Raw genomic sequence first — 115,343 nt, forward strand, 5'->3', positions numbered from 1 at the left:
CAATTCTTAATGAAGCAACAGCAAGCCAAAGCACGCCAATCGCAGGTAACATCTTGTGAATACGGCCACGTTGACCAGGGCAAATATCCCCCTTCACTAAGATTAAAGTTAAGATCAGTTGGGCTCCTAATAACATGGGAGCAAATTGTACTAATAATGATTCGACCATTGTGGATCTACTTATTCAGACTTATTTTCGCGAATAATATCAAAAACTGCCCCGAACACTAATCAAAATCACAAATTAGCGACACGACTCAACGCTTCTACTATGCTGTTTTATGGTGTGGCGGGTGGACGTTAGCGACTGACTCTAGAAAGACACTAGAACTAACAGGGGCATGTTCTACTGGCTAGTCTAGCCTCATGCCGCTATAATTCCCGCCTCAAAAATCAGAGGTTGAAATATGTACAGCGATATCACTCCTATTCACGAACACAAAAAATACTGGGCCGAGTGCTACGGAACAGCACCCTTTTTGCCTACCAGTAGAAAGGAGATGGATGCTCTTGGATGGGATAGCTGTGACATTATTATTGTAACTGGTGACGCTTATGTCGATCACCCGAGCTTTGGTATGGCTATCATTGGCCGTTTGCTTGAAGCTCAAGGTTTCCGCGTGGGCATCATTGCTCAACCAAAGTGGGACAGTAAAGATGCGTTCATGGAACTGGGTAGACCTAACCTATTCTTCGGCATCACTGCGGGTAACATGGATTCCATGATCAACCGCTACACCTCTGATCGCAAACTTCGTCACGACGATGCCTACACACCAAACAATGAAGGCGGTAAGCGTCCTGACCGTGCCACTCTGATTTATTCTCAACGTTGTCGTGAAGCTTACAAAGGCACACCAATCGTTCTTGGTGGTATTGAAGCAAGCTTACGTCGCGTTGCGCACTACGACTACTGGTCTGATAAAGTTCGTCGCTCTGTATTGTTTGATGCAAAAGCAGACATTCTTCTTTTCGGTAACGCTGAGCGTGCACTGGTTGAAGTCGCACACCGAATTGCCGACGGCGAAGATATGTCAACGCTGACAAATATTCGCGGTACTGCAATTAACCTGCCTGCAGCGCCTGAAAGTTACAAAATTATCGATTCTTCTCGTATCGAAAAACCGAACAAAGCCTACGTTCCGGTTAACCCGTACGAAGTAGAAACGCAATGTGATACCAAGAAAGATGAAAAAGAAGAAGTAAAGGCGCAGCCAATTACGATTCGTCCTTCTCGTCACGATGCAAAAACAACCGCGGTTCGTATCCCTGGTTTCGAAAAGCTCAATAACGACCGTATTCTTTACGCTCACGCTAGCCGTCTCCTGCACCTAGAGACCAACCCGTATTCGGGTCGCGCTCTTATTCAACGTCACGGTGACCGCGAGCTATGGGTAAACCAAGCGCCAATTCCTCTTGCAACTGAAGAGATGGATTACGTGTTTGGCCTTGCGTACAAGCGTGTTCCTCACCCGATGTATGGCAAAGCAAAGATTCCTGCATACGACATGATTAAAACTTCGGTTAACATCATGCGTGGTTGTTTTGGTGGTTGTTCTTTCTGTTCAATCACAGAGCACGAAGGTCGTATCATTCAGAACCGTTCGAAAGAATCGATCTTGGATGAAATCGAAGATATTAAAGATAAAGTACCTGGCTTTACCGGTACTATTTCTGACTTGGGTGGCCCAACGGCGAACATGTATCGCCTAGGTTGTTCTGATCCTAAAGCGGAAATCAACTGTCGTCGCCCGTCATGTGTGTTCCCTAAAATCTGTGAAAAACTGAACACAGACCACCAGCACACCATTGACCTATACCGCTCAGCGAGAAAGGTTCCGGGTATCAAGAAAGTAATGATCGCATCAGGCGTTCGTTATGATCTTGCGATTGAATCTCCAGAATACGTTCGTGAGCTTGTAACTCACCACGTTGGTGGTTACTTGAAGATTGCTCCAGAGCATACTGAAAAAGGCCCTCTGGATCTGATGATGAAACCGGGCATGGGCACTTACGATCGTTTCAAAGAGATGTTCGAGAAGTACAGCGCTGAAGCCGGTAAGAAACAGTACCTAATTCCTTACTTCATCTCTGCTCACCCAGGCACGGAAGATGAAGACATGCTTAACCTTGCGTTGTGGCTGAAAAAGCATAACTACGAGTGTGACCAAGTACAGAACTTCTACCCATCGCCAATGTGTAATGCTACGTCGATGTACTACTCAGAGACCAACCCTCTGAAACGCGTGAAATACAAAAAACGTGAAGATGTTCCTGTGCCGAAAGGTGATCGTCAACGTCGTCTGCATAAAGCACTGCTTCGTTACCACGATCCTGAGAACTGGAAGATCATCCGTGAAGCACTGATCAGCATGGGTAAAAAGCACCTAATTGGTGACAAAGCGAACTGCTTAGTCCCTGAAGAAGATTTTGAAGCTCAGACACCAGCACAGCGTCGTAAGTCTGGTCGTCACGGCTCACAACGTTTCGCAACTAAGCACAGTAAAGCTCAACCGGGTCTTGGCGGCGAAAGCCCACGTAACCATTCTAAGCCAGGTGGCAATAAGCCTAAACCGGGTGGTAAGAAGCCAACAGGTAGCCAAAACAACGGCAATCAGGGCAACGGAAAGCAGAACGGTAATGGTAATAAACCAGCGACTGGCTTCATCAAAAAAAACCCCTGCTAGCCAGCAATCGCAAGGCAATGGCGGCGGAAATGGCAAGCCAAACCGCAGCAAAGCGGGCAATGGTCAAGGTGGCAAACCTGCAAGTAACGGCAAGAATCGCCAACGCGCAACACAGCGTTAATATAGCGGCCTTATTTACTTGGTTATCATATTAATAAAAAGCGCAGCTATTTAGCTGCGCTTTTTTGTACCTGTTACAAATGAACTACCCAAAGGTTTCACTTGGTGATGTGATTACAAGGGATTCTAACGGGTAAAGACCCAATATTGACTAAACAGGTAGTTAGTGACCATGCCGACCAAGATACCAACCGCCATGGCAATAAACACTGCCCCAGTAAACGCAGGCAGTAATTCCGTCATCAGCTTAAAACACAGCAAATTAGGTACTGCCGATATCGACGCTGAGAACATGAACTTTTGCCACTGAATCAGTTTTTCAGACCAATTACCCTGCCCTTTGAACCCAAAGGTCAGCACACGATTACCAAACCACGTTGTCGTTGCAGCAGCAATGAAGGAGACAATTCTCGCTGTCATTAAGGGCAACCCAATAACGTAATGCAGCAATGCAAACACTAAGCAATCAACAACAAACCCGCCAACACCAACCACTGCGAACCGAACCATCTTGTGATGGGACTGAAGCCTTTGGCTTTGTGTCTGAAGCTTGTTATTGATCATTCGCAGCCCTGAGTTGACGCTGAACATCACTTTCACTTCGAATGTGACTCAACGACAAATTTGGTTTGATGTTTTGGCTATGACAACTGAATAAAGCGCGCTTTACTTTAACCGTCGGCTCCAAAATACACGTTAACGCGTTGTCTTTAATCTTGGTTTCGACTTCCGCTCTTTTACCAATTAAATAGAACTTGTCGATGCCATCGAGTTGCTCGATATCAAGTAGCTTCTTCGCTTGCCCATGGCTATAAAATTGCCCAGAGAACGGTCGCTTGCCTACATAAAAACTCGGTGATGAATCAGTGATCTGTTCGAAGATAATACGATCACTCTTCTCGTTCGCCTTGCCTAAGTTCAGGTAAACCATCGCGATCATCAATAAGACAGGTAGAACTAAAGCCACGCTTGAGAACCACTTCTTATCTTTTTCCACTACAAGTATAGCAACCAACAAACCAAGAGCAGGAATACCCGGTAACACGTAAGCTGGAAGAATATTACCCGCCATGGTGAAAAGGATCAGAGGCGAAATAAGCCAGCACACAAGGAATGAAAACAAGCCGCGATTTTCAGTATTAATTTCTGCAATTTTCTTACGTCGAGCAAATGCTAGTATAGGCAACACAATCGACCAAGGCGCAGCGGCTTGAATCCAGAATATCCAGATCATGCCTCGCGCTTGATCATGGGCAGAGCCGTAAAGATCCCCCTCCCAACCACTCACAACAAATCGCTTAAAGTGTTCGCCAACGATGAAGTAGTCAATGAAACCCGGCGTTGCCATTTCCGCCATGATGTACCACGGTAAGGCAATCGCCAACATCACGCCTAAGCCCGACAACAGTGGAAAGCGTTGCCAAAGCACTTTGAAAGCGCCAAAGAAGCCGTGTTGTAAGACTAGCCAAGGAAATACTGCGATGCCCATAATGACAATCGCTACAGGCCCTTTTGCAAGCAAGCCTAGTGCTAAACCAATGAAACCAACATAACCCCAAGATCGATTAGTCTTTGCACTATCTTCTCCCTTACAAGCCTCTCCTCCTTGCCAACACAGGTAGAAACCTAGCATTGCAATAGTCATCGCCAAGGTTAACGCGATGTCTGTCATCACCGCACCCGCTGCGATTGAGAAAATACCGCATGTCGCCAACACTACCGCGGCAACCAACGCACTTTGCCCTGTTCGTTTCGCCATGTAAGCCGTCAACAAAATCGTTACGACACCCGCTAACCAATGTGGTGCGCGAACCGCAAATTCACTCAAGCCGAACAACTCAATACCCGCAGCGCTCATCCATGTGAACAACGGTGGCTTACCCCAGAAAGGAATACCGTAATCAAACTGAGGTGTTAACCAATTGCCAGTTTCCACCATCAGACGTGCCATTTCGCCATAGCGCGCTTCTGTGGTGTCCATTAATGGATAAGTTGCCAGAGATAAAAGCCTTAGAACCAATGCAAAAGCCAACAAATACCATAGGTGCGTTCGGTTCAGGCTCATGCTGACTCCTCTAATTTAAAATGTGTTTTTAACGCTGGTGTATCGACCACCGATTGGATCAGATACAAAGGACGATTCTTGGTTTCGATGAAGATACGACCTATGTATTCCCCCATTAAACCAATACTCAGAAGTTGAATGCCGCCAAGGGCAAGTTGAACGACCATCATTGATGGGTAACCCGTGATAGGCTCACCAAACATCATGGTTTTGAACACGATGACCATCCCATACACAAAAGCCGTTAGGGCGACGAGGCCGCCGACTGCCGTTGCAATGCGCAGTGGTCGGATAGAAAACGAGGTGATGCCATCCATCGCCAAGCCGATAAGCTTCAAGTAGTTCCACTTGGTCTCACCACAAAAGCGAGCGTCGCGCTTAAATTGGATCGTCGCTTGTCTGAACCCCGGCCATGAGAAAATGCCTTTCATGTAGCGATTACGTTCAGGAAGTTGATTGATATGATCGACGACTTCACGGCTCAACAGTCTGAAGTCACCGACATTTTCAGGAACATCGATCTTCGCAGCCACGTTCATGACTTTGTAAAAACTTGCCGCTGAAAACTTCTTAAACCACGTTTCACCATCACGTTGGCTGCGCTGCATATTGACCACGTCATAGCCTTCACGCCACTTGGCGATCATTTGCGGAATCAGCTCCGGTGGATCTTGTAAATCAGCATCTAATAGGATTACGGCTTGTCCACGACAATGCTCAAGGCCAGCGCTCATGGCTGACTCTTTACCAAAGTTGCGGCTTAAACCAATGACCGAGATTGAACTATTGATTGAAGTGAATGAACTCACCAAGTCCAAGCTGTTGTCTTTGCTGCCATCGTCGACATAAACAATCTCACTTGTGATCGGCAAGCTATCGAGAACCTTAGTGAGGCGAGAGTGGAACTCTTCCAACACCTCTTGTTCATCGTAGAAGGGAACAATGATAGACAGAGATACCGCAGGATTGATCTGCGATGTAGATATCTTAGGGCGGCTAATATGAAGTTCAGACATAATACGTTCTTCTATTTTTTAATCTGGAACCAATCTACCCTCCCATAAGTGAAAGTTATGTTATTGACATATTTTTCACGCTCACTCAGGATAATGTTACTGTCTATTTCTGTATGAGAATCAAAATGAAACGAGTTCTATTAGTCGAAGATAACCGTGAAATTGCAGGTGTTTTGTTTGATTATTTTGAGTGTATAGGGATGGAGCTCGATTATGCGGATAACGGTGAGCTTGGCTTGCAACTCGCGATGGATAACTCGTTTGATATCATCATATTGGATCTGATGCTGCCACGAATGGACGGCCTAACGGTTTGCAACAAGCTAAGAGACCAAGGTAATACAACCCCGATCCTTATGCTTACCGCATTGGATAGCCGTGAAGACATGTTGAAGGGCTTTGAACACGGTGCCGATGATTACCTCACCAAGCCTTTTGATTTGGATATTCTAGAAGCAAGAATGAACGCGCTGGTTCGTCGTTACCGAGGAAAAGTAGCCTATTCTAAGTTGCAGTTCGGCGAGCTCACCATCGACCAAAAAATCCGTAAAGCTTACCGACAAGACAAGCTTCTTGCGCTCAACCCAACCACTTACACCATACTTGAGATGCTTTGCCAAAATGCACCAGATGTGGTCACTCGTGAAGATATCTCGTACAAATTATGGGAAGAAGACGAACCCAACAACGATGTGTTACGCAGTCACATCTATCAATTGCGTAATCAGCTCGACAAACCTTTCGACACCCAAATGTTGATTACTGTTCCTAAAGTAGGATTTCGTTTGGAGTCATCGAATTGATTTCAAATGTTCTCTCCAGCACCAAAACCCTAACTGGCCGCTTAGCGGTTTTCTTTGGGTTAATGGCCGTGATTGTATCTGCATTCGTCTATGTGGTGTTTATTGCCGCACTGTATTTGTCTGAAGATCGGGTTGGGGAAAAGCGCATTCTTATCGATCGCAACTACGCGGTTGGCTTATTCCAATCTGGAGAAAGTGGTGAGATTCGCATTGATGACCTCACAGTGGCATACAACGACCTGGCTTACATTCCAAAGAAATACACTAAATATATAGAAGGAAAAGATAGCTTTCTGGGCGAAGTTGGCGATGAACCCGAATCACGCATGGTGTATGTCGGTGAGTATTCTGATGAAGGAGAAACCCACCCAATTGTTCTGTTGTCTGAAATCGATCGCGTCGAGTTTGATATCTATGAATTGGTGTATGCGACGACATTTATGTTAACCCTTCTCTCAATTCTGATATTCAGCTTTGGGGCACTACTCTATAGACTCTCCAAGCGTTTGATTGAACCATTCAACTCGCTCTCCGCCCAACTGGAATCGAATAAGCTCAACCTAAACGAAGAGTTTGGTGTGAGTGACGATGCGGCGGTGGAATTTCGTCAACTGACCGATCAACTTAATCAATATCGTCGAGAAATCAACTCCCTGCTCAAGCGTGAACAAGCCTTTGCTCGCTACTCAAGTCATGAGTTGAGAACCCCGCTGACTGTCGCTCGCGGGGCAAATAAGCTACTACTTCGCAGCGAAACAACCGAGTTTCAATCTCGCCAAGTTGAACGTATTGATGACGCCATTGTTCAAATGTCAGAAATGGTCGATGCCCTGCTTGGTCTCGTTCGTTACGAAAGAAACAGTGACGATGCACCGCTGCGCTTGTTCACCCAGCAAGAATTAGAGACTATTGTTTCGAAAAACTCGTTGCAGGCAAAAGAGAAAGAAGTCGAAATAGCCTTACAGATTCAATCAGAACCAACCATCCAAGCCACCAGTACCATCATGAATATGTTGGTCGGTAACTTGTTGAGAAATGCGATTGCTGCGACCAATAGCGGCACCGTAACTATCACTCTTTCCCAAGACACTCTTGTGATTGAAGACCAAGGTGAAGGCCTTCAGGAACAATACAACCCGAATGGTCATGGGCTAGGCTTGTTGATTGTCGATGACTTGTGTCAGCGCTTCCATTGGGACTTTGAATTGTTCAATCGTAGCTGTGGTGGCTGCACCGCGAAAATCGCCTTTCAAACCGATTCACCCGTGTCCATATCAGAGCAAGTAAACTCGTAGCACTAAGTTCAATATCCGACGAAAACTTGATTTAGTTGGTTTACAGCACTCGCTCGCTACTAGATACTCGTTGACCCTATTTGATTTAAAAATGCTGGCTCTTTAGTCAGCATTTTGTCTAAGTGCGATGAAACTAAATAATAGCCCTGTAACTCAGCATCAATACAACGACCACACCTTTTTCTTAAAGCGTGACGACCAGCTTCACTCCCACTTTTGCGGCAACAAAGCCCGAAAATTCATGAAGCTGTTGGAAGATGATCAACCAGAAATCACCACTTTGATCAGCTATGGTTCTGCTCAGGCGAACTCTCTGTTCTCACTCTCCGCACTCGCAAAGATCAAAGGCTGGACGCTTGAGTTTTACATCGACCACCTTCCTCAATGGCTACAAGAACGCCCTATCGGTAATTACCGTGGTGCGATTGACCTTGGGGCTAAGGTTATTTCAACCAAAGAGATGGGCTCTGAACTTCATCCACAAGAATATATCGAACAAGTAAGACAACCAGACTCACACTGCATTGTGTTGCCTGAAGGTGGCCGCTCTCAGCTTTCTGAATATGGCGTAAAACAACTGGCGATGGAAATACTCAGCTGGACGCGCTTCGAAAACAAACACGATTTCGTAGTTGCACTGCCCGCTGGTACTGGTAGCACAGCGCTGTATCTTCATAAACATTTGAAGCTGCACAACATCCCGGTTTTAACCTGTGCATGTGTTGGTGGCAGTGACTACTTAACGCAGCAGTTCAATGAGCTTGGCGAGACCGATCACCCGCAGATATTACCGCTCAAAGCTAAGCACCACTTTGGTAAGTTGTATCAGCAGGATTACCAAACTTGGTTAGATCTACAAGAGCAAACCGACGTTGAGTTTGACCTGCTCTATGACCCATTGATGTGGCAATGTTTAGGACAATGGCAAGAAGACAACCCGACCAAAACCATCATCTACATCCATCAAGGTGGCATCTTAGGCAACGAGTCGATGTTGCCACGCTATCAGCGTAAATATCCAGATATGTGCAGCAGCACGACCAACGCTTCTTGGTAATTGTTCTCCTTACTTCTAACTTCTAACTTCAGCTATTTGAATTTCCGTTTTCTGAAAACAACGGCAAACAGCCATCACACTTAATACGTGATGGTTGTTTAATGTATTTTCCCTTCAATCTTTACCTCCACCGTCACACTTCAAATTAGAGACGGAAATCTGGCGAGAATCATCGCGTTATCTATACTTTCGATTGGAACGTCATTGTCACCGAAAGGAATAACGCATGCGAACACTCACCACGCTAGGCTTGTTTTCAGTTTTACTGCCCTTCTCTGCAATTTCTGGAGAAAACGTCACTTATCAAGTCGACGGTATGGACTACGAAGGTTATTGGAGTGAAGCCAGTGATCAGGCTCCTTTGGTGCTGCTAGTACATGATTGGGACGGCTTAACGGATTACGAGAAGAAACGTTCTGAGATGCTTAACGAACTCGGTTACAACGTGTTCGCCATCGACCTATTTGGTAAAGGCATTCGCCCAACCGAAGTGAAAGACAAAAAACAACACACAGGTGAGTTGTATAAAGACAGAGAAAAAATGCGTGCGCTGCTTAATGCAGGTGCAATGGAAGCCAAACGACTTGGCGGCAACTTAGATAACAACGTGATGATGGGATACTGCTTTGGCGGAGCCGCTGTGTTAGAAGCCGCGCGTGCGGGGATTCCTTCGAAAGCTTATGTCACCTTCCATGGTGGTTTATCAACACCGAAAGGCCAAGATTACTCTCAGACTAAAGCCCCTGTCGTCGTGTTCCATGGCACTGCAGATTCGATGATTTCAATGGAAGATTTCGGAAGCCTCGCAGCTGAACTTGAAACGACCAAAGTCCCACATGAAATGATCACCTATAGTGGAGCACCACACGCCTTCACAGTATTCGGGGCTAATAACTATCAACATGAAGCTGACCAAAAATCCTGGGATCGCTTTACTCATGTGTTAGAAACCACCACTAGATAAGCAGCAACATTAAAACTAAATCAGCCCATGCTCAGTGATAAACATGGGCTAATTCGTATGACCAAGTATTTTGATGAGCTACAAGTAGCGATGAATACTCAAGTCATCAGTTTTGATATCACTCGTAGAGCCACTAACAACGCCTGCCAAGATCTTTCCTGAGCCACACGCCATCGTCCAACCCAAGGTTCCGTGCCCCGTATTAGTAAACAAATTCTTAATCGGTGTTTTACCGATAATAGGTGTTCCATCTGGCGTCATTGGTCTTAGTCCTGTCCAATACTCTGCCTTAGAAAAATCCCCTGCTTGAGGAAAGAGATCTTTGATCACCATATCAATCGTGGCTTTGCGTTTTTCAGGAATGAGGTAATCAAAACCCGCGAGCTCTGCCGTCCCTGCAATACGAATACGATCATCAAAACGAGTCATCGCCACCTTGTAGGTTTCATCCATCACGGTAGAGGTTGGTGATTTATCAGCATTCACGATCGGTAGTGTTAGTGAATACCCTTTGACTGGATAAACAGGAATAGACAGGTCTACTTGTTTGAGTAGCTCACGCGAATAACTGCCTGATGCAACTACGTAAGCGTCCGCTTTGAATACACCTTGAGTCGTTGTAAGACTCTCGATGTTTTGATTCTGATGATTCAAACTTACCACTTCAGTATCAAACACGAACCTAACACCGAGTTGCTTGGCTTTTTCGGTTAAGGCTAAACAGAACTGATGGCAATCACCGGTTTCATCGTGTGGTAAATACAGGCCACCCACCAGCTTATCTTTAACGTCTGCTAAGCCCGGTTCGATGGATAAGCACTGCTCAACATCAAACAACGAATGATCAATACCGCTCTCTTTAAGCAGCTTCATATCTTGTTGAATGAAATCCAATTGTTTCTCGCTTCGAAACACTTGCAATGTCCCTTTCTGCCGACCTTCATAAGCCAGTTGTTCACTGGTTCTTAGCTCAGTCAGGCAATCTCTGCTGTAATTTGCCACTCTCAACATACGAGATTTATTCTGTGCGTATTTGGCTTCATTGCAGTTGGCGAGCATCTTAGTCGCCCAAGAGACCAATTCAGGGGAAAGTGACGGTTTCACTTTTAGTGGCGCATGCTCTTGGGTTAACCATTTCATCGCTTTTAAAGGGATTCCGGGAGCGGCCCATGGGGAGGAGTAACCGTAAGAGATTTGGCCAGCATTCGCAAAACTGGTTTCTTTACCACTGCTATCTTGACGGTCGATAACCGTCACCGAGTGACCCTCTTTCGCCAAATACCATGCGCTGGTCAACCCAATAACACCACTGCCAATAACGATAACTTCCATTGCATCCGCCTTTTATGTCACGCAACATTCTTGTAACTTTCGGACACTTTATTGGGCGGGCATTGACTTAACAATACAGTTAGCGTTGATAAAAAGTCATCACATCATGATTCAAAGAAATACTTGGGATTACAAAACGATGTCGTGAGCATCACTACGTAAAAAAGACGTGTTCTCCATCAAGAAATCAAGGAAGGTTTCGGCTTGAACACTCAGTTCTCTGCCTTTCAAAGATTGCACCTTAACGGTCGCTTTAGATAACACCTCAATCTCCGTTGGCACGACTTCTATACGGCCCGACTCTATCTCTTCTAGAACCGTCAGCTTAGGCATAAATGTGACGCCAAGCCCTGCAACAACAAAGTTAGTCAGCGCAGTAACCGAGTTGGTTTGTAATTTAGGTTGGAGATTAAAATGCGACATTTGCTCAGCATGTTTCACTAATCGTCCCATGCCAGTCGATGTATCGATCAAAGCCAGCGACACATCTTTGATTTCTTGCAGCGTCACAGGCGTCTCTTTCATTGTTAGAAAGTGCCCTTTCGGAGCGATAAGTTCTAGTGGATGACTGCGTTCCACGTGCGTCCGTAGTTTTGGATGCGGTGCTGCTGCGTAAGTGATGGCGAAATCGATCTGCTGATCTTCAAGCATCTTAACCGCATCAAGAGCACCGGCTATTTCTATCGACAAGTTGATGTCTGGATAACGGGTCATAAAGGTCTGCATAGGCTCAGACACTAAGTTTGTGATAAATCCTTCACCTATCGCAATACTAACGCTACCACCTGTCAGGTTTTTAAGCTTGGTCAATTGAGTTAATACTGTCGCCTCACCTCTTATAATGGTGCGATAGTGATTCAATAACTCGTTTCCCGCTTCCGTTAAATAGGACTGACGGTTATTGCGCTCCCACACCTTCATCTCAACCTGATCTTCAAGTTGAGACAACATACGACTCACTGCAGCCGGATCAACATTCAGCATCTTCGACGCTTTACGTAACGACCCGTATTTTGACAAAGCATTAAGGTATTCCAGCGCGCGGATATTAAAGTGGTGCATTCAACTTCCTTGTAATTCCAGTGACACTCAGAACAAGCGTCTCATAAATTCAGTATTAACCTATATTCGAATTTGACGAGATAGGGCTTGCGCTCACCAACTTGTGCACCGAGTCACTTCAAGACAATGGTTGTTCGACTATCCCGGTGTTTTATCTGTTCCAAATAAGACAAAGGCGACAACTTTCGTTATCGCCTTTGTACTGCTGATTGCTGACTAAAAATGAGTAACGACTATTTCAACGCCAATAATTTATCAGTGAACTCAGCGAAACCATAACCGCCGGGTTTCTTCATAACAACAACCGGATGATGTGATAACTTCGTCCAATAGTGTTCAATGTTCGCGACCCCAACACTGAAAGGCAAAATTTCAAACATGTATTGGTCATTCAGCGAGTCACCAACATAGCAACTACGTTCGACTATCTCTTGCTCAGATAGCCCCTTCTCCTTGAGAAAGGCGGTCGATGTCGCTTTCTTAGAGTGCTCACCATACCAAGCATTAATGTGAATAGAGCTTGCTGTGGCATGTGCACCTAAAGCGTGAATCTTAGAGACAATCTCTTCAATAATGCCATCATCGACTTTTGGACGGTTTTGACCGATGTCGATCGCCACCTCACACAAACGGTAAGACTGATCCAACGTTAAACTGAGCTCTGGGTAATCGCTTAAAATAGCTAATACTTGCTCTTTCAGCTTACTCTGATTGGCACTGACTTCTGGCAAAGGGATATCAGAGCGCAATGTCAGATAACCATTTTTCTTTTCCATTATAAACGCGCCGTTCTCACCGAGAACCGCATCGACAGGCCATAGCTGAGCAATATGATCACACCATCCAGCACAAGCCCCTGTCACAGCCACGACCTTTTTCCCTGCATCTTTTAACGCTTTCAACGCCACCAATGTTTCTGGCGGCAACTGACCTTGCCAAGTTAAGGTATCGTCGACATCCGTCAGTACCCAATCAATGCTTTTCCAATTTTGGTCTAAATCATTCGTTACCGAATTCATTTCTACACCCTCAAATCTAAACTAACTTATTAGTGTTAAAGTAAATTCGGTAAAAACATCACTAAACTTTCAGAGAAAGTTAGCAACATCAACACCGACAATAAAGCGAGTAGCAAAGGCACTACTTCTTTTACAAAGTCGACCATACGAACCTTCAAGATGGAACATACAGTAAACATCATAGAACCGAACGGTGGCGTCACACCACCAATCATAATATTAACGATCACGATAATGCCGAAGTGCACCGGGTTTACGCCTAAGTTAAGCACAGCCGGAAGCAACAATGGCGTTAAGATGATCATCGCTGCACCACCTTCGATGAACATTCCGACAACGAGCAGCAACACGTTAATCAACAGCAACAAGAGTAACTTGTTATCAGTAAGTTCTATCAAAGCAGACGCAACATTGTGCGGGATTTGCTCAAGCGTCATGTAGTAACCGAAGACCATCGCTCCGATAATAATGAACATCACACTACTGGTGCCCTGCACCGTTTCACGCATGATTAACGGGATATGTCGCAGGCCAAGCTGACGATAGACAAAAATACCAATAATCGCACAAAGCAATACTGCGATTGCGCCCGCTTCTGTCGGTGTAAACAAACCAAAACGCATGCCAAGAATAATGCCGAAAGGAATCAGTAACGCGGGAATCGCTTTTAGAAAGTAATGAAAACGCTCTTTCGCAGACGCAGGTTCAGAACGAGAAGGCTTGTAACGACGCTTACGAGCGATAAACGCGATTGTCACCATCAGCGATAACGCCATCAAAAAGGCAGGAACATAACCCGCGATAAACATCTGATGAACGGAAACATTCGCTAACAGCGCAAAGATGATTAAATTAATGCCCGGTGGAATAACAGGGCTGATACTTGATGATGCAGCCGTCACTGCAGCTGTAAATGGCAAATCATAACCACGCTTGGTCATTTCAGGCGCAAGAATCTTCGATTGCATCGCGGCATCGGCATTCGCAGAGCCAGATATGCCACCCATTAACGTACTCAACGCGACATTCACCTGCGCAAGACCGCCCGTTTTATGGCCAATCATCGAATCTGCAAAAGCCAATAAGCTTTTACTGATTCCCGCATAGTTCATCACCGAACCAACCATGATAAAAAACGGAATGGCTAACAATGGAAATGACTCTGTCGAGCTAATAAAGCGCTGCATTACCAAGCTGACGGGAATTGAGTCATTGATAAATAAAAAGTACACCATTGCTGACGCGATCAATGAAAACGCAATGGGTATATTCAATAGAAACAGAACAAAAAGAATGAGGATTGGAAGATAGCTTTCCATGAATCGTACCTACTTAAAAGAGCGCTTTAGAGAAGCAACATCGCTGACGATGAATCGAACCGTGTGGATTGCCATCAATGAGAAGCAAAGTAACAACACACCATTGATAGCAAAATATGACATGCCCATCACTGGTGTTACCTTGTTAGATAACATCAAGTATTGATAACTCAGAACGGCCATCAAGATGTTCAGAACCAGTAGGAAAACAGAAACACATAATCTAAACGGAATTTTGGCTTTTTCAGGCAGCATGGCAACCACCACATCAACACCCATGTGAAGCTTATGCTTATAGCAGGAACTAATGCCTAAATAGACAGCCCATATAAAGCAAATAACCGAGAGTTCTTCACTCCAAGGGACAACAAATCCAAACCCATAACGTAAAACGACGTTAATGATGACAACCAAAACGGTAATCGAAATAGCAATAGAGGCGAGGATTTCTTCAATATTTTTCAATAAAAACAAAAGACTTCTCCAATGAAATACCCAACATCACGTCGGTTACTTCAGGAATAAAACGGCCTGAAGGAAATCAGGCCGTCTTCATTAACAAATTAATCTACATTCGCACAATTACTGTGCAGCTCGAATCGTTTCCAACTCTTTCATGATCGTTGCGTGTATACCTTCGCTCCATGTTGGGAACTGGTTGTACACGTCAGCTGTCAACTCATTAAACTCGTCAGAGTTCACTTCATTAAACGTAACGCCTAACTCTTCAAGTTTTTGAGTGTATTCAACATCAAGCTTAACCAGCTCTGCAGTGTTAGATTCAGCGCCCGCTTCTAGCTCTTCATTGATGATTTGCTGTTGCTCTGGCGTAAACTTGTCCCAAAGAGTCGGTGAAATGTAGATACCAACCGTGCCTAGGAAGTGTTTAGTCAAAGACATATTCTTCGCTACTTCATAGATTTTGGTTGAGTACATAGTCAGGATTGAACCTTCAAGGCCGTCAACAACACCTTGTTGAACGCCTGCATAGGTTTCTGGGAATGGCAGAGAAGCTGGAGCCGCGCCCATTGCTGAAAGCGTGCTGATAAACAACTGACTTTGTGGAACACGGATACGCATCCCTTTCATGTCTTCAGAGTTCACAATCTCTTTATTAGTGATCATGTGACGGAACCCAAACATGTAGTCTGCATTCAGTACTTTAATGCCTTTCTCTTCAGCTTTAGCCTTCAAGCCCGCGACAAATTCCGTATCCATCATCGCTAAATATTCATCATACGTGTTGTACAACATTGGGCCTGCCAGTGCAGCGAAGTCTGGTACGTAATCGCCTAGGTAGGTTAAATCCTCAACAGCAATCCAGTTTGCGCCGTTAACCACTTGTTCCAAGTTATCTTTGTAAACAGGTAACTGACCACCTGGGAAAACTTTAATGTTTACCGAACCATCGGTTCTTTCGCGTATTTTGTCGGTTGCTTTGATGAGCTCTTGGGTTAATAACTCGTTTTGAGTGAACACAAGGCTCATATTGATATTAATTGGCTCATCTTTAGCGTCCGCTCCGGCCTTGTCAGCTTCACCACAACCAACAAGTAACGTTGCCGCCATAATTACTGTACCTAATAGCTTTTTCATTTTTAATCACCTTATCGTGGCTATCTTTTCTAAATATAGAGGGTGTTATTAAGTTTTCGTAGAGTATGTAAGTGAATTATTACATTCATATGAACATTTATCTTGGCCACTTGAACACATTGAGGATAAGGTCTCACTATTGTATAAACTCTAACCGACTTCTTTTAACCAGTTCTCAGTTAAAATCGGTTGATATAGTCAATCGATAATAAATCTGTAATAAAACAAAGCTAATGTCTCCTAAATTTTCAAATGAACATCGAGAATGCATTATGATTACAGGCCACCGCGGTGCCGCTTCTTTAGCACCAGAAAATACGCTAGTCAGTATTGAGCAAGCAGCGAAAGCAGGCGCAAGTTGGGTTGAAATTGATACCCAGCTCAGTGCCGACGGTATCCCTATGGTTTTTCATGATAGAACGGTGAACCGCTGTACTGATGGGACTGGGAATATTGCAGATTTAGATCTCACCACACTCAAGGCTTTAGACGCTGGCAGTTGGTTTGGTAGTGAGTTTATAGGAACCTCGATTCCGACGTTAAGTGAAGCGCTAGACAAGTGCCTAGAACTCGATCTAACTCTGAACCTTGAGCTCAAGATATATAACGATAAGGCGATAAAACCTTTAGTTGACCAAGTTATTGCACTGATAAAGCAAAAGGATTTCCCTAGTGAAAAACTGCTCATCTCAAGCTTCAAAAAGGATGCACTAAGTCAGTGCCAAGAGTTAATGCCCGAAGTTAGACGAGGATTCATCTGCGAAGTATGGAATGATTTCAGCCTAGAGTCACTTAAATCACTCGACCTTTACAGCATTCATATTGACCACCGAATTCTTGATGAGAAAACGGCGAAAGCGATCAAAGATTCAGGTGCGGTTCTTAAAATATGGACGCTAAACGACCCCAAATTGGCAAGCAAATATCTCAATCTAGGTGTTGATAACATCATTACCGACGTACCAAATAAATTTTAGTGAGCTTCTATGGAACTGAACCACCGCCAAAAACAAATACTCGCGACGCTTAAAGCAAATCAAGATGTACAGATCGATCATTTAGCCGAACTATTTTCGGTCACTACTCAAACCATTCGTCGTGACGTAAACGACTTATGCGAGCAGGGTTTAGCGCGAAGAGTGCACGGAGGCGTAAGCTTACCGACAACGCTGACTAACACCAGTTATCGATTCCGTGCTGGCGTTGAATCAGAAATGAAAGACAGTATCGCCATGGCTGTTGCAGACGCAATACCTGAAGGTTCAACAGTCATGATGGGGATTGGTACGACCGTCACTCGCATAGCTCAATATTTGTTGGCAAAGCCCGCGTTACGAGTGATCACCAACAACCTGCAAGTCGCTCGAATCCTCGAAGCAAACGAGCAGATTGAAGTGTACTTAGCGGGCGGTTTATTTCGAAGAGAGCATCAAGACATGGTGGGAAGTAGCGTAGTTCACTTCTTCTCAGATTTTGAAGCCGACATTGGCATTTGTGGTTGTGGCTCTGTAACAGACAGTCATTTCGCCATGGAACATGAGCAAGTTGAAGCCGACCTTTCAAAATCTATTATCAAGAACAGCCGTGAAAGTTGGCTTGTCGCGGATGCCAGTAAATGGGGACGCTTTGCGGCACTAAAAGTAGCGTCATTGGAGCAATTTGATCGTATATACACCAATAACAGCCAATTACCTTCGGAGCTAAACATACACTTAGTAGAAGACGCTATTCATACTTAGATAAAAAGGGCTAGCTATTTCAAAATACCTAGCACTCTAAACAAATAAGTTTAGGCATCAAGCACTAGGCTCGGTCGAATCAAATCATAGATGTAATCTAGTTCATCACTTTTCTGAAACTGGCTGTTGATGATGCCACCAGCCATGTGAGAATGCCCACCTCCAAAACCGATCCCTCTATCGTTCAGTGCCCTTTTAACTATATTTGCGACATTGTTATTGGAACACTCTGAACGAAGAGAGATAAAGGTTTTCTCATGACTCTTCGCAGTGAGCACAATGATATCAAGCTCATCAACACTTAATAGAAAATCACCTAATACACCGAGCATATTTTTAGGACAACCTTCAGGAAGCACCGCAAACGCTGCATTTTTTTCACGGCGTAAGTTAGTAAGCATTGAATTGAAAAGTTGTAATTCGTGGAACTCGACCTGATTCCGAAAAATCTTGTTGACCATGGTATTGTCTGCCCTCTCTTGAAGGTACAGCAATGCTTTCAGATCAGCCGATCCTACAGCCCGAGTAAAGTTAGCGGTATCAAAGCTCAAACCGACCAATAGTGCTGTTGCAACTTTTTGTGGCATCGGCAAAGAAAAATAGCGGTAATACTCGACCATCATGGTTGCTGTTGCGCCATAATTTGCTCGCACATCTGAGTACCATACAAAATCAGGTACTTTGACTTGGTGGTGATCAATTACTGCGACTTCTAAGCCTGGAACGTCGGTAACGTTCTTTTCACCAATACAGCCATCAACAACAATAATCTTGTCGTCAGGTTGTAGCTTCAAGTCTTTTGGTTCATAGATCGGAATCTCCAACCAATCTATGAGATTCCTAAGTGACACCCTATCGATGTAACCATGAAAGGTAATAAATGGATGAAAGCCTTTCTTTTTTAACAGGTAAGCCAGAGCGTACGCCGAAGACAATGCATCATGGTCTGGGAAGTCATGAGCTTGGACAATGATTCGTTTATTGCCTTTGAGTCTTTCTAGAAAGGTATCGAATTTTGAATTTGCCATAATCCAACTGCTAATAAAAGCTCTAGCTTTGTAAGAAACTAGAGCTGGTGTGTTAATGCTTAACTCTTATGAATCAAACGATACTCTGTGTTCGATAAAATAGCTTCTTCAAGGGCGTCGACACCTAATGTACTGTAACCATAGAAATTGGGTTTGGCGCTCAATCTCAAAGACTGGACGCTCGAAACGACATCTTCGTCCATCGTTAACGAGTCAACTACAGCGGCCAGCAAATTCCTATTACCTTTTGTCATTGGTGTAATAAATTCACTAACACCACTGATTGAAGAATAGAGATACCCGAATTCCCCGCCGTTGTTTTCTTCAATGTAATAATTACCGGTTCTAGCGAACGACGCTCGGATTTCATTGACACTTTCAATGGCATTAAAAGGCTGATTAAAAAACGCTGAACCACCTGTATGTTCTTGTGTTTCAGGTACAAAACCTTCATCAGGGAAGACAAGGTAAGCGACAATAGCGTTATCTCTAGTAATCGCAGACAGTATGAAATTATCATCTTGATAATACTTGATCACATCATCACTGCTTGAACGTTTTATATATACTGGTGCGCCAAACGTTTGATCCAAAGCTTCAGCGGATGACCGAATATATATTCTCTCTAGCTTTCTATGAGATGGAATATCCGTCATTTGAGAAAGGCCAAAGTCGAACATCTTTTCCAATGCATCAAAGCTGTCATTAAAGCCACCCAAAGCAATAGAAATAACCGATACCAAACCTATAGTACGAGCTAGGCCGCCTTTCTTTTGCTCTTCTAGCAGTGACTCTTGTGCGTCTTGGAGTTCTTGTAATTCCTCTTGAATATCTTTAGAAATATCAGCTCTCTGTTCTTCAGACATTTTTAACCTTTGATCTCATCAATTGTATCCATCAATGCATCTTTGCCGTCTTCAGCACGTTCCTGCACTCGCTCAAAAGCATCGGTGTCCATGATATCTTCAATTTCGTCGCTGTAATTAAGGCCTAGGTAAATACCAATAGCGATGAAAAATAAAGCAAAAATCTTAAACATATTTAATCTCACCTCTTCAAAAAGTTTTACTTATATAATGCGATACGACTGTTCACTTTCTTCAAATAGTTTTTGGTTTCATCGTATGGCAACTTCGCAACTAGGTGGTTGTACACCTCTTCTGGAGTCATTTTGTTGATCACTTTGGATGCTTTGCCGATACTCGTTGAGCGATCTTTGTTGAACGCTCGGGCAACATTACCAGCGCCAGTGTTATAAGCCGCAATTACACAGTACAAACGACTTTCATCATTCTCAATCTTGCGCAGATATTTACTGTTTAGAATATCCAAATATGCGGTACCGGTTTCCACATTGATAACTGGCTGATACAAATCCGAAACCTTCATTGGTTCATCGATATTTCTAACTTGTTTGTTCACGTCATGCCCTGCACTCGTCGGCACCACTTGCATTAGGCCAAAGGCGGGAACATGTGATTTAGCATTCGGGCGAAAAGCGGATTCAGAATGCATGATGGCCATGATCAGCGCTGCATCAACTTCCCAGTTTTTACTCTCTTTTTCAGCCAATGCGCTGTACTTGCTAGCTCGCGCTTTTAAGCTATTTTCAGGAAGCTTAACTTTATAGCTGATCACCTTCTTCGGCTTAATTGGCACAGATGCTACTTCCGCAACCGGCGTTGACGCTTCGGCTTTGGGCTTCAACTTCGCTGTTTTGACCGTTACTTTTTCTGCTACTTCTTGGACAGATGTAGCCTCTACCTTTGTGACTTGTTGTGATTTTTCAGCAATGAACTCAGGACGCTCAATCTTGATGCCAAATTTAGCTCGCATATCATCAAAAAGCTTCGACTGCGCTGCAATACGATCTTGCGCTTTTGCCATCAACGCCATCTTTTTATTGTGAGCACGCTGGTAGATAAATGATTCTGGAATCCCAGTACCTGATTGAATTAACCGCTCCGCCTGAACATCAAGTTCATTCATTTGGCTTTGAGTTTGTCTAATAACGAAGTCTTTCTCTTGCTGCTCTTTTTCCCAAGAGAACAAAACCTCGTGGTCTTGAGCTTTCAAGTCTGATAGCTCTACCACTTGCCCTGCAACTTCTACCGGGATTCCCTTTACAAGATCATCAATCTCTTCTGCACTGCTGTCTTTATCAACTAAAACAGAAACAGTCGCCGTATTATTTTCATAATCCACAGCGGTTTTAACTTGATCATCTTGCGAGTATTCAACTTGTGTGGTTTGAGAAGAAACCTCCCCTTCACCCCACGTTTTAATAAGGTCGGTGCGGCGGTCATCAAGCTTATTGGTGTATTCGTCACGCCATTGCTCATACTCATCCAAATACGCATTTACATAAGCATGGAACTCTTTGAGTGTTTCTTCTTGGGATTGACTTGCATTGACCACTGCATTATTTAACTGCTGTTTTTGGTTATCTGACACCGCAAGCGTAGGGAAACTAATTGCTGCAGAGATTGCGACAGCTAACCCTGTTTTGGCGATCGTTTTATACATAACTAACTCCGAGATTGCATAGAAACAAAAGGCCACTCAATCGGCGGCCTTTTCACTTAACTAATCGTCATACACGATTATTTTTTCAACGCATCGAATGCCGCTGCAAGATCTGCTGCTGCTTTCTCGTTGTTGAATTGATCCCAAAGCGCAGAATCTTCACCGCCAACTTCATCGATAACCTTGTTCATGTTCGCATCATAAGCCGCTTGATCCATACCAACGAGTACGTACAAACCACCAGCAGGGCTAGCTTGGCTTACAATGACACGGCTGTTTGTAAGCGTTTTGTTCACTACGGACTTAGTGATATTTTCAAACGTCTCTTTAACGTCTTCTGTGACTAACGTTACACCTTCAGCAGAAGAGGTTGATGTTACGCCCTCTGTCGCGGCCTGGAATAAGTTACTTACGTCAGTTTCGAATTCAGCAGCAAGGTTTACACGCGCATCATTTACGGCGATCTTGCGCATGACACTCATACCAGCCGCACTTTTCTTTGCGTAACCTTTAGCAGCAGCGGCCAAATCAGTAGGAATCACGTCACAGATCCAGCCTGGCGCAGATACGGTTGGTGCGTCAGGAAAAGTACATGGCGCAAAATTTTGAGCCTGTTCAACCGTGCTGTTGTTGCTTTGACAACCAGCAAGAGCGGTCACTAGTGATACTGCAATAATTAGTTTTTTCATATGTTAAATGCATTCTTTGCGTGGCACGCTAAATCAGCAATTGGACATTTGATCATTGACGCATCAACCTTGCCCATAGTGCCCTTCTTAACCTTCAGTGACGTTTCTTCGTCAATTACAACCCAAGAGTACTTGTCGGTTACGGCATTGATCTCATTATCTACAACATAACCCTCACCGATTGGGTGAATTTCAGTTTCGCCTTCAGGCGACTTGAATGCATTTGCGAATAGGATATCAGCGCCAGGTTGAACCTTCTGGTTTTTGCCAATAGCTAAGCGAACTTGAGTACCTACTTCACAGTGGCGCATCTCTAGAACTGGGCCACTTGCTGCTAACATTTTTTGGATTTCAGTAGAGTAAGTTACGGCCTCTGCAGCCGCTTTAGCTGCCATCGACGTATAGGTTGAGTTACTTATTGGGCAACTTGAATTACTTGTTTCCGTTGAAGAATATTCGTCGCCTTCAAGCTTAATGCGTTTAACAACATCCATACTTGGTAGCGCAACTACTTTTGCTACAGCTTGGACATCGAAATCATAACTACAAGACGCCGGAACAACTTTAGTTTCACCCTCATCATTTTCATACGTACGACGCTCACTGAATGACTTATTTAAGTCTGCTTGAGTAATTTCTGTAATGATTGCGTAGTCTGCGATAGGCACACCTTTGCTGCTTAAACGACCACTCTGTTCAGCTAATTTGATTTCGCCTTTTACTTTATTGGCAATTTTACGATCGACAAGGTCTGCGCCGGTTTCATCGATTTGTGTTTCCAAAGAGTTACGCATTGCCGACTGCATGTTTTTGGCTGCAGAGTTTTTAAACTCAAGCTCTACTGGAAGGACAACTACTTTCGTATTGTCTGAAGACGGTAGCTGAACCTCTGCGGTTTCAATATCTACACGAGTGTCAGGAGTACAAACCAAAACCTCATGACCAGCACAGCCAGCCAAACTCGTTATTACAGCAGTAGCCATCAACGTTTTTCTTAACATTATTTCTCCGAATATCATCAGTTAGTTATATTTCCAGGTGGGGGAACCGAACTTATTATTTGATTAAGCCTAATGCCGTCCAAATCCCTTTTTCTTTTACTTGCTCATTTAAATGGCGAGCAGCGCCTTCATCCGCGTACTTAAAGCTTGTTACTGAATTACCCGTCGATATAATTTCACTACGAGAGATTGTTTTGGCTTTCATGTTGATCACTTTAACGTCTGAAATCAGTGTCGAAATAAAAGCATCTCCCACTTTATTTCGTCGGCGCTCTGAATCAACGTGCAGTACGTGAGTTTGGTTTCTTCTCTTGGAAGTTGAGGTAGCAATATTAAATTCCGATAATTGCTTACCTAATAACTGAGTCGCTTTCTGTGAATTTCTGTCATAAGAAAGACGGATATTAATCTGGCTACTTATATTTTTATGTGTCGCTATAAGTTTATCGATAGAACGAGTATCGACTTGATATCCTGGATCTAAAGGCGCAAGCATTGCTGTTCTTACCGAAACCTTATGCTGCAACTGGGAGGCACTTCGGTTGTCTAGCCACCATAACAATTTATCTTGATGCTGAAGCGCGACAAGCTTCGCTTCAGAATTACTATTCATCTCGTTTATTTCACGAATCAATTGCTGCGTTACTAAGGCTTTTTTAACCCGAACCTCTACAAAAGCACCAAGTTCACTCTCTTCCATTTGTAGATATTCAATACCATTGAGGGTGAGTGATTCGGTTTTTGTATTTACTTTGTTATCTACTAGGCTATTTGAAAAACCAGCACCATTCGTTTCACGTGCGGTTTCTCGCATGTAAAAAGAAGATTCAACTTGAGTCCAAAGCTTTTCATTGATGTTATTGACCGCAATTTTTTTTGCGTGAGATAAGGTCCTTGCCTGTGCCACTGCATAAATATACTCATTTGTATCTACTTGAGGTTTTGAATACCAAGTTGGTTTAGTGGATTGGCAACCAGTAGTAAATAAAAGTCCAACAACTACGGAGAACACTAGAAGCTTTTTTATATTTGAAAACATATGGCACTAACGTCTAATAAATTTTCCGGCATGTTATAGCGACATTTAATAACATTCAAATCGCCCCATTGAGAGAGTGGTTTATTTTCAACCACAAAATGTACATTATTTAAATAATCATAAGTAAATAATTCCTATTCAAGAAGAGCAACTAACACTTAAAACACTATAAGCAACTGATATTAATCACTTTACATTTAATGCAAGAAAACATAAAAACCGTAAAATTTAATTTTATTTATTATCGTTAAAATGGGTAGATAACAAAAAAACAAACCAAAAACGTTCAATAAATAGACTGATTTTGTTTTTATTTAAGAAAGAAATTAACAGATAGATTTAATAGGTGTGAAAAAAATTATTATTAGAATATTGAAACTTAGATTTTTACGATTATTTATGCGATTAAAAATCGAACAACACTAATATCAAAACAAACGATTTTGGAAGAATAAGTTAACACTTACCTCAATTATAAAAACACCCATCCTACGGAAATATAAACCATAACCAAGTAATATTGATGAAATATTATAAAATCAAGAAGGGACGGATGAGAGAGTTACAGGTATGGTCGTATTTGAAGAGGAATTATAACAAGACAATAAGTAGCTCACTCAATCGAGTAAGCTACTGAGAATTGTCTGTAGTCAATGACAAGAAAGGCTCAGGAAGTCACTACATCCCGACAAAAAAGCTAATCACCAACGCATTAATCAAATCGACAAAGAAACCACACACTAAAGGCACCACAATGAATGCTTGTGGGCTTGCGCCATAGCGGTGAGTCACAGCAGTCATGTTCACAATCGCTGTGGCAGTCGAGCCGAGAGTGATACCTCCGAAGCCAGAACATATCACCACTGAGTCGTAGTTTCTTCCCATCAAGTAATAGACTACGAATATGGTAAATAACAGGGAAAGCAAAATCTGGATACTCATGATCACCGAGATATAGCCAAACAACCCATCAAGATCCCAGATGCGGAGCCCCATCAATGCCATAGTTAAGAACATACCTAAGCAGATGTCAGAGATCATCGCTAAGCCTTTGCGACCTTGAGCTATTTTCTCTTGCGTACGACGCTTCTTAAACAGCGCTCGACCAATGTTCCCGATCAGGATACCGGCGATTAAGCAGCTTACGAATAGCGGAAGTTTTAAGCCCATCGAATCAATGACTTCGCTTAGACTGTAACCAAGCATCAGAGTGAGGTTTAGGATTAACCAAGCCCACAGAACGCCGTAGTGGCTTAGCTCTGTTTTTGTTTCACTCTCTTGATACGCACCGACCGTCACGTCTTCTTCATTCGATGGGCTAATTTTGTGTTTATTAAGTAGGTAGTTGGCAATTGGACCACCAATCACACACGCCGCAATCAAGCCAACCGTGTTTGACGCCACACCGAGCTCTAGCGCGTTCGAAATACCAAACTCTTCAACGAACATTGGAGCCCACGCCAACGTTGTACCTACGCCACCGATTAAGCTGACAGAGCCCGACAATAAGCCCGCTTTAGGATCCATTCCGAAGCCTGAAGCTACCGCCATGCCGACCACGTTTTGCAACACGATAAAAACAGCGGCAAGAAACAGCAGAATGAACAACGGTCGCCCACCCTTTATCAGCGTTTTAATATCCGCTTGGAGTCCGATGCCAGCAAAAAAGTAGAGAAGCAAAAAATCTCTGACATCTAGGCTAAAGGTGATTTGAATTTCAAATAGATAGTAAAGCGCAGCTACGGTCGCTGCACAAACAAAGCCGCCAATAACAGGCTCTGGTAATGAATACTTCCTTAATAATTCCGAACGCTCGATCAAACCTTTACCAATAAACAGTAATGAGATCGCGATAGTAAAGGAGAGCAATGGAGAAACTAGGGTTTCTGTCATGGGGCTATGGATTCCTAATAGTTAGATTATTAATATTGCGTACTATTAATAATCTAGATTCATGCCAAAAAATCAAGCGTTTATCGACGATAAAAACACCTAAGATCGTTCAATCTGCGACGGCATTAATAGAGGAAATGACTATCAAGAAAGGATTAAAGGAACTGATACTAAGAATGGATGCGGATGACGTGGAATCTAGAGGCTCTAAAACGAGAAAACCCCAGCATTTCTGCTAGGGTTTTGAATAGTGGTGGAAGGATGGGGATTTGAACCCCTGATACGCTATAAACGTATACTCGCTTTCCAGGCGAGCGCCTTAAGCCACTCAGCCATCCTTCCACAAATTGTGTGTTGAGCTTGTCACTCAACGAGGCGCTACTTTATTGATTCTGCTTGCTTTGGTCAAGGGGCATTCTCAAAAAAAGTGTCTTTTTCGGCTTGTTCGATTACAAATTAACTCATTAGATCAAAAACAAACCAAATTTTATTCTATCGCTACACTTACGCTTGTTGCTTTTCTTAAGCTTGTTGATAGTAGCCAGGAACTCTAAACCATTTACGGCACATATCTAAGAAGTAACCGTACAACACGCCCATACCACATGAGATTACAGCGTTACTAGTTACAGCCGTGACGATCTGGTCGCTTGAAGCACCAACCGCCAATAAAATACCGGCATACACAGGCGACTGGAACAACACGTAAGCTAAAAGGTCAGATATATTCTTCATCAACGAACTTTGTGAAAGCTTTGCACCATTACGCAAGAACCAATCACGAAAAACACCATAAGGCCAAGCGATAGCAATGTTTACCGGAATAGATAACGTTCGAGAAGCAAGAGATTGCTCAAACGTCATACCTGAAATAAACACTTCTACGATCATGCCAGAGATAAAACAGAAAACTACCATAGCAAATGTATCCGCCGCTGCGTTACGAATACAAAATGGACCACGAGACTTCATTGATACTAAACCTAAAATATATCACTGCCTATTGAGTGAATTAGCAACATATAAACAAGGTGTATCTACACCCTACCAGATAATGTCGCTATTAAATCACAAGATTAGTAGTCATACATTCCAAATTAAAAATCAAGTTGTAAATTAACAACCAAAAACCACTTAAAAAGCAGTTACTTCCACCAATAAATCTTATCAAGGTCAAATAGTAGACAATTCGTTATTAATTTTCTGTAACTAAACAACATCTAAGCCATAGGTATATTTACAGTAATGATATTGATGACATCTTGAGAAGGAGGCTCTCCCAGAGATACCTGTTCTAGTGCCTTATCAACTTGATAGGTAAGTTCAGCATTGTTCATTGGCTTGACATGAACACGCAGACTCTCTAACGCAAATCGAATCAACTCTAGATTATTGTCTTCAAGTGCTACGTAAAGCGTGACCAGGAGTTCTTCTGTATTGTCTTTGTTTCGTAAGTCAGGTTTAGGCAACGAGCAGCTTTGGCTTTTTTCCTCATGAAGATGTGTTTTGGGCACATTTCCGTTATGGCTGTCTAATCCATGTTTTTCTAGACGACCATGACCTTCTCTTTCATGAATGGTTTGATCATGGTTGTTGTCGTGATTAGCACTATCACTTTGTTTATTAGCGCTCTCTTCCTCGTGGAACTGGTAAAGCTTGTTTGAATAACGGAATAACGCGTCATCAAGCTCTCGTTCATCAATGGGTTTCGCAATAATGTAATCCACGCCGGCGCCGAGCATGCGTTCTCGAGTCTCTTTGAAGACATCAGCAGTACAACCTAAGATCAAGACTGATGAAACATCGCCAATCAGAGCGCGAATCGCGGTTGTTGATTCAACACCGTCCATTACAGGCATATGGTTATCCATCAACACCAAATCAAAATGCTCAGCAACGACAGCTTGTATGGCAAGCTCACCGTTTTCCACGCTTTTACACGTGAATCCTTTACTGTTCATGAATGTTTCGATGATGATTGTATTGGTCCGGTTATCCTCCACAATCAGCACTTTCAAGCCAGAGTAATCTAACTTCTTGTGAGGCAAGCTCTCTATCTCTCCAGGCTGACAGGGTTGAATCTTTAGTCGAACATCAAAACTCGTGCCTATCCCTTCTTCACTGGTGACGGTAATACTGCCATCCATAAGTTGGGCGATTTTCTTTACTATCGCCAAGCCAAGACCTGTACCGCCAAAACGTCTTGTTGTCGACGACTCTGCTTGTTCAAAAGGCTTGAAAATACGCTTTTGGGCTTCTTTGGAGATCCCAATGCCAGTATCACGAACACGAATACTGAGGTAGGTCTCACTTCCTTCTACGACTTCTTTGAGATACACCTCAACGAAGCCTCTAGAAGTGAACTTCACAGCGTTGTTCAGAAGATTAAACAAGATTTGGCGCAAGCGTGCTTTGTCCGAGAAGTACCAACGACCAGAAGGCACCTCAGAATACACTTTGAATTGAAGCCCTTTCTCGGAAGACAATGTGTAGTAGACACTGTTAATACTGCCGATGATCGAATCAAGCGGGAATCGAGTTTCATCCAAATCTAACCTGCCCTGCTCTATTTTAGAAAAGTCTAATATCTCATTGAGCAAAGTCATCATATGATCGCCCGAATCATACAAACTCTTAAGATGCTTCTCTTGGTCAGAATTTAGCGGCGTTTTTAGCAAGATCTGAGCGGTGCCCAACACCCCATTCATTGGCGTGCGGATTTCATGTGACAGGGTCGCGAGAAAAGCGGTTTTAGCATTGGTTGATGCTTGAGCTTTGACTTTTTCCGCTTCGAGGTAAATGGTCTTTTCGTTGAAGGTTTTAATCAAGTGGCCGATTTCATCATCACTTGAATAATCAACATCAATGATTTCACCCGCTTTCGAACCATCGACCTTAGCGGCGATGGTCGTTATCGGACTAATCAAATAGCGGTTCAATAAGTAATAGCCGGCCATTACACACAGTAGTAATAGCGGCACAATACCGCCCTCGATACTCATCACTTGGCGAAAAACTTCGTCTGCCACACGTGACTTTGAGTTAACCACATCCACTTGCCAACCAAATTCGCCAAATTGGCTGCTACTGATGTAGATCCCTTCAACGAGATTGAAGTTATGGGAAACCAACACTTGGTTGAGTTTATCTCTCAGCGTAATACCAAGGTTGTACTCTTCTGCATGGTTTTTAATGAAACCCAATAGTTCTTCGAGGGAAAGATCCACAGTCGCAACACCCGCGAAAGTTCCATCGTAATAATAAGGGGAAGAAGCAGTGATCATTCGAACGTGTGTGTACGGGTCGATATACACATCACTCCATGAGATGGTTCCCTGTAGCTTGTCTACGACAGACGTGTACCAATATTCTTCATGATAAGGGGCGTTTTTAGGGTTGTTATAAGAAAACAGTTGGTCAATTGTGCCGTCGTCGGCTTTGTTGAAAAAATAGCTGTTAAGCAGCTTTTTAGAATCCAACACATAAGGTTCAGGCCAAATACCAGCGCTGACGATCGTGTCATCACTCGCCGCCAACATCGACTTAAACAGCGGGATGACATCCTTACCATTGCGATGTGCCTGAGCGAAACCAACTAAACTATCAACAAAACCTTGAGAGCTACTGAGTGGCTCTGTAATCAATGCGGACAACAGCTCCGTACGCAAGTCGAGGTTTTGTTGTAATTTGGCACGCACAGGGGATTCTACGACGTAATACGTCACGCTGCCGACAATGGCAATAAACATCGCAAGGTATAACCCAAGCGCTACCATGCTTTTTTTCTTTAAAGACGACCGTATCTGCATAATTCTTTTATTGTTTTCTTTTCTGTTAAACCTAGTGTTTATCACCAACGACATCAAGCCTTTTTAGATTGAAGCTTGATTGGCACAAGTTCATTGGTACTATAAGCGCAAATATGTTCCCTTTTACGGTACCTCACTTTGACCTTACAAGATATTCTTGCGCTTCCAGAGTTGGAAGGAAAGCTAATCACAGAACACAAAACCATGGGATTTGTCACTGCAATGGCAGCGGCGCCTAATGTGTTAACACCGCATGAGTGGCTACCGTTCCTTTGGGGTGGTGAAGAAGTCGCTCCATTTACGGATGGTGAACAACTTGAAAGCTACATTGAAGTTATCATCTCTCTTTGGAACAAAACACGTCCTGAGCTAATCGAAGGCACGTGGGTTTGGCCTGAAGATTGCCAACTGGATGATGCAGAAGTGGTGAATACCGCAGCTCGCGATTTCTGTGAAGGCTTGCTTCAAGGCTGGCAGATCGCCCGAGATGATTGGGAAACACTGATGCCTGAAGACAGCGAAGACAACGCCCTTGTCGGTGGTGTGTTACTTTCACTTAGCATGCTTTACGATCCAGAAACGTCAATCGCGACACTGGCAGAGCAAGGTATTGAAGGCCTAGAGCAATTCGAAGAGATCTTCAACGCTGTTCCTGTAATGCTTTGTGGACTAACGCAGCGCGGCATCGCATTGGCAGAAGCGCAATAACCTCTGCCAAAGAAACAAGCTCTACAAAAGATACTAGCTCGGCAAAAGAATGAGCTCGACTCGCTCAACCGAACGATAACAAAAAGGCCTCACGATGAGGCCTTTTTTAGATCTGAAGGAATGGTGTTAGTTTAAAAGCCTTTCCAATCGAAGTGATCGATTCGCTCATCGGCAATATAAAACAACTTAGTCCCACTGCTGACAACTTGATCAAGTTCTGGGTTAAGTGCAATACCGCTGCCAGTATCAATCGCTATCAACGTTGCTTGATACTTCTCTTTAAACACAGTGAAAATAGGCGCAACGGTCACAGGCTCGGCGTTTTCAGGGAAATACGTTGAATACTGTGTCATGCCTCTTGTGGAGCTTAATAACTCTTGATGAAGCGCACTAGAACCGGGGTCGACTGCAGCTTTGGCCAGCATTTCCGCACCAACAGCAGGAATACATTCTGAATTTGGACAATGCTTGTGTAGCAAGTCGCTCAATGCTTCATCTTTAAAGTAAACCAAAAGGTGCGCCTTAGGGTTTCGGTTCGCACAGTAGAGCGCCGCAGATAAAGTAATGTCATCTTCAGGGTTATCAATCAGAATACAACTGGCTGACTCAATGCCCGTTTTCTCCATCTCTTTACCATCAGTGTAGCTATTCACTTTAACGAAGTTGATTTCACCAGGTAGCGGGTTCTCAATATCTGAACGAGTACATAATACGATTGGTCGCTTGCCCGTTTCTTCATGCTGCAACATGCGAATGAGATGAATGGTTCTTTGCTCATTCCATCCAAGCATCAAAATGTGGTTGTCCACTCTAACTCTCCTTTTTCCTAGCAAGCCTGCTCGCCAATATTCAACACCCTCTGTCGCCACTTTACCGAGTAGTGCGGCGAAAAGGCTCAACCCACCTGGAATCACAAATAGAATAACGATCCACTGCCCCGCTACCGTGGTCGGTGATAAATCACCATAACCAACTGTAGAAGCCGTCACCACCAAATAGTAAGCGAATACGGTAATCGAACTGGTTAAATCTGTTTCACCCGCCAAATACAGCATCGACCACGATAGAACTATGTAGCCAAGAAAAGTGAACAGTAAGTTTTTGCCATTCAAAACAAAGATGTTTGCTTTGATCCAGCGTTTGAGTTGTAACCAGATTATCATTCGAGCCTCAAATCCTTTTCTGTTACTTACATGCTAGAAAAAATACGCGATATCAACAAGATGTATCATCAGAAAAAGATACATAAGATCAACATTGATATCGATAGCCAATACTAAGATACAAAAAAACCAGCACTCGGCTGGTTTTTCTCTTGATGGTAAAAGCAAAACAGTGATTAAGCTGGACTGCTTATTTCATCACGGCAACGAAATTAAGCGTTGCCTTTAACCTGTAGGTTAAGCTGTTCGGCAAAATCTAGCATGCGGTTCAATGGGATAAGAGACTTCACACGTAGTTCGTCAGAAACGAAAATTTCGTGTTGCTTACCACCATGCTCAAGTGCGTTTTCAATCGCTTCAAGGCCGTTCATTGCCATCCAAGGACAGTGTGCGCAGCTACGACAAGTTGCACCAGCACCCGCTGTTGGTGCTTCAATCAGTTCTTTTTCAGGAACCAATTGTTGCATCTTGAAGAAGATACCTTTGTCAGTCGCAACAATCATCTGTGGATGAGGCAACTCTTTTGCCTTCTTAATAAGTTGGCTTGTTGAACCTACAGCATCTGCCAGCTCAACAACACTTGCTGGTGATTCTGGATGAACCAAAATAGCCGCTTCTGGGTAGACCGATTTCATTTTCTTCAAAGCATCAGCTGAGAATTCATCATGAACGATACACTCACCTTGCCAAAGCAACATGTCAGCGCCGGTTTGATTTGCGATGTAAGAACCTAGGTGACGATCTGGGCCCCAAATAATGGGTTTGCCTTCAGCGTCTAGGCTTTCAACGATTTCTAAAGCAATACTCGACGTAACCACCCAGTCTGCACGAGCTTTAACAGCTGCAGAGGTGTTCGCGTATACAACCACGGTGTGGTCAGGGTGAGCATCACAAAATTCTGTAAATTTGTCAGCAGGACAACCAAGATCAAGTGAACATTCAGCTTCAAGTGTTGGCATTAGAATGCGTTTTTCAGGCGTCAGAATCTTCGCAGACTCACCCATGAAACGAACACCAGCGATGATCAAAGTGCTTGCTGAATGACGGTTACCGAACTTAGCCATTTCTAAAGAATCGCCAACGAAACCACCAGTTTCTTCAGCCAGAGCCTGAATTTCAGGATCTGTATAGTAGTGTGCAATTAGAACTGCATCTTTTTCTTGAAGTAGTTTTTTGATGTTCGCGATGTGGGCCTGTTTCTGAGCGTCGCTCAATGGAACTGGCTTCGGCGGAAACGGGTAAACTGTATCGATTTTATCTAATATATGACTCATTGCTCTTGCTCTACGCACTTCTTCCGAGGATTAGAGTATTCTACACAGGACAGCGATGAGGATCAAAAAGGATTGGTTGCAAGCGGTGACTAGCTAAGACTTAAAACGCATAAACAAGGTGATGCGTTTGCGTCACAAAGCGGCTGAGTAAAAATTAAGGAAGTAAGCAGGTATAAAAAAGAGGTACCTGAGCACCTCTATTTTGTTTATAAGTGGGTTTTCGCCACTTTAGCCGAAGCACTGTTTGGGTACTCGGTAACGACTTGTTGGTAATATTTCTTAGCTTGCGTCGCGTTATTGTTGCGTGCAGCTATGTCACCAAGCTTAACCAGTGCATCAGCTCGCTTATTTGAATCTTTGTACGACACAACAGCGGCAAAGCTCTTCACAGCTTCTTTATCTTGCTTCTTAGCGAAATAAAGCTGACCTAACCAGTAATGTGAGTTAGGTGTGAAGGTAGAATCTGGGAAGTCTTTTTGAAACTTTTGGAATGCAGCGATAGCACCCGTGTAGTCTCGTTGCTTTAGAATCATATCTACAGCATTTTGATAAGCGGTTTGCTCATCGACATCAGTACTGAACGTACCAGAAGCGTCTTTAGAGCCTTCGCTCGCCGCCACTGCTACCGTTGCTGTTCCTGCTGCTTTCACCTCGCCTCTTACACGATCCAGTTCAATGAACAGTTCACGTTGGCGCTCTAGCATTTGCTTCATATCGTAACTGTTTCGTTCCAACTCACCACGAAGTTCACTGATCTCCAGTGCCATGTCGTCGATTTGCTGTTGCATTTGAAGCTGAACGAGGTTGCGATTTTGAAGCAGGCGCTCTAAACGCTCGATATCTGATTCGTTAGAGGCTGCTGATCGAGAGGAAGATGATGAATTGGTTGCGGTGCTATTGAGATCGGATACTGGAGCTGGTGCAGCGAACGCGATGTTCGCTGCACTTGCCAGTAACGAAAGCAAAATGACTCGCTTTGTGTTACTGAACATGAGGCAATTCCTCAATTATATAGCCTACTAAAATTAGTAAACTAGTACTGCGCGACGGTTTTTAGCGTACACATCTTCAGATTGACCTAGAAGAAGTGGCTTCTCTTCACCGTAGCTTACGATAGAGATTTGGTCTGCTTGAACACCTAGAGCTTGTAGGTATTTCGCTACAGCTTGTGCACGACGCTCGCCAAGTGCGATGTTGTACTCAGGAGTACCGCGTTCATCAGCGTGACCTTCGATAGTAACGTTCATGTCAACGTTGTTGCTTAGGTAAGCTGCGTGAGCTGCTAGAATTTCTTCGTAGTCGCTAGCGATAGTAGAGTTATCGAATGCAAAGTAGATTGTTTGAGTTTCGCGTAGCGCTTGCTCTTTAAGCTCTTGCTCAGACAGTTGAGCGTTAGCATCAATTGGCGTTACAACAGTTGTGTCTACGTTGCCTTCTGAACCTGAAGTTGTTTGGTTGCTTTCAGTACCTGAAGTTGCAGATGTTGCTTCATCAGTTGAGCTACATGCCGTTACTGCCATCACTGGTAGTGCAATCATCAAGCCTTTAAGAACTTTGTTAAGTTGCATCTTTTTTTCCTTACGTTATCAAACTTAGTTTCTACAGCGACTAAGTGCTATAGATAGTTAATTGCCACAATAGTTAACACTATCAATAGCTAAAAGAATGTATCACTTTAACTAGAGGAACGGTGACCATGCAGGCGCTCGTACGCGTCCGTTGGTTGCCGGTAATCTAGCTTTAAAACGACCATCGATAGAAACCATCGATAGCACGTTTGTTTTGTTGTAGATAGAGCTATAGATAACCATACCTCCATTCGGTGCAATGCTTGGAGATTCATCTAACAGTGTTTTTGTTAGCACCTGAACCGCACCGGTTTCCAAATCTTGCTTAGCCAAATTAAAACCTGAGTTGCTGCGATTTACCATGATCAGGAATCGTCCATCAGGGGTGATCTGGCCACCTAAGTTTTGGCTACCTTGCCAAGTAATACGAGAAGTCGAATTATTGGACAAATTTACATTATAAATCTGAGGTTTACCACCACGATCCGACGTGAAAATAAGAGACTTGCCATCTGGGTGCCAGAATGGTTCAGTATTATTAGAACGCCCGCGGGTAATTTGAGTCAGCTTACGGCTAGCAAGGTCAAGTGTGTACACTTGAAGGCTGCCTGTTTTCGACAATACCAATGCCAATGTCTTACCGTCTGGAGAGAATCTTGGCGCGCCATTGTGACGAGGGTATGACGTCACCTTCTCACGTTCACCGGTGTAAATATTCATAATGAATATTTCAGCTTGGCCATTTTGGAAGCTTACATAAGCCAGCTTCTTACCGTCTGGTGACCATGCTGGTGACATAAGAGGTTGTTTAGAGCGAAGTACTAAACGCTCATTGAAACCATCGTAATCAGCAACACGAAGTTGGTATGGGTATTTGTCTTTGTCATTCACTACCACGTAAGAGATACGAGTTAAAAACGCGCCTTTCTCACCAGTCAGTTCTTCATACACTAAATCAGAAATACGGTGTGCATACTCTCTCAAGCGTTTGCCAGGAACCGTCGCTTTCTTATTGAACAAAACGTGGTCTTTAGAAAGTACCAGTTGGCCTTCATCACTTAGCGCACGGCTTTGTCCTTTGGTCAGTTGACCACGAACAATGTCAATCAACTGGTAGTTGACGACGTATTGCCCTTCAGCATTTTTAGTAATGCTACCGGTTAGTAATGAATCAACGCCTAGGTTAGTCCAAGCATCAAAGTCGACCTCTGTTTCGCTGTAAGGCGTTTGAGGCATTTTGCTTGTTGCAACTGGGCTGAATTTACCACTACGTTGTAAGTCAGAAGCGATAACCGCTGACACATCGTGTGGCAAAGGTCCTGCACCTTCCCAACGGAAAGGCACAATAGCGATAGGTCTAGCAGAGTTTATACCGTCTGTAATAACCAGCTCCAGCGCTGCATGTGCAAACTGGCTGCTTGTCGCTATTACGAAAACAAAACTCAGTAATAGTTTTTTTAACACAAGTTCGTCCTTTTACTCTGGTGATACAGTTAAGTTGATGTCTTTCAGTGATTTCACAATGTCCGGGTCTTTAGGCAATGGATAAGATTGCACTTGTGCCACGGCACGCTTGGTTGCTGCGCACAAACGGCTGTCTCCATCCAAAATACTCAAGCTTCCCAGAATCGCATTCGAACCCGTTGGAATGAGCTTAAGGTTCACTCGACATGAGCGTCCTCTGTAGCTGTCTTCTAACAATAAGTTCTGTTGAATAAGCTGAGTATAAATCGCACCGTAGCGCTGTGCTTCATCACTAATAAATTGTTGTTTAGCCGAAGAGTTTTGAGTCGACTCAGTTTCAAGCCCAGCAAAGATATCGTTCAATGCTGCCTCTTGTTGTTTGCGCTCTTTTTCGGCTCGTGCTGCAGCTTCTTTTGCTTTACGGGCTTTCTCCGCTGCTGCTGCCGCTTCTTTCTCTTTCGCTATACGCTGCTTTTCAGCACGTTCAGCGGCTTCTTTTTCTTTGCGAGCTTTGTCTGCTGCCTCTTTCGCGGCTTTTTCTTTTGCCACGCGTTCTTGTTCAGCTTTGGCGACAGCCGCTTCTTTGGCCTTGCGTTCTTTCTCCGCCTTAACCACAGCGGCTTCTTTTAGCTTACGATCAGCTTCTGCTTTCGCGGCTTTCTTTTGTTCTGTCTTTAAACGAGCCTCTTCAACTTTACGTTGTTTCTCTTTTTCAACTCGGCGTTTTTCAGCTTCTCGCGTCGCTTTCGCTTCTTTGGCTTGTTTCTCTTTCAGCTTGCGGATGTTTTCTTCTTCCGCTTTACGATTCTTTTCAAGTCGCTCGCTTTCGCGACGTAACTTGTCTAACCGTTCTTGTTCTTTCTTACCCGCAGCTTCTCTTTGTTGACGAATCTGTTGGGCTTGCTTGCGAACCAACTGAGGGTCAATCACGACCGCCTGAACCATCTGCCCTGTAGGCTTAGGTTCTGACATCGTGAAGTCTGCTCCCCAAATAAGAGCGACGAATAGAATGACATGCAGCCCGATTGAAATTAGAAGCGGCGTTTTGAAATTATTGGATTTTTTATTATTCGCTTTCATGAATGCTACGGAGCTATTCCCTTATATCCGTTAAAAGGCCAACCTTTGGCACACCTGCACGGCTTAATTCATCAAGTAATAAAACAACTTCAGCGTAAGGCGTTGCGGCATCACCGCCGACCGCCACTGGAGAGTTAGGATTCAGAGACAATTCCGCTTTAACCCGAACAATAATGTCTTCAATTGACAGGCCTCGTTGAACCTCTTCATCGTTAACGCTCAAGCCAAGCTCACCATCTTTGTTCACTTCAACGATAATAAAGCTCGCGTTCTCGTCACCCAGTAAATCTTGAGCTGATTTAGCCGTTGAAGCCTTTGGCAATTCAACATCAACACCTTGTGTGACGAATGGTGAGGTCACCATAAAAATAATCAGCAAAACCAGCATAACGTCGATGTAAGGTACAACGTTAATCTCTGCCGTCATTTTGCGTTTTTTAGGTTGGTATCCAGCCATCTATTATTCCCTGCCAGCCATCGCTTGACGGTGAAGAATGCTGTGGAACTCTTCAGAGAAAGTCGCGTAGTTATGTTCGAGTTTACCTACTCGGCTACTGAAGCGGTTGTAAGCCATAACAGCAGGAATAGCAGCAAATAGACCCATTGCTGTTGCAATCAGAGCTTCTGCAATACCAGGTGCAACCATAGCGAGTGTCGCCTGCTTCACTTCGCCTAGTGCGATGAATGAGTGCATGATGCCCCACACGGTACCAAACAGGCCGATATAAGGACTGATAGAACCGACGGTCGCTAGGAAAGGTAAGTTAGTTTCTAGCTCATCCACTTCACGGGCAACCGCAACGCGCATTGCGCGACCTGTGCCTTCCATAATGAAATCAGGAGAGGTGGCATTAGATTTACGAAGGCGAGCAAATTCGGTGAAGCCTGCGTAGAAGATTTCTTCAGTACCAGAAAGCTCGTCTTTGCGTTTATTGCTCTCTTGGTACAATTTAGCAAGATCAACGCCAGACCAAAATTTGTCTTCAAAGACTTCTGTTTGTTTAGAAGCTTGAGATAATACTTTACTTCTTTTTATGATCATTGCCCAAGAAACAACAGACATGCCCATAAGAATCAGCATGACCATCTTAACTAGTAAGCTAGCTTCTAATATTAGGCCTAAGATTGAGATTTCAGCAGTCACTATTCGTTAGCTCCGTGAGAATAAATGTTGGCATTGCTTTGGGTTTCATTTTTTGATTATCGATACATGCTACCTTAACCATTGCTTTACACAATGCCTTGCCATCAGGATTTACGATCTCTTGACAGAAGACCAAGGTAGCTCGCTTCAACTCGTAAATATTTGTAATGACTTGTAAAGAATCATCAAGTCGCGCACCTTGAATAAAATCAATGTCCATATGTCGGACTACGAAACCGATATTTTGTTCTAACAAGACTTGCTGAGAGACGCCAATTGAGCGCAACATCTCAGTTCGAGCGCGCTCAAAGAACTTAAGATAGTTGGCATGATATACCACCCCACCAGCATCGGTGTCTTCGTAATACACTGTCACAGGCCAAGTAAATGGCTTAGATAATCCCTGCAATTTGCTACCACAACCCAAAACGATAAAGATCTCACTATAACCTAACTCTTTATCATTAAAAGTATATGGCAGTGATTTATTTGATTTGAAAGACGAAAAAAAAGGCCATCTGTATAAGATGACCTCTTTTTGGCTAAAAACCCAACAACTACCTAGGTTTACTTTGTTATAAACCTAGTCCACAGCCTCATTTAGATAAGGCGCAGCACTGTTAGATAGAGCAAAATCGTGAGTGAAACGTAAGGGCTGAATAATAACTGCCACATCCAAGCTCTTGGTTTAAAACCGATACCATAAACCATGCTCGAGCATACAGCCCAGATGAACATAGGCCCAATGATAGCGTTAAAGCCACCGATGCTTGCCGCATACGTTTCAGGATCCCACATTACTAAACCAACATGCATGAAACCCAATATTAGGGATAAAGCTCTTAACAGAGTCTTATCCATTGGTTGATGCAATTTAGCAACTTGCTCTGCGAGATTACTCACTGTCTTTATCCATCATTTCTGAATGCTCAAGCCAAAGAGCATTGATGATGCCGAATGCACATGCTAGAAGTACACCCAAAATCCATGCGAAATACCACATAAAATTTCTCCTAAGTTATTTAACTTCTAGCTTAGTAAGCTGAAACGTCGTTATCTTCGATGTGTTTCTTATCTAGACGACCAAACATTTTGTAGTATGTCCAAGTCGTGTAGCCCAGAATCACAGGAACCATTACCGCCGCAACTCCAGTCATAAGCCCAAGCGTTAGCTCACTTGCTGTTGAATCCCACATAGTCAAACTATGGCTAGGGTTCAGGCTAGATGGCATTACGAATGGGAACATTGCAAAACCAGCCGTTAAAATAACACCAGCGTTAGATAGGCTTGAGAACAAGAATGCGAAACCACCACGCTCAAAGCGAGATGCAATCACAGCAAGCAGTGGCATTGCTACACCAAGAATCGGTGCAGCCCACATTGCTGGATACGTTTCGAAGTTTGTCATCCAAGCACCAACTTGAAGTGATACTTCTTTGTTTAGTGGGTTTGAATCAGCAAACGTATCGATAGTACTTGTAATTACATAGCCTTCGATAGATTGAACCCAGAAGCCACCAATAACGAATAGAGCAATAGCAATTAGGCCAGTGATCTGAGCAACGTTACGAGCGCGACTGTGCAGCTCTTCTGTTGTCTTCATTTGAAGCCATGTTGCACCTTGCATCACGAACAACATCAGAGCCAACACACCACAAAGCAATGCAAACGGGTTTAGCAGAGCGAAGAACGTACCATGGTACTTAGACATCATGAATTCGTTCAGTTCGAATGGAACACCTTGTAATAGGTTACCAAATGCCACACCGAAAATGATTGGTGGAACTGTGCCACTAAAGCAAAGTGCGTAGTCCCATGTTTTACGCCATTTTGGATCTTCAATCTTAGAACGGTAATCAAGAGCAAGTGGTCGTAACCAAAGCGCTGCTAACGTCGCGTACATCGCGAAGTAGAAACCAGAGAAAGACGTCGCGTAAACCAAAGGCCATGCAGCAAACAATGCACCACCAGCCGTAATCAACCAAACTTGGTTGCCATCCCAGTGAGGGGCAATCGTGTTTAGCATAATACGACGTTCAGTGTCGCTCTTACCGATAACAGGTGAAAGGGCTGCAACACCCATATCGAAGCCATCAGTTACGGCGAAACCAACCAGTAGAACACCGATCAATACCCACCAAATAAGTCGTAAGCTTTCGTAATCAAACATAATATTCCCTCACTTATACTTCGACTGAACGGCTAACTTTGTCTTCAACAGAGTTATCGTTTTGTTCGAAGTGGTAACGGCCTGTCTTTAAGCTACTTGGACCTTTACGTGCGAATTTCAGCATTAGGTAAACTTCAGCAATTAAGAACACTGTGTACAGTGCCAGAATAGCGAATAGAGAAGTCCAAAGCTGTTCAATAGTTAGTGCTGATGCAGCCACATTAACCGGTAGGATTTCACCAACCGCCCATGGTTGACGACCAAATTCAGCAACGAACCAACCCGCTTCGATCGCAATCCAAGGTAGTGGGATTGAGAATAGCGCAGCTTTAAGTATCCATGGTTTCTGTTCGATCTTCTGACGACACGTTTGAACAAACGCCGCACCAAATACAAACAACATGATGAAGCCACAAGCAACCATCAGACGGAATGACCAGAATAGAGGCCAAACTGTTGGGATAGAATCATCCGCAGCCATTTGGATTTGGTCTTCTGTTGCATCAACAACGTCGTCTGTGTAGCGCTTAAGAAGCAGACCGTAACCTAGGTCACCTTTCACTTCGTCGAACGCTGCAATGTTTTCTTCAGACTTGTCACCTGAACGTAGCTTTTCAAGCAGCTCGTATGCGTACATACCAGTACGGATACGATCAACGTGATCATCACGTAAGTCACGCAGGCCCGTTACTTCAGTATCAAGCGAACGCGTTGCGATTATACCCATTACGTAAGGGATTTTAATTGCGTAGTCAGTATTCATTGTTTCTTGGTTTGGAATACCAAAAACAGTAAATGCAGCTGGTGCTTCTTCCGTGTGCCACTCTGCTTCTACCGCAGCGAGCTTCACTTTTTGAACTTCACCAAGCTCGTAACCAGATTCATCACCTAGCACGATTACTGACAGGATCGCCGCCATACCGAAAGATGCTGCAATCGCAAAAGAGCGACGAGCAAAGGCAAGGTCACGACCTTTAAGAATGTAGTATGAGCTGATACCAAGGATGAACATTGCACCCGTTGTGTAACCAGACGCCACTGTGTGTACGAATTTAACTTGCGCTACTGGGTTTAGTACAACTTCAGCGAAGCTCACCATTTCCATACGCATGGTTTCAAAGTTAAATTCCGCGCCCACTGGGTTTTGCATCCAGCCGTTCGCTACCAAGATCCAAAGTGCTGAGAAGTTAGAGCCAAGTGCTACTAACCACGTTACCGCTAAGTGCTGACGCTTTGACAATCTGTCCCAACCGAAGAAGAAAAGACCAACAAAAGTAGACTCTAGGAAGAATGCAACAAGCGCTTCAATAGCTAGCGGAGCACCGAAGATGTCTCCAACGTAGTGAGAATAGTAAGACCAGTTCGTACCAAACTGAAACTCCATGGTTAAGCCTGTCGCTACACCAAGAGCAAAGTTAATACCAAACAATTTACCCCAGAACTTGGTCATGTCCTTGTAAATTTGTTTGCCAGTCATTACATATACTGACTCCATAATGGCAAGAAGAAATGCCATACCTAAAGTCAGTGGAACAAATAGGAAGTGATACATCGCTGTAAATGCAAACTGCAATCGCGACAGATCAACAACATCAATCATGGTAACTCCTTTGTGTCGGCTGAATGACACTTGTGTGATTATTCACCGCAAATATCCATGTTAAAACAATTTATATGATTGTTATTACAAATTGAAATTTGTAGCAAAAACGTACCGTTATAGTTAGATTATTGTTAAGCATGAGCTAATATAGCTGGCGCTAATATTACTGGTAAAATCAGTATGTTTCAAAAGGTTTATAGGAGAAGTCTGCGTTGATTTGTATCAATTTTATTCAAGCAAATTAGAGTTATTTTTAAACAATCATGATTAAAATCACACCAATTTTAGCGTTGTTAATAACCGCGCATGATATCTGTGACAAAAGCTCAGCACCACTTCAACATCCAAATTACAACTACCTATAAAGTATTAACAAAAGATATGACAGTTTATTTCATTTTTTGTTAGCTAAATCAAACTTGAAATCAAAGTTTCCATTTTTGAATTTCTCTATTTAGCCTTTTTATCGATTTGCTCAAAGAGTTGTTATTCAATAAAAACCAAAAAATCCCAGCGCTTATGCAACTGGGATCTTTAGAAATGAATAAGTTAACGATTTGAAGGTTTATCTATTCCGAAGTGTAAATACGCTCTATCGGTAGCAATTCGCCCTCTTGGTGTTCTTTGCAAATAACCCTGCTGAATCAAATAAGGTTCCAATACATCTTCAATCGTATCTTTTTCTTCACCAATCGCGGCTGCCATGTTGTCGATACCGACCGGACCACCACCAAACTTCTCCATAATCGCAAGTAGAAGCTTTCTGTCCATGTAGTCAAAGCCTTTGGCATCAACGTCCAACATATTGAGTGCCTTATCCGCTACGTCTGGGCAAATATGTCCGTCAGCTTTCACTTCCGCGTAATCTCGTACACGGCGTAATAAACGGTTCGCGATACGCGGTGTACCACGAGCACGACGAGCAATTTCTAATGCCCCATCCGACTCCAATGAAAGTCCAAGGCAATCTGCACTGCGCTGAACGATATTTTGAAGGTCTTCAACCTTGTAGTACTCAAGACGCTGAGTAATACCAAAACGGTCACGTAATGGCGATGTTAGTGAACCAGCACGAGTGGTTGCACCAATCAAAGTAAATGGAGGAAGGTCAATCTTGATAGAGCGAGCCGCAGGGCCTTCACCAATCATGATATCCAGTTGGTAATCTTCCATTGCTGGATACAGAACCTCTTCAACCACAGGGCTTAAGCGGTGGATCTCATCAATGAAAAGCACATCGTTTTCTTCGAGGTTGGTTAATAGCGCGGCTAAATCGCCCGCTTTTTCTAAAACTGGACCTGAAGTCGTACGGATGCTCACATCCATTTCATTGGCAACAATGTTCGCCAACGTGGTTTTACCTAAACCGGGAGGGCCAAAAATCAACAGATGATCCAGAGCTTCATTTCGCATTTGAGCGGCTTGAATGAAAATCTCCATCTGGTTACGAACGTGGTCCTGACCTTGATAGTCGGCTAGCGCCTTTGGACGTATTGCACGGTCGATAACATCTTCATCTTTAAAGACCGGATTATCCGGTGCAATCAGGCGATCGGCTTCAATCATAAATTCTGTTATTCCTAACTCTGCGTACAGGCAAAGTGAATGAGTCTATTTTGTAGAACAAGTGTATGAGGTATTAAACCATCGACTTCAGTGCTTCGCGAATCAATTGTTCGCTGGTCATGCCATCTTTAGCCACTTGAGCAACAACTTTAGAGGCTTGAGTCGGTTTATAACCCAAGGCAAGTAATGCGCTTACGGCTTCTTCTTCAGCATCGTGAACCGTTGGCATCGAGTCCATTGGCGCTGCATCTGTTGCAGGCGTAAACAGATCACCTGCGCCCCATCCTTTCAGGCGGTCTTTCATTTCAACAACCAAACGCTCTGCCGTTTTCTTACCAACACCCGGCAGTTTAACCAGTGTCGAGATATCTTCACGTTCAACGCTCTGAACGAATTGGCTTGCCGTCATTCCAGAAAGGATACCAAGACCAAGTTTAGGGCCGACACCATTCGCTTTAATTACTTCACGGAACAAAGCACGCTCTTTAACAGTGTTAAAACCATAAAGTAGCTGAGCGTCTTCACGTACCACAAAATGAGTGTAGATAATTGCTTCTTCGCCTACGTTTGGTAACTCATAAAAACAGCTCATTGGCATTTGAACTTCATAACCAACACCACTGACTTCAATCAATAATTCTGGTGGCTGTTTTTCTATTAATGTACCGCGGAGACGTCCGATCACAATTCACTCTCTTGATGGAATTTAATTTGAAGGACAGAATATAAAAGAACTGGATACTTATCCAGTTCTTTGTGTTTTTGAAGTGAATTATTTAGGCTTGTTTGGCTTGCGAGACCACGCTGTTCAAGCTCGCGACCAATTCTTTAACCGAAGTCACATGACCTGTTAGCTCAGAACCATAATTCGCGACTAAGCCTGACACCGATTTAGTTTCCGCCACACTTTGCGCCACTTCTGAACTGGCGAGATCGAGCTCTTTTAGCGAATTCATCTGCATTGCCATAATATTGGTGAGCTGATTAACATCTGTTGATATGGTTTGCACCTCAGAGATAATACCGTTCATCTCGCTCGCCGTGGTTTCGATGATTGCTCTGCCGTGTTCAACTTCTTCTTTACTGCGGTCTAACAGAGTTCGAATCTCTATCGCCGAATGACTGCTTTTCGCCGATAGCTCTCTTACCTGATCAGCTACCACAGCAAAGCCTCTTCCTTGCTCACCTGCGCGAGCCGCTTCGATTGCCGCGTTAAGTGCTAACAGATTGGTTTGCTCAGCAACCGAAGTGATCAAATCAGCGACTTTCATGATTTCTTGATTACTTTGAATGATCTGACTGATTGCATCGGTTGAAGCTTCTAGTGACTCTGAGCTCTTTTGCGCTTTGGTGCCAACCGCTTCGCTGCGCTCTTTCAGTTCACCCACAAATGAATTGGATTCTTCGATGCCTTGGGTCATTTGATGGAGTTGTTGGCTCATCTCTTCTGCAGCGCTCGCTTGAGACTCGCAATTGACATTCAACACTTCGACTTGCGCATGCAAGTCTTGTGACTGCTGATCCAAATGAACCGAAACACCCTGTAGACTCTCTGAATTCGAATTGGCTTGGTCGAGCACGATAGAGAGCCGACCTTCACTTTGCGTCGCTTGATTGGCAACGTGTTGGCTCTCTGAAATCGCATCCTCTGCCATTTCGATGGCCACCTCTTTTTGCTTAGCAGTAAATGCTTGAGCAATACAGATCACCACCAGCGGCATAATCACACCGGACCAAGTTTCTACCACTACCGCATCAGGGGTTAGCTCAAGCTGGGGAAATGCAAGTCCATTGAGGTGTGCTGACGTCATCACTAATGACACACCGATAACCAGTCCACTCCACACCAAAGCCACGATTCGTGTTCCTGATAAGAAGAAAGCGACCACTAACAAAGGCACCCAATAAGCTTGAGTGGAAGCCACTACCCCACCGCTTTGATAAATGATGTTCAACGCGTGGACAGCCATGCCGACAAAACCAAAGTTAAGTGCAAGGCTCGGCTTACTCGTCACACGAAGTAGCAGTGCCGAGATCAGTTCGAATACGATAAGAAATACAGATGTGACGACCAGAAGTTGCTCTTCGTGCTTAGTCCACTTGATTAAGCTATAGACACCCACGAAGAATGCGATAAAAGTGAAGAGTAATAAGATATCGGCTTGTCTGACTTCGTTGTTACTCCACCCGTTACTTTTGGGTAGAAACAGCGCGCGCCACAGCTTGATTGGGTTCATCAGTGATCATCCTTGATTAACTTGTAAGACCTCCGACCAATGTTAATAACATGTTAAATGATACGCAATGTTATTATCTGGGTTATGTTCGAAAGATCTCATTTCATCAAGGATTTAGAGGCGTATTGTTTTGATATGAGCCAAACAGGGCGTGAGGCTCATCAATAGAATAAGTTTAAAAGGCAGAATTAGGAACTAACAATAGAATGAGATTTAACGGTAACGCCCTTTTCTTGCTCCTGTTGCTTTACCTGCAAGTGCGACCAAGGTTTTATTGGTGTTAGCGTGAGTGATCGCTACGCCTAGCGCATCGGCTGCGTCGGCTTGTGGCTTAGCGGGTAGTTTGAGCATGCTCATCACCATATTCTGAACCATAGACTTATCAGCGCCACCGTTACCTGTCACTGCTTGTTTGATCAAACGAGCCGCATATTCATGTACAGGCAAGTCTGCATTCACCGCAGCTACAATCGCACTACCACGAGCTTGGCCAAGTTTAAGTGCTGAATCGGCATTCTTCGCCATGAACACTTGTTCGATCGCAAACACATCAGGCTGAAACTGAGTAATGATCTCACTCACGCCCGCATAGATTTGCTTTAAGCGACCTGGCAGTTCTTTTTCAGAGGTACGAATACAACCGCTACCTAAGTAATATAGATGGCGACCATTTTGACGAATCACGCCATAGCCGGTAATACGAGAGCCAGGGTCAATCCCTAAGATAATAGACATAACTTCAAATACTGATTATTTATACATGCTTTATGAGCTTAGTATATCGAACGCAAAAAAAAATGCCCGTCAAATTAACGGGCATTTCGTTGTTCTGCGAAAGAAAAAGTTCTATCGAAAACTCACTGTTTGATTAAAAAGTTGAGCTTAATCGTTTGATTAGTCTTCTTTCTTCGCTAAGTTAACAGCGATTGCTAGCTCTTCCAGTGATGCTGGGTTTGCTAGGCTCGGCGCGTCTGTTAATAGACATGCTGCAGCTGTTGTTTTCGGGAATGCGATAACGTCACGGATGTTCTCTGTACCACAAAGAAGCATTGCTAAACGGTCAAGACCGAATGCTAGACCTGCGTGTGGTGGCGTACCGTACTTAAGTGCTTCAAGTAGGAAACCGAATTTCTCTTGTTGCTCTTTAGCTTCGATACCTAAGATACCAAATACAGCCGTTTGCATTTCTGCGCTGTGAATACGTACAGAACCGCCGCCTACTTCGTAGCCGTTGATGACCATGTCGTATGCATCAGAGTTAGCCGCAGCTGGATTTGCTTTTAGCTCTTCCGCGCTCACACCAAGTGGTGATGTGAATGGGTGGTGCATTGCGTGAAGGTTGCCTTCGCCATCTTCTTCGAACATTGGGAAATCAATAACCCAAAGAGGAGCCCACGCTTTCTTGTCTGTTAGCTCTAAGTCATCACCTAGCTTGATACGAAGTGCGCCCATTGCTTCAGCAACGATGTTCGCTTTATCTGCACCAAATAGGATGATATCGCCAGATTCAGCTTGAGTGCGCTCAAGAAGACTGTTGATTACGTCTTCGTTTAGGAACTTAGCAACTGGAGATTGGATACCTTCCATGCCAGCAGCACGGTCGTTAACCTTCATCCAAGCTAGACCTTTCGCACCGTAGATACCTACGTGCTCTGCGTAACCGTCGATTTGCTTACGAGTCAGCTTAGCGCCACCCGGTACACGGATTACTGCTACGCGACCTTTTTCGTCGTTCGCAGGGCCAGAGAATACTTTGAACTCAACGTCTTTAACCAAGTCAGCAACGTCGACTAGTTCTAGTGGGTTACGTAGATCTGGCTTATCAGAACCGAAACGACGAATCGCTTCAGAGAATGGCATTACTGGGAATTGACCCAGTTCAACATCTAGAAGCTCTTTCCACATATCGTGAACTAGCTTTTCAGTGATGTTACGTACTTCTTGAGAAGACAGGAATGATGTTTCGATATCGATTTGAGTAAATTCAGGCTGACGGTCAGCACGTAAATCTTCATCACGGAAACATTTAACGATTTGGTAGTAACGGTCAAAACCAGACATCATCAGCAGTTGCTTGAACAGCTGAGGAGATTGAGGAAGTGCGTAGAAGCTACCTTTATGAACACGGCTTGGTACTAGGTAATCACGAGCGCCTTCAGGTGTCGCTTTCGTTAGTACTGGTGTTTCGATGTCTAGGAATAGGTTCTCGTCTAGGAAACGACGAACGAAGCTAGAAGCACGTGCACGAAGCTTAATACGATCGCTCATTTCTGGACGACGAAGATCGATGTAACGGTACTTAAGACGCTGCTCTTCAGAGTTCGTTTGGTTGAAGTCTAGTGGAAGCGCTTCTGAACGGTTGATGATCTCTAGGCCAGTTGCGTAAAGCTCAACTTCACCCGTCGCCATATCTTTATTTACTTGGCTGTCAGGACGAACACGTACTTCACCAGTAAATTTGATACAGAATTCATTACGCAGTTGGTTAGCGATCGGAAAGATATCTTTCATATCTGGATCGACAACAACCTGAACGACGCCTTCACGATCTCGCATATCGATAAAGATAAGACCGCCTAAATCACGGCGACGGTTTACCCAGCCGCACAATTCTACAGTTTGTCCCGCCAGGGACTTGTTCAGGTTACCACAGTAATGGGTACGCATAATGAATTTCCCAATCTCTTAATTATTTACTAATTTCCAAGCTGTCAGTGGTCATTCCACACAACAGAGCAAAGGAACATTTATACGCGGAAACTCGCTTAAAATCGACCTTCCACATTCGAATTTATTGTGTTTTATCTGGCTTTGCTGCTTTTTAGCCCATCAAGTGCGCAAAGATTCATCAAAACCGAAAAAATTGCGATAATTATATCTCGAAAGTACCTTAATCAGCAAAAGTCTCGTACAGTAGTTTTTCGTTTCAACCCAAAAATTTTTTGTAATGACTGATGGCGTGATAAATAACGGTGTAATAGATGGATGCTAGTGTAATAACAACTGAAACTTTACCTCTAAGACTTGGATTAACAATGTGGTCTCATTCTGAGTGGCAAAGTCAGTTCTATGGTAAGGGAACAAAACCTGCTGAACGCTTAGAGAAGTACACCCAAGTTTTTCATACAGTTGAAGGCAACACGACTTTCTATGCGACACCCAGTATCTCAACGGTCAATAACTGGAAAGCCGCGAGTCACGATGATTTCAAGTTTACTTTTAAGCTGCCTAAGTTCATCACCCACCAGCAGCACTTAAAACATTGCCAAGCCGAACTCAAAGAATTTCTGCTCACCATGTCGCCCCTACACAGACGCATTGGTCAGTGGACGATTCAATTACCCCATAGCTTCGAACCCAGCATGCTCCCTGCCCTGCAAAAATTTTGTACCTTGTTTCCAAAAGACATGCAGCTCGGCGTCGAAGTTCGTCACCTTGGTTTCTTTGATAAAGGCGATGCCGAAAAACGTTTCAATCATTGGCTAATAGAAGAAGGGATCAATCGCATCATTATGGATAGCCGTCCTGTTTTCTCCGCACCACCGACCACAGAAGCGGTGATCGACGCACATCAAAAGAAACCACGCGTTCCGGTTCATGCCATTGCGACGGCAAACAATCCAATGGTTCGCTTTATTGGACATCCAGATCAGGAACCCAATCTCGCTTTCTTTAAACCTTGGTTCGCGAAATTACCAACTTGGTTAAATGAAGGTAAACAGCCTTATTTAATGATCCACACCCCAGACAATAATCACGCCCCTGAGTTGGCGATTGCTATCTATAAGCAATTACAGGCGCAAGTTGCTGAACACACACAGATAACCTTGCCTAATTTGGCGGAGTTTCCTGCTCAAAAAGGTGACCATCAAATCTCGATGTTTTGATAGTAAACAACCACTAACACGCGTTCACTTTCATCAATCTCAGTTTTCGTGACACAAGCGATTTTTTTACGTAAAATACGTCCCCTTTTATTTGGTACGAATTCTGTGCCGATTACGCTGACTGTCGAGAGAGAATGCAATGAGCAACAAAGACAATATCTTTTCCGCTCCCATTGATAAAATTGGTGATTTCACCTTTGATGCAAGGGTTGCTGAAGTATTTCCAGATATGATTCAACGCTCGGTTCCTGGATATAGCAATATCATCTCTGCTATTGGCATGTTAGCTGAACGCTTCGTAAAACCACACTCAAACATCTACGACTTGGGTTGCTCTCTTGGCGCAGCAACGCTTTCAATGCGCCGCCACATCCAACAAGAAGGCTGTACGATTTTTGCTGTCGATAATTCGGAAGCCATGGTTGAACGCTGTAAGCTGCATGTAAACGCCTACCGAAGCGATACGCCAGTCGAAGTTATCGAAGCTGATATCCGTGAAATCGAGATTAAAGACGCTTCAGTTGTTGTGTTGAACTTCACCTTACAGTTCTTATCACCTGACGACCGCTACGCGCTGCTTGAAAAGATCCATGCTGGATTGCGTCCGGGTGGTATTTTGATTCTGTCTGAAAAGTTTGTGTTTGAAGATGAAAGTTCAAATGAACTGCTTATCGATCTGCACCATGATTTCAAGCGTGCAAATGGATACAGCGAGCTTGAAGTCAGCCAGAAACGCAGTGCTATCGAAAATGTGATGCGTCCAGATTCTATTCCAGTTCATAAGCAACGTTTTGAAAAGATTGGCTTCTCAAGTAGCGAAGTGTGGTTCCAATGCTTCAACTTCGGTTCGATGTTCGCGATTAAATAGCGCTCGACCACAATTGGCTAAAGTCTGAAGCTTTCATACTTTAGCCCTTAATTTCCTGTGTTATGGCGATAAGGCTGTACACATTATGAATTCCACAACGGTTATTATTATTCATGTTTAATTTTGCTAACTTTTATCAACTCATTGCCCAAGACACTCGCCTACAGCCGTGGCTCAATGTTCTTCCTCAACAGCTGACGGATTGGCAAAATGCAGAGCACGGTGACTTTGACCGTTGGTTACGTGCACTGAATAAGATCCCGCAAGGCGTGCCTAATCAAGTTGATTTAAAGAACTCTGTGACTATCGGCAGCAGCACACCATTTCAAACAGGTGAACTTAAAAAGCTAGAGAGCTTATTAAAGACGTTCCACCCTTGGCGCAAAGGTCCTTATACCGTTCATGACATTCATATCGATACAGAATGGCGCAGCGACTGGAAATGGGACCGTGTACTTCCACATATCTCACCGCTTAAAAACCGTTCAGTACTCGATGTAGGTTGCGGTAATGGCTACCACATGTGGCGTATGTTAGGTGAAGGTGCTCGTTTGACCGTCGGTATCGACCCGTCTCACCTTTTCCTTGTTCAGTTTGAAGCTATCCGTAAGCTGATGGGCGATGACCAACGCGCGCACCTTTTACCTTTAGGTATTGAACAGCTGCCAAAACTGGAAGCTTACGACACTGTATTCAGCATGGGCGTGCTTTACCACCGCCGTTCACCGCTTGATCATTTGATTCAACTAAAAGACCAATTGGTATCTGGTGGCGAACTGGTACTTGAAACGTTAGTGATTGAAGGTGACGAAAACGCTGTTCTTGTGCCTGTTGACCGCTACGCGCAAATGAGAAACGTGTACTTCTTCCCATCTGCTCGCGCATTGAAACGCTGGCTTGAACAAGTTGGCTTTGAAGACGTTCGCATCGTTGATGAAAATGTTACGACGATTGGCGAACAACGCACAACAGAATGGATGACACACAACTCTTTGCCAGATTACTTAGACCCGAATGATCCAAGTAAAACGGTTGAAGGTCACCCAGCGCCGAGACGTGCAGTTCTTGTGGCGACAAAGCCGTAAATTCATTGTCCGAAAGCTATTGTTCTGGTGACCACCGAATAATAGCTTTTAGTAGCAATGAAGCCATCACATCTGTCGCAGTAAACTTTGACTTAAAAGCGCGTAAATTGAACAAAAATTGACTTATGTTTAATAAGTGAGCTATTTCAATTGACGATAACTGGCGCAGCGCTCACATTGCGATTCAATATGACCAGACTCTTACATTAGGATGCTTCACGCATCCTTTTTTGTAGGCTAAACTTCTAAATAGTATGAACTATTCTCTAATTTCCAAAGGTTTTTTTTATGTTTAAGCGATTATCGCCAATTGTGGCGGTTGGTTTGCTCTCTGGCTGTACCCTCACCAACGGTGCGGCCTACCACCAAGAAACTCTCGACGCTATTGCCCGCTCAGAGACAAACATCGCAAATAAGGTTCAAAACCTTGAACTGCAAGTCAGCAATCAAAGTGATTATATAGAAAGCTTAGAAGAGGAAGTTATCACCCTTTCTAACCAATTAGATGTTCACCTAACGAGCATGGAACACAAAGTTATTGAACAGCTAGAGGAAGAAGAACCTGTAGCAGTGACAACCCCACCTATCGCTACCACATCACAACCGACCATCCTTGGCGGAATCGAAAAAGTATCCATTGATTCTATCAACCAAAGCTTTGATGCGCGTGTTGATACCGGCGCAACAACCTCTTCTTTAAATGCTGTAGACATCAAAGAATTCGAGCGTAACGGTAAAGACTGGGTGAAGTTCCACTTAGCAGATAAAGCACAATCACCAGAAGACCAGAAATGGATTGAAGCACCTGTGGTACGTTTTGTGAAAATCCGCCAATCAACCAATGATCAGACAGAACGTAGAGCTGTGATTGAATTATGGGTGAAAGTTGGAAAAATCCATGAAAAAGCGCAATTTACATTGGCGGATCGCTCTCAAATGAGTCACCCTGTATTACTAGGGCGCGAATTTATCAAAGACATAGCGCTAGTAGATGTAAGTAAAAAATACGTACAAACGGAAGTTAAATAACAATAGTAGGGTAAGCTATGACGTCAAGAATTCCATTTTATATCTCAATTTTCCTGCTTATCGTAGCAGGTATAACACTGAGTATGTTCAGACATACAACCTACGGTGTACCCTGGACTCCAGGCGAAACTAATCAGGTTTGGGACATTGAAGCTCGTATAGAATTCAATGCAGTGGGCAAAGAAGCAAAAGTTTCACTAGCCGCACCTCACACACAGTCTAACTTTACACTTATCGGCGAGTCAGCTTCATCACCAGGCTACGGTATTTCATACTTGAATACAGATTCAGGTCGCCGTGCTGAGTGGTCAATTCGTCATGCAGATGGCCCACAGACTATCTACTACAAGACACAGTTCTTAGTCGATAGCCAAGCGAACGTTACCTCAACACCTCCAGAAGGTGAAGTGGCTCAACCAAGCTTTGACGGCCCTGAAGAAGCTGCAGCTCTTGCTTTGATTGACAGAGCAACCAAGCGTTCAGCAGACAACATCACCTTTACTCGTGAGTTAATCAAAACGCTTAACGATCCAGACAGCCAAAACTCAGCGCTGATTCTGAATAACATGACCAAAGTGGATGCGACACACAAGCTACTTTCTGCCGCTAAAATCCACAACAAAGTTGTCGGTGTTATTGAGTTGGAAGACGGACGTCGTCGCCAATCAATCCAACACATGAACCAAATTTGGGATAATAACCAGTGGGTTCTATTCTCTCCTGAATCTAGCGAGCAACAAGTTCAACCAAACCTACTCATCTGGGACGAATCAAATGTCTCTCTATTAGATGTAGTGGGCGGCCAGAACAGTAAAGTTCACTTCTCGATGATTGCTCAGGAAATCTCACCAACAGAAGCAACCAGCAGTAAAGTCTCTGCCGACCAACTGTTGAACCTCTCGATCCACAGCCTACCGTTAGAAGAGCAAGCGATGTTTAAAACCATCATGCTGATTCCAATTGGTGCGCTAATCGTTGTGTTCCTACGAGTTATCATCGGTCTTAAGACTTCTGGTACGTTCATGCCCGTTCTGATTGCCGTGGCATTCGTTCAAACGCAGTTGGTGACAGGTATTGTAGGCTTCCTACTGATTGTTGGTACTGGTCTTATAATTCGAAGTTACTTATCCAAACTCAACCTCTTGCTCGTGGCCAGGATATCCGCCGTAATTATTACGGTAATTATGATTATCTCGATATTTACTGTCGTCGCATTTAAAATCGGACTTACCGAAGGCCTATCGATTACGTTCTTCCCAATGATTATCTTGTCTTGGACTATCGAACGTATGTCTATCCTTTGGGAAGAAGAAGGCGCGAAAGAAGTTGTACTACAAGGTGGCGGCTCACTATTTACCGCGGTACTTGTTTACTTAGGTATGACTAACCCGTTCATTCAACACTTAACGTTCAACTTTATTGGTTTGCAGCTTGTAATTCTAGCGACCATCTTGCTACTAGGTAACTACACAGGCTACCGCCTAACCGAGCTTCGTCGCTTTAAACCGCTAGCGGAGGACTAAGTTATGTTTGATCAATTTACTTCACCGTTTAAGTTGAAAGACAAAGGCATAATGGGGATGAACAAGCGTAACCATAGTTATATTGGTCGCTATAATGATCGTTCCAAGTATCCACTCGTTGATGACAAGCTTAAGACTAAGATTATCGCTGAACAGGCTGGTGCAACCGTACCAAAGTTGATTGGCGTAATTGGTCACCAAGCTGAAGTAAAAACAATCCATAAAATGGTTAAAGAGTGGCCTGGCTTTGTTATTAAGCCAGCACAAGGAAGTGGCGGTAAAGGCATCCTTGTCGTGATCTCTCATAAAGATGGGGTTTACACTAAACCATCGGGTTCAACCATTAACGAAGAAGACGTAGAGCGTCACATTAGTAATGCTCTAGCCGGTCTTTTCTCACTAGGTGGTAAGAACGACGTAGCCGTAGTTGAAAACCTCATCAAGTTTGATGAGTGTTTCGAAGGCTTCAGTTACGAAGGCGTGCCAGATGTACGAATCATCGTATTTAAAGGCTACCCTGTGATGGCGATGATGCGCCTTTCTACTTCAGCTTCTGACGGCAAGGCAAACTTGCACCAAGGTGCTGTGGGTGTTGGTATTTGCATCGCGACCGGGAAAGCCGTGCGTGCGGTTCAGTTTGACCAACCAGTAACTCACCACCCAGATACAGGGAAAGAGTTGGCGGCACTTCAAGTGCCGCATTGGGAAAAACTACTGACTCTTGCATCAAGCGCTTGGGAAATGACAGGTCTTGGCTACATGGGTACTGACATGGTTTTAGACCAAGAAGAAGGCCCTATGGTACTGGAGCTTAATGCTCGTCCTGGATTAGCGATACAGATTGCAAACGGCGCAGGTTTATTACCTCGCTTGCATCATATTGAAAACCTAGGTACACCTGCTGAATACCCAAAAGCTGCAGAGCGCGTTGCCTACGCGGCTAAGCAATTTGGTGTTCACGGTAGCGAAATTGTATCGAGCTAATCTAGATTAGGAGCGAACCAAGTTAACCTTGGTCACTGAGTAAGTAATTCGATACCTAATCGAGTTCAATAGAAAAGCCGCATAACTCTGAGAGTTACGTGGCTTTTTAATGTCTGAAGTTTAGGTTAGCGCATTAATACCAATCGTAGTAAATAACTGTTCACCCTAGTTGGTTAAAATACTCGATAACTGCGTTAGAATTTTTGATTGTAGAATAACTACTTATCAAAACTTCTTGTCGAAAAGAGCAGCCTTGCTCTCAAGCCTTTTTCCTGCGCTATTTCTGATCACTTACTTACTGTGATTGGTATAAGCTAGGCCTCTGTTGCTTCAATTTCAGGCTTACGGATTGGATCAATACGCACAGCCGCTACTTTAAACTCTGGGATCTTGGCATGTGGATCCGTCGCTGTCGTCGTCAAGCGGTTCACCGGAGATTCCACGAAATGGAATGGAATAAACACCACCCCCTTCTGCATCCTCTTAGTGACAAAAGCAGTAATCTCTATCTCACCACGACGTGTCGATACTTTTAACATCTGTCCATTCGAGATCCCTAATGCTTCAGCATCATAGACACTGATCATTGCACGCGGCCCGGCTAAGTTATCTAACCCTTTTGTTTTGCGAGTCATGGTACCTGTATGGAACTGCTCCAGCACACGTCCCGTTGTTAGCACTAATGGGTATTCTGAGTCTGGCAGCTCCGCCGCGTATCGAAACGGAATAGCTTCCATTTGACCACGCCCACGAGTGAATTGAGTTTGGTGCATGATACGAGTGCCGTCAGGGTTGTTCTTATTACTCGGCCACTGAACACCATTCACTGTAATATTCTCCCAACGTAAGCCACCATACTGCGGTGTCACTCTTGCTATCTCATTGGTGATATCGGCAACGGTGTTATAGCCCCAACCGCCGCCCATTGCGTTGGCGAGCATCTGAATAATCACCCAGTCTTCTTTCGCTTCACCGGGAGGTAATACTGCTGGGTTAATACGCTGAACACGTCGCTCAGTATTAGTAAAGTGCCCCGACTTTTCAGCAAACGAGCAAGATGGCAGAACCACGTCTGCATACTGCGCGGTTTCGGTTAAGAAGATGTCTTGAACGACAAGGAAATCCAGCGCTTCAAGCCCTTCAATCACGTGTGCTTGGTTCGGGTCACTGAGCACTGGGTTTTCGCCCATCACGTATAAACCACGTACGTCACGGTGACACGCCGCATCTATGATCTCGGTGAGTGTTAGTCCCGTTTCAGCAGGTAAATCGGAAACGCCCCACTCCATCGCAAATTTTTGACGAACTATTGGGTTATAGACTTTCTGATAACCCGGTAGATTGTTTGGCAACGCGCCCATATCACATGCACCCTGAACATTGGATTGACCACGTAATGGGTTGATACCACCACCTTCAATACCGATATTGCCACAAAGGAGTTGCAGGTTAGCAATCGAGCGAACGTTATCGTGCCCTGTGGTGTGTTGCGTAATACCCATTGAGTAATACACAGCTGTGCGTTCTGCGGTGCCAATCAAACGCGCCATCGCGAAGATATCTTCGGCTTTCACACCAGTCACTAGTTCCACTTTGTCTAAGGAATAGCTTGGCGACATCACCTCTTGTAACAAGGTATCAAAGCCATCAACTCGGTCTTCAATATACTCTTGATCATACCAACCGTGCTTGATGATCTGTTGCATCACACCATTGATCAACATAACGTCAGTACCCGGTCGATGCGCTAAATAGAGTTCAGCATGATCGGCGATATCGATCCTTTTTGGATCAGCGACAATAAGACGAGCGCCACCATGTCTCACCGCTTGCTTGATGTGCGAACCAATAATTGGGTGCGCCGAAGTGGTGTCTGACCCAATAATAAAGATCACATCTGAGTGCTTGATGCTTGGAATATCATTGGTCATCGCCCCACTGCCCAGAGAAGCTTCAAGCCCAGTTACGGTTGAAGCGTGGCAAAGACGAGCGCAGTGGTCGACGTTGTTGGTTCCAAGCTCACGGCGGATGAATTTTTGGAAAGCATAATTGTCTTCGTTGGTGGTTTTAGCCGATGAGAAACCCGCTAGAGCATTGCTGCCAAAGCCTTGTTTAATAGCAGTAAATTTATCAGCGATCAATTTAATCGCTTCATCCCAACTTGCGGGCTGTAGCCAGCCATCTTTTCGGATTAATGGTGTGGTTAAACGCGCATCGCTGCCGACAAAGTCGAAACCAAATCGCCCTTTCACACACAACATGCCCTCATTGACCGGAGAGTCTCCCCCTTCGATATAACGGATTTTGTTTTTCTTCTCGTCGACATGCATCGTGAGTTTGCAACCCACACCACAATAGGTGCAGATGGTGTCGACTTTCTTAAGTAAATCTGTATCACCTTGCTTTCTGTCACGAGCATCCACCATCGCGCCTGTCGGGCATACCTGAACGCATGAACCACATTGCACACAGTTAGAATCGCCCATTAGGATCTTATCGACCCCGAAGTTAGGACGACACTCAGGCCTTGACGCAGGTTTACCATCTGATTGGTTCATGAAGCTTAAAACACCATGAACATTCTGTTCACGACACGCTTGGATACACTGACCGCAACTGATGCAGCGATTGGCATCAAAAATAATGAATTCAGAGCTGTCATCGACCGCGAATTTTTGTCTTGTTAAACCGACCTTAGTTTCTTCCGCGCGAATCGCTTGCCAGCTGTCGTTAGAAGCCACATCGATTTTATATTCTGGATGCGTTTGCGTTGCCTTGTATTCAGTCGAATAGTCTCGCAGGTCACAATCGGTATTAGCTTGGCAACCACACTCTAAACACCTTGCTGCTTCAGCTATCGCATCGGCATTATCAAAGCCAGTTTCTACTTCTTCAAAGCTTTGCTCGCGCTGCTCAGGGGTGAGCTCTGGCATGATCTTACGAGCCATTCGCTGTATCGATTTATACTGCTCTGGGTCAACGGCTTTTAGCTGCTTTTGCTTTCTTGAATTGAAAGGCTTGGCTGGGATCTGGTTCATGTCACCATTAAAGAATCGGTCGATCGCTTGCGCAGCAATTCGGCCATCTCCCACCGCTTCGACAGCGGTTGCAGGGCCACGTCGGAAATCGCCAATACTGAAGATATTGCCTGTTCCCGTGTGCATGGTTTGTGGATCAGCGTCAGCGGTATTCCAACGCGTTAACGGGATTTCTAGTGACTCATTGTCCATAAAGCTCAGATCAGGCTTTTGCGACACGGCAGCAATCACGGTATCGAAATCCTCAACAAAAAACTCACCCGTAGGTTTCGGGCTTCGACGACCTGAGGCATCAGCCGGCCCCAAAGCCATACGCTCTAATCGGATTTCAGATACGTGACCATTCTCATCCGCGATATTTTCAGCTGGATTGGTCAAGAAATGAAATTTGACGCCTTCGTGTTCGGCTTCTTCGATTTCGTAGTCTTCCGCCGGCATCTCATCTCGTGTTCGTCGATAAATCAACGTGGTATCAGCTCCATCACGGACTGCAGTTCGAGCGCAATCAATCGCGGTATTACCACCGCCGATCACTGCGACTTTTTTACCTGTAGTGAAATGCTTGTCGGTCACATAGTCTTTTAGGTAATCGACACCTAGGTAACAACCTGCTAGATCACTTCCGGTGTAATTCATCTCAACGGCTTGTGACGCACCAACCGCTAAACAAACCGCATCGAAGTCGTTGCTTAAATCCGACAATGTAAAATCAACGCCCAACTTTTTGTCACATTCAACAGCCATCCCGTTGCGACACATCAACTCAATTTCTTTATCGAGAATCGACTTTGGTAAGCGATATTCAGGGATACCGTAACGCAGCCAACCACCCGCTTTGGGCATCGACTCATAAACACTGACGTCATAGCCCTCATTCGACAGATAATAGCCTGCCGTAAGACCACCGGGACCACTACCAACAATGGCAACGCGCTTGCCTTTGTTTGGTTTCTTAGGGGGCATGTAGCTCTCTTGAGCGGCTAGATCCGCGTCCGCTGCATGTCGTTTGAGCTGGCGAATCGCGATGGATTCATCGACCAAGTTACGACGACATTCGGTTTCACAGAAAGCAGGACATACACGACCAATCGAAAGCGGCATCGGTAGCGTCTTTTTAATCACCTCTATCGCTTTGATGTGATCATTTTGAGCAATATGATGTAGGTAAGATTGGATATCGACGCCAGCAGGGCAAGCGGTTTGGCATGGTGCCTCACAGTCAGCGTAATGATCGGTCATGATGCGGTTCAAAGCTTCTTGTCGATGGTTCGTTAACTGTTTTGACTGAGTGGTAATATTCAGCCCATCAGACACTTCCAGCTCACAAGAGCGAGTAACGCCAACGCCATCAACTTCAACGACACACAAATCACACGGTACTTTATCCGCTGTTTTGTTCAAACCACATAAAGATGGGATCTCCAAACCACATGTTTTTGCCGCTTCAAGAACAGTTTGCCCTTGCTCGACGATTCGATATTTCCCATCAATAACGATTTGAATCATACCTAAGTCCTACCTTTACCTTTCGCACACGCGAGTTATCAACAATTAAAATTTAAGTAATACAATATTATTAATATTATTAAACCTATGTCATTACCATACATTATTTGTGGTTTTGTGCGTGTGACCTCAAACAAGTTCCATTGATAATAACCATAAGGTATGAGTGGTCTTATCAGTAACTATGAGAGTGGATCGGATGAAGAGTTTGAATGCAGAAAGTTATATTCGAGATGCAAAAAAGCCCCTAATGATTAGAGGCTTTGAATAAATATCATTGAGTCGCTTTCGAGCTTATAGCCCGGCTATCAAGGTTATTGCTCAGCTTCTTCGATAAGCTCTTGCACCGGAGATGCTGGTTTGTTTTGAGCAAAACCACGCAGGCCAACAACATGTACATGTTCGTGGTCTTTGAAGACCTTACGAACCAGTTTGTAAGTCGTACCTTTCTCTGGGCTAATGTTCTCTGGCGCAGCAATCAGAAGTTGCATACCTAAACGGTCACACAGTTCAAACAGCGTAGAAATCGACTTAGAATCCAGACGTGCGGCTTCATCAAGGAACAACAAACGACATGGAACGATGTCTTTACTGCGGAGTCGACGAGATTCCTCTTCCCAGCTCTGAATAACCATCAATAGGATTGACTGACCCGTACCGATCGCCTCACCCGTAGACAGTGCGCCCGATTCCGCTTGTAACCAACCATCTGAACCACGGTTAACTTCAACACTCAGCTCTAGGTAGTTACGGTAATCCAGCAGCTCTTCACCAAGAACTTGTGGAGAACGTTGACCCATATCGATATGTGGGTTCACACGTTGGAACAGTTTCGCCATCGCTTCAGAGAAGGTAAAGCGCGTTGATTCGAACAAGTCTTTATGCTGCTCTTGTTGAGTCGCTAGACCTGATAGCAAGATCTCGTGGCTTTCACGGATCTTAACGTTCAAACGCACGCCCTTAACCTGACCAAAGTAGATGTTCGACAGACCTTGGTTGAGCATACGAATACGGTTCTGCTCACGCTGAATCGTTTTCTTGATGATGCTTGCTACAGATTCAGAGCTGATCGCTAAGCGGTTTTCACGCTGCGTCAGTTCTTCTGTTAGACGAGCAAGTTCAACTTCCATCTCTTCGATTGCTTCAACTGGATCATCCGTATGAATGATGTCTTGGCGAATGCGCTCACGAAGATGTTGGTAAACCGCAATGTAGAACAGAACTTTACGCTCTGGATGCGCGTTGTCTTCAGATAGACGCAGCGAATCACGTAGGTCTTCATTGTCAGACACAGCCAAACGCAGTGCACCCAGTGATTTATCCGACATAGAGCGAAGCTCGCCTGCCGTTAGGTAAGCCAACTCACGTTTGTGCAGACGACGTTCAACATCATTCTCACGCGCTAAACGAAGTACTGAACACCAACCCGCTTTCGCTGCAACAACGAAGGTACGAAGCTCGGTGTACTCTTTCTGTACTTTCTTAAGACGCTTAGCCAGTGCTTTCATCTCAAGTTCAGTCGACGTAATGGTACGCTCGTATTCACTCTTACGACCACGTGAAGTGTGCAAACGCTCGTGCAGTTCATCACGACGACGTACAGCACGTTCTTCAGCGCCTTCATCAGCATTTACGCCAAACTCTTGAAGCTCTTGTTTGAACTCTTGAACCGTTTCTTGTTTCGCTTGATGTGAGCTCTTCAGTGCTGCCAATACTTGGTTGTACTGGTTCATCTGTTCACGAGCTTGCTTCAAGCCATCACGGCCTTTGGTTCTGGCTTGTTCTGCTTGAACCAACTTCGCTTTCAATTGCTCGCTCAGTTCGCTGCTCTTGTTAAGCAGGTCTACAGAATCCGCGTAAGCAAAGTAATGACGACGTTCAATCAAATCAGACAGAGCAAACACTTTGCCTTTCAAGCTTTGTAGAGCTTGGTCAGCTTGTTGGTATTGCGCTTCTAGTGCCTCGAACTGTTCAGGGTCAGCGTCAAGTGCTGAAACGATCTGCTCTAAAGACGCCAATGCTTTACCATGGTTGTTCAGGTACGACTTCTCTTCACTCAAGCGCTCTAGCTGCGCTTCCAATTCAGCAAGACGTTCAACCAATGTTTCATCTTCTAAAATACGAACCATTGGTGCTAATTTATCTAGCGCACCGATTGCCTGTTTGCTTTGTAGAAGCTGGCTACGTTGCTGTTGCTCTTTAGAGTTTAATTCAGCCAAAGAACGAACAATTTGGTTACGCTTATCACGAATAGACACTAGCGCCTGTTCAGGATCGGTGTTAAACGCAACGTGTAGGTGTTTAGCAACAAAGCTATTGAATGCTTGGTATAAGCGATTCAGCTTTTGTGCATCAAACGCCGCTTTCGCATGGTTTTCCACAACAACATCACGCTCTTCGCGTAATTTCTCTAATCGTTGCTCACGAGCAGCGCGACCAAACAGTGGGATCTCTGGGAAACGAGAGTAACGCATTTGGCGATCATTCAGCTGAACACACACGGCGCCTTCTAATTCGTCAGCATTGAATGAGCTGTCATCAAATGCATCGACATCGCCTTCAAGGATGTAAAGGTCGTCTGGGCAATCTTCAAGATCCACCAGCTTCTCTTTAATACCATCAAGATCAGACACAACAATCGCGTGACGAGCCGGGCCATACATCGCACTGAAATACGGTGCATCGCCAATGGTAATGTCGTCATAGATCTCAGAAAGCAGCACACCACCAAGGGTATCCGCTAGGCCTTTCAAGCGAGGATCATTAGAACCACCCGGAGACGCTAAGCGTTCAATCTCTTGTTCAAGTTGCGCACGACGAGTCGCTAATTGATCTTTCGCGACCGCTTGAGATTTTTCGCCTTCAAGCACTTGCTGCATTTGAGTCATCACCGCTTGGCTATCTTCTAGCTCAGCATCCGTTTGATCTCTTAATGTCTCAAGCGCGTCGTTGGCAGTGATCCATGCTGGAGCAATTGACTCCAGTTTTTGAATTTCTTGATCGTGATTTTGTTGAACACGACGTTGCTCGCTTTTCGCTTCACGCAGTTCTTCTTGAGCGTACTCAAGAGACTCGATCTGCATAGCATGACGTTCGCGTTCTTCATCAAAGATCGCTTCATCCGTGAGTAACACGTTGTGTTGCTTTTGGTATTCAGTCGCTAGCTCTTTAGCTTGACGCTGCTGCGCTACATCACGAGCCATATCGCGGTGCTGTGCACGCCACTGCTGTTCATTTTCAACAACGTGTTTTGCGTTGCGGCCTTTCTCTAACGCTTGTTTCGCGCCGTGAGAGGCATCTTTACGCTCAATATCGCCAACAATGCTTTTAACAAGAGACAGCGCTTTGTCGAACTGTGCAGAGGCAGCAGAAGACATGTCTAGCTTATGTTTAGTCGACAGTAGCGTTTGAGTGCTTGATTCTTCTTGTGCTTTTAGCTCAGAAACCAAAGTTAATGCGCTTTCTGCGGTAATAGAGTCATCACCCAGCAACTGCTTAGTTTTTTCTAACGCTTGAACGGCTTGTTGGTATTGAAGTGCACGAGTCTGCTGAACATCCAACGCTTGTTGGTAGTCAGCAAGCTGAGTTTTCAGGCTATCCACTTCTTCTTCAGTAATGGTTGCCTGTTCTTCAGCAAGAAGTACTCGTTCTTGAGCTTCTTCAACCACCATCATCTGCTCTTCTAGACGCTCATTAAGCTCTTCTAAATCTTCGCTGTAGCGAGCAATTTTCTCTTGCTGACGAAGTGCAGTTTGAACCAACTGAAGATGATCCGAAGCTGCTTGATAATCTTGCTCAAGAGCAGATTCTTGATCAACCAATTGCTCCAACTCTTCTTGAACTCGATTCAACAGGTTGTTTTGATTAAGCAAGGTTTCACGTGAGCCCAACAGTTCGCCACGGAACTTCATGGTTTGATCAAGCTTATTACGGCGATCATTCGCATGGCGCATGTAATCCGCTGCCACGTAATTGGTCGATTCTGTGATCAAGTGTTTGAACAAGTCACGATCCGACTGAGTCGTTTTGATCGCTTCAAGTGTCATACGGTTTTCGCGAAGTGCTGATTCCATGTCTTGGAATGCTTTCTTCACACCACCATTTTGTGGCAGAAGGTAATCACGTAGCGAACGCGTAATTGCACTTGAGATACCACCATAAAGCGATGCTTCAATCAGACGGTAGAACTTAGAACGGTCGCTGCTGTTACGCAGTTTCTTCGGTACCACACCGTATTCAAACATCTGTGAGTGGTAATCAACAATCGAAGAGAAAGCTTTAAAGTGCGCGCCTTCGTATTGTGCTACCGCCGCTTTCACGTCATTTAACTGGCATACGCGAGCATGGCTGTCTGAAACGTTCTGAATCAAAACATCGGTTGGTTTCACATGGCTTGGGAGGCCTTGGATAACAAACGGTTTGATGTCTACTTTCTTGTCACGACCCGCTACTTGCTGCAGTTTTACCGCAAACAATAGGCGCTGGTTACGAGAGTTCACAACATCTAACGCCGCATAACACGCGCCAGGTTGAAGCTTACCGTAAAGACCTTTGTCACGAGAAGACTGTGAACTGCCGGCTTCCGTTGTATTACGGAAGTGCAGAAGGCTTTGGTCAGGAATTAACGCTGTAATGAATGCCGCCATTGTGGTCGACTTACCCGCACCGTTACCGCCAGAAAGCGTTGTAACCAATCCATCAATATCAAAGGTACGCGCAAAGAAGCCGTTCCAGTTGATCATGGTTAATGATTGATACTTACCTCTTTCAATCATGCATCACCTTCTACTTTGTTCTGTTCGCCAAGGTTTGATTCATCATCAAAGCCGGCTTGATCGTTAAAAATGTCTTGCTGACCGTTTTCGTCTACGTCTAGTTCTGATGCGGCTTCTGCCTGCTCTTCATTTAGCAAGCTGCCTTGGTTTGGCTCTTGTGTATGAACCACGGCTTCACCATCACGGATAAGACGTAACTGAGCTTCTTTCATGTCGTCGCCAACACGAACATCAGCACCAAAACGGAACACCGCTTCACTGATTCGGAATTTGCCCGTTTCACCAATCGCAATCAACATGCCGAGACGGCGTAAACGACGTAAAGATGTGCGTACTTTTTCAAAGAGCTTTTCTTTATCCAAGTCAGAACCCGAAGCTCGGTTCGTCGCCAGTTTCATCAGTTTTTTCTCATCAGCTAGCGAAATCAGTTCATCAAATAGCTCATGATTAGTAAAAATACCTTCGTGGGCTAAACGCTCTGGGCTTAGGTACAAAAAACACAATACCTTGCCAACGAGCATATCGAGCTCAGACAAAACACTTCGGCCAATCAAAGACGTAGAACGCGGGCGCAGATAGAAGAAACCTTCAGGCGCTTTCACGAGTTCCGTGTTGTAGCGTTGGTAAAAATGCTGAAGTTCTACTTCGAAATCAGAAAGCAACGCGTGGTTGTCTAAATCTTCTGTTGAAACATGCTTACCTGAACGCAGCATGCTATCTAGCGCAGGGAACAACGGGTTCGCTATCGCTTTTACCAGTTTCTCTGGCATGTAATCATCAGTACTTGTTAATGACATTTGCTTGTACCTTTGCACCGAAATCGTTGATTGCCTGCCAATCTGGCTGAATAGCCTGATAGTCAGACGCTGAGTAACCTAAGCGCACGGCTTGGTCGACAACAATTCTGGCTAAATCAAAATGGTGTGTGCGAGGGTGTGCTGCGAGGTAATCGCGCAGCACAAGACCAAGATCTATTGGCGCACCTTGCTGTTTGTGAGCTTTTAACATCTCTGCAATTCGGTCTGAAAGCAGATCGTTCACTTGCTCGAATTCTTCGTACTCTACGTCGATTGGCGCTTGCCCCATCACTTCGTCATCACGAAGCACCAAGGCTTCATCACGAAGATCGGTGAGCTTTTCAGCATCGGCATAAGTCAGTAACCAAGGCGCATCAAAGTAGTCGGTAACCGACTGACGCAAGCGCTGGCTAAAGGCACGGTTTTTATCCATATCAATCGCGGTACGGATAAACTTATGCACGTGACGGTCATAACCGATCCATAAGTCGATCGCCTGTTGGCCCCAACTTGTGATTCGATCGAGTTTCATTTGCAAACCAAACAAGGTTTCGCCTACGAACTCGAGTTCATCATCACCGTACACAATTTCTTGAATATCGAGGATCTGGGTTTGCAGTTCGTCACCGGCCGCTTGCAAGGTGTCTTGCAATTCTTTTAGCGTAGCTGAGGTTTCCGATAGCAAATACTCACAGTTATTGATCGCTTCTCGCCAATCTTTATTAAGCAGATCAGCGATTTGCTGTTTGACGGTTTGTTGCTGCTCGTCCATCACACGCTGGTTTAAATCGATCTGATCGAAGATCTCACCCACTGAATATTTCAAAACGCCATAAACGTTCTTTTGCCAGTGGCCAGGTGTTCCGCCTTTTTGCGCAGCTTCAATCGCTTTAGCCATCTCATCTGCAACCATCGAAAGTTGAATCGACAGTTTTAACTTAGAGAATTGACGGTGACGTAAGTAATAATCTGAAATTCCGATCGCAAGTGGAGAAAGACGGTAAATACTTGCACCGTCGGTGATCTCACTAGTAAAACGACTGATCAGTTTTTGTTTAACCAACTCGTTGATAGCGTTGTTTGCACGGAATGCAGACGCTTCGCCGGTATCTTCAAACAGACGAGTGACAATGGTAAATGCATCGTGCAATTCACCTTCACCTAGTTCTTCATCGAACCTTTCATTGCTTAGCACTGCGATAGCAATCAAAAATGCTAAACGCTCTGGCGGCAAGTTTAATGAAAAGTCATGCTGCTTGACCCAGCCTACCAACTCATCAATTGGCTGCTCTTCGGCAGTTTGAGTCATTTCACTCATTGTGGTTCCTGTTACTGTTTTTCGTAATATCGAACATGTTAGATATTACGCCTATTTCTTTATGACGCGGGCTTCTTACGATTGCATAGCGCATGTTGTGGCTTCTTTTACCACATTCACCGCTGCTATTGCGCAGGTTTTTGAGCCCAAACGTGAATATAACGGCCTAGTGACAGATATGGCTCTTGGCGACATAGCTGTTTTTCTAGTTCCAATACATCTTCAAATTGGTAATCGCCCATGTACTCCATATTACCTATGTAGTCACTGAAGGAACGAATGCCTGATTTACCACAGATTTCTAGACCAGCGTCTTCTATCCATTGATAAACCTCTTCTGGCTTCAAGCCTTTTTGTGGTTGCAGCTTAAACCGTTTTCGATGTGGCATCCCATTCAATACATGAGGAATGTTGCCACAAATCACATTTTTCAGGACTAATCCGTGGTGGTTGTAAAACATTATCGAGGCAACGCCACCGGGTTTTACTTGTTCCAGTAATAAATCAAGCGCCTCTTTAGGATCTGCGAGCCATTCCATTACGGCATGAAACATCACAAAATCGACTTGGCCTTCAAGGTGTTCTGCCACTTTTTGTACCGGAGAATGAATAAACCGATACTGTTCTAACAAACCCGCTTCGTTGATACTTTCTTGTGCAAGCTTAAGCATCTCAGAAGAGAGATCACACAGAGAGACGTTATGCCCTAACGACGCAATTTTTTGCGACATCTGTGCAAGACCACCTCCAGCATCAAGAACATGCAGAGGCGAAGCTGAATGGTCAAATTTGCTCAAAGCTTGTTCTAAATCTTCCCATACGATGATCTGACGGATCTCTCCTTTGTCAGAGCCGTAAATATTTTTTGCAAATTTGTGGGCAATATCGTCGAAATTACGGTCTTCAGTCACGGCTACTTGAGTTATTATGTCCTATCGTGCCTGCTATTCTGTCACAGGAATTTCAGGAATAAAGAGGCGATGTCTCTTTTTACTACTAAGTGATGTTTTTTCGGACTATTCGGATATGTTTGAGCTGAAAAAAGTAGTGTCTTCGCTATTGATGCCACTGCCAGCAATGTTAATTCTCGCTTTTCTGGGTTTAGCCCTAGTGATGTTTACTACCAAAAGGAAGACTGGTTGCCTAATTACCCTTTCAGCCCTCTGTGGTATTTTCCTAATCGCTTTCCAACCAGTTTCTAGTCAACTTTTAATGCCAATGGAAAGGCAACACACTGCATTTTTACCCGTCGATGAAACCGTCGATTATGTAATGGTTCTCGGAAGTGGTCACGTCGTCGATGATCAAATACCACCTACATCGGAGCTTAGCCGCACAGGTTTAATGCGCTTAAGTGAAGGGATCCGCATTCTACGCCTCTACCCTGGAGCGAAACTTATTTTGTCTGGCTATGGGGCAGGCACTGAAGTGAGCAACGCAAGAATGATGGCTAAGGTCGCGCTAGCACTCGGTGTCGCAAAACCCGATATCATTCTGCTTGAAACCGCAAAAGATACGTGGGAAGAAGCTCGCCAAGCCGCTGCATTCGTGAAAAACAAAAGAATGGTGCTCGTGACTTCAGCAAGCCACATGACTCGCGCACTTAATGAATTCAATGCCGCTGGCATGAAACCATTACCCGCTCCAACCAACTACCTTGCACAAGAAGGGATTGTTGAACCTTGGAATAAGTACATGCCAAAAGCACTCTATCTTGAACAAACAGAGCGTTACTGGCACGAAACAATGGGATTGGTTTGGCAGAGCCTACGTGATTGGCTAGACACAAGCAGCGACCCAGTTGAAGAACCGATTGTTCTTCCTGCTGCTTCTAGCTTAGTCGATGAAAACGGCGCAGCTTCTGCAGCGCAACCTCAATAAACTAAGCTAATCAGTAACTCTGCGAATGAGTAAAACTGAGTAACCTAGTAAGTTGCAGCTGTTCAATTCGTTAATTGTAAAAACCAAGTAATAAAAAGCCGAGACATCAATGACGCCTCGGCTTTTTTACGTTCAAATTTTGTTGCTGACTAGAACTCCCGAAGAGAATCAGTCACCAGCAAACATGTAACCTTCACCGTGAACCGTCACAAAGATTTGTGGGTTCTTAGGGTCGAACTCCATCTTCGCACGCATGCGACGGATTAGCACGTCGATGGTTCGATCATTTGGAGCATCCACTCGGTGGCTGATCATGTTCAAAATACGTTCGCGACTTAACACTTGGTTAGGGTAAGAAGAAAGCGCAACGAGCAGCTCATATTCTGCTTTAGTCAGCTTAACTGGCTCACCATTTTTACTTAAAGCACGACGAGGGATATCAAACGTCCACTCACCAAAACGAACCACAGATTCGTCTTCAGCTTCAACTGCCGTACCAACCGCGGTTTTGCGAGCCGCAGCAATACGCCAAAGTAAGTTTTTAACTCGAACTAATAACTCGCGAAGTTCGAAGGGTTTAGTAACATAATCGTCTGCGCCCATTTCTAGGCCTACAATTTTGTCGATGCTATCCGTGCGTCCAGTAACTAAAATAATCCCAATGTCCGATTGACTGCGTAATTCGCGAGTTAGCATCAATCCATCTTCGCCTGGTAAGTTGATGTCTAGCATAATGAGATCAACGTTGTTTTCTTCCAACACGTTTCTCATCTGAGCGCCGCTTTCCGCTTCGCTCACTGTGTAACCTTCGTTCTGGAAATATCCAACCAGCTTACTTCGGGTTACCACATCATCTTCTACGACTAATACGTGATAGCTCATCTACACCACTTTTCTTATTTAATAGTTTCAGTAACCATTCTATTCATAACTAGTAACAATTCTAGTGGTACAGCAGATAAAAGCGAGAAACATGAATCTTTTTTGATACAAGACAATCTAAAACCTTGCTATTTATCGTCCATCGCAATTCAATATAGGCATTACGACTAACGAGTCACTTTGCGTTTAGCAAATAACCTTGTTATTGAGCCTTGGTGTGCTTATACCCAAATGACTTCGCGATGCTTGGGTATATAAACATCACAAGACTAAATCAGGATCTATGAAATGAAAGATACGAAAGCATTCAACGAACAAAGAGCTGAAATCTACTGGTGGCTATCAAGCTTGTTCGCTAAAGAGCTCACACAAGAAGAACTCGACCACTACCACTCTGTTGAGATCCGTTCTTTCCTGACTGGTTTAGGCGAAAACGAAACACTCAAGCCTGCGATTGATAAACTGGTAGACGCATTGAACCGTCTACAAACACGTGAAGATGCCCAACTAGAACTGTCTGCTGACTTTTGCGATCTATTTTTAAAGACAGATAAACATGGTGCTCTACCTTACGCTTCAATGTATATCGGCGAAACAGGTCTATTAAACGATAAGCCAGCTAAAGACATGGAAGAGATCATGGCTAAGCACAACTTGGTGGTTAACCAAGATCTGAAAGAGCCAGCAGACCACATTGCTATCGAACTTGATTTCCTTGGCAATCTCATCATCCGTTCAAATGAAACTGAGCTTGAAGAAGAATTAGAAAAATCGTTCACTGTTCAACAGCAATTTATTGAACAACAACTCCTTACTTGGGTACCAAAGTTCAACGTTAAATGTTGTGAGATCGATTCATTCGGTTTCTATGCATCTGTGGCAACTCTTCTCGTGGCCTTCTGTAATTTGGACACTCAGTATTTAGCGGGTGAATAAGATACGCTGATGATTAAGTAAACAAATTCAATAGAATGTGACAATTCACCAAGATTTCTGGGTGAATTTTATTGCGAGTAATTTCTAGTCAGTCTAAAATTGTGACCGCAAACGATAAAATATGAAACATTCACGAAATGCTATGCTTATTTAAGTTCAGAGCATTTCGGTGTTAAGACAAGCCGCTCAATAGCGGTTTTTTGTTTTTTAGCACTTTAGTACCCCAAAGAGCCCTACAAATTTAAGCTCTTAGTTAGGTAGCTTAACGGCTACTTTATTCCGTACTTTGGGAAAGTAGCTTCTAATAGGATAAAACCATGGCCACTATAAAAGATGTCGCTCGCTTAGCAGGCGTATCAACTACCACCGTTTCTCACGTAATCAACAAGACACGTTTTGTTGCAGAAGCGACTCAAGAGAAAGTAAATAAAGCCGTAGACGAGTTAAACTACGCACCAAGTGCTGTTGCGCGTAGCTTGAAATGCAATTCAACACGTACTATCGGCATGTTAGTGACTCAATCAACAAACCTCTTCTTCTCTGAAGTGATCGATGGTGTTGAAAGCTACTGCTACCGTCAAGGTTACACTTTGATTCTGTGTAACACGGGTGGTATCTATGAGAAGCAACGTGACTACATACGAATGCTTGCAGAAAAACGTGTAGATGGCATCTTGGTTATGTGTTCCGACTTAACAGAAGAACTTCGTGGCATGTTAGATCGCCATGCTGATATCCCAAAAGTTGTCATGGACTGGGGCCCTGAAACCTCTCAGGCTGATAAGATCATCGATAACTCTGAAGAAGGCGGCTATCTAGCAACCAAGTACCTGCTAGAACGTGGTCACACAAAGATTGCTTGTTTAAGTGGCCACTTAGACAAAGCAGCATGTGTAGAACGCATCGCGGGTTACAAACGCGCACTCAATGAAGCGAAGGTCGCAACCGACGAAAAGCTCATCATTGAAGGTAACTTTGAGTGTGATACCGCTGTACTTGCGGCTGATAGAATTGCTCAGATGGAAGATCGCCCTACCGCTGTGTTCTGTTTTAACGACACTATGGCACTTGGCCTGATGAGTCGCCTGCAACAGCAAGGTATTCGTATTCCTGAAGATATTTCGGTTATCGGTTACGACAACATTGAACTTGCAGAATACTTCTCTCCACCATTGACGACGGTTCACCAACCTAAGCGTCGTGTTGGTAAAAATGCATTCGAAATTTTGTTAGAGCGCATTAAAGATAAAGATCATGAAAAACGTGTCTTCGAAATGCACCCAGAAATTGTTGAGCGAAGCACAGTTAAAACGTTAAATTAATTGATAAATCGAGTTTAATTTCATTAAGCGCACCTTTGAGTGCGCTTTTTTTATAAGCAGATAAAATAAACCCAGTTGCATAACACCAAGATCATTAATTGAAGCAATATCACATTTTGAAATATCAGGTGTGAGCCTCATTCAACAAAAACTTTATTCTATTCAGTCAGTCACGCACAGGGCAAACCACTCGAAAGAGTGAGACGCAAAGCTTCCGGCCTAAACCACTCGTTGGTATGGTAGCGGGGTTACCGATGGCAAAATGCGGTAATTACTAACAATTTAGTAATTTACGGCTTATTGACAATTTAATTGCAACATTTTGCTAATCTCTCGGACCTGCTTATTTGGTGGCGTAGTTCAAATACACCGAGATAGATAACATGGATAAACCGATACTAAAGGACTCAATGAAATTATTTGAGCCCCTAGGAAAAATAAAATCACGCTCAATGTTTGGTGGATTCGGGCTTTTTGCTGATGACACTATGTTTGCTCTGGTTGTTAACGACCAGCTGCACATAAGAGCGGACAAAGACACAACAAAGCAATTCGAGCAACAAGGGTTTCGACCATACGTCTACAAAAAACGTGGTTTCCCTGTCGTCACAAAGTATTTCGCATTGCCGGAAGGCTTGTGGCAAGACCAAGAGAAAATCTTGCAGCTTGCTACGACGTCTTTGGGGTTTGCTAAAGAAGAGAAAGCTGAGCAATCTTCTGCTAAGCCAACTCGATTAAAGGACCTCCCTAACCTTCGACTCGCTACCGAGCGTATGTTAAAAAAGGCTGGGATCGATTCTGTAGAATGTTTATATGAATCTGGCTCTGTAAACGCATTTAACGCCATCAAGGAATCACATGCTTCCTCTGTCAGCATTGAGCTGCTTTGGGCGCTAGAAGGTGCGATCAATGGTACTCATTGGTCTGTTATACCGCAGCAACGTCGTGAAGAGCTTATCAGTCGCGTCAATTAATATTGTCAGTTCAAACTATCTACATAACTAAGCCGCATTCTTGCGGCTTTTTTTATATCTGTTGAAAGTTAATCTATGCTTTGCCTGTCTATCTATACTAATGGTATGCATTGAAAAATTAGAGGAAGTATCAATGAGTAAGAAAATGATATTGGGTATCGTATTGGTCGTAACGATCGTCTTGTTAGGCGTCAATTTCGGCCAATACCTAACACTTGAGAATGCGAAAGCTCAACAAGCTGTTTTGAATGACTACATCGAGAGCAATTTTATTGCCGCTGCTGCAATTTACTTCGCCGCCTATGTCATGATCACGGCTTTCTCAATTCCTGGCGCTGCGGTTGTTACTCTGTTAGGCGCTGCCTTGTTTGGTTTCTGGAACAGTTTACTGCTGGTATCTTTTGCGAGTGCTATTGGTGCAACTCTCGCCTTCTTAAGTAGCCGCTACCTGTTACGTGACTGGATCCAAACCAAGTTTGGTGACAAGTTAGCAACGATTAACAAGGGCGTTGAAAAAGACGGGGCATTTTACTTATTCTCTCTGCGTCTGATTCCTGTCTTCCCATTTTTCCTTATCAACCTGTTAATGGGGTTAACCCCAATGTCGGTAACTCGTTACTACATCACAAGCCAAATAGGGATGTTGCCAGGTACTGCGGTTTTCTTGAATGCTGGTACTCAACTCGCAGAAATTGATTCACTTTCGGGTATCGTATCTCCTTCAGTACTATTGTCATTTGCCTTGTTGGGGGTATTCCCAATTATTGCTAAATGGTTGATGAGTAAGTTCCGCTCAGCACCTGTGGCTGACTAACGTGTATAGCGGAATAACGTATATAACTGACTAAAACCCAAAGCCGAATAAGGTTCTATTTCAATGAAAATCTTCAGTGCATCGAATCCTACAGAAGCCCATATCATCTGTGGATTGTTAGAAAGTGAGAATATTGCGTGTGAAGTCCGTGGTGAGGGCTTGTTCGGTTTGAAAGGGGAAATCCCATTCACTGAGGAAACTGACCCTTACGTATGGTTATATGAGCCAGAATTGGCCAGTAAAGCCCGCACGATAGTCAATGACTACCAAAAACAGCAAGATTCGATCATCTATGAAGAGTGGCGTTGTGGTGAGTGCCATGAAGTCAACGAAGCGCAATTCGGTTCTTGCTGGCAATGTGGTGCTGCATCACCAGAGTAAGAACATTACGAACGATACTCCTCCCTTAAAATAAAAACGGGAAGCTAATATTAGCTTCCCGTTTTTATTTAATTCGATTTATTTGTTCAGATAGCGAACCAAGAGGATCATTGGATTTGTTTTTGAATAAACGCGATAGAACGTTGGTTGAACTCTTCAGGGTTTTCAACATTACACACATGTCCGCAATTCGCTATTTCCACTAACTCACTCGACTCGTGCGCTTCAACCATCTCTTTTACCGGCTTGATGAACATGTAGTCACGTTCTCCCATCAAATAAAGAGTCGGGATCGGCAACTCTCTATCTTTGAAGTATTTCATTAGAGGGTTCACATCAGCGGTAAGGATGAACCAACGTTTAAATTCTTTTTGACACAGTTTTTTGGCTTCGCGGATAAATAGATGGCGAGATTCTTTTTGGCTTTTCTGCGGCATAACAACATAAGCAAAAAGGCTGTATAGCCACATGTATGGAATGATGTGCTTGCTTAAATTACCCAGCTTTATTAGTACTTGAGAGCGAGTATTGAGCTTAGTCACTGCACCACCGAGTACCATTGAACGCACGCGCCCTGCCGCTAATTCCGCTACGTTGCGAACAATAATCGTCCCGAGAGACATACCAACGAAATGCGCTGAACGGATTTTTAGATGATCAAGAACTTTAAGGATATCGAGCGTGACCGATTTGAACGTATAGCGGTTCGTAATCAGGCCTTTAAGTATGCTGTCTGACTTACCATGCCCTCTAAGATCAATGAGAAGCAAGTTGAAATGTTGTTTATACGCTTTGATCTGTTTGAACCAAATAGAGGAGCTTCCCCCCGCGCCATGCACAAACACAACCCACTCATCGCTCGTAGGGTGAGTAAATGTTTTATGAAATAATAAACTCTCAGACATACCTATCGCTTTAATTATAATAATGGAGCTATGCCTCATGGTGAGGCGATGGCTAAGGATATCACGCTATTGAGCAGATTAAGTGATAATAGTGTCAAACCTAACATTAGTCATGTGAATACCTGCCCTCCTTTTCTACCTGACTAAAATGAGTTTGCAAGTTTTGTCTTCGTAAACGTGATGTGTTCTGACCAAAAAACAAAAAGGCACTCTAGTCTCAGAGCGCCTTCTTTCATTACAAACTATTACTAGCTGTCAGCTTAATTTTAAAACTATTTCAGCGAGTTAAAGTGCCGAATGGTACATTGCAAGATACTCTTTTGCCGCATCTTCCCAACTAAAATCTTGCTGCATGGCATAAAGTTGAACACGCTTAATTTCAGATGGGTTTTGTGCGTAAAGCAGCAATGAACGATGTAACACAGCCAGTAACGCTTGTGGTGTCGGTTCATCAAACGCAAATCCAGTTGCGATCTCAGGATCCTGATCGTAATCATTCACGCTGTCTTTTAAACCACCGACAGAACGAACAATTGGTAAAGTACCGTAAGCCATGCTGTAGATTTGGTTTAAGCCACAAGGCTCAAATTCAGAAGGCATCAAGAAGAAATCAGAGCCCGCTTCAACCAAGTGTGCTAATTCGTTGTTATACGCTTCAACAAACGAGAACTTGTTTGAGTGAAGTGCCGACAACTCTTTTAGCTGACTCGCTAAAACCGGATCACCAGTACCCACAATCACAATCTGCAAGTCGTTCTTCAAGAACTGTTCGATGATAGGCAGTAAGTAGTGAACACCTTTCTGATTAGTCAGACGACAAACCATGCCATAAACCGCACAATCGGTGACTGGTAGGCCAACATCTTGTTGCAGTTTTTGCTTACAAGCTGATTTCCCACGAACCATGCTGTGTTTGGTCGCTTTGTATTTACGAGGTAGGAAAGCATCCGTTTCCGGGTTCCAGGCACCGTAATCACAGCCATTCAAAATACCAAACAGGTCGTTAGATCTGTGTTGGAATTCAGCTGCCATACCATGGCTACCTAATTCCGTCTTCAACTCTTGTGCATAAGTTGGGCTAACTGCATTCACTTTATCAGCACACAACACACCCGCTTTCAGCATCGTCACGTGAGTATCACTTACGGCAGCTTCAGGAACATTATGGCTGTGCATTTCAGGCAAAGACTGCAACTCTTCGTAAGAAAACACGCCTTTAAAAACGGCATTGTGAATAGAGATTACGCTGCGTGTGTTTTTAAAAAAGTCGTGTTGTTGATAACGAGACTTAAGCAAGAAGGGAACAAAACCCGTGTGCCAATCATTGGCATGAACGATATCGGGCTGAAAGCCAAGTTTAGGAAGCATATCCAAACACGCAGCACTAAAGAACGAGAAACGCTCTCCGTTATCGGTATAAGCGTGATTATTTTCAGCGTACATTTCAGGGCGTTCGAAATACTTGGCACATTCAATACCAAAAACTTGAACACCTTCGACGCTCAATTTCTTAACTTGATAAGCGGTGTGAGGCCAATGATCCAGCTCGGTAGCCAAGATGACTTCTGCTGAATCAATGTTTGGGATGTTTCGATAAGCGGGGATGGTCACTCGAACGTCTTGTTCGAGTGTTTGTAACGCTTTAGGCAGTGCCTTGGCTACATCAGCCAAGCCACCACTTTTAATTAAGCCTTCAACTTCAGACGCTACAAAAAGTACCGAGAGAGTCTTAGTAACCAACTCGTGCTCCTTTAGAAATCACGACTACACCATCGTCAGATACGTGGTAATGCTTTTTATCTTCTGTCAGGTTTACACCAATCTGAGTGCCTGGTGCAATGTCGGCATCTTTATCAATGATAACGCGACGTAGTATACAACCTTCGCCAACCTTCACATCACCAAGTAAGATACTCTCGCTGATATCACACGCTGATGCGATATTGCTGCGGAAACCCAACACACTCTTTTCAATGCGCGAACCACGAACATAACTACCGCTACACACAAGGCTATCAATGATCTGAATTCGACCATTTGCCGAGTCAGTAAAGGTAGCTGGTGGCAGTGGCGGATAATAAGTGTGTAGAGGCCATTTGCGGTTGTATAGCGAGAATGGCGCATCTTTCTTAAGAAGGTCCATATGAGCTTGCCAGTACGCGTCAATCGTACCTACATCGCGCCAGTAAACTTCTTCTTTTTCACCGGTAATGCGGTTGGTGCTGAAGTCATAAACAAACACATCACCACGTGGGAACATGTTTGGAATAATATCTTTACCGAAATCGTGAGTAGAATCAGGCTTATCTGCATCTTCTGTTAGTTCGGCAAATAGCTCTTTTGCTTCGAACACGTAGTTGCCCATTGAAACGAGCGCAGATTCAGGATCGCCTGGAATCGGCTTCGGATTTGCAGGTTTCTCTTCAAAGCCAATCATGCGGCCTTCAGCATCAACCTCGATAACACCGAATTCTGATGCTTCAGCAAGCGGCATGCGCAGTGCAGAAACGGTTAGCGCTGCTTTTTTCTCTTTATGGAAATCAAGCATCTGCTTGATGTCCATTTTGTAGATATGGTCAGAACCAAAAATACAGACTTGATCAGGTTCTTCCAACTCCATAAAGCCCATGTTTTGGTAGATAGCATCTGCTGTACCTTCGTACCAACGCTTCCCTTTACGCATTTGCGCAGGAATAGGGTCAATGAAGCGATCTGTTATGCCACTGATATTCCAACCTTTTTTCATATGGTGGAACAGTGATTGTGACTTGAATTGTGTTAATACATAGATCTTCATCAGATCAGCATTAACGAAGTTGTTCAAAGCGAAATCAATTAAGCGGTAGCTACCACCGAAAGGAACCGAGGGTTTGCTGCGAGATTCAGTTAAAGGTCTTAAGCGAGAGCCTTCACCACCAGCAAGAATCATTCCCAATACACCAGCCATTTTATTCTCCATATATTTATAGCTTGTCGATGTCAGTACTCGTAGAGGTATCTTCCTCTGGGGGATGAGCACTAACACTTGTTTCGGTACTTAACGAATATCTATTCACATACAGTGACAGTATCCTAAGCCAAACGTTGTTATGTGTGCACTATTCTTTGCACTTGGTTTGATATACGTTATCGACTTTCCTGTCGATTTCAATTTTTAATACGCCATTCTGTGTTACGCAAGCTTATTGCTTTCCTAAGACTTAAAGCAGCTCACATTACACCGCCTGAGCGAAACATTACATTAACACCCGGCACACATCAGGTATACAACTAAACACTGATCTGTGACTTACAATATTTTAATTAAGTTACATTCTCGTTAAAGTTTCATAAGAAGATAATATAAATTTTTTAATTTATTTCACCCTGCGAATTTAATAAATCTCCACAAGTGAGACAGTAACTCATACAGTTGCATATTTACTCATGTTTAGATCAAAAAAAAGCAGCCTAATGGCTGCTTTTTTGATCAATAAAGTTCAATTACTTTTCTTTGGGCTTCTTACGTTTATCCGTTACTTCCCATTTGCCGTCGATATACAAAGCGGTCCAACCAGAAGGTTTTCCGTCTACTTCAGTTCGAACATAGTTCTCTTTGGTCTTACGACTAAAGCGAACTACTGCTGGCTTACCATCTGGATCAGCAGCAGGTGCTGATGCTAGGTATTGGAATTTAGGTGAAATACGGTCTTTAAAACGAACAAGCTCTTCCACCAATGGTGCACGAGTTTCACGTGATTTAGGGAAATTACTCGCCGCCATAAACAAGCCAGAAGCACCATCACGAAGAACAAAGTACGCGTCTGAGTTTTCACATGGGAGCTCAGGGAAGTGCACAGGGTCTTCTTTAGGTGGCGCAACTTCGCCGTTTTTCAGAATCTTACGAGTGTTTTTACAATCTTCACTCGTACAATCCATGTATTTACCAAAACGGCCATTTTTAAGAACCATGTCAGAACCACACTTGTCACACTCAACAAGTGGACCATCATAGCCCTTCACTTTGAACTCGCCGTGTTCAACCACATAACCTTCACAGTTAGGGTTGTTACCACATACGTGCATCTTACGCTTATCGTCAATCAGATAAGCATCCATTGCCGTTTCACAGATAGGACAACGCTTTTTAGCTCGAAGTGCTGCGGTTTCAACGTCTTCTTCTAGAACGTTGATTATGCCTTCTTCATCACCAAGGTTGATCGTTGTCTTACAACGTTCTTTTGGTGGAAGCGCATAACCAGAACAACCAAGGAATACGCCTGTTGAAGCAGTACGAATACCCATTTTACGGCTACAAGTTGGACACTCAATATCGGTTTCAACGATATGGTTTGGCTTCATGCCACCCGCATCTTCATCGAGATCCGCTTGCTCTAGGTCGCCAGTAAAGTCTGTGAAGAAGTTATCTAGAACGCCTTTCCAGCTCGCTTCACCTTCTGCGATTTGGTCTAACTTTTGCTCCATACGAGCTGTAAAGTCATAGTTCATTAGGTCATTGAAGCTGCCATCTAGACGGTCAGTAACAATTTCACCCATTTTTTCAGCATAGAAACGACGCTGTTCAACTTTCACATAGCCACGGTCTTGAATCGTCGAGATGATTGACGCGTAGGTTGACGGACGACCAATACCACGCTTCTCTAGTTCTTTAACCAATGCAGCTTCCGTGAAACGTGCTGGTGGCTTAGTGAAGTGCTGTTTAGGGTCTAGAGCAATCAGGTCAAGCTTATCGCCGATTTGAACCGCAGGAAGAATAGTATCTTCATTCTTACCCATTGGACGTTGAACACGAGTCCAACCATCAAATTTAAGGATACGACCTTTCGCTTTCAGCGTGTACTCATCCGCTTTAACACTTACTGTTGTTGAATCGTATTGCGCTGGCGTCATTTGACACGCGACGAATTGATTCCAAATCAGCGAGTAAAGTTTGTGAGCATCAGCATCAACACCATTTAAGTCTTCAGACTTCACATCAACGCTTGAAGGACGAATCGCTTCGTGGGCTTCTTGTGCGCCCTCTTTGCTACCGTAAACAAGTGCTTTAGCTGGCAAATATTGCGCACCAAACTCAGAACCGATGTATTCACGTGCGGCCTCTACAGCCTCTGAACTCAAGTTAGTCGAGTCAGTACGCATATAAGTGATGTAACCCGCCTCATAGAGACGCTGAGCCAACATCATGGTTTTCTTTACGCCGTAGCCAAGACGCGTACTCGCAGCTTGTTGCAACGTTGACGTGATGTAAGGGGCAGACGGCTTACTCTTCGTTGGGCGGTCTTCGCGTTTACATACTTCGTATTGAGCTTTGTCTAATACACTGACGGCAGCTAAAGTTTGCGCTTCGTTTACCGGTCTGAAAGCAACACCATCTTTCTGTGCAACTTGCAGTCTGAAATCTGTTTTATCCGTCGTTTTAGTATCAGCATGCACATCCCAGAACTCTTCAGGGATAAAGGCGTTGATCTCGCGCTCACGCTCAACCAGTAGTTTTACAGCTACAGATTGAACACGGCCAGCGGATAAGCCTCGTGCTACTTTTTTCCAAAGCAGAGGTGACACCATAAAGCCCACAACACGGTCCATAAAACGTCGTGCTTGCTGTGCGTTTACGCCATCGATGTTTAGCTCACCTGGAGTTTCGAAAGCTTGCTGAATAGCATTTTTAGTAATTTCGTTAAAAACCACTCGTTTGTATCGCGTTTCATCGCCACCGATGATCTCACGAAGGTGCCATGCGATAGCTTCTCCTTCGCGATCCAAATCGGTTGCGAGATAAACATGGTCTGCGTTCTCAGCCAGTTTTTGCAATTCAGCAACGACTTTTTCTTTACCTGGTAGAATTTGGTAGTTCGCTTCCCACTCATTATATGGGTTGATACCCATCTTTTTAATAAGCGCTTTGCGATCTTTTTCTTTCTTGATACGAGCTTTATCTTCTGGGCTCATACCCTTGGTTGAAACTGCAGTAGCCTTTTTACCAGTGCTTTGACCTGCCGTTGGTAAATCACGTACGTGACCTACACTCGACTTAACGACAAAGTCTTTGCCAAGATATTTATTGATGGTTTTAGCCTTGGCCGGCGACTCCACTATAACTAGCGATTTACCCATATTGACTCTAACGTCCTTAATCACGATGCTTCAGCACCAACAATTTAACTTGTGGGCTTTTACGCATGATATTCTAAATTCATTGCTTCTTTTTTTACTATTGTGCGAGATTACTAGAAGATCAACCGCTTTTTTCAAAATTGGATCTGATCGGTCGACAAATCGACGACTCAGCGGATAAAAGGGTCACAATGTAAAAAAGCGATAAAGTACTCACGAAGAATACTTGCAAGAGCCTATTCATCAGGCATTACGTATAAACGCGGTCATACTAAGCTTGTCCGCGAATCTAACGCGAGCCCCATTCAATTATTTTTGTCATAAATCACAAAATAAATGATGGAGATTCGAAAAGACTCTCTTATTCGGTTGTGAAATCATTGAATTTCTAGTTCTACACAATAAACTCAACGATATATTCAGTTATCAGAGATGAACTCATGACAAAGAAAGTAATAGCAGAATTTGATTTACTGCTTATCGCAAACCAAATTATCCAATCACATGATGACTACATTGAAGGCATGCGCACAAACAGCGTAGTAGAAAAAGACGACGTACTCGTCTTTAAGGGTGAATACTTCTTAGACAGCAACGGATTGCCAACAGAGAATACAACCGCAGTATTTAACATGTTTAAATACTTAGCGCACCATCTTTCAAAAGAATTTACGCTTCAGCAATAATGAAAAAGCTTGCCATTTAGGCAAGCTTTTTTACTTCCTGAACCTTTCTACACTCAATATTTTTATTGGCTCAGCATTTTTAGCTTGTCGAAGTAGTCAGGGAAAGTCTTTGAAGTACAACCTGGATCATTAATGGTCACAGGTGTATCACTCAACGCCACCAACGAGAAACACATCGCCATACGGTGATCATCATAGGTGTCTATCGCCGCATGTGTCAGTTCAGCAACAGGGTTAACGATAATGTAATCTTCACCCTCTTCGACCTCTGCGCCAACTTTACGAAGCTCTGTCGCCATCGCCGCTAAGCGATCGGTCTCTTTAACACGCCAGTTGTAAACATTACGAATGGCCGTTGTACCTTTAGCAAATAAGGCTGTCGTTGCGATAGTCATCGCTGCGTCTGGAATATGGTTGTAATCCATATCAATGCCTTTCAGATCGCCACAGCGAGAGATAACGTAGTCATCACCCCATTCAATTTCAGCACCCATTTTTTCAAGCGCATCAGCGAATTGAATATCGCCTTGGATACTGTTTTTGCCAATACCCGTGACTTTAATCTCGCCGCCTTTAATCGCCGCAGCGGCAAGGAAGTAAGATGCCGATGACGCATCGCCTTCAACTAAGAAGTCACCCGGTGCAGAGTACGATTGACCCGTAGGAATCACGAACTCTTGATAATCGTTATTGATCACGTCCACACCAAATTGTTTCATAATGTGTAGCGTGATATCGATGTAAGGTTTTGAAACTAATTCGCCATCAATTTTAATGGTCACGTCGCCTTCAGCTAAAGGTGCAGCCATTAAAAATGCCGTCAAAAACTGACTAGAAATAGAACCATCAATAGAAACCGTACCACTCTTAAGGCCAGTACCCTTAATTTTTAACGGTGGGAAGTTTTCGTTTTCTAGATATTCTACATCGGCGCCTGCTGCTCGCAATGCGGTGACTAGATGACCAATTGGGCGCTCTTTCATTCGAGGTTCGCCAGTCAGTACATATTCGCCATGGCCTAAGCATAATGCTGCGGCTAATGGACGCATCGCTGTACCAGCGTTACCTAAGAAAAGCTCAAGAGCTTGGTCGCTTGAAAATGCACCACCAACGCCCGTTACTTCACAGACGGTTTTATCTGCAGACAATTGATAATCAACGCCCAACTGAGTCAAAGCATTCAGCATGTGGCGGATATCATCACTGTCTAACAAATTGGTTAGGCGTGTTGTTCCAGTCGAAAGTGCCGCTAAAAGAAGTGCACGGTTAGATACACTTTTTGAACCAGGTAAGTTAACTTCCCCGCTCACTTTTTGAATTGGTTGTAACGTAAGGCTTTCCATTAAATCTTTTAGTCCTTGTACCACCCGAAGCCACTGGCGCGTATTTATTTTCGGGTGATGAATAATTCTTCGTACTTGCAGACTAACGAACTTTTCCGATGAACTCCAGAGCTAATCCCTCCGTTAAAGGCTATTAATTCGCCAACTAAACGTATTTACATACTAGTATGCTAGATCCACTCGCACGCCATCAGAAAAATATAGGATTCGCACGTCATCACCACGATTAAACAACATAGAATTGTCGACATCTTGAATGATGTTGACCAGCTTATTGTCTTTGGTTTTGACCAATAACTCGACCAACTTGTATTCAACTCTATATTGGGTGTTGCCTCGATTACGCGCAATGCCCGCCCCAGCGACAGCACCAACGGCCGTAGCCACCTCTTTACCCGTGCCACCACCAAATTGGTTACCGATCAAGCCACCAATCGCCGCGCCTAGTAAGGTTTCCCAACCATTCGCTTTCGATTCAACGATTTCCTGTTGCGTGATATATCTAACCGTATCAATTTCACCATAAACGACCTCGTTAACAGGGCGAGCTTCGTTCCGGTTGTAAGCTGCATTTGCCAACATGGGTAAAACAAGTAAAATCCAAAGCAACTTTTTCATGGTAAAACTCCTGAAGACCTCTTGGTCATTGATTAATCTGTAATGCGGTACTTATGACTATATACCTAACCGAGCTTGATACTACTAGTATAGAGTTTCCTTCGCCCTTTGAAGCCCTCGACGAACCGAATGGCTTGCTCGCCTTTGGGGGTGATTTGTCACCGATGCGAATTTTAAACGCTTATAGCCAAGGTATATTTCCATGGTATGGGCCTGGGGAGCCTATACTTTGGTGGAGCCCTGCACCGCGAGCAGTATTTAATCCTAAGACATTCGAACCGTCAAAAAGTCTTAAAAAGTTTCAAAGAAAGCACAATTATCGAGTTAGCATCAACCAAGCGACCGATAAAGTGATTGGTTACTGTTCATCGCTCAGACCTCAAGAAGAAACGTGGTTAAACGAAGACATGCAAACCGCCTACCGCGAATTGTCAGCATTAGGTTTTTGTCACTCGGTAGAGGTTTGGCAAGACGATGAGCTGATTGGAGGCCTATACGGCTTGCAGAGAGGTCAGGTATTTTGTGGTGAATCGATGTTTAGCTTGAAGACTAATGCCTCAAAAATTGCGCTATGGTATTTCTGCAGACACTTTAAGAAATTTGGAGGAAAGCTCATCGATTGCCAAGTCATGAACCCACACTTGGACTCGTTAGGCGCTATCGAAGTAGAAAGAGATGAGTTTCTTAGTGCTCTGAAAATACTCAAAGAAAATCAGCTTGACGATGGATGTTTTGAAGCACAATGGCTAGAGGGAATGCCTTCATGAGTTCAGATTTACAACAAATCAGAATTGGATTAACCGATAACCATGCTTGCAGCTATCTGCCACACCTCCAAGAACGTGTAGCAGTGACGCTCGATGAATTTATGCACACAGCAGATAACTACGAAGTACTGCTTGCGAATGGGTTTCGTCGCAGTGGCAGCACAATCTACAAACCGCATTGTGACAATTGCTCAGCTTGTCAGGCTATTCGCCTTTCCATCCCTGAAATAAAGTTTTCAAAAAGCCAGCGACGAATCCTGAACAAAGCCAAGTCATTCCACTGGGAATTTAAAGACACGATGGATGACAACTGGTTTGATTTATACAGCCGATACATTACCGCTCGTCATCAATCCGGAACCATGTATCCTCCAAAGAAGGAAGAGTTCCTACAGTTCTCCAAAAACGAGTGGCTTACTACACAATACATGCACATCTACAATGAGAACCAGTTGGTCGGCATCGCTGTTACCGATGTTATGTCTCACTGCACCAGCGCGTTTTATACCTTCTTCGACCCTGACATCGATATCTCTATGGGAACCTTAAGCGTTTTGTTCCAGATTCAACACGCGCAAAAAGAGCAAAAACAATGGCTATATTTGGGTTATCAAATCGATGAATGTCCTGTTATGAACTATAAAGTACGATTTCAACGTCATCAAAGGCTAGTAAATCAACGGTGGCAAGGGTAGAATACGCGACAACTTTACATATTTTGATTTTAACGGCACAATCAAGCCGTTGAAAACCGCCAAGTTTCGAAAGAGGATTAGATGGCTAAAGAAGACGTAATCGAGATGCAAGGCACTGTCCTTGATACTCTACCAAACACGATGTTCCGTGTTGAGCTTGAAAATGGTCACGTAGTGACAGCACACATCTCTGGTAAAATGCGTAAGAACTACATCCGTATTCTTACTGGTGATAAAGTAACTGTTGAGATGACTCCATACGACCTTTCTAAAGGCCGCATCGTCTTCCGTGCTCGTTAATTTTTAATTATCGAATACGATAAAAAACGGAGCTCTATGCTCCGTTTTTTACCGCCTATACAAAGGCAAATAGATTCGCTAATCGCTTTATAAGTCACTCTATTTCCTATGGTAGAGTCCCTAACCCGCGTCACGCTCAGCTAAAGCCTCACCCTTCAATGTTTAACCCCAACTCTATATCGCCAAGTAAATACTCATTATTACGCTCTAGTCGCATCTACGCGCATTTCTAGCTGTCTTTTCAAGCACCCAGATACAAAAAAACGCACAACCGAAGTCATGCGTTTTTATCAAAGTATTGCGTTTAAGTGCGTCTACTCTTCGTTAGTGACTAATAATAGTTAGCTACTAGCTAGCCTCTAGCTCTTAGTGCATCACTTCTTCTTTGGCACCTACGTAAACAAAGTCCAATTCATCTTTCTTCAGAGACACTTTCACAGTACCGCCGTCGACCAAACTACCGAACAACAATTCATTCGCAAGCGGCTTCTTAAGCTTCTCTTGAATAACTCGGCCCATAGGACGTGCGCCCATGGTCTTGTCATAGCCTAGATGTGCTAACCAGTGACGAGCATCTTCAGACACTTCTAAAGAAACACCACGTGCGTCCAGTTGAACCTGAAGCTCTACAATAAACTTATCGACAACTTGGCTGATTACACTTGGGTCTAAACTGTTGAACCAAATGATATTATCAAGACGGTTACGGAACTCCGGAGTGAAGACCTTCTTAATCTCACCCATTGCATCTGGCGCATGATCTTGTTGGATCAGACCGATCGATTTCTTCTCGGTTTCCGCGACACCTGCGTTGGTTGTCATGACTAAGATCACATTACGAAAATCCGCTTTGCGACCGTTGTTGTCCGTCAAAGTACCGTTATCCATCACTTGTAATAACAAGTTAAAGATATCTGGGTGAGCCTTCTCGATCTCATCAAGTAACACAACAGAGTGCGGGTTCTTGATTACTGCATCAGTGAGTAGACCACCTTGATCGTATCCTACATAACCAGGAGGAGCACCAATCAGACGGCTCACAGAGTGACGTTCACCGTATTCAGACATATCAAAACGTAGCAGCTCAATACCCATCAGTTTAGAAAGCTGAACCGTCACCTCAGTTTTACCCACACCAGTAGGACCAGCAAATAGGAATGAACCAACAGGTTTATTGTCTGCTCCTAATCCTGCACGAGTCAGCTTGATCGCTTCGCTCAATACATCGATCGCTGGATCTTGTCCGAATACCAACATTTTCATGCGGTCATCCAGTTTCTGCAGCGTATCTTTGTCTGAAGATGATACTGACTTTTCAGGAATACGAGCCATTTTCGCAACCATCGACTCGATATCAGCCACGCTCACTGTCTTCTTACGACGACTTGCTGGAGCTAAACGACTACGAGCACCTGCTTCATCAATAACGTCAATCGCCTTATCTGGAAGGTGACGTTCATTAATATACTTAGCAGACAGCTCCACAGCGGCACGTAACGCTTTATTTGTGTAACGCACTTCATGGTGAGCTTCGTATTTTGGCTTCAAGCCAATCAGAATCTTGGTCGTGTCATCAAGTGATGGTTCAACAATATCGATTTTTTGGAAGCGACGAGATAACGCACGTTCCTTCTCAAAAATACTGCTGTACTCTTGGTAAGTGGTTGAACCGATACAACGTAATTTACCACTGCTTAGTAGCGGTTTAATTAAGTTTGCAGCATCAACTTGTCCACCCGACGCAGCACCCGCACCAATGATGGTGTGAATTTCGTCGATGAACAAGATAGCGTCTTCTTCTTTTTCCAGTTGCTTAAGAATGGCTTTAAAGCGCTTCTCAAAGTCACCACGATATTTAGTACCTGCAAGCAGTGAACCAATATCTAAAGAGTAAATCACGCTGCTCTGAATGATTTCAGGCACCTGCCCTTCAACGATACGCCATGCAAGACCTTCTGCAATGGCCGTTTTACCTACACCCGCTTCACCCACTAACAAAGGGTTATTTTTACGACGACGACACAATACTTGAACCGTTCGCTCAAGCTCTTTGTCACGACCGATGAGTGGGTCAATATTACCTTGCTTAGCCACTTCATTAAGATTGGTTGCAAAGTTTTCTAGACGGTCTTCAGAATTTGCTTCTTCAGCATTTTCTGCACCACCGAATGAATCAGGCGATGAAGCACTGTCGCCTTCGTTGCTTGCTTTGGTAATGCCGTGCGAAATGAAGTTAACGATGTCTAAGCGACTGATGTCGTTTTTCTTCAGTAGGTATGCCGCATGAGATTCTTGCTCACTAAAAATAGCCACAAGCACGTTTGCACCTGTTACTTCACTGCGACCTGAAGATTGGACATGAAAAACCGCGCGCTGAAGTACTCGTTGAAAGCTCAGTGTTGGCTGGGTTTCTCGAGTTTCATCGTTTTCTGGGATAAGCGGGGTTGTTTGATCAATAAAAATATCGAGCTCATTACGAAGAGCATCGAGATCAGCCTGACAAGCTTGGAGCGCTTCCTTGGCCGCATCATTTTCTAATAATGCTAGTAGGAGGTGTTCGACAGTCATAAATTCATGTCGCTTGTCTCGCGCACGAGCAAATGCGCCATTTAAACTCGACTCTAATTCTTTATTTAGCATAAGTACCTCCTAAGGGAACAACAGTGTTGTTCGAGCAATTTATACTTGCTCCATTGTACATAGTAGCGGATGCTCATTTTCCTTTGAGTACATCCTTACCTGCGCTACCTTTGTTTCGGCTATTTCAGCACTGTATGTGCCGCAAATAGCTTTACCTTCATAATGAACCTTGAGCATCACTTCCGTTGCTTGTTCGATATCTAGTGAGAAAAACCGCTCGAGGATCTCGATGACAAAATCCATTGGCGTGTAATCATCGTTGTTCAATACAACGTTATACATAGCCGGTGGCTTTACTTTTGTTGCTTCTTTCTCCAGTAAATCTGAGCCTGGAGCTGCCCATTCGAAGTTTCTGCTCATATCAGCTTTGCTAAGGTTATTTTTCGGAATTCGTGAGTGCTTACTTAACTCAAATCTACCACATTCACGCTTTACGGTGTACTAAGAAACTGCACCAAGAAACAGTACCAAAAAATATTCCTCTATACTGAGCCTAATCCACCATTTCCATCGCTGCAAATAAAAGATCTCTATTAACAGAATTAACATATGTTATTGATTAAAAAGACACCATTACTATTGACGCTGACCATAAGATCACCACTAAGTTACTATTTAGTTAATAGTTTGTGGTTAATCTCGAATGTGATTTGTTATTAAAATTGATCACTTTTATACCAATTTACTATTGACTGCGCTCAATCATTAGCTACATTGGTGCTAAAAGGTTTTTCTTAAGCAACCTTAACAATAAGCAAAAAAATGCAACAACAAGGAATTATTACGCAAGGTAGCGTTAATTTCCGTAAGCAATGTACGAGATTCAAGTTATCAGCTGAAATCCGTTAGCTGGTAAGAATGATATCAATCGCACTTACGACAATTGATATAACAACGTTAGTAACAAAATGCATGAGGGATGTATAGCATGGCTACAGGTACAGTAAAATGGTTTAACAACGCCAAAGGGTTTGGCTTTATTTGTCCAGAAGGTGAAGACGGCGATATTTTTGCCCATTACTCCACAATACAGATGGATGGTTATCGAACCTTAAAAGCGGGTCAGCAAGTCGACTATGAAGTAGAAAGTGGACCTAAAGGCTCCCATGCTAGTTCCGTTGTTCCTGTCGAAGGCAGCGCCGCTAAATAGGCGATTGCCAAATCATGTGACCTTCATCAGTCTTAATTAACGGCTGACAGGTAAGCAGAATATTGAAACCGCTCATTTGATACCTTTAATACAGGATTAAATGAGCGGTTTTTCGATCTGGGAGCTAAATAGTAACTCACTGTACAATTCGTCCAGGATGTTCACGCCCCAATCTAGGTCAAGGTCTAAAAGTGCATTATGAAAAAAAAGACGCTTTAACGTTATCGTTAAAGCGTCTTTCGTTTTGACTTAACTGTCAGATTAAGCGACTCGTTAGCAACCCATATTCATGACTTGCTAACGGTGAGTCTAATCACTATGCGTCAATGAATGCGTTCAATGTAGCACTCGGGCGCATTAGCGTTGAAACTAGTGCATCATCAAGTAGGTAATAACCCCCTAAATCACCTGCTGGACCTTGAGCGTTGTTTAGCTCAGCAACAATCGCTTCTTCGCTTTCAGCCAGTTGACTTGCAACACCTGCAAACTCAGCAGCTAGGTCGGCATCAACCGTTTGCTCAGCAAGTGCTTTAGCCCAGTATGTTGCTAGGTAGTAGTGGCTACCACGGTTATCAAGCTCACCGACTCGACGTGAAGGCGATTTGTTTTTGTCTAGGAATTCACCCGTCGCTTTATCAAGCGCATCAGCGAGAACTTGTGCCTTAGCATTACCAGTGACAACGCTTAGGTGCTCTAAAGATGCCGCTAATGCCAAGAATTCACCTAAAGAATCCCAACGCAGATGGTTTTCTTTCTCTACTTGTTGCACGTGCTTAGGCGCAGAACCGCCAGCACCTGTTTCAAACAGACCGCCGCCATTCATTAGTGGAACAATCGACAGCATTTTAGCTGACGTACCAAGCTCTAGAATTGGGAACAAATCAGTTAGGTAATCACGTAATACGTTACCTGTAACAGAAATAGTATCTAGACCTTCTTTGATACGAACCAGAGAGTATTGAGTTGCTTCAAGTGGAGCAAGGATCTTAATTTCAAGACCATCTGTATCGTACTCAGGAAGATAAGCTTCTACTTTCTTAATAAGCTGAGCGTCGTGTGCTCGAGCTGCATCTAACCAGAATACCGCAGGAACACCCGCAGCACGTGCGCGAGTTACAGCAAGCTTAACCCAGTCTTGAATTGGTGCATCTTTAACCTGACACATACGGAAGATATCGCCTTCCTCTACGTCTTGCTCAAGAAGAACAGAACCAGAAGCGTCAACCACTTGAACCTGACCAGCAGCTTCTAGGATGAAAGTCTTGTCGTGAGAGCCGTACTCTTCCGCTTTTTGAGCCATCAGGCCAACGTTTGGTACGCTACCCATCGTTGTTGGATCGAAAGCGCCGTTCTCTTTACAGAAATCAATAACCGCTTGGTAGATGCTTGCGTAGCTGCGATCTGGGATCATAGCTTTAGTATCTTTTTGTTTACCTTCTGGATCCCACATTTGACCTGAAGAACGCAGCATTGCAGGCATAGATGCATCAACAATGATATCGCTTGGTACGTGTAGGTTGGTAATACCGCGGTCTGAATCTACCATCGCTAGTGGTGGTTGAGTCTCGTATACCGCTTGTAGGTCAGCTTCGATCGCTTCTTTCTGATCTTGAGGAAGCGCAGCTATTTTTGCGTATACATCGCCGATGCCGTTGTTAACATCAACACCGAGTTCTTCGAATAGCTCACCGTGTTTAGCGAATACGTCTTTGTAGTAAACCTTAACCGCGTGACCAAAAATCACAGGGTCAGATACTTTCATCATCGTCGCTTTCATGTGAAGAGAAAGCAGTACACCTTGCTCTTTTGCTGATACGATCTCTTTTTCAAAGAATGCAACCAAAGCAGCTTTGTTCATTACTGAAGCATCGATGATCTCTTTATCTTGCAGTGCAAAAGCAGGCTTCAGTGTTTTCTTCGCGCCATCTTTACCTACGAATTCAATGCTCACTTCTGTAGCACCTTCAATCGTTACTGACTTTTCGCTACCGAAGAAGTCTTTGTCGTCCATACTTGAAACGTGCGACTTAGAATCTGCAGACCATGCACCCATTGAGTGTGGATTTTTCTTCGCGTAATTCTTAACAGAAAGTGGAGCACGACGATCCGAGTTACCTTCACGTAGCACAGGGTTTACTGCACTGCCTTTGATTTTGTCGTAAGTCGCTTTAACGGCTTTCTCTTCGTCAGTATTTGCTTCTTCTGGATAATTAGGAAGTGCGTAACCTTTTGACTGTAACTCTTTAATCGTTGCTTGAAGCTGAGGTACAGATGCAGAGATGTTTGGAAGCTTGATAATGTTCGCTTCTGGTGTCTTAGCCAATTCACCTAATTCTGCTAGTGCATCACCAATACGTTGCTCTTCGTTCAAATAGTCAGGGAAGTTGGCAATAATGCGCCCTGCAAGTGAAATGTCGCGAGTATCAACGTTAATACCAGAAGAAGCTGTAAAAGATTGAATGATTGGTAGCAGAGAGTAAGTTGCTAGCGCCGGAGCTTCGTCTGTAATGGTATAGATGATCGTTGGTTTTTCAGTAGGCATGAAATTTCCCTATAGTTCTTACAAGCTCATTTAAAGTAGTGAGCATGTTATAAATTGACCAGTAAGCCACTCAAAGAGTGAAAACTGCTTACTCGATAGTCGTACTCTATCTTATTTTTCATACAATCTTGATGACAGCATGAACCAAATCCGTGAGTGCGTTGTTATAATAAAACACGAAGGTATAATTAAACAAATCAGGCTTAAGAGTCCATCAACTTGTTCTATTTTGTGTCTTTTAGGCGCGCAAATGATAGCTCAATTCCGTTTCAGTGAAAACTTTTCAGCACACTTCGTTTACATTTTTGCAAGGTAGTTAACATGTCTACTCGCTCTCGAGGCGCATCTAGCTCAGACAAACCAGCTCGTTCTGGTACCACATTAAAACAAAACGGTAATAGACCAAGCCGCGGCAGTGATAAAAATAACACTGGCAATTCGCACAAGAAACCGCACTCAAGTAAACACCGATACAAAGGCAAGCCTACTAGCGCAAAACCCAAAGTATCACTTGAAGATCGCAAAGTAATCTTATTCAACAAGCCTTTCGACACCCTCAGTCAATTCACTGATGGTGAAGGCAGGAAAACACTCGCCGACTTCATTCCGGTTAAAGATGTTTATGCTGCCGGACGACTCGACCGTGACAGCGAAGGTTTAATGGTATTGACCAACGATGGAATCTTCCAAGCCAAATTGACTCAACCAAACTCAAAGTCACCGAAGACTTACTGGGTGCAGGTTGAAGGCGCACCTTCTGAGGAAGATTTAGATAAATTGAGAAAAGGCGTAGAACTAAAAGACGGCATGACACTGCCTGCTCAAATTGAAGTGATGTCTGAACCTGTAGTGTGGGAAAGAACCCCTCCCGTGCGTTTCAGAGCCGCAATACCGACAACATGGTTAGCGATTACTATCATTGAAGGGCGTAACCGTCAGGTAAGACGAATGACAGCAAATATCGGCTTCCCTACCCTGCGTCTTATTCGTTACTCGATGGGCAGTATGAATGTGGGGCAACTTCAGCCTGGTGAGTGGAAAGAAATTTAGAGTAATAATTCGACAAGTAGAGAAATGGCCGCTGTATAACGGCCATTTTTATATGCGTTGATAAATTTTAGGCACAAAAAAGCCAGTCATAAGACTGGCTTTTACAGCTTTACTTAACTAAAAGTTAAACAATTAGAAGTAGTAGTAAGCAGCTGCGAATACGTGAGTTTCTTCGTCAACGCTTGAAGAGCCTGAATCTAGCTCTTGTTTGATATCAATACCCATGTCAACTTTGTCGCTGAGAGTGTACATAGCAGCAACGTTCATGTAAGACTGATCGATATCAGAAGTAACGTTAGACTCTGTTGTGTTAGTTGCGTAACCAGCAGCAAGAGTAAGCTGTTCAGTTAGAGCGTAACCAGCAGAAGCATAGAAACCTGTTAGTTTAAGGTCAGTTGTGTTGTTTTCAACGCCAACTTTACCATCATCAATCCAAGCGTTAAGACCTAGTTTTAGTTTATCTAGAGTTACGTTACCAGAAACAGAAGTTACTGTGTAATCAGAGTCTTCACGTGCTTCGTAACCAGCGTAGATGTTAAACATCTCTTGTTCTACACCGATGTAACCATTGTAGCCCATTTCGCCTTTATCACGGTTATCATCAGTATCAAAAACAGAGATACCGTAAGCGATACCAGAAGTAGCACCTTGGAATTTAGCTACGTTGAAGCCATCAGAAGCATCACCAGCTGAAGCACCAAATTCGTACGTGAAGTCACCAGCGCCATCTACTTTATCTAGAGCTGTATCGTTTTCCCAACCAAGAGAGATAACGCCTGCGTCAGTAGTGAAACCTAACCATGCTTTATCTACGTCAGTAGAAGGACCAGATTGGATATCAACTTTTTGCTCATCAGAGCTGTAGTTTAGCTCTAGGTCTGTTTCAAAGTAACCAACCCAACGGTTGTTTTTGTAGCTAATAGCTAGAGTTAGACCAGTAGCCCAATCATCGTAGAATGCTTTAGTACCTGTGTCGTAGTAACCACCAACACCCCATGCACCAGATACAGAGAACTGGTCTTTATGCATGTCATCAAATTCAAAAACTGGCTTAGAGTTTTGAGAACTTGTTTCAACTGCGAATGCAGAAGTTGATACCGCTGCGATAGCTAGCGCTAATAGAGTCTTTTTCATAATAAATCCACTGCCTTTTCTAAGAATGGGAGATCCTTGCCCGGTTCCCTTTTATTTTTTATGACTGGTCATTACCACTCTTTGTTGGTTAATCACCGTCACTAAATTTCGAGGTCTAGATTGCAAAAGATTATCCTGCGTGTCAAATAAACTAAAAACAGACCTAAAAAAAACACAAGAATATAAAAATCAAACACTTACATTTTTTTTCATCATTTTACGAGCAACTTATCCTTAGTTTTATCAGGAAATATAATAATCCTAAAAAAGAACAATACAGAACTTAACACCAAAAAAAGGATGGGTAACAACTAAAAATCAGAACTTAACACCTGTAGCTAAGTCTTTTTTAATATTTATATTTCGCAAGATAAATAAAATCGTTAAGTTCCTGATGGTTCAGTTTTTTTTTGTGAACGAGATCTACCTTTGATTCAAAAGCAAGCTATTTTGCCGTAAATGTACCGGCTAGTGATATGTGCTACTATCCTCGCTCCGTTACGTAGGTCACAGTATGCTAACTACTAAAATTCAAAAATCCATTCGCACCAGTTATCAAAACCTCCAAGATCAGTTGGACAACTTTGTACCTAGACGTGCTCAAAATTACCTTGTTGCCGAAATTGCGAAGACACTTTGTGGTCAATACCATAAAAGTAATCGCATGATCGTAGCTGAAGCAGGAACAGGGATCGGAAAATCACTCGCCTATCTCATGGCAACGATTCCTGTCGCTGTGCTCAATAATCGAAAAATCGTCATTTCAACAGCGACGGTTGCGCTTCAAGAACAGCTCGTAAATAAAGACCTCCCTCTATATAGAAGACTTACTGATAGAGAGTTCTCTTTTATACTCGCCAAAGGTAGACAGCGTTATTGTTGTACCGAGAAGTTAGCCGCCGCTTGTGGGGTTGATGGTGGACAAATGGCGATGTTCGACTCTAAGCCAAAGAAGAAAGACATCGAACAGCTTCAAACCATGTATCGTAGTTTGGCTCAAGGTAAATGGGACGGGGATAGAGACTCATGGCCTAAACCAATCGACAATATGATTTGGCAAATGATCGTGAGCGATAAGCACAGCTGTAACAACAGTATGCCGACTCATCGAGATTGTCCTTTCCAGAAAGCACGCTCGGAGCTGGATAAAGTCGATGTGATTATTGCCAATCACAGTTTGGTCATGGCTGATGCTGACCTTGGCGGCGGTGTGATACTTCCAGAACCAGAAAATAGCATCTATATATTTGACGAAGCTCACCACTTACCGCACGTCGCAAGAGACCATTCCTCCGCTGCTGCAAGCTTAAAAGGAGCGGCAGCGTGGTTAGAGCGTCTGAATCAATCCATCACTAAGTTATCGGGTCTGGCTGATGAAAAGCGAGTACATAGATTTAGAAATGAACTGCAAGACTCTGTTCAACAGCTGGTTCCGACTCTGACTCAAATGAGCAAACAATTTGATGCTAGCTACTTTGAAGACGGCCTGTATCGTTTCGAACACGGCGACTTGCCGGAATGGTTGGAAAGCGAATCGAAAGATCTGAAACAGTTGACTCAAAAGACAAGCCAAGCCGTAGCCAAAATCGCTGACCTTATCGCAGAGCGTGTAAAAGATGGAGAGCTTTCGGCAAAGTTAGCAGAACCTGCGCTGGCTGAAATAGGCTTCTATATACAAAGAACAGAAAATCTTGCTCAAGTTTGGCGTTTAATGGCTGAGCCTAAACGCCAAAAAGGTGCGCCTTTGGCGCGTTGGCTTGAATTGAGCAAAGAAAGCGAAGGGGACTTTGTTGTCAATGTCTCTCCGTTAGAAGTTGGTTGGCAGTTAGACCAGCAGATTTGGAGTCGCTGTGTCGGTGCTGTGCTCGTTTCAGCGACAATGAGAGCGCTTAACTCCTTCGGTTTTTTCTGTCATCAAGCCGGTATCAGCCAGAAAGAAGAGGATGGTGTACAGTTTTTAGCATTGGCATCACCATTCGATTACCAAAACCAAGCAGAGCTGATCGTTCCTGCAATGAAGTATGAGCCACAGGCGCCTCAGTTTACTGAATATCTTATTGAAATTTTGCCTAAGGTAATAGAAGACAACAAAGCCAATCTCGTTCTATTCTCTTCTTACTGGCAAATGAACAAAGTTGCCGAAGCTTTGGCAACAGATTTCGTTAAAAAATCATGGGCTTTACAGGTTCAAGGTGATACTTCACGTACTGAAATCCTAAAAAAACATAAAAAGCTAATAGATCAAGGTAAAACAAGCGTTCTATTTGGAACTGGCAGCTTTTCTGAGGGTCTTGATTTACCAGGTGAGCTACTTGAAAATCTGGTCATCACAAAAATCCCATTTGGGGTACCAACCTCACCGGTTGAACAAGCGCACTCTGAATATATCGAATCAAGAGGCGGTAATCCATTCATGCAGATTACCGTTCCTGAAGCGAGTAAAAAGCTTATTCAATCTGTCGGACGGTTACTGCGAAAAGAAAGAGATTCTGGTAAAGTCACGATCCTTGATCGGCGCATAGTGACGAAGCGATACGGGAAATCCTTACTCGACTCGTTACCGCCTTTTAAAAGAACAATAAAATACTAATTTAGCCATCGTATCGGTGGCTCTGGGTCTACCATCGCTTGACCTTTGCATTCACAACTGTGCATGGCTAACCCAAAGGTTACGCATGCTGCTGCCCTACCAGCACATAACGAGAACAATAGCTATTTATGGAAATGATTGAACCAACCATGTTGGTTGTACTTGCTTTGGTTGCATTTGCAGCCGGCTTTATTGATGCGGTGGCTGGCGGTGGCGGAATGCTAACAGTCCCTGCTTTGTTATCACTAGGCCTGCCGCCACACATTGCGCTTGGTACGAATAAACTTGCTGCGACCTTTGCTTCATCAACAGCCGCTGTCACTTATTATCGTAAAAAATTGTTTAAACCTGAATGTTGGATAAACGCATTCATCTCGACATTAATTGGCGCAACCATAGGCACCCTTGCAGTCGATGCTATTAGCACTGAATGGCTAGAGAAAGTGTTGCCACTAGTCATTTTGGCTGCTGCTGTCTATACCATTTTCCACAAGACTCCGGATGTCAGCCACAATGTGTCTCCTAAGCCTTGCCCTGTTCTTAAGAAAAAACAAAAGTACCAAGGGTTCATACTGGGGTTTTATGATGGTGTAGCTGGCCCAGGTACTGGCGCTTTTTGGACAGTTAGCTCTATGGCCCTTTATCGTCTAAATATCTTGCTTGCCTCTGGCCTATCAAAAGCAATGAACTTCACCAGTAACTTCACCTCTCTAGTTACTTTTGCAATTCTAGGGCATATCGATTGGGTACTTGGTTTAACCATGGGTGTATGCTTAATGGCAGGTGCATTCGTAGGGGCACACTCAGCCATTCGTTTTGGCGCTACTTTTATAAGGCCTGTGTTTGTAACCGTTGTTAGCGTTCTTGCTATTAAACTGGCTTACGAAGCGTGGTTTGTAAACTTATAGCCACCAGCGTTCGGGAAGAGACATGAATCATTTTTCAAAACTTAAAAGTGTCCTTGATACCTTGATTGGCCATTGCTCTCAAGTTGATAAATCGAGGGGCGCTTACCATCAAGCGTTATTCGACAGAACCTTATTTAAATGTAGTGCGTCTATTTTACTTCCCTACGCAATGGAAGCTCAGACTACCTACCGCATCATATTGCGAGAGCAAGCCAATAATCAGCTCAATGCATCTCGCGCGACTTACCTAACCGAAAAGTTAACCAATCAGATAGCAGCTGTCCAAAGAGAGTTAGCCAATCACGATTTACGGTTAGATCGAAAAAGTAAGTCAGGAAAAAATCTTAACGACCTATATAACGAACTCGCTCAGCATCAAGATTGGCAAAAGCGGTTGGTCGATTTAGTTCGAGTACGAAAGTTAGCGTTTGAATCTGCGCCTCGCCACAGTAAGAAAAAAGCGGACGAGGCTTGGCAATTAGCAAAAGAACGATTAGAACGCTGCCAAGACTCCATGAAAAATATTGAAAGATTGATCAACTTAGAGAACCCTAAGCGAAATGAGCACTGATAACACATCATCACCACTGGATAACGCCCCAGAAGAAGTTAAGTTAGCTGTCGACTTGATCTATCTGCTCGAAAGCAACGAAATCGACCCAAAAGTAGCGTTAGAGGCAATTAAAATTGTCCAACAAGATTTACAAGCCAAACTAGCATCTAGCATCTAGCATCTAGCATCTAGCATCTAGCATCTAGCATAAATATAGACAGGATTCACATGTACCAACTTAGCTTTTCTATGCCCGAGTTTCTTGAAAACTACTGGCATAAAAAACCAACCATCTTAAAAGGTGGATTCCAAAACTTCGTCGACCCTATTTCACCAGAAGAACTTGCTGGTTTATCGATGGAAGAAGAAGTGGATTCTCGCTTTATATCTAACCTTGATAATAAATGGGAAGCAGAACACGGCCCTTTCTCTGAAGATAAGTTCGGTGAACTCACTGAAACTCATTGGCAACTAGTAGTGCAAGCAGCAAACCATTGGCATCAAGGCGCTAACCAGCTGACTGAAGCCTTTCAACAATTGCCTAACTGGTTATTCGACGATCTGATGATCTGCTACTCAGCACCTCAAGGTGGCGTAGGCCCACATATCGATCAATACGATGTGTTCATCATCCAAGGTCAAGGTAAGCGACAATGGAAGGTTGGAGCAAAAGACGTAGGTCAGTACCAAGAAACCATTCAAGCTTCTGCTCTTCGTCAAATTGAAGGCTTTGACCCAATCATTGATGAAACTTTAGAACCTGGTGATATTCTTTACATCCCGCCAGGTTTTCCTCATGAAGGCACAACCTTAGAACCTTCAATGAGCTACTCTATTGGTTACCGTTCGCCAAAAGAACAAGAGCTAATCAGCAACTTTGCGGATTTTGTACTGGCGCATGATATGGGTGACGTTCACCTGCATGATCCTGAATTCAAATCTCAAGATAACTACGGCAAGATTCGCGCGTCTGATTTGAGTAACCTAACGGAGATGTTGATGTCAGCGCTTGAAGAGCCTGAAACCATCAAAGACTTCATGGGCTGCCTGTTAAGCCAATCACGCCACCAGCTTGATATCGTTGCGCCTGAGCCTCTATGGACAGCAGAAGAGATCGCTCAACACCTAGAGTCAGAAGGTGAGATCCACCGTGTATCTGGCTTAAAAGCGCTCTACCACGAGAATGAAAGCAACACGGCTTACATCAATGGGGAAGTGGTCAAGGTTGAAGAAGCGGATTCATCACTACTAAACGTACTTTGTGACGACGAGGTGATTAATTCAACAACCAATCTTTCGCCTTCAGGTGTAACCGTCGTGACGGAATTGGTGAATAAAGGTTACTGGTTTATCGAAGACTAACTTCGTTAATCGGTTTCGGTGGATATCATCGAGATCTAAAGCCTTAGAACCGAAGAAAAACAAAAGGGACAAATGAAATCTTCATTTGTCCCTTTTTCTATTCAACAGTTAACTAAGCTTAAAAGCGATACCGTGAACAACTATACCTTAAACTGATTCACCAGCTTTTTCTGCTGCTGAGACAATTGGTCAATTTCACTTCCCACTTGCTCAGACGCCGCCGCTTGCTCCAGAATCTTCGCGCTTAAATCACGTATGTTAACCACACTTTGATTCACTTCACCGGAAACGGATTGCTGCTCTTCAGCGGCTCGAACGATCTGACTGTTCATATCACTGATCGCCTCAATAGAAGTAAAGATCGAACCTAGATCTTCAACCGCTTTCTGAACGTGCAGTGCTGTATCATTCGCAAGTATGTTACCTTCTTGTATTGCTTCAACGACATCTTGTGTTCCTGCATGAACCTTATCGATCACCGCTCTAATCTCACCAACTGAGGACTGTGTACGACTTGCTAGATTTCGAACTTCATCAGCAACCACAGCAAAACCTCGACCTTGCTCCCCTGCCCTCGCGGCTTCAATAGCAGCATTCAAGGCTAGTAAGTTGGTCTGCTCAGAGATCCCCTCAATAACACTTAAGATCTCAGTAATATTGCCGTTGTTCTTCGCCAACTCTTCAACAATCGGAACAGCGCTCGACATACGATCCACCAGCTTTCTCATTTCACCCGCTGAAAGCTCTATAACCTCTTGTCCTTGTTGAGCCGAACGGTTCGCTTCACAAGCGGCATCCACCGCTATTTCTGCATTTTGCACCACTAAGCCCGAAGTTTGAGTCATCTCTTCGGCAGCGGTAGCCACTAGATCCACTTCTTTGAATTGAGATTCACTGCTTTCACGCGTACTCGACGCAGACGACTTGGCCTGACTGGTTGTATTCGCGACTTGCTCTGTGGTTTGAATGACTTCTTTGATCGTGTGCTGAAGTTTATCTAGGAATTGGTTGAAGCCTTTCGATAATTGACCAATCTCATCTTGCGATTTAACTTCCAATCGCTGAGTAAGATCTCCTTCACCAGAAGCTATGTCATTCAGTCTCTCAACAACTTGTCGAATAGGCCTAACGATAGACAGTGAAGCAAAGGCGATGATTGCCAGCCCGAAAACAATGAAAATGATACCAGCGATCACTTCCGTCTGAATGCCTTCGCTCAACTTAGCGCTAATAATAGAATCGAGTCTGCTTGCATCAGCAACCACACTATCTCTAGGGATCTCAAAAAGCACCCCCCAAGTCTGGTTAGCAGCGATAACTGGAGCAAATGCGAGTAACCACTCACCATTATCACTCCATTGCGTTGTCACTTCACCGCCGAAAATAAAGTCGGTCATCAAGTCACTGTTTGTATTGTCACTTTGAAAGCTTGAACCAACAGCAATGCTTGAATCATCAGAAGCGATAACCGATCCGTCTAGGCTAACCACATAAACGGCACCTGCGCCATCAAACAAGCTTTGATCAGATTGAGTTACCACATTGGTTAAGCCATCGAGTCTTAAGTCGATACCTAAGAAACCAATCGCCATATCATCGACTAAAATAGGTACAGATATTGAAGACGTAAGTAATGCTTTACCACCACTATTTACTACTCGCGGAGTACTGATACAGGTTTGCCCTGAAGACAGAGGACAATAAAACCGTTCACTATTACTATCATCGCTTAATATCGATTCTGAAAGCACATTCGACAGGACATTCTCGCCGTTATCGGCAACCTTCCAGTAAGGCGCAAAGCGGCCTTTTTCGTTAGATCCAACATAATCAGCATCGACATAGTTCGCATCTTCACCATCAAGTAAATCTGGCTTAAAGACTAAGTACGCCCCTTGGATCGAATCAAAGTTTAAAACTGAGCGACGTACCATTTCATCTAATGCAGTACGAAGTTCTTCACTTGGCGTAAAGTTCTCATCTGCATTGTTTTTTAGAAACTGAGCACTAGAAGCCAGCATTTCTGCGCGGTAGATGGCTTCATCGACATAGCGTTGAGTTTCTTGAGCATTGAGCTGAGAAACAGACGCGAGCAATTGCTGAGTTTTATTGATAACTGATTCTGAACTTTGAGATTTGATGACTTGTTGATTACTCGTCGCGTTGTAGATCGAGAAACCAATAAGAGACAGTGAAGTAATGATTAGGCAACAACCTGCTAAGAGGGTGATTTTCCACTGTACCGATAGAGAGCGCATTTAATATCCTTATTTAAGCCAAAAGACTTCCATGACCGTCACTATCACATTGATGCTCCATTCCAGAGCTCAATGTAAATAAATGAGATGAATAGCTTAGCCGATGATTACATCACAAATTGCACACATATAAAACGAAAGTTTATAGAAATGTTAATAAGTCGTGTCATTTGTCTTTTGTTTCTGTGATTTCAAGAGCTTTCGCCTTGTCCCTCTAAGTTAAATCATTGAAGCTAGAACGCCCTACTTGCGATGTTCACTACTTAGAGAAACGTTTTAAACTATCACCATTAAAAGGAATGTTGTTTTCTCAAGGCAACCTTTACTTGCGACATTTTAAGGGAACCTAATCACCCTTTACTTCTTTAAAACCCCACCCATTTCGGATTAGTTTTTATAATCCAAACTATAGATTTTTATCTTGATCAACTTCACATTTTTTGATTGCTAAGTCGCCATTCAAGCTCTAATATCTCGCGCCTAGATTCCCTGAATAATTTATTCATTTGGCTCTCCTCAATGGAGCGCTAAGGCTTTTTACGTCTTTAATTTTTGGAGAGATACGCAAATGTCTGCCTCGTTTCCATTAGCGAAACTTACCTTTTTAATCGCGATCCTGACTGCCGTAGGTCAAATGACTCAAACGATGTACGTGCCTTCTATCGGTCATATGTCGGGTGAGTTCTTGGTTTCTGCGTCTTCACTTCAAGCGGTGATGGCGTGTTACCTGATCCCTTATGGTCTGTCACAATTTGTCTACGGCCCACTTTCTGATCGCCTAGGTCGTAAACCCATCATCGTTGCTGGTTTGATCATCTATATCATCGGTACTTTGATAGCGTTGTTCGCTCATGAATATGAATGGTTCTTAGCAGGTAGCTTTATCCAAGGTTTGGGTATCGGTTGTGGTGGTGCGATGTCTCGTACATTGACTCGCGACTGCTTTGAAGGTGCAGAGCTGCACCGTGCAAACAGCTTAATCAGCATGTGTGTGATTTTCTCACCATTGATGGCTCCTGTATTGGGTGGTTACCTAACAGAAGCTTTCGGCTGGCGTTCTAGCTACTTGTTCCTTGCGCTGTTTGGTATCGCTGTTGTTATCACCATGATGACGAGCATGATGGAAACACTGCCAAAAGAACGACGTAAACATGAATCGGTTGTAAACAGCTACAAATTCGTTCTGTCTGACAAACGTTTCCAAGGTTTCTTACTAATATTGGTCGCAACCTTTGCTGGCGTAGCCGTCTTTGAAGCAGCGGCAGGCGTACTACTTGGCGGTGTACTTGGCTTACCTGCAACCACAGTAAGCTTGTTGTTCGTCTTACCCATTCCGGGTTACTTAGTGGGTGCTGGCTTATCTAGTTACATCGCACAACGTCGCTCTGAGCGCCGTGCACTGAATGTCGGCCTAGTGTCGATCTTAGTCGGCTCTGCCGTGGTCTTGATACCGGGTCTGTTTGGTCAAACAACAGCACTGACTTTGATTGGCGGTGCAACCATTTACTTCTTGGGCGCTGGTATCCTATTTCCAGCAGCAACAACCGGAGCGCTTTCGCCATTCCCATACCATGCTGGTACAGGCGGCGCGATCTTAGGCGGCATGCAGAACCTAGGTGCTGGCATCGCAACACTATTGGCATCGTTCTTCCCTGCTCAAGACCAGCTGCCACTCGGTTGTTTGATGATTGCAATGTCATTTATCGTGATGCTTGGTTTACGTTGGGTCAATCGTAAACATGACCACTCAAACGAAATGCCATTGGCTATTTAAAGTAAAACGCAAATCTTGACTACACAAATAGAGGGACATGCTGAAAAGTGTGTCCCTTTTTTATTACCCGTTTACCCTCGCCTAGTGTCTACCACCAATTTCATAAAACATTACTTTGATTTTTTGGAAACAATAACAGACACTTACGTTGAAAGTGCATATCCAGAATCCAATTATAAATAACATCACTGGAAGAAAACTAACCACTAAAGGATGCTGGCATTAAAACGAGTAAGGTGCACACTAAGGATATAAAGATGCGTTTCGCTCTAACCACATTAGCCGTATCGGTCGCGCTTGTCGCCGGATGCAGCAATCAAGGAATACCGACCATGAACCACTACTCTCAATCGCAACTTATCGCTCAGCAAACCAAAGCCCCCGTTGCTAAGAAAGTCCCTCATGCAATGACGATTCATGGTGACACTAGAATCGATGATTATTACTGGATGCGCGATGACGAACGCCAAGACCCAGAGATCTTGCAACACCTTGAGCAAGAGAATCAGTACGCAGAGACTGTGTTGAAACACACTGATGCATTACAAGAACAGTTATTTGATGAGATCAAAGGCCGAATCGCGAAAGATGACAATTCGGTACCAGTTCGTAAAGGCAGCTACTTCTATTCAAATGAAGTCACGGGTGACAACGAATACGAAGTTCACTTGCGTGCAACAGACTTTGCAGGCACAAACAAGCAAGTCATCTTAGACGTTAACGCACTGGCAAAAGAACACGAATTCTTCAGTATTGGCAGCTTAACGATCAGTCCAAACGAAAACTTGTTGGCCTATGGCGAAGATACGCTGAGCCGTCGTGTTTACACCATTAAGATTAAAGACCTCACGACCGGTGAATATCTAACTGATGAAATTGAAGGTGCCTCGAGTTCAATTGCCTGGCAAAACGACAACCAGGCCTTCTATTACATCAAGAAAGATCCACAAACGCTGCTAGGTTACCAAGTTTTCCGCCATGTCTTAGGCACACCTCAGACAAACGATGAGTTGATTTACGAAGAAACCGACACTGCTTACTACACTGGCTTAAGTAAGAGTAAAGATGGTCAACAGGTGTACATTTGGCACTCGAGCACAGAAACCAGCGGTGTTTCAGTCATAGATGCCAACGACCCACACGCGAGAGCGGAACCTTTTTACCCACAAGAAACGGGCATTGAGTACAGCATCGCTAAATTGGGTGACTGGTACTACATCTACACCAACTACCAAGCCGTCAACTTCCGTTTAATGAAAGTCACAACCGAAGACATGCACGACCGTTCAAAATGGGTCGATGTCATCCCAGCCGATGACAATACTCAACTTGTCGATTTCGAACTGTTTGATGACCATCTTGTTTACGAGCAACGTGCAAATGGCTTATCTACAGTGAAAGTACGTCAACTATCAACGGGCAAAGAGTTCCCACTAGAGTTCAATGACGCCGCTTTTGCCGCTTACCTGACTGGTAACAATGAATTAGATAACTCAAAAGTTCGTGTCTACTACAGCAGCTTAACCACGCCAGGTACTTACTATGATTTCGATCTAAATTCAGGTGAATCCGAACTCATGAAGCAAACACCCGTATTAGGTGATTTCGAAGCGGATAACTACCAATCAGAGCGAATCATGGTGACGGCTCGCGATGGTAAGCAAGTACCTGTCTCTTTGGTTTATCGCAAAGACTTATTCAAGAAAAACGGTACGAACCCAATCTACCAATATGGCTATGGATCTTACGGTTCCACGATTGAACCGACCTTCCGCTCAGCTCGTCTAAGCCTACTTGATCGAGGCTTCGTTTATGCGATCGCACATATTCGCGGTTCAGAAATGCTTGGGCGCCCTTGGTATGAGGATGGCAAGAAACTGACCAAACAAAACACATTTAACGATTTTGTCGATGTAACCAAAGGGCTTGTTGAAGAAGGCTACGGAGCTCAAGATAAAGTATTTGCGGTGGGCGGCTCTGCTGGCGGTCTGTTGATGGGCGCAATCATCAACCAAGCACCAGAACTGTACCGTGGTATTGGCGCACATGTTCCGTTTGTAGACGTGGTAACAACCATGCTTGATGAATCGATTCCTCTAACCACAAACGAATATGACGAATGGGGCAATCCGAACGATAAAACCTACTACGAATACATGCTGAGTTACTCGCCATACGACAACATTAAGGTACAAAACTACCCGAATATGCTGGTAACAACAGGTCTGCATGACTCACAGGTACAGTACTTTGAGCCAATGAAGTGGGTGGCGAAACTGCGTGAAATGAAAACAGACAACAATGTGCTGTTGTTCAAAACCGATATGGAAGCCGGTCACGGTGGTGCTTCTGGTCGATTTAAACGATTGAAAGAAGACGCACTTGAATATGCCTTCTTTTTAGACTTGCTAAAAACTCAGTAAGCTCAACGTAACTGTAGGTATTCACACCATTTAACGTCGCCATTTTGTCTTTATAAAGTGGCGACAGAAATTATTAAGCATGGTTAAATACGATGAACCATGAAATCAACCAAATCAAAAAATCTTTGAGAACTCGCAGCACAAAGGTTTCCGAGAGGTATAAAAACAAATGAAAGTAATTAGCTTTAACATCAACGGCCTTAGAGCCCGCCTTCACCAACTGCAAGCGATTATCGACAAACACCAACCTGACGTGATTGGTCTTCAAGAAATTAAAGTGCACGATGAAGCCTTTCCGCTCGCTGATGTTGAAGCGATGGGTTACAAGGTTTACTTCCATGGCCAAAAAGCGCACTACGGTGTAGCTATGCTGTGTAAGCAAGAGCCTATCTCTGTACAGAAGGGGTTTCCTACAGACAATGAAGACCATCAAAAGCGTATGATCATGGCGACGTTTGAAGACGAAAACGGTGAAAAAGTTACCGTGCTTAATGGCTACTTCCCTCAAGGGGACAATATCAAGCACGAGACTAAATACCCATACAAGCGTCAATTCTACAAAGACTTGATGACTTACCTAAATGACTATCACAACAAAGATGAACAAGTGATCGTGATGGGCGACATCAATATCAGCCCTATCGACGCAGACATCGGCATCGGTGAACCAAACGCGAAACGTTGGTTGAAAACCGGTAAGTGTTCTTTCCAACCAGAAGAACGCGAATGGTTGAAAACACTGATGGATTGGGGTTTTGTGGACAGCTTCCGTTTACTACATCCTGAAGTGAACGATCAATACTCGTGGTTTGATTACCGCTCAAAAGGCTTCGTGGACAACCGCGGCCTACGAATCGACGTGGTACTGGCGACCCAGAAACTTGCTGATAAATGTACTGAAGCAGGCATCGACTACGAACTGCGTGGCATTGAAAAACCGTCAGATCACGCTCCGATTTGGTCGACGTTTAAGTAACGAGTAAATTAGTTATTATCAATTAAAAACGGCGCTATGAAAGCGCCGTTTTTGTCTCAAAAAATTAGCTTCTCAGAAAATCAGTTAAGCGGTCTTAGGTAAGCGAGGAAACGTTTCTCTGCGAACTTGAAGATCGCGATGATGATAAACGTTAGCGCCATGTAGAACAGACCTGCTGTTAAGAAAGATTCGAATGGAGCGTAGTAACGTGAGTTCACCAAACGTGCAGCACCCGTCAAATCCATAATCGTTACGATGCCCGCTACCGCTGAACCGTGAAGCATAAAGATAACTTCATTACTGTAAGCCGGTAACGCTCGACGAAGAGCACTTGGCAGAATGATACGGCGGTATGTCTTCGGTGTACTCATGCCATATGCTTTTGCTGCTTCCACTTCACCTTTCGGTAACCCGTTAATAGCACCACGGATGATTTCAGCAGTATAAGCCGACGTGTTCAGAATAAACGCAACCAATGCACAGAACCATGCGTTTTCCCATAAGGTATCTTTTACAGGGAAGAATTGATCCATTCCGTAGTAAATCAGGTACAACTGCACCAATAATGGCGTACCACGGAAGAAATAGATGAACGACCAAGCAGGAGCGTTAATCAGCATATTTGGGCTGTTGCGAGAGATAGCTAATGGTATGGCTACACATAAGCCAATAATCAAAGCTACACAAACCATCCAAGCCGTTGTCCATAAACCACTAAGGTAAATCGGCAGGCTTTCAATTATCAATGAAAAGTCCATAACTACCTCGCGTGGATACTAAATTTGCGTTCAACCAACTTAAGCAAGCCCGTCGAAACACTGGTGAAGAATAGGAAAATAAGTGCCACTGTCATATAAAAGGTAAATGGCATTTTGGTTGAACCTGCAGCCAATGCGCTAACACGTACCATGTCTTCTAAACCGATAATCGAAACCAATGCGGTGGTCTTAAGTAAAACCAACCAGTTGTTACCAAAACCCGGCAGTGCATGACGAATCATTTGCGGAAGCAGGATACGACGGAACGCTAATACAGGGCCCATACCATAGGCCTTTGCCGCTTCCATTTCGCCGCTATCAACAGCCATGATGGCACCACGGAAGGTTTCAGCCATGTAGGCACCGAAGATAAAGCCAATCGTTAAGACACCGGCAATAAATGGGCTGACATCAATATAATCAGGTAAGTAAGCGGTCCACTCATGGTTAGGGTCACTCGACGTGAACCATTCATTGAGCCACTCATTGATGGAATACAAACTGTTGTTTAAAAGGATTTGTCCACCAAAGAAAATCAACATCATCAATACGAGGTCAGGAATGCCTCGAATAACGGTTGTGTAGAGGGTTGCGATAGCACGAGCCCAGCGATAAGGCGCGAGTTTAGCTAAGGCACCTAGCATACCAAGAACCATAGCTAAAATTAGCGACAGCAAGGCAACTTCGATCGTAAGCACCGCCCCTTTCAGGATCGAAGCTTCATATCCTTGTAAATCAAACATAATGAATTCCAACAGAACTGCGAAAAAGTTGGTAGACAGGGAGAGGGTAACCTCTCCCTTAAGAAGTGAACCTAGAGATTACTGGCCGTATACGTCGTAGTTGAAGTATTTAGCCGCGATATCTTGGTAGATGCCTTTTTCACGTAGTGAAAGGATTGCAGCATCTAACTGTTTAGTCAGATCTTTGTCTTGCTTACGTAGAGCAATACCAAAACCATCGCCGAACCATTTAGGATCGGTTAGAGATGGACCAACAAACTCGTAGTCTTCGCCACCCGCTTTGTTGAGTACGCCTTCTTCTAGAGCCGATGCATCACCCAGAACAGCAGCAACACGACCGTTAGCTAGATCAAGGTAAGCTTCATCGAATGAACCGTAACGAACGATTTCTACTGTGTCGCCGTAGTTGTCTGTTAGGTACTTATCGTGAGTTGTTGCACGTTGAACGGCAATTTTTTGACCACTTAGATCATCAAAGTTAAGGCCTGCACCTTTTTTAGCGATGAACTTGTTTGGGATAAGTGCGTACTTACCAGTAAAGTCGATTTTTTTCTTACGCTCTTCTGTAATCGACATTGCCGCGATGATCGCATCATATTTACGAGCAAGTAGAGAAGGAATAATGCCATCCCAATCTTGCGCTACGATCTTACACTTCACCTGCATTTCAGTACAAAGTGCGTTCGCCATATCGACATCAAAGCCCTTTAGTGAACCATCCGCTTCAGTCCAGCTAAATGGAGGGTAAGCACCTTCAATACCGAAGCGTACTGTTTTCCATTCTTTTGCTTGAGCTACGCCCGTTGCAGCAGTTGCAGCAAGTGCCGCTACTAATAACCACTTTTTCATATCCCTACTCCTGTGATTTAGGTTTTTATGTTTTGCTAATTTTAATATTGTGTTTGTTGATACTTATTAAATTACTTGTTGTGTTTTATTGCTTATACCGCTGTCATCGACCTTAACAACAATATTTCAATTTTGATTTTCTTCAATCGACTACGTACATAGGTGCTTATTAGTAGATAGAAGAGATAAACTGTTGTAGACGCTCTGATTCAGGTGCCGTAAACAGTTTAGCTGGATCGCCCTGTTCTTCCACCAGACCTTGATGTAAGAACATCACGTGGTTGGATACATCACGAGCAAAAGCCATTTCATGTGTTACCACAAGCATGGTTCTTCCTTCTTCGGCTAAGTCACGCATTACACCAAGAACTTCCCCTACTAACTCAGGGTCAAGTGCAGATGTCGGTTCATCAAATAGCATTACTTCAGGATCAACCGCTAACGCTCTTGCAATCGCAGCACGCTGTTGTTGACCGCCAGATAAATGACCCGGGTAGTAATCTTTGCGCTCATATAGTCCTACTTTCTTCAGTAGCAGCTCAGCATTTTCAATGGCTTGTGCTTTAGGTACGCCTAAGACATGAACGGGTGCTTCGATAACATTTTCGAGAACGGTCAGGTGAGACCAAAGGTTGAAGCCTTGAAAAACCATAGCCAAACGAGAACGGATTCGTTGAACTTGTTTTTCATTTGCAGGAACGGAAACGCCTTGGCGGTTATTTTTCATTTGAATCAATTCGCCATTAACCCAAATTTCGCCAGCAGTAGGTGTTTCTAAGAGGTTGATACATCGAAGGAAAGTACTTTTACCCGATCCTGAAGATCCGATAATCGAGACTACATCGCCTTTATGCGCAGAAAGTGAAATTCCCTTTAAAACTTCATTTTGACCAAACGTTTTGTGTAGATCCTTTATGTCCAGCGCCGGTACATCTTTCATGCGCTTTCTCTCCCAAGTTTGTGAAAATGCAAGGTACTCCGACCTTTTCATGCGATACAAACTAGCACCACACGAAACAACATGCAACAAATTATTAACCTAATAAATTGGAATAAATAGCGATTCACTCTGACTTGTTATGCAAAAGGTAGCGTTTTCGCCTCAATTTAATGAATGAGTTCTATCAATAAGCTGTAATTACACTCCTTGCATTGTTTAAATAAAGTTAATCAAAATGAGATTCTCGTAGCTTGGTGTCTCACAAGAAAAACAAGTTTCGTGAACTTAGATACGTCGAGATCAGCAAAATATAATCTGCGCGTTCAACACAACACACCCACCATAAGGCACAATTATTTTAAGGTTATTGCATTGTAAGCATTTGACCTGGAGCCGTTGGGAAAACGAGTAATAGTGAAATAACTCAATAAGAATTGGGCATTGAGCTAGAGTCATGGCGACAAAGGCTCTAAGAAGATAGGTAAACGTCAGTTTGTGAAAAAAAATTACATGATTCATCAATGAGAAGTTAATGAAACGCTTCGTTTTGTAGCTTTCTTTCACATACACTCATAAAGTGATCAAGATCAATCACCCTAAAGGGTAAGCTTGTTAGACTTCTCAGCACACAATAAGGCATTAAAAATGCCAAATATTTCTTTTAACTTAACTGCATAAAGCACATCAAAAACGTGCAACATAATGTTAATAAGTTATAACTAAGAAATAACTAAGAAATAACGCAATTACGCGAACTTATAGAATTCAATTTTAGAATTACTAACATAAAAATATGAGGAATCTATGTCAGACGTTGTCAATAATGCGAACTCTGAAGTAGAAGAGAAAAGCTATAAAGAGCTTCACCGCCCTGCTTCTGAATTTGAGAGCCGCTCAGATTACTTAGATCACGAACTTCAAATCATGAAGCCTCGTCGTTTTGGCCTAAACCTTCCAGGCCGTGATTTCCGTTTTGAACTTGAAGATCTTGTTCCTGCACTTGCTGGTACCATTGGTATCATTGCGATGTACTCAGCAGTAATGATGTCTTGGGCCGATGGCCTAACTCAAGCTTGGGATCACGTAAACTTGGGTAAAGACTTCGCGATTGAAGTTGCTCGTGTAGAAATGCTTATTCCTGCACTGCTGTTCTGTATTCTTGCTTCTGGTTTCTTTAACCCTAAAGCAAACCTTGCCGGCAACCACGGCCCAATGATCCCTCTTATCGGTACCATCGCTCTTGCTGGTGCTCACCCTCTTGCATTGGCAATCCTTATCGGTGTCTTTGGTCTAATCCTAAGTTTCCTTAAAGGCGGCTCTAAACTTGTTAACCTGACTTCGGAAGGTACGGCAGGTGGCTTGCTTATCTTCTTAGGCCTAACCGGTACCATGAGCCAAATTAACTCGATTCAAGCATGGGCGGTTGGTCTTCAATCTTCTACTGTTGAAGCGGGTAGCATGGGTTACGTTGGTTTAATCGTTCTTGCTATTACTATCGCTATCTACGCTTTCTTAGCAAAAGTGAACAAGCGTTGGTTAGCTATCCCAGTTTGTGCATTCACAGGACTTGCTATTGCATTAGCATTGGGTGCTGGTTTTGATATCGTATTCGAAACTGAAATGGGTATTCCAAACCTAAACCCAGTTTACTGGTGGGGTTCTACTTCTGAAGGTTGGATGCTTGGCTTGCCAAACGTTGAACACTTCATCGCTTCTCTACCATTCGCAATTCTTGCCGTAGCAATGTGGTCGCCAGATTTCCTAGGTCACCGTATCTTCCAAGAACTGAACTACCCTAAACGTTCTGAAAAAGTTCTTATGGATGTTGATGACACAATGACGATGTGTTCTGTGCGTCAAATGGTGGGTACTGCAGTGGGTGGTGGTAACATCACATCTTCTTGGGGTACGTACATGATCCCAGCGGCAATCGCGAAGCGCCCTATTCCAGGCGGCGCAATCTTGCTTGGTTCTCTATGTATCATCGTTGCGATTCTTGGTTTCCCAATGGACGTAGCAGTATGGCCACCAGTAATGCGTGTTGCGCTACTTGTAGGTGTATCTCTACCTCTACTTGAAGCGGGTATGCAGATGGTTAAGGATTCAAAAGATTCACAAGCGGCTGGTATCTGTATCTTTGGTTCAGCAGTTGTTAACCCGGTATTAGCTTGGGCTTTAACAATGCTGCTTGATAACAACGGTCTGATTGGTGATAAAGAGCGTGCGAAGCGTCTGTCATTTGTCGACAAGATTGTTATCCCAGTCGGTGTTCTGGTTATCTGTCTAGTAGCAATGCTTGCAGTTGGTATGCTAGAAAGCCAATATGGTCTAAAAGCTTGGCTATAATGGTCTTCACTACACAAAAGTAGTATTGAGACTAAAAAAAAGTTTGGGTGGCAACCCTTGTCACTCAAATTTTTTCAACTTTTTTTGGCATTTATTGATTTAGTTTAAGGTTTGCAGGAATTTTTTAGCGTAGTCTTGAATTCATAGAGTAAAGACAACATATAAAAAGTAGTGACAATATATATAACCATATGAAGCTTATATGCTCATATATATTGTTATTAATAAGAGTGTACTACCCTTACGAGGGGCGCTGGCTCAACAGTGTTAAGTACGAATTTTTTCTACTAAAAAGGTAGGTATGTCATGGCAGAGCAATTTGCTAAAGCTTGGGAAGATTTTGCTGCAGGTGAGTGGCAAAGCGAAGTAAACGTTCGTGATTTCATTCAAAAGAACTACACGCCATATGAAGGCGACGAGTCTTTCCTAGTTTCTGAAGGTACTGAGGCGACTAATACGCTTTGGGCTTCGGTAATGGAAGGTATCAAACAGGAAAACGCAACTAAAGCACCTGTAGATTTCGATACTTCTGTTATCTCTACCATCACTTCTCATGATGCGGGCTACATCCAAAAAGACCTTGAAACAATTGTTGGTCTACAAACTGAAAAACCACTAAAACGTGCAATCATCCCTAACGGTGGTGTACGTATGGTTGAAGGTTCTTGTAAAGCATACGGTGAAACTCTTGACCCGATGGTTTCAAAAATCTATTCAGAATACCGTAAAACACACAACGCTGGTGTTTTCGATATCTACACGCCTGATATCCTAAAATGTCGTAAGTCTGGTGTTCTGACTGGTCTTCCTGATGCTTACGGCCGTGGTCGTATCATTGGTGATTACCGTCGCGTAGCACTTTACGGTATTGATTTCCTAATGAAAGACAAAGCAGCTCAATTCGCTTCTCTACAAGAGCGTTTCGAGAACGGCGAAGATCTTGCAGCTACAATGCAACTGCGTGAAGAGATCTCTGAGCAACATCGTGCTCTAGGTCAAATCAAACAAATGGCAGCGACTTACGGCTTCGATATCTCTGAGCCAGCTCAATCTGCTCAAGAAGCGATTCAGTGGACTTACTTCGGCTACCTAGCTGCTGTTAAATCTCAAAATGGCGCTGCAATGTCTCTAGGTCGTACTTCGACTTTCCTAGACATCTACCTAGAGCGTGATATCGCTGCTGGTAAAATCACAGAAGACCAAGCTCAAGAAATGATCGACCACTTCGTAATGAAGCTGCGTATGGTTCGTTTCCTACGTACTCCTGAGTACGATGAGCTATTCTCTGGCGACCCAATCTGGGCAACAGAGTCTATGGGTGGTATGGGCATCGACGGTCGTACGCTAGTAACGCGTTCGAACTTCCGTTTCCTTAACTCTCTATACACAATGGGTCCTTCTCCAGAGCCAAACATCACTGTTCTTTGGTCTGAGCAACTGCCTGACGGCTTCAAACGTTTCTGTGCGAAGGTATCTATCGATACTTCTTCTATCCAGTACGAAAATGATGACCTAATGCGTCCTGACCTTGATTCTGATGATTACGCAATCGCTTGTTGTGTATCACCAATGATCGTTGGTAAGCAAATGCAGTTCTTCGGCGCTCGTGCTAACCTTGCAAAAACTATGCTTTACGCAATCAACGGCGGCGTTGATGAGAAGCTTAAAATGCAAGTTGGCCCAGTTGGCGACAAGATCACTGACGAAGTACTTAACTACGATGACGTAATGGGTCGCCTAGACACATTCATGGACTGGTTAGCTAAGCAATACGTGACTGCGCTAAACAGCATCCACTACATGCACGACAAGTACAGCTACGAAGCGTCTCTAATGGCTCTTCATGACCGTGACGTTCGTCGTACTATGGCTTGTGGTATTGCTGGTCTGTCTGTTGCTGCTGACTCACTGTCTGCAATTAAGTTTGCTAAAGTGAAGCCAATCCGTGATGAAGACGGTATCGCAACTGACTTCGAAATCGAAGGCGATTACCCTAAATACGGTAACAACGACTCTCGTGTAGATGATATTGCTTGTGAACTAGTTTCTACGTTCATGAACAAGATCCGTAAGCTTAAGACTTACCGTAACTCTATCCCTACACAGTCAGTTCTTACTATCACGTCTAACGTGGTTTACGGTAAGAAAACAGGTAACACTCCAGACGGTCGTCGTGCTGGCGCTCCTTTCGCTCCTGGTGCAAACCCAATGCACGGTCGTGATGAGAAAGGCGCTGTAGCTTCACTAACGTCTGTAGGTAAACTACCGTTTGCTGACGCACAAGATGGTATCTCTTACACGTTCTCTATCGTGCCAAACGCACTAGGTAAAGAACAAGACAGCCAACGTGCTAACCTTGCAGGCCTAATGGATGGTTACTTCCACCACGAAGCTGGCATTGAAGGTGGTCAACACCTATATAGTTGGTAGTTAACTCCTTTAAAAAGTCTGACCTAAAGGCATTTTTACCTGTAAAAACAATAAGTAATCAGGTCATCAAAATGATTTTAGAGCACACTTTTAAATAGGTCATCAAAAAAGTAAAAATGATGACCTCCAAGAATAAAAAAGTCATCAAAATTAAGTCAACTTTAGAAGGTAAATATTATGATCCAAGGTATTCAAATTTCAAAAGCAGCAAATGACGAACTAATCAATTCAATCTGGCTGCTAGACACAGAGAAGAACGAAGCACGTTGCGTAGCAGCAGCTTCAGGTTACGAAGCAGACCAAGTTGTTGCTGTCGATGCACTGGGTGAATTCGAAAGCCGTGAAGTGGCAATCGAAACTGCTCCGAGGATCGAAGGTGGTCAGCACCTGAACGTCAATGTCTTGAAAAGAGAGACTCTAGAGGACGCTGTAGCACACCCTGAGAACTACCC

94 protein-coding genes, 1 tRNA gene, 2 pseudogenes and 1 riboswitch (2 of these 98 cut by a window edge) are annotated in these 115,343 nt (G+C 43.8%); of the genes and pseudogenes, 37 read left to right on the top strand and 60 right to left on the bottom strand.

Features of this window, described 5'->3' with window-relative positions; genetic code table 11:
* On the bottom strand, positions 1-169 hold the 5' portion of the coding sequence (locus tag QWZ07_RS16140; RefSeq protein ID WP_102291005.1) for an HI_1241 family integral membrane domain. It extends 512 nt beyond the left edge of the window; only the first 169 of its 681 coding nucleotides appear in the window; the start codon lies at positions 167-169; its stop codon lies beyond the left edge, outside the window.
* 331 nt (positions 170-500) lie between these two features.
* On the opposite strand from QWZ07_RS16140, the pseudogene QWZ07_RS16145 reads away from it, so the two are divergent.
* Positions 501-2,808 (top strand): annotated as a pseudogene (locus QWZ07_RS16145) (YgiQ family radical SAM protein).
* Positions 2,809-2,933: 125 nt separating this feature from the next.
* On the opposite strand, the gene QWZ07_RS16150 reads toward QWZ07_RS16145, so the two are convergent.
* From QWZ07_RS16150 to QWZ07_RS16160, 3 genes are read right to left on the bottom strand one after another with little or no spacing between them, the layout of a single operon-like run.
* Positions 2,934-3,398: a GtrA family protein gene (locus tag QWZ07_RS16150; RefSeq protein WP_102486436.1), complete on the bottom strand. Its 465-nt coding sequence runs from the start codon at positions 3,396-3,398 to the stop codon at positions 2,934-2,936.
* Positions 3,361-4,872, bottom strand: coding sequence for an ArnT family glycosyltransferase (locus QWZ07_RS16155; RefSeq protein ID WP_192852912.1), 1,512 nt, complete (start codon positions 4,870-4,872; stop codon positions 3,361-3,363). Before QWZ07_RS16155 ends, QWZ07_RS16150 begins: the two co-directional genes overlap by 38 nt.
* Positions 4,869-5,888, bottom strand: a complete 1,020-nt coding sequence (locus QWZ07_RS16160) for a glycosyltransferase family 2 protein (protein WP_099165400.1) — start codon at positions 5,886-5,888, stop codon at positions 4,869-4,871. Before QWZ07_RS16160 ends, QWZ07_RS16155 begins: the two co-directional genes overlap by 4 nt.
* A gap of 125 nt (positions 5,889-6,013) precedes the next feature.
* Between QWZ07_RS16160 and QWZ07_RS16165 the strand changes: the two genes are divergently transcribed.
* From QWZ07_RS16165 to QWZ07_RS16180, 4 genes are all read left to right on the top strand, one after another.
* The gene (locus QWZ07_RS16165) at positions 6,014-6,691 is read left to right on the top strand and encodes a response regulator transcription factor (RefSeq protein ID WP_192852911.1); all 678 of its coding nucleotides are present in this window, start codon (positions 6,014-6,016) and stop codon (positions 6,689-6,691) included.
* Positions 6,688-7,986, top strand: coding sequence for a sensor histidine kinase (locus tag QWZ07_RS16170; protein WP_192852910.1), 1,299 nt, complete (start codon positions 6,688-6,690; stop codon positions 7,984-7,986). Before QWZ07_RS16165 ends, QWZ07_RS16170 begins: the two co-directional genes overlap by 4 nt.
* A gap of 127 nt (positions 7,987-8,113) precedes the next feature.
* Positions 8,114-9,043 (top strand): 1-aminocyclopropane-1-carboxylate deaminase/D-cysteine desulfhydrase, encoded by a 930-nt coding sequence (locus tag QWZ07_RS16175; RefSeq protein ID WP_192852909.1) that lies wholly within the window; start codon positions 8,114-8,116, stop codon positions 9,041-9,043.
* A gap of 226 nt (positions 9,044-9,269) precedes the next feature.
* A complete protein-coding gene (locus QWZ07_RS16180) occupies positions 9,270-10,007 on the top strand; it encodes a dienelactone hydrolase family protein (RefSeq protein WP_102535649.1) in 738 nt (245 codons plus the stop codon).
* A gap of 78 nt (positions 10,008-10,085) precedes the next feature.
* Here the strand turns inward: QWZ07_RS16180 and QWZ07_RS16185 are convergent, their stop codons facing one another.
* The 6 genes from QWZ07_RS16185 to QWZ07_RS16210 all read right to left on the bottom strand — a co-directional run bounded on the left by QWZ07_RS16185 (position 10,086) and on the right by QWZ07_RS16210 (position 16,335).
* Positions 10,086-11,339, bottom strand: a complete 1,254-nt coding sequence (locus QWZ07_RS16185) for a D-amino acid dehydrogenase (RefSeq protein ID WP_192852908.1) — start codon at positions 11,337-11,339, stop codon at positions 10,086-10,088.
* Positions 11,340-11,468: 129 nt separating this feature from the next.
* Positions 11,469-12,401: a LysR family transcriptional regulator gene (locus QWZ07_RS16190; RefSeq protein ID WP_192852907.1), complete on the bottom strand. Its 933-nt coding sequence runs from the start codon at positions 12,399-12,401 to the stop codon at positions 11,469-11,471.
* A gap of 233 nt (positions 12,402-12,634) precedes the next feature.
* Positions 12,635-13,420, bottom strand: a complete 786-nt coding sequence (locus QWZ07_RS16195) for an HAD-IIB family hydrolase (protein WP_192852906.1) — start codon at positions 13,418-13,420, stop codon at positions 12,635-12,637.
* 35 nt (positions 13,421-13,455) lie between these two features.
* On the bottom strand, positions 13,456-14,739 hold the full coding sequence (locus tag QWZ07_RS16200; protein WP_065103290.1) for a TRAP transporter large permease: 1,284 nt from the start codon (positions 14,737-14,739) through the stop codon (positions 13,456-13,458).
* Between the two features lie 9 nt (positions 14,740-14,748).
* On the bottom strand, positions 14,749-15,213 hold the full coding sequence (locus QWZ07_RS16205; protein WP_065111075.1) for a TRAP transporter small permease: 465 nt from the start codon (positions 15,211-15,213) through the stop codon (positions 14,749-14,751).
* A 108-nt stretch (positions 15,214-15,321) separates the two neighbouring features.
* Complete coding sequence (locus QWZ07_RS16210) at positions 15,322-16,335, bottom strand: C4-dicarboxylate TRAP transporter substrate-binding protein (RefSeq protein ID WP_192852905.1); 1,014 nt, start codon at positions 16,333-16,335, stop codon at positions 15,322-15,324.
* A 272-nt stretch (positions 16,336-16,607) separates the two neighbouring features.
* Here QWZ07_RS16210 and QWZ07_RS16215 point away from each other — a divergent pair, with 272 nt between their 5' ends.
* Together QWZ07_RS16215 and QWZ07_RS16220 are read left to right on the top strand one after the other, a co-directional pair.
* Positions 16,608-17,312 carry a glycerophosphodiester phosphodiesterase family protein gene (locus QWZ07_RS16215; protein ID WP_192852904.1) on the top strand — a complete coding sequence of 235 codons (705 nt, stop codon included), beginning with the start codon at positions 16,608-16,610 and terminating at the stop codon, positions 17,310-17,312.
* Between the two features lie 9 nt (positions 17,313-17,321).
* A complete protein-coding gene (locus tag QWZ07_RS16220) occupies positions 17,322-18,074 on the top strand; it encodes a DeoR/GlpR family DNA-binding transcription regulator (RefSeq protein WP_192852903.1) in 753 nt (250 codons plus the stop codon).
* A 50-nt stretch (positions 18,075-18,124) separates the two neighbouring features.
* Here QWZ07_RS16220 and QWZ07_RS16225 read toward each other — a convergent pair whose 3' ends face one another.
* The 11 genes from QWZ07_RS16225 to QWZ07_RS16275 form a co-directional block, all read right to left on the bottom strand.
* A complete protein-coding gene (locus tag QWZ07_RS16225; RefSeq protein WP_192852902.1) occupies positions 18,125-19,102 on the bottom strand; it encodes a DHH family phosphoesterase in 978 nt (325 codons plus the stop codon).
* 59 nt (positions 19,103-19,161) lie between these two features.
* Entirely contained in the window at positions 19,162-19,968 is an 807-nt protein-coding gene (locus QWZ07_RS16230) for an ETEC_3214 domain-containing protein (protein WP_192852901.1), read from the bottom strand.
* Between the two features lie 2 nt (positions 19,969-19,970).
* The gene (locus QWZ07_RS16235; protein ID WP_017062056.1) at positions 19,971-20,141 is read right to left on the bottom strand and encodes a hypothetical protein; all 171 of its coding nucleotides are present in this window, start codon (positions 20,139-20,141) and stop codon (positions 19,971-19,973) included.
* 26 nt (positions 20,142-20,167) lie between these two features.
* Positions 20,168-21,628, bottom strand: a complete 1,461-nt coding sequence (locus QWZ07_RS16240) for a transglycosylase SLT domain-containing protein (protein WP_192852900.1) — start codon at positions 21,626-21,628, stop codon at positions 20,168-20,170.
* Between the two features lie 77 nt (positions 21,629-21,705).
* Positions 21,706-22,317 (bottom strand): LPP20 family lipoprotein, encoded by a 612-nt coding sequence (locus QWZ07_RS16245; protein ID WP_192852899.1) that lies wholly within the window; start codon positions 22,315-22,317, stop codon positions 21,706-21,708.
* Positions 22,314-23,318 (bottom strand): hypothetical protein, encoded by a 1,005-nt coding sequence (locus QWZ07_RS16250; protein WP_192852898.1) that lies wholly within the window; start codon positions 23,316-23,318, stop codon positions 22,314-22,316. The genes QWZ07_RS16245 and QWZ07_RS16250 overlap by 4 nt, the downstream gene beginning before the upstream one ends.
* A gap of 55 nt (positions 23,319-23,373) precedes the next feature.
* Positions 23,374-24,357 (bottom strand): LPP20 family lipoprotein, encoded by a 984-nt coding sequence (locus QWZ07_RS16255; RefSeq protein ID WP_192852897.1) that lies wholly within the window; start codon positions 24,355-24,357, stop codon positions 23,374-23,376.
* Positions 24,358-25,035: 678 nt separating this feature from the next.
* Positions 25,036-26,250 carry a sodium/glutamate symporter gene (gene gltS, locus QWZ07_RS16260; RefSeq protein ID WP_102486419.1) on the bottom strand — a complete coding sequence of 405 codons (1,215 nt, stop codon included), beginning with the start codon at positions 26,248-26,250 and terminating at the stop codon, positions 25,036-25,038.
* A gap of 251 nt (positions 26,251-26,501) precedes the next feature.
* Positions 26,502-26,592 (bottom strand) — tRNA-Ser (locus QWZ07_RS16265).
* 180 nt (positions 26,593-26,772) lie between these two features.
* Positions 26,773-27,222, bottom strand: coding sequence for an L-alanine exporter AlaE (locus QWZ07_RS16270; protein WP_017105736.1), 450 nt, complete (start codon positions 27,220-27,222; stop codon positions 26,773-26,775).
* A gap of 248 nt (positions 27,223-27,470) precedes the next feature.
* Entirely contained in the window at positions 27,471-30,059 is a 2,589-nt protein-coding gene (locus tag QWZ07_RS16275) for a hybrid sensor histidine kinase/response regulator (RefSeq protein ID WP_435434240.1), read from the bottom strand.
* Positions 30,060-30,197: 138 nt separating this feature from the next.
* Between QWZ07_RS16275 and QWZ07_RS16280 the strand changes: the two genes are divergently transcribed.
* On the top strand, positions 30,198-30,767 hold the full coding sequence (locus QWZ07_RS16280) for a UPF0149 family protein (protein WP_017105738.1): 570 nt from the start codon (positions 30,198-30,200) through the stop codon (positions 30,765-30,767).
* Between the two features lie 131 nt (positions 30,768-30,898).
* Here QWZ07_RS16280 and QWZ07_RS16285 read toward each other — a convergent pair whose 3' ends face one another.
* The 18 genes from QWZ07_RS16285 to aspS all read right to left on the bottom strand — a co-directional run bounded on the left by QWZ07_RS16285 (position 30,899) and on the right by aspS (position 48,704).
* Positions 30,899-31,930: a potassium channel family protein gene (locus QWZ07_RS16285; RefSeq protein WP_192852895.1), complete on the bottom strand. Its 1,032-nt coding sequence runs from the start codon at positions 31,928-31,930 to the stop codon at positions 30,899-30,901.
* Between the two features lie 212 nt (positions 31,931-32,142).
* On the bottom strand, positions 32,143-33,204 hold the full coding sequence (nadA, locus tag QWZ07_RS16290) for a quinolinate synthase NadA (RefSeq protein WP_017105740.1): 1,062 nt from the start codon (positions 33,202-33,204) through the stop codon (positions 32,143-32,145).
* Positions 33,205-33,410: 206 nt separating this feature from the next.
* A complete protein-coding gene (gene ybgF, locus QWZ07_RS16295) occupies positions 33,411-34,196 on the bottom strand; it encodes a tol-pal system protein YbgF (RefSeq protein ID WP_029223556.1) in 786 nt (261 codons plus the stop codon).
* Positions 34,197-34,229: 33 nt separating this feature from the next.
* Positions 34,230-34,772, bottom strand: a complete 543-nt coding sequence (gene pal, locus QWZ07_RS16300; RefSeq protein WP_017105742.1) for a peptidoglycan-associated lipoprotein Pal — start codon at positions 34,770-34,772, stop codon at positions 34,230-34,232.
* A gap of 111 nt (positions 34,773-34,883) precedes the next feature.
* On the bottom strand, positions 34,884-36,236 hold the full coding sequence (gene tolB / locus QWZ07_RS16305; protein ID WP_065111061.1) for a Tol-Pal system beta propeller repeat protein TolB: 1,353 nt from the start codon (positions 36,234-36,236) through the stop codon (positions 34,884-34,886).
* Between the two features lie 12 nt (positions 36,237-36,248).
* Positions 36,249-37,316 carry a cell envelope integrity protein TolA gene (gene tolA, locus QWZ07_RS16310; protein WP_017105744.1) on the bottom strand — a complete coding sequence of 356 codons (1,068 nt, stop codon included), beginning with the start codon at positions 37,314-37,316 and terminating at the stop codon, positions 36,249-36,251.
* A gap of 13 nt (positions 37,317-37,329) precedes the next feature.
* Positions 37,330-37,773, bottom strand: coding sequence for a protein TolR (gene tolR / locus QWZ07_RS16315; protein WP_017105745.1), 444 nt, complete (start codon positions 37,771-37,773; stop codon positions 37,330-37,332).
* A 3-nt stretch (positions 37,774-37,776) separates the two neighbouring features.
* Positions 37,777-38,460 (bottom strand): protein TolQ, encoded by a 684-nt coding sequence (gene tolQ / locus QWZ07_RS16320; protein WP_017111033.1) that lies wholly within the window; start codon positions 38,458-38,460, stop codon positions 37,777-37,779.
* Entirely contained in the window at positions 38,450-38,887 is a 438-nt protein-coding gene (gene ybgC, locus QWZ07_RS16325) for a tol-pal system-associated acyl-CoA thioesterase (protein ID WP_017105747.1), read from the bottom strand. The genes tolQ and ybgC overlap by 11 nt, the downstream gene beginning before the upstream one ends.
* Positions 38,888-39,060: 173 nt before the next feature.
* Positions 39,061-39,363: a cyd operon protein YbgE gene (gene ybgE / locus QWZ07_RS16330; protein ID WP_017111034.1), complete on the bottom strand. Its 303-nt coding sequence runs from the start codon at positions 39,361-39,363 to the stop codon at positions 39,061-39,063.
* A complete protein-coding gene (gene cydX / locus QWZ07_RS16335) occupies positions 39,356-39,463 on the bottom strand; it encodes a cytochrome bd-I oxidase subunit CydX (RefSeq protein WP_000270284.1) in 108 nt (35 codons plus the stop codon). The genes ybgE and cydX overlap by 8 nt, the downstream gene beginning before the upstream one ends.
* Positions 39,464-39,494: 31 nt before the next feature.
* On the bottom strand, positions 39,495-40,631 hold the full coding sequence (gene cydB, locus QWZ07_RS16340) for a cytochrome d ubiquinol oxidase subunit II (protein ID WP_017111035.1): 1,137 nt from the start codon (positions 40,629-40,631) through the stop codon (positions 39,495-39,497).
* Positions 40,632-40,644: 13 nt separating this feature from the next.
* Complete coding sequence (cydA, locus tag QWZ07_RS16345) at positions 40,645-42,231, bottom strand: cytochrome ubiquinol oxidase subunit I (RefSeq protein ID WP_029223557.1); 1,587 nt, start codon at positions 42,229-42,231, stop codon at positions 40,645-40,647.
* Between the two features lie 552 nt (positions 42,232-42,783).
* On the bottom strand, positions 42,784-43,800 hold the full coding sequence (gene ruvB, locus QWZ07_RS16350) for a Holliday junction branch migration DNA helicase RuvB (protein WP_017105751.1): 1,017 nt from the start codon (positions 43,798-43,800) through the stop codon (positions 42,784-42,786).
* Between the two features lie 73 nt (positions 43,801-43,873).
* Positions 43,874-44,485, bottom strand: a complete 612-nt coding sequence (ruvA, locus tag QWZ07_RS16355) for a Holliday junction branch migration protein RuvA (protein ID WP_017076435.1) — start codon at positions 44,483-44,485, stop codon at positions 43,874-43,876.
* 91 nt (positions 44,486-44,576) lie between these two features.
* Positions 44,577-46,037: a methyl-accepting chemotaxis protein gene (locus tag QWZ07_RS16360; RefSeq protein WP_192852894.1), complete on the bottom strand. Its 1,461-nt coding sequence runs from the start codon at positions 46,035-46,037 to the stop codon at positions 44,577-44,579.
* A 213-nt stretch (positions 46,038-46,250) separates the two neighbouring features.
* Positions 46,251-46,772 carry a crossover junction endodeoxyribonuclease RuvC gene (gene ruvC / locus QWZ07_RS16365; protein WP_004736470.1) on the bottom strand — a complete coding sequence of 174 codons (522 nt, stop codon included), beginning with the start codon at positions 46,770-46,772 and terminating at the stop codon, positions 46,251-46,253.
* A 159-nt stretch (positions 46,773-46,931) separates the two neighbouring features.
* Positions 46,932-48,704: an aspartate--tRNA ligase gene (gene aspS / locus QWZ07_RS16370; protein ID WP_102308648.1), complete on the bottom strand. Its 1,773-nt coding sequence runs from the start codon at positions 48,702-48,704 to the stop codon at positions 46,932-46,934.
* 314 nt (positions 48,705-49,018) lie between these two features.
* Here aspS and QWZ07_RS16375 point away from each other — a divergent pair, with 314 nt between their 5' ends.
* From QWZ07_RS16375 to QWZ07_RS16400, 6 genes are all read left to right on the top strand, one after another.
* Complete coding sequence (locus tag QWZ07_RS16375) at positions 49,019-49,924, top strand: DUF72 domain-containing protein (RefSeq protein ID WP_102315086.1); 906 nt, start codon at positions 49,019-49,021, stop codon at positions 49,922-49,924.
* Positions 49,925-50,063: 139 nt separating this feature from the next.
* The gene (cmoA, locus tag QWZ07_RS16380; protein WP_017105755.1) at positions 50,064-50,792 is read left to right on the top strand and encodes a carboxy-S-adenosyl-L-methionine synthase CmoA; all 729 of its coding nucleotides are present in this window, start codon (positions 50,064-50,066) and stop codon (positions 50,790-50,792) included.
* Positions 50,793-50,905: 113 nt separating this feature from the next.
* A complete protein-coding gene (cmoB, locus tag QWZ07_RS16385; RefSeq protein ID WP_192852893.1) occupies positions 50,906-51,877 on the top strand; it encodes a tRNA 5-methoxyuridine(34)/uridine 5-oxyacetic acid(34) synthase CmoB in 972 nt (323 codons plus the stop codon).
* 288 nt (positions 51,878-52,165) lie between these two features.
* Positions 52,166-52,906, top strand: a complete 741-nt coding sequence (locus QWZ07_RS16390) for an ATP-dependent zinc protease family protein (RefSeq protein ID WP_102308650.1) — start codon at positions 52,166-52,168, stop codon at positions 52,904-52,906.
* A gap of 17 nt (positions 52,907-52,923) precedes the next feature.
* The gene (locus QWZ07_RS16395) at positions 52,924-54,429 is read left to right on the top strand and encodes an inactive transglutaminase family protein (RefSeq protein WP_102308651.1); all 1,506 of its coding nucleotides are present in this window, start codon (positions 52,924-52,926) and stop codon (positions 54,427-54,429) included.
* Positions 54,430-54,432: 3 nt separating this feature from the next.
* A complete protein-coding gene (locus QWZ07_RS16400) occupies positions 54,433-55,413 on the top strand; it encodes an alpha-L-glutamate ligase-like protein (protein WP_017105758.1) in 981 nt (326 codons plus the stop codon).
* 314 nt (positions 55,414-55,727) lie between these two features.
* Here QWZ07_RS16400 and fdhF read toward each other — a convergent pair whose 3' ends face one another.
* From fdhF to cmoM, 5 genes are all read right to left on the bottom strand, one after another.
* Positions 55,728-59,957 carry a formate dehydrogenase subunit alpha gene (gene fdhF, locus QWZ07_RS16405; RefSeq protein WP_192852892.1) on the bottom strand — a complete coding sequence of 1,410 codons (4,230 nt, stop codon included), beginning with the start codon at positions 59,955-59,957 and terminating at the stop codon, positions 55,728-55,730.
* A gap of 314 nt (positions 59,958-60,271) precedes the next feature.
* Positions 60,272-64,732 (bottom strand): chromosome partition protein MukB, encoded by a 4,461-nt coding sequence (gene mukB / locus QWZ07_RS16410; protein WP_192852891.1) that lies wholly within the window; start codon positions 64,730-64,732, stop codon positions 60,272-60,274.
* Positions 64,729-65,529 carry a chromosome partition protein MukE gene (gene mukE / locus QWZ07_RS16415; RefSeq protein WP_102383401.1) on the bottom strand — a complete coding sequence of 267 codons (801 nt, stop codon included), beginning with the start codon at positions 65,527-65,529 and terminating at the stop codon, positions 64,729-64,731. The genes mukB and mukE overlap by 4 nt, the downstream gene beginning before the upstream one ends.
* A complete protein-coding gene (mukF, locus tag QWZ07_RS16420) occupies positions 65,510-66,847 on the bottom strand; it encodes a chromosome partition protein MukF (RefSeq protein ID WP_192852890.1) in 1,338 nt (445 codons plus the stop codon). Before mukF ends, mukE begins: the two co-directional genes overlap by 20 nt.
* A gap of 125 nt (positions 66,848-66,972) precedes the next feature.
* Positions 66,973-67,758: a tRNA uridine 5-oxyacetic acid(34) methyltransferase CmoM gene (cmoM, locus tag QWZ07_RS16425; protein ID WP_102361412.1), complete on the bottom strand. Its 786-nt coding sequence runs from the start codon at positions 67,756-67,758 to the stop codon at positions 66,973-66,975.
* Positions 67,759-67,873: 115 nt separating this feature from the next.
* On the opposite strand from cmoM, the gene elyC reads away from it, so the two are divergent.
* Positions 67,874-68,728, top strand: coding sequence for an envelope biogenesis factor ElyC (gene elyC / locus QWZ07_RS16430; RefSeq protein ID WP_192852889.1), 855 nt, complete (start codon positions 67,874-67,876; stop codon positions 68,726-68,728).
* Positions 68,729-68,896: 168 nt separating this feature from the next.
* On the opposite strand, the gene torR is transcribed toward elyC, so the two are convergent.
* Entirely contained in the window at positions 68,897-69,610 is a 714-nt protein-coding gene (gene torR / locus QWZ07_RS16435) for a two-component system response regulator TorR (RefSeq protein ID WP_017105765.1), read from the bottom strand.
* Positions 69,611-69,898: 288 nt separating this feature from the next.
* On the opposite strand from torR, the gene torD reads away from it, so the two are divergent.
* The 5 genes from torD to QWZ07_RS16460 all read left to right on the top strand — a co-directional run bounded on the left by torD (position 69,899) and on the right by QWZ07_RS16460 (position 74,037).
* Complete coding sequence (torD, locus tag QWZ07_RS16440) at positions 69,899-70,546, top strand: molecular chaperone TorD (protein WP_192852888.1); 648 nt, start codon at positions 69,899-69,901, stop codon at positions 70,544-70,546.
* A 317-nt stretch (positions 70,547-70,863) separates the two neighbouring features.
* Positions 70,864-71,868 carry an HTH-type transcriptional repressor PurR gene (gene purR / locus QWZ07_RS16445; protein ID WP_192852887.1) on the top strand — a complete coding sequence of 335 codons (1,005 nt, stop codon included), beginning with the start codon at positions 70,864-70,866 and terminating at the stop codon, positions 71,866-71,868.
* Positions 71,869-72,038: 170 nt separating this feature from the next.
* Positions 72,039-72,124, top strand: a riboswitch (cyclic di-GMP riboswitch).
* 127 nt (positions 72,125-72,251) lie between these two features.
* Positions 72,252-72,842 carry a TfoX/Sxy family DNA transformation protein gene (locus QWZ07_RS16450; protein WP_017105768.1) on the top strand — a complete coding sequence of 197 codons (591 nt, stop codon included), beginning with the start codon at positions 72,252-72,254 and terminating at the stop codon, positions 72,840-72,842.
* A gap of 133 nt (positions 72,843-72,975) precedes the next feature.
* Complete coding sequence (locus tag QWZ07_RS16455; RefSeq protein WP_065111049.1) at positions 72,976-73,656, top strand: TVP38/TMEM64 family protein; 681 nt, start codon at positions 72,976-72,978, stop codon at positions 73,654-73,656.
* Positions 73,657-73,719: 63 nt separating this feature from the next.
* A complete protein-coding gene (locus QWZ07_RS16460) occupies positions 73,720-74,037 on the top strand; it encodes a putative signal transducing protein (RefSeq protein WP_017111051.1) in 318 nt (105 codons plus the stop codon).
* 107 nt (positions 74,038-74,144) lie between these two features.
* Here the strand turns inward: QWZ07_RS16460 and QWZ07_RS16465 are convergent, their stop codons facing one another.
* The 4 genes from QWZ07_RS16465 to topA all read right to left on the bottom strand — a co-directional run bounded on the left by QWZ07_RS16465 (position 74,145) and on the right by topA (position 81,056).
* Positions 74,145-74,942, bottom strand: coding sequence for an alpha/beta fold hydrolase (locus QWZ07_RS16465; protein ID WP_192852886.1), 798 nt, complete (start codon positions 74,940-74,942; stop codon positions 74,145-74,147).
* 285 nt (positions 74,943-75,227) lie between these two features.
* Positions 75,228-76,682, bottom strand: a complete 1,455-nt coding sequence (gene glgA, locus QWZ07_RS16470) for a glycogen synthase GlgA (protein WP_192852885.1) — start codon at positions 76,680-76,682, stop codon at positions 75,228-75,230.
* The gene (gene glgC / locus QWZ07_RS16475; RefSeq protein ID WP_076668920.1) at positions 76,672-77,901 is read right to left on the bottom strand and encodes a glucose-1-phosphate adenylyltransferase; all 1,230 of its coding nucleotides are present in this window, start codon (positions 77,899-77,901) and stop codon (positions 76,672-76,674) included. The genes glgA and glgC overlap by 11 nt, the downstream gene beginning before the upstream one ends.
* Before the next feature lie 524 nt (positions 77,902-78,425).
* Positions 78,426-81,056 (bottom strand): type I DNA topoisomerase, encoded by a 2,631-nt coding sequence (gene topA / locus QWZ07_RS16480; protein WP_102295208.1) that lies wholly within the window; start codon positions 81,054-81,056, stop codon positions 78,426-78,428.
* Between the two features lie 440 nt (positions 81,057-81,496).
* On the opposite strand from topA, the gene QWZ07_RS16485 reads away from it, so the two are divergent.
* Entirely contained in the window at positions 81,497-81,742 is a 246-nt protein-coding gene (locus QWZ07_RS16485; protein ID WP_017105775.1) for a YciN family protein, read from the top strand.
* A gap of 62 nt (positions 81,743-81,804) precedes the next feature.
* On the opposite strand, the gene aroA is transcribed toward QWZ07_RS16485, so the two are convergent.
* Both aroA and QWZ07_RS16495 read right to left on the bottom strand, forming a co-directional pair.
* Positions 81,805-83,085 (bottom strand): 3-phosphoshikimate 1-carboxyvinyltransferase, encoded by a 1,281-nt coding sequence (aroA, locus tag QWZ07_RS16490; RefSeq protein WP_192852884.1) that lies wholly within the window; start codon positions 83,083-83,085, stop codon positions 81,805-81,807.
* Positions 83,086-83,247: 162 nt separating this feature from the next.
* Positions 83,248-83,703, bottom strand: coding sequence for an outer membrane lipoprotein (locus QWZ07_RS16495; protein WP_017105777.1), 456 nt, complete (start codon positions 83,701-83,703; stop codon positions 83,248-83,250).
* Between the two features lie 53 nt (positions 83,704-83,756).
* On the opposite strand from QWZ07_RS16495, the gene aat reads away from it, so the two are divergent.
* The 3 genes from aat (at position 83,757) to infA (ending at position 85,465) form a co-directional block, all read left to right on the top strand.
* Positions 83,757-84,470 (top strand): leucyl/phenylalanyl-tRNA--protein transferase, encoded by a 714-nt coding sequence (aat, locus tag QWZ07_RS16500; protein ID WP_192852883.1) that lies wholly within the window; start codon positions 83,757-83,759, stop codon positions 84,468-84,470.
* Positions 84,467-85,165: an arginyltransferase gene (locus QWZ07_RS16505; protein WP_192852882.1), complete on the top strand. Its 699-nt coding sequence runs from the start codon at positions 84,467-84,469 to the stop codon at positions 85,163-85,165. The genes aat and QWZ07_RS16505 overlap by 4 nt, the downstream gene beginning before the upstream one ends.
* Before the next feature lie 81 nt (positions 85,166-85,246).
* Positions 85,247-85,465, top strand: a complete 219-nt coding sequence (infA, locus tag QWZ07_RS16510; protein ID WP_001040192.1) for a translation initiation factor IF-1 — start codon at positions 85,247-85,249, stop codon at positions 85,463-85,465.
* A gap of 366 nt (positions 85,466-85,831) precedes the next feature.
* Here infA and clpA read toward each other — a convergent pair whose 3' ends face one another.
* Both clpA and clpS read right to left on the bottom strand, forming a co-directional pair.
* Positions 85,832-88,105, bottom strand: a complete 2,274-nt coding sequence (clpA, locus tag QWZ07_RS16515) for an ATP-dependent Clp protease ATP-binding subunit ClpA (protein ID WP_017105780.1) — start codon at positions 88,103-88,105, stop codon at positions 85,832-85,834.
* 39 nt (positions 88,106-88,144) lie between these two features.
* The gene (gene clpS / locus QWZ07_RS16520; protein WP_017105781.1) at positions 88,145-88,465 is read right to left on the bottom strand and encodes an ATP-dependent Clp protease adapter ClpS; all 321 of its coding nucleotides are present in this window, start codon (positions 88,463-88,465) and stop codon (positions 88,145-88,147) included.
* Positions 88,466-89,033: 568 nt separating this feature from the next.
* On the opposite strand from clpS, the gene cspD reads away from it, so the two are divergent.
* The gene (gene cspD / locus QWZ07_RS16525; RefSeq protein ID WP_017105782.1) at positions 89,034-89,255 is read left to right on the top strand and encodes a cold shock domain-containing protein CspD; all 222 of its coding nucleotides are present in this window, start codon (positions 89,034-89,036) and stop codon (positions 89,253-89,255) included.
* Positions 89,256-89,571: 316 nt separating this feature from the next.
* Here cspD and QWZ07_RS16530 read toward each other — a convergent pair whose 3' ends face one another.
* Positions 89,572-91,797: an NADP-dependent isocitrate dehydrogenase gene (locus tag QWZ07_RS16530; RefSeq protein WP_192852881.1), complete on the bottom strand. Its 2,226-nt coding sequence runs from the start codon at positions 91,795-91,797 to the stop codon at positions 89,572-89,574.
* A gap of 321 nt (positions 91,798-92,118) precedes the next feature.
* On the opposite strand from QWZ07_RS16530, the gene QWZ07_RS16535 reads away from it, so the two are divergent.
* The gene (locus tag QWZ07_RS16535) at positions 92,119-92,847 is read left to right on the top strand and encodes a pseudouridine synthase (protein ID WP_192852880.1); all 729 of its coding nucleotides are present in this window, start codon (positions 92,119-92,121) and stop codon (positions 92,845-92,847) included.
* Positions 92,848-92,979: 132 nt separating this feature from the next.
* On the opposite strand, the gene QWZ07_RS16540 is transcribed toward QWZ07_RS16535, so the two are convergent.
* Positions 92,980-93,981: a porin family protein gene (locus QWZ07_RS16540; RefSeq protein ID WP_102326452.1), complete on the bottom strand. Its 1,002-nt coding sequence runs from the start codon at positions 93,979-93,981 to the stop codon at positions 92,980-92,982.
* 514 nt (positions 93,982-94,495) lie between these two features.
* Between QWZ07_RS16540 and dinG the strand changes: the two genes are divergently transcribed.
* The 5 genes from dinG to QWZ07_RS16565 all read left to right on the top strand — a co-directional run bounded on the left by dinG (position 94,496) and on the right by QWZ07_RS16565 (position 99,394).
* On the top strand, positions 94,496-96,571 hold the full coding sequence (dinG, locus tag QWZ07_RS16545) for an ATP-dependent DNA helicase DinG (RefSeq protein ID WP_192852879.1): 2,076 nt from the start codon (positions 94,496-94,498) through the stop codon (positions 96,569-96,571).
* A 128-nt stretch (positions 96,572-96,699) separates the two neighbouring features.
* Positions 96,700-97,479: a sulfite exporter TauE/SafE family protein gene (locus QWZ07_RS16550; protein WP_192852878.1), complete on the top strand. Its 780-nt coding sequence runs from the start codon at positions 96,700-96,702 to the stop codon at positions 97,477-97,479.
* Positions 97,480-97,501: 22 nt separating this feature from the next.
* Positions 97,502-98,050 (top strand): primosomal replication protein, encoded by a 549-nt coding sequence (locus QWZ07_RS16555; protein WP_192852877.1) that lies wholly within the window; start codon positions 97,502-97,504, stop codon positions 98,048-98,050.
* The gene (gene rsmS / locus QWZ07_RS16560; protein ID WP_017111064.1) at positions 98,040-98,210 is read left to right on the top strand and encodes a pleiotropic regulatory protein RsmS; all 171 of its coding nucleotides are present in this window, start codon (positions 98,040-98,042) and stop codon (positions 98,208-98,210) included. The genes QWZ07_RS16555 and rsmS overlap by 11 nt, the downstream gene beginning before the upstream one ends.
* A gap of 50 nt (positions 98,211-98,260) precedes the next feature.
* Positions 98,261-99,394 carry a ribosomal protein uL16 3-hydroxylase gene (locus QWZ07_RS16565; RefSeq protein ID WP_192852876.1) on the top strand — a complete coding sequence of 378 codons (1,134 nt, stop codon included), beginning with the start codon at positions 98,261-98,263 and terminating at the stop codon, positions 99,392-99,394.
* Positions 99,395-99,534: 140 nt separating this feature from the next.
* Here the strand turns inward: QWZ07_RS16565 and QWZ07_RS16570 are convergent, their stop codons facing one another.
* Entirely contained in the window at positions 99,535-101,652 is a 2,118-nt protein-coding gene (locus QWZ07_RS16570; protein WP_192852875.1) for a methyl-accepting chemotaxis protein, read from the bottom strand.
* Between the two features lie 496 nt (positions 101,653-102,148).
* Between QWZ07_RS16570 and emrD the strand changes: the two genes are divergently transcribed.
* The 3 genes from emrD (at position 102,149) to xthA (ending at position 106,825) form a co-directional block, all read left to right on the top strand.
* Positions 102,149-103,426: a multidrug efflux MFS transporter EmrD gene (gene emrD, locus QWZ07_RS16575; RefSeq protein ID WP_192852944.1), complete on the top strand. Its 1,278-nt coding sequence runs from the start codon at positions 102,149-102,151 to the stop codon at positions 103,424-103,426.
* Between the two features lie 257 nt (positions 103,427-103,683).
* Positions 103,684-105,849 (top strand): S9 family peptidase, encoded by a 2,166-nt coding sequence (locus QWZ07_RS16580; RefSeq protein ID WP_192852874.1) that lies wholly within the window; start codon positions 103,684-103,686, stop codon positions 105,847-105,849.
* Between the two features lie 169 nt (positions 105,850-106,018).
* Positions 106,019-106,825: an exodeoxyribonuclease III gene (xthA, locus tag QWZ07_RS16585; protein ID WP_017076717.1), complete on the top strand. Its 807-nt coding sequence runs from the start codon at positions 106,019-106,021 to the stop codon at positions 106,823-106,825.
* Between the two features lie 80 nt (positions 106,826-106,905).
* On the opposite strand, the gene QWZ07_RS16590 is transcribed toward xthA, so the two are convergent.
* From QWZ07_RS16590 to QWZ07_RS16605, 4 genes are all read right to left on the bottom strand, one after another.
* Positions 106,906-107,583, bottom strand: a complete 678-nt coding sequence (locus QWZ07_RS16590) for an ABC transporter permease (protein ID WP_192852873.1) — start codon at positions 107,581-107,583, stop codon at positions 106,906-106,908.
* A gap of 2 nt (positions 107,584-107,585) precedes the next feature.
* A complete protein-coding gene (locus QWZ07_RS16595; RefSeq protein ID WP_004736534.1) occupies positions 107,586-108,326 on the bottom strand; it encodes an ABC transporter permease in 741 nt (246 codons plus the stop codon).
* A gap of 78 nt (positions 108,327-108,404) precedes the next feature.
* Positions 108,405-109,175 carry an ABC transporter substrate-binding protein gene (locus tag QWZ07_RS16600; RefSeq protein WP_017107255.1) on the bottom strand — a complete coding sequence of 257 codons (771 nt, stop codon included), beginning with the start codon at positions 109,173-109,175 and terminating at the stop codon, positions 108,405-108,407.
* A gap of 169 nt (positions 109,176-109,344) precedes the next feature.
* Positions 109,345-110,115 (bottom strand): ABC transporter ATP-binding protein, encoded by a 771-nt coding sequence (locus QWZ07_RS16605; RefSeq protein ID WP_017107256.1) that lies wholly within the window; start codon positions 110,113-110,115, stop codon positions 109,345-109,347.
* Positions 110,116-110,919: 804 nt separating this feature from the next.
* On the opposite strand from QWZ07_RS16605, the gene QWZ07_RS16610 reads away from it, so the two are divergent.
* From QWZ07_RS16610 to grcA, 3 genes and pseudogenes are all read left to right on the top strand, one after another.
* Positions 110,920-112,461: a DUF3360 family protein gene (locus tag QWZ07_RS16610; RefSeq protein ID WP_016767646.1), complete on the top strand. Its 1,542-nt coding sequence runs from the start codon at positions 110,920-110,922 to the stop codon at positions 112,459-112,461.
* A 306-nt stretch (positions 112,462-112,767) separates the two neighbouring features.
* Positions 112,768-114,879: pseudogene (pflB, locus tag QWZ07_RS16615) on the top strand (formate C-acetyltransferase); the annotation flags it as partial.
* Positions 114,880-115,068: 189 nt separating this feature from the next.
* Positions 115,069-115,343: the 5' portion of an autonomous glycyl radical cofactor GrcA gene (grcA, locus tag QWZ07_RS16620; RefSeq protein WP_102460145.1), read on the top strand. It continues 103 nt past the right edge of the window; the window shows 275 of its 378 coding nt (coding positions 1-275); the start codon lies at positions 115,069-115,071; its stop codon lies off the right edge, out of view.

Source organism: Vibrio lentus, assembly GCF_030409755.1.
In the GTDB taxonomy this organism is placed as follows: Bacteria; Pseudomonadota; Gammaproteobacteria; order Enterobacterales; family Vibrionaceae; genus Vibrio; species Vibrio lentus.

Coding starts and splice junctions, on each gene's coding strand:
- ybgF (WP_029223556.1), bottom strand. CDS start 34,196: ATGTTCAGTAACACAAAGCGAGTCATTTTGCTTTCGTTACTGGCAAGT.
- glgC (WP_076668920.1), bottom strand. CDS start 77,901: ATGGAGAATAAAATGGCTGGTGTATTGGGAATGATTCTTGCTGGTGGT.
- torD (WP_192852888.1), top strand. CDS start 69,899: ATGAAAGATACGAAAGCATTCAACGAACAAAGAGCTGAAATCTACTGG.
- dinG (WP_192852879.1), top strand. CDS start 94,496: ATGCTAACTACTAAAATTCAAAAATCCATTCGCACCAGTTATCAAAAC.
- QWZ07_RS16185 (WP_192852908.1), bottom strand. CDS start 11,339: ATGGAAGTTATCGTTATTGGCAGTGGTGTTATTGGGTTGACCAGCGCA.
- tolA (WP_017105744.1), bottom strand. CDS start 37,316: ATGAAAGCGAATAATAAAAAATCCAATAATTTCAAAACGCCGCTTCTA.
- pal (WP_017105742.1), bottom strand. CDS start 34,772: ATGCAACTTAACAAAGTTCTTAAAGGCTTGATGATTGCACTACCAGTG.
- QWZ07_RS16180 (WP_102535649.1), top strand. CDS start 9,270: ATGCGAACACTCACCACGCTAGGCTTGTTTTCAGTTTTACTGCCCTTC.
- QWZ07_RS16245 (WP_192852899.1), bottom strand. CDS start 22,317: ATGAAAAAACTAATTATTGCAGTATCACTAGTGACCGCTCTTGCTGGT.
- QWZ07_RS16540 (WP_102326452.1), bottom strand. CDS start 93,981: ATGAAAAAGACTCTATTAGCGCTAGCTATCGCAGCGGTATCAACTTCT.
- QWZ07_RS16190 (WP_192852907.1), bottom strand. CDS start 12,401: ATGCACCACTTTAATATCCGCGCGCTGGAATACCTTAATGCTTTGTCA.
- rsmS (WP_017111064.1), top strand. CDS start 98,040: ATGAGCACTGATAACACATCATCACCACTGGATAACGCCCCAGAAGAA.
- QWZ07_RS16230 (WP_192852901.1), bottom strand. CDS start 19,968: ATGTCTGAAGAACAGAGAGCTGATATTTCTAAAGATATTCAAGAGGAA.
- elyC (WP_192852889.1), top strand. CDS start 67,874: ATGTTTGAGCTGAAAAAAGTAGTGTCTTCGCTATTGATGCCACTGCCA.
- QWZ07_RS16285 (WP_192852895.1), bottom strand. CDS start 31,930: ATGATAATCTGGTTACAACTCAAACGCTGGATCAAAGCAAACATCTTT.
- QWZ07_RS16255 (WP_192852897.1), bottom strand. CDS start 24,357: ATGTTTTCAAATATAAAAAAGCTTCTAGTGTTCTCCGTAGTTGTTGGA.
- QWZ07_RS16275 (WP_435434240.1), bottom strand. CDS start 30,059: ATGCAGATACGGTCGTCTTTAAAGAAAAAAAGCATGGTAGCGCTTGGG.
- QWZ07_RS16375 (WP_102315086.1), top strand. CDS start 49,019: ATGGATGCTAGTGTAATAACAACTGAAACTTTACCTCTAAGACTTGGA.
- QWZ07_RS16595 (WP_004736534.1), bottom strand. CDS start 108,326: ATGTTTGATTTACAAGGATATGAAGCTTCGATCCTGAAAGGGGCGGTG.
- aat (WP_192852883.1), top strand. CDS start 83,757: ATGACTATATACCTAACCGAGCTTGATACTACTAGTATAGAGTTTCCT.
- QWZ07_RS16270 (WP_017105736.1), bottom strand. CDS start 27,222: ATGAAGTCTCGTGGTCCATTTTGTATTCGTAACGCAGCGGCGGATACA.
- QWZ07_RS16565 (WP_192852876.1), top strand. CDS start 98,261: ATGTACCAACTTAGCTTTTCTATGCCCGAGTTTCTTGAAAACTACTGG.
- QWZ07_RS16485 (WP_017105775.1), top strand. CDS start 81,497: ATGACAAAGAAAGTAATAGCAGAATTTGATTTACTGCTTATCGCAAAC.
- QWZ07_RS16250 (WP_192852898.1), bottom strand. CDS start 23,318: ATGTTAAGAAAAACGTTGATGGCTACTGCTGTAATAACGAGTTTGGCT.
- QWZ07_RS16215 (WP_192852904.1), top strand. CDS start 16,608: ATGATTACAGGCCACCGCGGTGCCGCTTCTTTAGCACCAGAAAATACG.
- cmoB (WP_192852893.1), top strand. CDS start 50,906: ATGTTTAATTTTGCTAACTTTTATCAACTCATTGCCCAAGACACTCGC.
- QWZ07_RS16400 (WP_017105758.1), top strand. CDS start 54,433: ATGTTTGATCAATTTACTTCACCGTTTAAGTTGAAAGACAAAGGCATA.
- QWZ07_RS16390 (WP_102308650.1), top strand. CDS start 52,166: ATGTTTAAGCGATTATCGCCAATTGTGGCGGTTGGTTTGCTCTCTGGC.
- QWZ07_RS16570 (WP_192852875.1), bottom strand. CDS start 101,652: ATGCGCTCTCTATCGGTACAGTGGAAAATCACCCTCTTAGCAGGTTGT.
- QWZ07_RS16165 (WP_192852911.1), top strand. CDS start 6,014: ATGAAACGAGTTCTATTAGTCGAAGATAACCGTGAAATTGCAGGTGTT.
- cmoA (WP_017105755.1), top strand. CDS start 50,064: ATGAGCAACAAAGACAATATCTTTTCCGCTCCCATTGATAAAATTGGT.
- nadA (WP_017105740.1), bottom strand. CDS start 33,204: ATGAGTCATATATTAGATAAAATCGATACAGTTTACCCGTTTCCGCCG.
- QWZ07_RS16590 (WP_192852873.1), bottom strand. CDS start 107,583: ATGGACTTTTCATTGATAATTGAAAGCCTGCCGATTTACCTTAGTGGT.
- QWZ07_RS16600 (WP_017107255.1), bottom strand. CDS start 109,175: ATGAAAAAGTGGTTATTAGTAGCGGCACTTGCTGCAACTGCTGCAACG.
- QWZ07_RS16220 (WP_192852903.1), top strand. CDS start 17,322: ATGGAACTGAACCACCGCCAAAAACAAATACTCGCGACGCTTAAAGCA.
- aroA (WP_192852884.1), bottom strand. CDS start 83,085: ATGGAAAGCCTTACGTTACAACCAATTCAAAAAGTGAGCGGGGAAGTT.
- tolR (WP_017105745.1), bottom strand. CDS start 37,773: ATGGCTGGATACCAACCTAAAAAACGCAAAATGACGGCAGAGATTAAC.
- mukB (WP_192852891.1), bottom strand. CDS start 64,732: ATGATTGAAAGAGGTAAGTATCAATCATTAACCATGATCAACTGGAAC.
- aspS (WP_102308648.1), bottom strand. CDS start 48,704: ATGCGTACCCATTACTGTGGTAACCTGAACAAGTCCCTGGCGGGACAA.
- clpS (WP_017105781.1), bottom strand. CDS start 88,465: ATGAGCAGAAACTTCGAATGGGCAGCTCCAGGCTCAGATTTACTGGAG.
- QWZ07_RS16160 (WP_099165400.1), bottom strand. CDS start 5,888: ATGTCTGAACTTCATATTAGCCGCCCTAAGATATCTACATCGCAGATC.
- QWZ07_RS16580 (WP_192852874.1), top strand. CDS start 103,684: ATGCGTTTCGCTCTAACCACATTAGCCGTATCGGTCGCGCTTGTCGCC.
- topA (WP_102295208.1), bottom strand. CDS start 81,056: ATGGGTAAATCGCTAGTTATAGTGGAGTCGCCGGCCAAGGCTAAAACC.
- QWZ07_RS16455 (WP_065111049.1), top strand. CDS start 72,976: ATGAGTAAGAAAATGATATTGGGTATCGTATTGGTCGTAACGATCGTC.
- cydB (WP_017111035.1), bottom strand. CDS start 40,631: ATGTTTGATTACGAAAGCTTACGACTTATTTGGTGGGTATTGATCGGT.
- xthA (WP_017076717.1), top strand. CDS start 106,019: ATGAAAGTAATTAGCTTTAACATCAACGGCCTTAGAGCCCGCCTTCAC.
- QWZ07_RS16505 (WP_192852882.1), top strand. CDS start 84,467: ATGAGTTCAGATTTACAACAAATCAGAATTGGATTAACCGATAACCAT.
- QWZ07_RS16530 (WP_192852881.1), bottom strand. CDS start 91,797: ATGCCTACTGAAAAACCAACGATCATCTATACCATTACAGACGAAGCT.
- QWZ07_RS16550 (WP_192852878.1), top strand. CDS start 96,700: ATGGAAATGATTGAACCAACCATGTTGGTTGTACTTGCTTTGGTTGCA.
- QWZ07_RS16450 (WP_017105768.1), top strand. CDS start 72,252: ATGGATAAACCGATACTAAAGGACTCAATGAAATTATTTGAGCCCCTA.
- ruvC (WP_004736470.1), bottom strand. CDS start 46,772: ATGTCTATTATCTTAGGGATTGACCCTGGCTCTCGTATTACCGGCTAT.
- QWZ07_RS16235 (WP_017062056.1), bottom strand. CDS start 20,141: ATGTTTAAGATTTTTGCTTTATTTTTCATCGCTATTGGTATTTACCTA.
- QWZ07_RS16535 (WP_192852880.1), top strand. CDS start 92,119: ATGTCTACTCGCTCTCGAGGCGCATCTAGCTCAGACAAACCAGCTCGT.
- mukE (WP_102383401.1), bottom strand. CDS start 65,529: ATGTCATTAACAAGTACTGATGATTACATGCCAGAGAAACTGGTAAAA.
- QWZ07_RS16605 (WP_017107256.1), bottom strand. CDS start 110,115: ATGAAAGATGTACCGGCGCTGGACATAAAGGATCTACACAAAACGTTT.
- cydA (WP_029223557.1), bottom strand. CDS start 42,231: ATGATTGATGTTGTTGATCTGTCGCGATTGCAGTTTGCATTTACAGCG.
- QWZ07_RS16225 (WP_192852902.1), bottom strand. CDS start 19,102: ATGGCAAATTCAAAATTCGATACCTTTCTAGAAAGACTCAAAGGCAAT.
- mukF (WP_192852890.1), bottom strand. CDS start 66,847: ATGAGTGAAATGACTCAAACTGCCGAAGAGCAGCCAATTGATGAGTTG.
- cspD (WP_017105782.1), top strand. CDS start 89,034: ATGGCTACAGGTACAGTAAAATGGTTTAACAACGCCAAAGGGTTTGGC.
- cydX (WP_000270284.1), bottom strand. CDS start 39,463: ATGTGGTATTTCGCATGGATTTTGGGTGTACTTCTAGCATGTGCATTC.
- gltS (WP_102486419.1), bottom strand. CDS start 26,250: ATGACAGAAACCCTAGTTTCTCCATTGCTCTCCTTTACTATCGCGATC.
- ruvB (WP_017105751.1), bottom strand. CDS start 43,800: ATGATTGAAGCCGATCGCCTGATTGCACCGGATAATCCGGTCTTTAAA.
- QWZ07_RS16155 (WP_192852912.1), bottom strand. CDS start 4,872: ATGAGCCTGAACCGAACGCACCTATGGTATTTGTTGGCTTTTGCATTG.
- infA (WP_001040192.1), top strand. CDS start 85,247: ATGGCTAAAGAAGACGTAATCGAGATGCAAGGCACTGTCCTTGATACT.
- QWZ07_RS16360 (WP_192852894.1), bottom strand. CDS start 46,037: ATGAACCCAATCAAGCTGTGGCGCGCGCTGTTTCTACCCAAAAGTAAC.
- fdhF (WP_192852892.1), bottom strand. CDS start 59,957: ATGATTCAAATCGTTATTGATGGGAAATATCGAATCGTCGAGCAAGGG.
- QWZ07_RS16460 (WP_017111051.1), top strand. CDS start 73,720: ATGAAAATCTTCAGTGCATCGAATCCTACAGAAGCCCATATCATCTGT.
- QWZ07_RS16210 (WP_192852905.1), bottom strand. CDS start 16,335: ATGAAAAAGCTATTAGGTACAGTAATTATGGCGGCAACGTTACTTGTT.
- QWZ07_RS16555 (WP_192852877.1), top strand. CDS start 97,502: ATGAATCATTTTTCAAAACTTAAAAGTGTCCTTGATACCTTGATTGGC.
- QWZ07_RS16150 (WP_102486436.1), bottom strand. CDS start 3,398: ATGTTCAGCGTCAACTCAGGGCTGCGAATGATCAATAACAAGCTTCAG.
- clpA (WP_017105780.1), bottom strand. CDS start 88,105: ATGCTAAATAAAGAATTAGAGTCGAGTTTAAATGGCGCATTTGCTCGT.
- QWZ07_RS16175 (WP_192852909.1), top strand. CDS start 8,114: ATGAAACTAAATAATAGCCCTGTAACTCAGCATCAATACAACGACCAC.
- torR (WP_017105765.1), bottom strand. CDS start 69,610: ATGAGCTATCACGTATTAGTCGTAGAAGATGATGTGGTAACCCGAAGT.
- QWZ07_RS16195 (WP_192852906.1), bottom strand. CDS start 13,420: ATGAATTCGGTAACGAATGATTTAGACCAAAATTGGAAAAGCATTGAT.
- QWZ07_RS16240 (WP_192852900.1), bottom strand. CDS start 21,628: ATGTATAAAACGATCGCCAAAACAGGGTTAGCTGTCGCAATCTCTGCA.
- QWZ07_RS16200 (WP_065103290.1), bottom strand. CDS start 14,739: ATGGAAAGCTATCTTCCAATCCTCATTCTTTTTGTTCTGTTTCTATTG.
- QWZ07_RS16395 (WP_102308651.1), top strand. CDS start 52,924: ATGACGTCAAGAATTCCATTTTATATCTCAATTTTCCTGCTTATCGTA.
- QWZ07_RS16610 (WP_016767646.1), top strand. CDS start 110,920: ATGTCAGACGTTGTCAATAATGCGAACTCTGAAGTAGAAGAGAAAAGC.
- purR (WP_192852887.1), top strand. CDS start 70,864: ATGGCCACTATAAAAGATGTCGCTCGCTTAGCAGGCGTATCAACTACC.
- QWZ07_RS16465 (WP_192852886.1), bottom strand. CDS start 74,942: ATGTCTGAGAGTTTATTATTTCATAAAACATTTACTCACCCTACGAGC.
- QWZ07_RS16495 (WP_017105777.1), bottom strand. CDS start 83,703: ATGAAAAAGTTGCTTTGGATTTTACTTGTTTTACCCATGTTGGCAAAT.